This window comes from Streptomyces sp. S186, from assembly GCF_051603415.1.
Lineage (GTDB): Bacteria > Actinomycetota > Actinomycetes > Streptomycetales > Streptomycetaceae > Streptomyces.
In genome coordinates this window covers 6968237-7083579 of the sequence record NZ_CP193932.1, presented here as the reverse complement: position 1 = coordinate 7083579, position 115343 = coordinate 6968237, and the positions used below count along the sequence as shown (strand labels likewise).

Annotated in this window: 89 protein-coding genes, 3 rRNA genes, 3 pseudogenes and 1 riboswitch (2 of these 96 running past the window's edge); of the genes and pseudogenes, 34 read left to right on the top strand and 61 right to left on the bottom strand. The window is 72.9% G+C overall.

Going from position 1 to position 115343, the window contains the following annotated elements; translation table 11 throughout:
* Positions 1-1177: the 3' portion of a prolyl oligopeptidase family serine peptidase gene (locus ACRAS8_RS30525; RefSeq protein WP_438489201.1), read on the top strand. The gene continues 1082 nt to the left of window position 1, outside the view; 1177 of the gene's 2259 nt are visible here — the last part of the coding sequence; its start codon lies off the left edge, out of view; the stop codon is at positions 1175-1177.
* A gap of 26 nt (positions 1178-1203) precedes the next feature.
* Here the strand turns inward: ACRAS8_RS30525 and ACRAS8_RS30520 are convergent, their stop codons facing one another.
* Positions 1204-1848: a cysteine hydrolase gene (locus ACRAS8_RS30520; RefSeq protein WP_438489200.1), complete on the bottom strand. Its 645-nt coding sequence runs from the start codon at positions 1846-1848 to the stop codon at positions 1204-1206.
* 250 nt (positions 1849-2098) lie between these two features.
* On the opposite strand from ACRAS8_RS30520, the gene ACRAS8_RS30515 reads away from it, so the two are divergent.
* The 4 genes from ACRAS8_RS30515 (at position 2099) to ACRAS8_RS30500 (ending at position 6470) form a co-directional block, all read left to right on the top strand.
* Entirely contained in the window at positions 2099-2530 is a 432-nt protein-coding gene (locus ACRAS8_RS30515) for a pyridoxamine 5'-phosphate oxidase family protein (RefSeq protein ID WP_438490643.1), read from the top strand.
* Positions 2531-2732: 202 nt separating this feature from the next.
* Positions 2733-4244, top strand: coding sequence for an acyl-CoA synthetase (locus ACRAS8_RS30510; RefSeq protein ID WP_438489199.1), 1512 nt, complete (start codon positions 2733-2735; stop codon positions 4242-4244).
* 58 nt (positions 4245-4302) lie between these two features.
* A complete protein-coding gene (locus ACRAS8_RS30505) occupies positions 4303-5658 on the top strand; it encodes a carboxyl transferase domain-containing protein (protein WP_438490642.1) in 1356 nt (451 codons plus the stop codon).
* A gap of 470 nt (positions 5659-6128) precedes the next feature.
* Positions 6129-6470, top strand: a complete 342-nt coding sequence (locus tag ACRAS8_RS30500; RefSeq protein WP_438489198.1) for a hypothetical protein — start codon at positions 6129-6131, stop codon at positions 6468-6470.
* Positions 6471-6990: 520 nt separating this feature from the next.
* Here ACRAS8_RS30500 and ACRAS8_RS30495 read toward each other — a convergent pair.
* Positions 6991-7374: a hypothetical protein gene (locus ACRAS8_RS30495; protein ID WP_438489197.1), complete on the bottom strand. Its 384-nt coding sequence runs from the start codon at positions 7372-7374 to the stop codon at positions 6991-6993.
* A gap of 327 nt (positions 7375-7701) precedes the next feature.
* Here ACRAS8_RS30495 and ACRAS8_RS30490 point away from each other — a divergent pair, with 327 nt between their 5' ends.
* A complete protein-coding gene (locus ACRAS8_RS30490) occupies positions 7702-10101 on the top strand; it encodes an ATP-binding protein (protein ID WP_438489196.1) in 2400 nt (799 codons plus the stop codon).
* Positions 10102-10122: 21 nt separating this feature from the next.
* Here the strand turns inward: ACRAS8_RS30490 and ACRAS8_RS30485 are convergent, their stop codons facing one another.
* Positions 10123-11061: a LysR family transcriptional regulator gene (locus ACRAS8_RS30485; RefSeq protein ID WP_438489195.1), complete on the bottom strand. Its 939-nt coding sequence runs from the start codon at positions 11059-11061 to the stop codon at positions 10123-10125.
* Between the two features lie 75 nt (positions 11062-11136).
* Here ACRAS8_RS30485 and ACRAS8_RS30480 point away from each other — a divergent pair, with 75 nt between their 5' ends.
* On the top strand, positions 11137-12147 hold the full coding sequence (locus ACRAS8_RS30480; RefSeq protein WP_438489194.1) for a DMT family transporter: 1011 nt from the start codon (positions 11137-11139) through the stop codon (positions 12145-12147).
* A 253-nt stretch (positions 12148-12400) separates the two neighbouring features.
* On the opposite strand, the gene ACRAS8_RS30475 is transcribed toward ACRAS8_RS30480, so the two are convergent.
* The gene (locus ACRAS8_RS30475) at positions 12401-13738 is read right to left on the bottom strand and encodes an aminotransferase class I/II-fold pyridoxal phosphate-dependent enzyme (RefSeq protein ID WP_438489193.1); all 1338 of its coding nucleotides are present in this window, start codon (positions 13736-13738) and stop codon (positions 12401-12403) included.
* 23 nt (positions 13739-13761) lie between these two features.
* Between ACRAS8_RS30475 and ACRAS8_RS30470 the strand changes: the two genes are divergently transcribed.
* From ACRAS8_RS30470 to ACRAS8_RS30460, 3 genes and pseudogenes are all read left to right on the top strand, one after another.
* Complete coding sequence (locus tag ACRAS8_RS30470) at positions 13762-14442, top strand: pyridoxamine 5'-phosphate oxidase family protein (RefSeq protein ID WP_438489192.1); 681 nt, start codon at positions 13762-13764, stop codon at positions 14440-14442.
* A 9-nt stretch (positions 14443-14451) separates the two neighbouring features.
* Positions 14452-15129 carry an FMN-binding negative transcriptional regulator gene (locus tag ACRAS8_RS30465; protein WP_438489191.1) on the top strand — a complete coding sequence of 226 codons (678 nt, stop codon included), beginning with the start codon at positions 14452-14454 and terminating at the stop codon, positions 15127-15129.
* Positions 15130-15303: 174 nt separating this feature from the next.
* A pseudogene (locus ACRAS8_RS30460) lies at positions 15304-15917 on the top strand (helix-turn-helix domain-containing protein).
* A gap of 47 nt (positions 15918-15964) precedes the next feature.
* Here the strand turns inward: ACRAS8_RS30460 and ACRAS8_RS30455 are convergent.
* Positions 15965-16603 carry a TetR/AcrR family transcriptional regulator gene (locus ACRAS8_RS30455; RefSeq protein WP_438489190.1) on the bottom strand — a complete coding sequence of 213 codons (639 nt, stop codon included), beginning with the start codon at positions 16601-16603 and terminating at the stop codon, positions 15965-15967.
* 240 nt (positions 16604-16843) lie between these two features.
* Here ACRAS8_RS30455 and ACRAS8_RS30450 point away from each other — a divergent pair, with 240 nt between their 5' ends.
* Positions 16844-17578 carry a YqeB family protein gene (locus tag ACRAS8_RS30450; protein ID WP_438489189.1) on the top strand — a complete coding sequence of 245 codons (735 nt, stop codon included), beginning with the start codon at positions 16844-16846 and terminating at the stop codon, positions 17576-17578.
* Between the two features lie 64 nt (positions 17579-17642).
* Here ACRAS8_RS30450 and ACRAS8_RS30445 read toward each other — a convergent pair whose 3' ends face one another.
* From ACRAS8_RS30445 to ACRAS8_RS30435, 3 genes are all read right to left on the bottom strand, one after another.
* Entirely contained in the window at positions 17643-18608 is a 966-nt protein-coding gene (locus tag ACRAS8_RS30445; RefSeq protein WP_438489188.1) for a DMT family transporter, read from the bottom strand.
* Positions 18609-18815: 207 nt separating this feature from the next.
* Positions 18816-19952, bottom strand: a complete 1137-nt coding sequence (locus ACRAS8_RS30440; protein WP_438489187.1) for an EamA family transporter — start codon at positions 19950-19952, stop codon at positions 18816-18818.
* A 98-nt stretch (positions 19953-20050) separates the two neighbouring features.
* A complete protein-coding gene (locus ACRAS8_RS30435; RefSeq protein ID WP_438489186.1) occupies positions 20051-20584 on the bottom strand; it encodes a Clp protease N-terminal domain-containing protein in 534 nt (177 codons plus the stop codon).
* A gap of 324 nt (positions 20585-20908) precedes the next feature.
* On the opposite strand from ACRAS8_RS30435, the gene ACRAS8_RS30430 reads away from it, so the two are divergent.
* Positions 20909-21337 (top strand): type II toxin-antitoxin system Rv0910 family toxin, encoded by a 429-nt coding sequence (locus ACRAS8_RS30430; protein WP_438489185.1) that lies wholly within the window; start codon positions 20909-20911, stop codon positions 21335-21337.
* Between the two features lie 52 nt (positions 21338-21389).
* On the opposite strand, the gene ACRAS8_RS30425 is transcribed toward ACRAS8_RS30430, so the two are convergent.
* Positions 21390-22025: a PadR family transcriptional regulator gene (locus ACRAS8_RS30425; protein WP_438490641.1), complete on the bottom strand. Its 636-nt coding sequence runs from the start codon at positions 22023-22025 to the stop codon at positions 21390-21392.
* A gap of 307 nt (positions 22026-22332) precedes the next feature.
* On the opposite strand from ACRAS8_RS30425, the gene ACRAS8_RS30420 reads away from it, so the two are divergent.
* On the top strand, positions 22333-23154 hold the full coding sequence (locus ACRAS8_RS30420; RefSeq protein ID WP_438489184.1) for a PhzF family phenazine biosynthesis protein: 822 nt from the start codon (positions 22333-22335) through the stop codon (positions 23152-23154).
* Between the two features lie 69 nt (positions 23155-23223).
* Here the strand turns inward: ACRAS8_RS30420 and ACRAS8_RS30415 are convergent, their stop codons facing one another.
* Positions 23224-24066 carry a CPBP family intramembrane glutamic endopeptidase gene (locus ACRAS8_RS30415; protein WP_438489183.1) on the bottom strand — a complete coding sequence of 281 codons (843 nt, stop codon included), beginning with the start codon at positions 24064-24066 and terminating at the stop codon, positions 23224-23226.
* A gap of 185 nt (positions 24067-24251) precedes the next feature.
* On the opposite strand from ACRAS8_RS30415, the gene ACRAS8_RS30410 reads away from it, so the two are divergent.
* On the top strand, positions 24252-24602 hold the full coding sequence (locus tag ACRAS8_RS30410; protein ID WP_438489182.1) for a hypothetical protein: 351 nt from the start codon (positions 24252-24254) through the stop codon (positions 24600-24602).
* 131 nt (positions 24603-24733) lie between these two features.
* Here ACRAS8_RS30410 and ACRAS8_RS30405 read toward each other — a convergent pair whose 3' ends face one another.
* Positions 24734-25138: a hypothetical protein gene (locus ACRAS8_RS30405; RefSeq protein WP_438489181.1), complete on the bottom strand. Its 405-nt coding sequence runs from the start codon at positions 25136-25138 to the stop codon at positions 24734-24736.
* A gap of 142 nt (positions 25139-25280) precedes the next feature.
* A complete protein-coding gene (locus ACRAS8_RS30400) occupies positions 25281-26837 on the bottom strand; it encodes a glutamate--cysteine ligase (protein ID WP_438489180.1) in 1557 nt (518 codons plus the stop codon).
* 551 nt (positions 26838-27388) lie between these two features.
* Here ACRAS8_RS30400 and ACRAS8_RS30395 point away from each other — a divergent pair.
* Both ACRAS8_RS30395 and ACRAS8_RS30390 read left to right on the top strand, forming a co-directional pair.
* Positions 27389-27973: a hypothetical protein gene (locus ACRAS8_RS30395; RefSeq protein WP_438489179.1), complete on the top strand. Its 585-nt coding sequence runs from the start codon at positions 27389-27391 to the stop codon at positions 27971-27973.
* A 344-nt stretch (positions 27974-28317) separates the two neighbouring features.
* A complete protein-coding gene (locus ACRAS8_RS30390) occupies positions 28318-28524 on the top strand; it encodes a DUF5999 family protein (protein WP_438489178.1) in 207 nt (68 codons plus the stop codon).
* 91 nt (positions 28525-28615) lie between these two features.
* Here the strand turns inward: ACRAS8_RS30390 and gcvP are convergent, their stop codons facing one another.
* Positions 28616-31501, bottom strand: a complete 2886-nt coding sequence (gene gcvP, locus ACRAS8_RS30385) for an aminomethyl-transferring glycine dehydrogenase (protein WP_438489177.1) — start codon at positions 31499-31501, stop codon at positions 28616-28618.
* 188 nt (positions 31502-31689) lie between these two features.
* A riboswitch (glycine riboswitch) is annotated at positions 31690-31787 on the bottom strand.
* A gap of 102 nt (positions 31788-31889) precedes the next feature.
* Between gcvP and ACRAS8_RS30380 the strand changes: the two genes are divergently transcribed.
* A complete protein-coding gene (locus tag ACRAS8_RS30380; protein ID WP_438490640.1) occupies positions 31890-32285 on the top strand; it encodes a PRC-barrel domain-containing protein in 396 nt (131 codons plus the stop codon).
* Here the strand turns inward: ACRAS8_RS30380 and ACRAS8_RS30375 are convergent.
* The 13 genes from ACRAS8_RS30375 to ACRAS8_RS30315 all read right to left on the bottom strand — a co-directional run bounded on the left by ACRAS8_RS30375 (position 32195) and on the right by ACRAS8_RS30315 (position 47593).
* Entirely contained in the window at positions 32195-33631 is a 1437-nt protein-coding gene (locus ACRAS8_RS30375) for a DNA polymerase IV (RefSeq protein ID WP_438489176.1), read from the bottom strand. The two genes, ACRAS8_RS30380 and ACRAS8_RS30375, sit on opposite strands and share 91 nt — an antisense overlap.
* Positions 33632-33698: 67 nt before the next feature.
* On the bottom strand, positions 33699-34304 hold the full coding sequence (locus ACRAS8_RS30370; RefSeq protein ID WP_438489175.1) for a MerR family transcriptional regulator: 606 nt from the start codon (positions 34302-34304) through the stop codon (positions 33699-33701).
* Between the two features lie 185 nt (positions 34305-34489).
* Positions 34490-34960 (bottom strand): bifunctional nuclease family protein, encoded by a 471-nt coding sequence (locus tag ACRAS8_RS30365; RefSeq protein ID WP_016571419.1) that lies wholly within the window; start codon positions 34958-34960, stop codon positions 34490-34492.
* Positions 34961-35013: 53 nt separating this feature from the next.
* Entirely contained in the window at positions 35014-35763 is a 750-nt protein-coding gene (gene ftsR / locus ACRAS8_RS30360) for a transcriptional regulator FtsR (RefSeq protein ID WP_438489174.1), read from the bottom strand.
* A 16-nt stretch (positions 35764-35779) separates the two neighbouring features.
* A complete protein-coding gene (locus ACRAS8_RS30355) occupies positions 35780-36628 on the bottom strand; it encodes an FHA domain-containing protein (protein ID WP_234025170.1) in 849 nt (282 codons plus the stop codon).
* A 118-nt stretch (positions 36629-36746) separates the two neighbouring features.
* Positions 36747-37733, bottom strand: coding sequence for a DUF881 domain-containing protein (locus ACRAS8_RS30350; RefSeq protein ID WP_438489173.1), 987 nt, complete (start codon positions 37731-37733; stop codon positions 36747-36749).
* Between the two features lie 5 nt (positions 37734-37738).
* Positions 37739-38071 carry a small basic family protein gene (locus ACRAS8_RS30345; protein ID WP_016578706.1) on the bottom strand — a complete coding sequence of 111 codons (333 nt, stop codon included), beginning with the start codon at positions 38069-38071 and terminating at the stop codon, positions 37739-37741.
* Entirely contained in the window at positions 38068-39000 is a 933-nt protein-coding gene (locus ACRAS8_RS30340) for a DUF881 domain-containing protein (RefSeq protein WP_438489172.1), read from the bottom strand. The genes ACRAS8_RS30345 and ACRAS8_RS30340 overlap by 4 nt, the downstream gene beginning before the upstream one ends.
* Positions 39001-39077: 77 nt before the next feature.
* On the bottom strand, positions 39078-41573 hold the full coding sequence (locus ACRAS8_RS30335) for a sugar phosphate nucleotidyltransferase (RefSeq protein WP_438489171.1): 2496 nt from the start codon (positions 41571-41573) through the stop codon (positions 39078-39080).
* 117 nt (positions 41574-41690) lie between these two features.
* The gene (locus ACRAS8_RS30330; protein ID WP_438489170.1) at positions 41691-42299 is read right to left on the bottom strand and encodes a CDP-alcohol phosphatidyltransferase family protein; all 609 of its coding nucleotides are present in this window, start codon (positions 42297-42299) and stop codon (positions 41691-41693) included.
* 148 nt (positions 42300-42447) lie between these two features.
* Positions 42448-42564, bottom strand: a 5S ribosomal RNA gene (gene rrf, locus ACRAS8_RS30325).
* Between the two features lie 71 nt (positions 42565-42635).
* A 23S ribosomal RNA gene (locus ACRAS8_RS30320) occupies positions 42636-45759 on the bottom strand.
* Between the two features lie 305 nt (positions 45760-46064).
* Positions 46065-47593: ribosomal RNA gene (locus ACRAS8_RS30315) — 16S ribosomal RNA — on the bottom strand.
* The 16S, 23S and 5S rRNA genes sit together here, the layout of an rRNA operon.
* Positions 47594-48199: 606 nt before the next feature.
* Here ACRAS8_RS30315 and ACRAS8_RS30310 point away from each other — a divergent pair.
* Positions 48200-48649, top strand: a complete 450-nt coding sequence (locus tag ACRAS8_RS30310; RefSeq protein WP_352302447.1) for a PTS sugar transporter subunit IIA — start codon at positions 48200-48202, stop codon at positions 48647-48649.
* 84 nt (positions 48650-48733) lie between these two features.
* Positions 48734-50404 carry a phosphoenolpyruvate--protein phosphotransferase gene (gene ptsP / locus ACRAS8_RS30305; RefSeq protein ID WP_438489169.1) on the top strand — a complete coding sequence of 557 codons (1671 nt, stop codon included), beginning with the start codon at positions 48734-48736 and terminating at the stop codon, positions 50402-50404.
* Positions 50405-50507: 103 nt separating this feature from the next.
* Here the strand turns inward: ptsP and ACRAS8_RS30300 are convergent.
* Positions 50508-51454: pseudogene (locus ACRAS8_RS30300) on the bottom strand (hypothetical protein).
* Between the two features lie 145 nt (positions 51455-51599).
* The gene (locus tag ACRAS8_RS30295; protein WP_438489168.1) at positions 51600-53636 is read right to left on the bottom strand and encodes an acetoacetate--CoA ligase; all 2037 of its coding nucleotides are present in this window, start codon (positions 53634-53636) and stop codon (positions 51600-51602) included.
* Between the two features lie 244 nt (positions 53637-53880).
* Between ACRAS8_RS30295 and ACRAS8_RS30290 the strand changes: the two genes are divergently transcribed.
* The 3 genes from ACRAS8_RS30290 (at position 53881) to ACRAS8_RS30280 (ending at position 59138) form a co-directional block, all read left to right on the top strand.
* Complete coding sequence (locus ACRAS8_RS30290) at positions 53881-56316, top strand: glycoside hydrolase family 31 protein (protein ID WP_438489167.1); 2436 nt, start codon at positions 53881-53883, stop codon at positions 56314-56316.
* A gap of 108 nt (positions 56317-56424) precedes the next feature.
* Positions 56425-57285 carry a M15 family metallopeptidase gene (locus tag ACRAS8_RS30285; RefSeq protein WP_438489166.1) on the top strand — a complete coding sequence of 287 codons (861 nt, stop codon included), beginning with the start codon at positions 56425-56427 and terminating at the stop codon, positions 57283-57285.
* Positions 57286-57398: 113 nt separating this feature from the next.
* A complete protein-coding gene (locus ACRAS8_RS30280) occupies positions 57399-59138 on the top strand; it encodes a bifunctional diguanylate cyclase/phosphodiesterase (protein ID WP_438489165.1) in 1740 nt (579 codons plus the stop codon).
* 189 nt (positions 59139-59327) lie between these two features.
* Here the strand turns inward: ACRAS8_RS30280 and ACRAS8_RS30275 are convergent, their stop codons facing one another.
* From ACRAS8_RS30275 to ACRAS8_RS30255, 5 genes and pseudogenes are all read right to left on the bottom strand, one after another.
* On the bottom strand, positions 59328-59939 hold the full coding sequence (locus ACRAS8_RS30275) for a GTP-binding protein (RefSeq protein ID WP_438489164.1): 612 nt from the start codon (positions 59937-59939) through the stop codon (positions 59328-59330).
* A gap of 205 nt (positions 59940-60144) precedes the next feature.
* Positions 60145-61007 (bottom strand): annotated as a pseudogene (locus tag ACRAS8_RS30270) (alpha/beta fold hydrolase).
* Between the two features lie 90 nt (positions 61008-61097).
* Positions 61098-61511 (bottom strand): DUF742 domain-containing protein, encoded by a 414-nt coding sequence (locus ACRAS8_RS30265; RefSeq protein WP_438489163.1) that lies wholly within the window; start codon positions 61509-61511, stop codon positions 61098-61100.
* 31 nt (positions 61512-61542) lie between these two features.
* Complete coding sequence (locus ACRAS8_RS30260; protein WP_438489162.1) at positions 61543-61968, bottom strand: roadblock/LC7 domain-containing protein; 426 nt, start codon at positions 61966-61968, stop codon at positions 61543-61545.
* Complete coding sequence (locus ACRAS8_RS30255; protein WP_438489161.1) at positions 61965-64547, bottom strand: nitrate- and nitrite sensing domain-containing protein; 2583 nt, start codon at positions 64545-64547, stop codon at positions 61965-61967. The genes ACRAS8_RS30260 and ACRAS8_RS30255 overlap by 4 nt, the downstream gene beginning before the upstream one ends.
* A gap of 376 nt (positions 64548-64923) precedes the next feature.
* On the opposite strand from ACRAS8_RS30255, the gene ACRAS8_RS30250 reads away from it, so the two are divergent.
* Together ACRAS8_RS30250 and ACRAS8_RS30245 are read left to right on the top strand one after the other, a co-directional pair.
* Entirely contained in the window at positions 64924-65307 is a 384-nt protein-coding gene (locus tag ACRAS8_RS30250) for a hypothetical protein (RefSeq protein WP_438489160.1), read from the top strand.
* Positions 65308-65553: 246 nt separating this feature from the next.
* Entirely contained in the window at positions 65554-66357 is an 804-nt protein-coding gene (locus ACRAS8_RS30245; protein ID WP_438489159.1) for an IclR family transcriptional regulator, read from the top strand.
* A gap of 53 nt (positions 66358-66410) precedes the next feature.
* Here the strand turns inward: ACRAS8_RS30245 and ACRAS8_RS30240 are convergent, their stop codons facing one another.
* The 7 genes from ACRAS8_RS30240 to ACRAS8_RS30210 all read right to left on the bottom strand — a co-directional run bounded on the left by ACRAS8_RS30240 (position 66411) and on the right by ACRAS8_RS30210 (position 77172).
* Entirely contained in the window at positions 66411-71084 is a 4674-nt protein-coding gene (locus ACRAS8_RS30240; protein WP_438489158.1) for a hypothetical protein, read from the bottom strand.
* A 58-nt stretch (positions 71085-71142) separates the two neighbouring features.
* Positions 71143-72090, bottom strand: coding sequence for a hypothetical protein (locus ACRAS8_RS30235; RefSeq protein WP_438489157.1), 948 nt, complete (start codon positions 72088-72090; stop codon positions 71143-71145).
* 91 nt (positions 72091-72181) lie between these two features.
* Positions 72182-73720, bottom strand: coding sequence for a hypothetical protein (locus ACRAS8_RS30230; protein WP_438489156.1), 1539 nt, complete (start codon positions 73718-73720; stop codon positions 72182-72184).
* 132 nt (positions 73721-73852) lie between these two features.
* Complete coding sequence (gene pcp / locus ACRAS8_RS30225; protein WP_438489155.1) at positions 73853-74539, bottom strand: pyroglutamyl-peptidase I; 687 nt, start codon at positions 74537-74539, stop codon at positions 73853-73855.
* A gap of 23 nt (positions 74540-74562) precedes the next feature.
* Entirely contained in the window at positions 74563-75531 is a 969-nt protein-coding gene (locus tag ACRAS8_RS30220) for a DUF979 domain-containing protein (protein WP_438489154.1), read from the bottom strand.
* Positions 75528-76238: a DUF969 domain-containing protein gene (locus ACRAS8_RS30215; RefSeq protein ID WP_438489153.1), complete on the bottom strand. Its 711-nt coding sequence runs from the start codon at positions 76236-76238 to the stop codon at positions 75528-75530. The genes ACRAS8_RS30220 and ACRAS8_RS30215 overlap by 4 nt, the downstream gene beginning before the upstream one ends.
* Positions 76239-76428: 190 nt before the next feature.
* The gene (locus ACRAS8_RS30210; RefSeq protein ID WP_438489152.1) at positions 76429-77172 is read right to left on the bottom strand and encodes a GntR family transcriptional regulator; all 744 of its coding nucleotides are present in this window, start codon (positions 77170-77172) and stop codon (positions 76429-76431) included.
* A gap of 239 nt (positions 77173-77411) precedes the next feature.
* Here ACRAS8_RS30210 and ACRAS8_RS30205 point away from each other — a divergent pair, with 239 nt between their 5' ends.
* The 4 genes from ACRAS8_RS30205 to ACRAS8_RS30190 all read left to right on the top strand — a co-directional run bounded on the left by ACRAS8_RS30205 (position 77412) and on the right by ACRAS8_RS30190 (position 80244).
* Positions 77412-78188, top strand: coding sequence for a LamB/YcsF family protein (locus ACRAS8_RS30205; RefSeq protein ID WP_438489151.1), 777 nt, complete (start codon positions 77412-77414; stop codon positions 78186-78188).
* A complete protein-coding gene (gene pxpB / locus ACRAS8_RS30200) occupies positions 78185-78901 on the top strand; it encodes a 5-oxoprolinase subunit PxpB (RefSeq protein ID WP_438489150.1) in 717 nt (238 codons plus the stop codon). Before ACRAS8_RS30205 ends, pxpB begins: the two co-directional genes overlap by 4 nt.
* On the top strand, positions 78898-79791 hold the full coding sequence (locus ACRAS8_RS30195) for a biotin-dependent carboxyltransferase family protein (protein WP_438489149.1): 894 nt from the start codon (positions 78898-78900) through the stop codon (positions 79789-79791). Before pxpB ends, ACRAS8_RS30195 begins: the two co-directional genes overlap by 4 nt.
* Before the next feature lie 168 nt (positions 79792-79959).
* Positions 79960-80244 (top strand): hypothetical protein, encoded by a 285-nt coding sequence (locus ACRAS8_RS30190; protein WP_438489148.1) that lies wholly within the window; start codon positions 79960-79962, stop codon positions 80242-80244.
* A gap of 16 nt (positions 80245-80260) precedes the next feature.
* Here ACRAS8_RS30190 and ACRAS8_RS30185 read toward each other — a convergent pair whose 3' ends face one another.
* The 5 genes from ACRAS8_RS30185 to ACRAS8_RS30165 form a co-directional block, all read right to left on the bottom strand.
* Positions 80261-83890, bottom strand: a complete 3630-nt coding sequence (locus tag ACRAS8_RS30185) for a hydantoinase B/oxoprolinase family protein (protein ID WP_438489147.1) — start codon at positions 83888-83890, stop codon at positions 80261-80263.
* Positions 83887-84747, bottom strand: coding sequence for an SGNH/GDSL hydrolase family protein (locus ACRAS8_RS30180; protein ID WP_438489146.1), 861 nt, complete (start codon positions 84745-84747; stop codon positions 83887-83889). Before ACRAS8_RS30180 ends, ACRAS8_RS30185 begins: the two co-directional genes overlap by 4 nt.
* Positions 84744-85982: a glycosyltransferase gene (locus ACRAS8_RS30175; RefSeq protein ID WP_438489145.1), complete on the bottom strand. Its 1239-nt coding sequence runs from the start codon at positions 85980-85982 to the stop codon at positions 84744-84746. Before ACRAS8_RS30175 ends, ACRAS8_RS30180 begins: the two co-directional genes overlap by 4 nt.
* Positions 85979-87109: a glycosyltransferase family 4 protein gene (locus tag ACRAS8_RS30170; protein ID WP_438489144.1), complete on the bottom strand. Its 1131-nt coding sequence runs from the start codon at positions 87107-87109 to the stop codon at positions 85979-85981. The genes ACRAS8_RS30175 and ACRAS8_RS30170 overlap by 4 nt, the downstream gene beginning before the upstream one ends.
* A gap of 124 nt (positions 87110-87233) precedes the next feature.
* Positions 87234-88658, bottom strand: a complete 1425-nt coding sequence (locus ACRAS8_RS30165) for a HEAT repeat domain-containing protein (RefSeq protein WP_438489143.1) — start codon at positions 88656-88658, stop codon at positions 87234-87236.
* Between the two features lie 312 nt (positions 88659-88970).
* Here ACRAS8_RS30165 and ACRAS8_RS30160 point away from each other — a divergent pair, with 312 nt between their 5' ends.
* Positions 88971-90437 carry a PP2C family protein-serine/threonine phosphatase gene (locus tag ACRAS8_RS30160; RefSeq protein WP_438489142.1) on the top strand — a complete coding sequence of 489 codons (1467 nt, stop codon included), beginning with the start codon at positions 88971-88973 and terminating at the stop codon, positions 90435-90437.
* A 280-nt stretch (positions 90438-90717) separates the two neighbouring features.
* Here the strand turns inward: ACRAS8_RS30160 and ACRAS8_RS30155 are convergent, their stop codons facing one another.
* On the bottom strand, positions 90718-92244 hold the full coding sequence (locus ACRAS8_RS30155; protein ID WP_438489141.1) for a DNA-binding protein NsdB: 1527 nt from the start codon (positions 92242-92244) through the stop codon (positions 90718-90720).
* A 285-nt stretch (positions 92245-92529) separates the two neighbouring features.
* Here ACRAS8_RS30155 and ACRAS8_RS30150 point away from each other — a divergent pair, with 285 nt between their 5' ends.
* Positions 92530-93657, top strand: coding sequence for an aminoglycoside phosphotransferase family protein (locus ACRAS8_RS30150; RefSeq protein ID WP_438489140.1), 1128 nt, complete (start codon positions 92530-92532; stop codon positions 93655-93657).
* A 342-nt stretch (positions 93658-93999) separates the two neighbouring features.
* Complete coding sequence (locus ACRAS8_RS30145) at positions 94000-96021, top strand: N-acetylmuramoyl-L-alanine amidase (protein ID WP_438489139.1); 2022 nt, start codon at positions 94000-94002, stop codon at positions 96019-96021.
* A 90-nt stretch (positions 96022-96111) separates the two neighbouring features.
* Here ACRAS8_RS30145 and ACRAS8_RS30140 read toward each other — a convergent pair whose 3' ends face one another.
* Together ACRAS8_RS30140 and ACRAS8_RS30135 are read right to left on the bottom strand one after the other, a co-directional pair.
* Positions 96112-96612, bottom strand: a complete 501-nt coding sequence (locus tag ACRAS8_RS30140; RefSeq protein ID WP_438489138.1) for a hypothetical protein — start codon at positions 96610-96612, stop codon at positions 96112-96114.
* Between the two features lie 161 nt (positions 96613-96773).
* Positions 96774-97379 carry an ABATE domain-containing protein gene (locus ACRAS8_RS30135; protein WP_438489137.1) on the bottom strand — a complete coding sequence of 202 codons (606 nt, stop codon included), beginning with the start codon at positions 97377-97379 and terminating at the stop codon, positions 96774-96776.
* Positions 97380-97430: 51 nt separating this feature from the next.
* Here ACRAS8_RS30135 and ACRAS8_RS30130 point away from each other — a divergent pair, with 51 nt between their 5' ends.
* The gene (locus tag ACRAS8_RS30130) at positions 97431-98084 is read left to right on the top strand and encodes a pyridoxine/pyridoxamine 5'-phosphate oxidase (RefSeq protein ID WP_438489136.1); all 654 of its coding nucleotides are present in this window, start codon (positions 97431-97433) and stop codon (positions 98082-98084) included.
* A gap of 188 nt (positions 98085-98272) precedes the next feature.
* Here the strand turns inward: ACRAS8_RS30130 and ACRAS8_RS30125 are convergent, their stop codons facing one another.
* From ACRAS8_RS30125 to ACRAS8_RS30105, 5 genes are all read right to left on the bottom strand, one after another.
* Complete coding sequence (locus tag ACRAS8_RS30125; protein WP_438489135.1) at positions 98273-98515, bottom strand: DUF397 domain-containing protein; 243 nt, start codon at positions 98513-98515, stop codon at positions 98273-98275.
* 87 nt (positions 98516-98602) lie between these two features.
* Positions 98603-99784, bottom strand: coding sequence for a thiolase domain-containing protein (locus ACRAS8_RS30120; protein ID WP_438489134.1), 1182 nt, complete (start codon positions 99782-99784; stop codon positions 98603-98605).
* Positions 99781-100827 carry a thiolase domain-containing protein gene (locus ACRAS8_RS30115; RefSeq protein ID WP_438489133.1) on the bottom strand — a complete coding sequence of 349 codons (1047 nt, stop codon included), beginning with the start codon at positions 100825-100827 and terminating at the stop codon, positions 99781-99783. The genes ACRAS8_RS30120 and ACRAS8_RS30115 overlap by 4 nt, the downstream gene beginning before the upstream one ends.
* Complete coding sequence (locus ACRAS8_RS30110) at positions 100827-101921, bottom strand: Zn-ribbon domain-containing OB-fold protein (protein ID WP_438489132.1); 1095 nt, start codon at positions 101919-101921, stop codon at positions 100827-100829. The genes ACRAS8_RS30115 and ACRAS8_RS30110 overlap by 1 nt, the downstream gene beginning before the upstream one ends.
* A gap of 108 nt (positions 101922-102029) precedes the next feature.
* Entirely contained in the window at positions 102030-102875 is an 846-nt protein-coding gene (locus ACRAS8_RS30105) for a crotonase/enoyl-CoA hydratase family protein (RefSeq protein WP_438489131.1), read from the bottom strand.
* A 175-nt stretch (positions 102876-103050) separates the two neighbouring features.
* Here ACRAS8_RS30105 and ACRAS8_RS30100 point away from each other — a divergent pair, with 175 nt between their 5' ends.
* Positions 103051-104679, top strand: coding sequence for an acyl-CoA synthetase (locus ACRAS8_RS30100; RefSeq protein ID WP_438489130.1), 1629 nt, complete (start codon positions 103051-103053; stop codon positions 104677-104679).
* 39 nt (positions 104680-104718) lie between these two features.
* Here the strand turns inward: ACRAS8_RS30100 and ACRAS8_RS30095 are convergent, their stop codons facing one another.
* From ACRAS8_RS30095 to ACRAS8_RS30085, 3 genes are all read right to left on the bottom strand, one after another.
* Positions 104719-105420 (bottom strand): hypothetical protein, encoded by a 702-nt coding sequence (locus ACRAS8_RS30095; RefSeq protein WP_438489129.1) that lies wholly within the window; start codon positions 105418-105420, stop codon positions 104719-104721.
* 166 nt (positions 105421-105586) lie between these two features.
* The gene (gene aroQ / locus ACRAS8_RS30090) at positions 105587-106213 is read right to left on the bottom strand and encodes a gamma subclass chorismate mutase AroQ (RefSeq protein ID WP_438489128.1); all 627 of its coding nucleotides are present in this window, start codon (positions 106211-106213) and stop codon (positions 105587-105589) included.
* 8 nt (positions 106214-106221) lie between these two features.
* Positions 106222-106920, bottom strand: a complete 699-nt coding sequence (locus ACRAS8_RS30085; RefSeq protein ID WP_438489127.1) for an alpha/beta fold hydrolase — start codon at positions 106918-106920, stop codon at positions 106222-106224.
* A gap of 121 nt (positions 106921-107041) precedes the next feature.
* Between ACRAS8_RS30085 and paaK the strand changes: the two genes are divergently transcribed.
* Complete coding sequence (paaK, locus tag ACRAS8_RS30080) at positions 107042-108379, top strand: phenylacetate--CoA ligase PaaK (RefSeq protein ID WP_438490639.1); 1338 nt, start codon at positions 107042-107044, stop codon at positions 108377-108379.
* Between the two features lie 46 nt (positions 108380-108425).
* Here the strand turns inward: paaK and ACRAS8_RS30075 are convergent, their stop codons facing one another.
* From ACRAS8_RS30075 to ACRAS8_RS30055, 5 genes are all read right to left on the bottom strand, one after another.
* Positions 108426-109226: a VOC family protein gene (locus tag ACRAS8_RS30075; protein WP_438489126.1), complete on the bottom strand. Its 801-nt coding sequence runs from the start codon at positions 109224-109226 to the stop codon at positions 108426-108428.
* Positions 109227-109293: 67 nt separating this feature from the next.
* Positions 109294-110928, bottom strand: a complete 1635-nt coding sequence (locus tag ACRAS8_RS30070) for a fatty acyl-CoA synthetase (protein WP_438489125.1) — start codon at positions 110926-110928, stop codon at positions 109294-109296.
* A 359-nt stretch (positions 110929-111287) separates the two neighbouring features.
* Complete coding sequence (locus ACRAS8_RS30065; protein ID WP_438489124.1) at positions 111288-112838, bottom strand: acyl-CoA synthetase; 1551 nt, start codon at positions 112836-112838, stop codon at positions 111288-111290.
* 56 nt (positions 112839-112894) lie between these two features.
* Positions 112895-113998: an NAD(P)H-dependent flavin oxidoreductase gene (locus ACRAS8_RS30060; protein ID WP_438489123.1), complete on the bottom strand. Its 1104-nt coding sequence runs from the start codon at positions 113996-113998 to the stop codon at positions 112895-112897.
* A gap of 86 nt (positions 113999-114084) precedes the next feature.
* A protein-coding gene (locus tag ACRAS8_RS30055) for a phytoene desaturase family protein (protein WP_438489122.1) crosses the window boundary here: on the bottom strand, positions 114085-115343 show its 3' portion. It continues 367 nt past the right edge of the window; 1259 of the gene's 1626 nt are visible here — the last part of the coding sequence; the start codon falls outside the window, past its right edge; it ends in the stop codon at positions 114085-114087.

Sequence of the window (115343 nt, the reverse complement as noted above, 5' to 3'; positions counted from 1 at the left end):
ACTGGGCGTCGAGGGCGAGCGGGTGCTGTTCACGGCGAGCGACGATCCGGTGGAGACCCATGTGTGGTGCCACGAGCCGGGCACCGGCTGCCGTCGGCTGAGCCGGGATCCCGGCGTCTGGACGGGCACCGGACGCGGTGGCACGACCGTCCTGGCGGGCATGACGCCACACGGGCACCAGGTGCACGTCCTACGGGACGACGACGCACCGGCCGCCCCGGGACTCGTCCCGGAACCCGCCTCGGCACCCGCTCAGCGGCCCGCACACGACTCCGCACGCAGCGCCGCCCACGACTCCGCAAGCGGCTCCGCCCACGGCTCTCCCCACCTGCCCGCACGGCGGCATCCGGAGGCCATCGCCTCGCTCGCCGAGGAACCGGTGATCGTGCCGCGACCGATCCACCTCTCCCTCGGGAAGCGGGAGTTGCGGGCGGCCCTGTACTTCCCGTCGTGGCACCGGCCGGGCACGGGGAGCCTGCCGGTCCTGCTCGACCCGTACGGGGGCCCGGGCATGCAACTCGCCATACGGGCGCGAAGCTGGACCGGCTGCGTGTCCCAGTGGTTCGCCGAGCAGGGCTTCGCGGTTCTGGTGGTGGACGGGCGGGGCACCCCGGGGCGGGGTCCCGTCTGGGAGAAGGCCGTGCACGGCGACCAGTTGGGGCCCGCGCTGGAGGACCAGGTGGACGCGGTGCGCGCCGCCGGGGAGCGCTTCCCCGATCTGGACCTCGGGCGAGTGGGGATCCGTGGCTGGTCGTTCGGCGGGTTCCTGGCCGCGGCGGCCGTCCTGCACCGTCCGGATGTCTTCCACGCTGCGGTCGCCGGTGCGCCGCCCACCGACCAGCGGATGTACGACACGCACTGGAAGGAGCGGTTCCTGGGCCACCCGGATGAGCAACCGGAGAACTACGCGCGCTCCTCTCTTGCCGGCCACGGCCATCTGCTGCGCCGCCCGCTGATGCTCATCCACGGGCTGGCGGACGACAACGTCGCCGCCGCGCACACCCTGCGCTTCTCCGCGGAGTTGCTGGCGGCGGGCCGGCCGCACACGGTGCTGCCGCTGCCCGGCGCCACACACATGCCGGCCGACGACGCCGTCAACGCCAACCTCCTGCGCGTCCAACGCGACTTCCTCAAGGAGGCCCTGCCCGCCCCAGGAGGTGCCACCGCAGCGAGGTAGCGCATCCCTGGCGCCCGTGCCCCGGGTCAGTGAGCATGCCGCGGGCGCCGCCAGCAGGTGAGGACGGCCTCGGTGGTCGTCACCGTGGCCACCAGCGCCAGGGTGTTGCGGATCATTGCGGGGGTGTAGTCGGCGGGCACCCCCGCGATGGCGTCCGCGGGGACCACCACCGTGTAGCCGAGGTTGACCGCGTCGAACACGGTATTCGGGATCGCCACGTTCGCCGAGACACCGGTGACGACGAGGGTGCGGCAGCCGAAGTTGCGCAGCAGCGGGTCCACGTCGGTGCCGGCGAGCGGTGAGAGCCCGTGCAGCCGGCGCACCACCAGGTCGTCCTCCGACACCGGTATGGGGTCGGCGACGCGCACCGCGGTGGACCCGATGACCTGCTGCACCGGTAGCCGCTCGGCAGCCCGGAAGAGGCGGGCGTTGCGGTTGGCGCCGCGGCCGTCGGGACGGCGTTCGGCGATCGCGTGCAGCACCTGGACGCCGGTGTCGTGAGCGACGGCCACCAGGCGTGCGATCCGCATCAACGCCCCGGAGGTGCGGGCCACTTCGGCCAGTTCGGGCAGCGCGCCATCGGGGCCGATCACGCCGCGCTGGCATTCGACGGTGAGCAGCACCGTCGTGTCCGGGTCCAGCTGCTCGACGAGCCGGGCGTCCGTGGACATCGGCGTTCCTCTCTGCGGACGTCGCGCCGATGCCCGCGGATACGGGGCGGGGCGCCGGGGCGGCGAACCGAAAGGCGCGAGGGTACCGACCATTGCGTCCGCCAGGAAGAGCCCCGATGATTCCCGATATCTGACACTGCATCAGATTGGTGAGGGGCGGCAAAAGATGACCGATGCACCCGAGACACCCCGCACGGAGGGCTCCTCCAGGAAGCCCGCGCCGACGCCCCAGCGCCACGGCCGCCGCATCATGATGACCCCGCAGGAGCTGGACGCCTTCCTGACGACACAGCGAACCTGCCGGGTCGCCACGGTCGGCGGGGACGGCACTCCGCACGTGGGCGCGCTGTGGTTCGCCTGGGACGGGACGGCACTCTGGCTGTACTCGATCATCCGCAGCAAGCGCTGGACGCAGCTGCGCCAGGACCCGCGGCTCTCGGTGCTCGTCGACGACGGACACTCCTACGCGGAGCTGCGCGGCGCCGAACTGACCGGCCGCGCGGAGTTCGTCGGCGAGGCGCCGCGCATCGGAGAAAGCTGCCCGGAACTGGCCGCTCCGGAAAAGCTGTTCGCGGAGAAGTACTTCGGGCTCGCGGAAATGCCGCACGACGGCCGGCACGCCTGGCTGCGCCTGACGCCGGAAGCGGTGGTGTCCTGGGACTTCCGCAAGCTCCCGGGCTGAGTGCCGCCGCTCGCACACCGGCCGCGGACACACTGCCCGCCGTCGCGCCAACCGAGTTATCCACAGGCCGGCAACACGTCGATCACAAAGCCTGCGGTCTCTGCGAGAGTGGTCTTCGTCAGCCCGTTCCGCGCGGCGGCGCGTGCGGGATCGGGACGCCCGGCCGACCCGGCCGGCGGCCGACAAGACCGAAGGAGACCCGGTGAACGTGCTCTTCCCCGCCCTGCGCGACGGCTCGCCCGCCCCCGCGCTGCGCTTCGGCGACCGCGCGCTCGACTATCGCCAACTGGCCGCGGTGGTCGGCCCGCTGGCCGAACGGATCGGCGGAGCGGCCCCGGGCGGCGGCGCGGCCCGCATCGCGGTCTGGGCGACCCCGACACTGGAGACGTCCGTGGCGGTCGTCGCCGCGCTGCTCGCCGGGGTGGCCGCGGTGCCGGTGAACCCGAAGATCGGCGAGCGCGAGCTGGCGCACATCCTGGCGGACAGCGCCCCCGCTCTCGTCCTGACCGAGCCGGACGCCACCCTGCCCGGCCCGCTCGCCGCGCTCCCCCGCCTCGACGTGGAGATCCCCGCCGAGCCTTCGGAGGACATCACACCCCACCCGCTCCCCCTGGAGCCGGGCGAGGAGTCCCCGGCCCTGATCGTCTACACCTCCGGTACGACCGGCGCGCCCAAGGGCGTCGTCCTCCCCCGGCGCGCCCTCGCCCACACCCTCGACGCGCTGGCGGACGCCTGGCAGTGGACGGCCGACGACGTCCTGGTGCACGCTCTGCCGCTGTTCCACGTCCACGGTCTGATCCTGGGCGTGCTCGGTCCGCTGCGCCGCGGCGGCAGCGTGCACCACCTGGGCCGCTTCAGCACCGACGGGGTCGCCCGGGAGCTGTCCGCGGACGGCACGATGCTCTTCGGCGTCCCGACGATGTACCACCGCCTCGCCCTCGAAGCCGGCGAGAATCCGGCCCTCGCCAAGGCACTGGGCCGCGCCCGGCTGCTGGTCTCCGGCTCCGCCGCACTGCCCCTCACGGATCACGAACGCCTCCTGGCGGCCACCGGCCGCCGGGTGATCGAGCGGTACGGCATGACCGAGACGCTGATGAACACCAGCGTGCGCGCGGACGGCCCGGACGCCACCGGCACGGTCGGCGTGCCCCTCCCCGGGGTCTACGTCCGCCTCGTCGACGACGCGGGGCAGGCCCTGGAGGCGAGCGACGGCGAAACGGTCGGCGAGATCCAGGTGCGCGGCCCCAACCTCTTCACCGAGTACCTCAACCGCCCCGACGCCACCGCCGCGGCCTTCGACGGCGGCTGGTTCCGCACCGGCGACATGGCCGTGCGGGACCCCGCCGGGAACTACCGCATCGTCGGCCGGAGGGCCACCGACCTCATCAAGAGCGGCGGCTACAAGATCGGCGCCGGCGAGATCGAGAACGCCCTCCTGGCGCACCCCGGCGTTGCCGAGGCCGCCGTCACCGGCGAGCCCGACGAGGACCTGGGCGAGCGGATCGTCGCCTGGATCGTGCCCGTGACCGGCCCCGACGCCGCACCGCCGCCCTCCGCCCAGGAGCTGGCCGACCATGTCGCCCGCCAGCTGGCCCCCCACAAGCGCCCCCGCATCGTGCACTTCCTCGAAGCCCTCCCCCGCAACGACATGGGCAAGATCCTCAAGCGCGACCTCCGGGCCCCGGCACCCCCGGCAGGAGCCGGCCATGCATGAGCAGCCACCGCACCCCACGACGCCACTGCCCAGCCTCCGCCTGACGGCACGTCAAGCCATGGCGGCCGTCACCGACTCCTTCACCGAACTCCCCCACCCCGCTCCTGCCGGCCCGTCCACCGCCGCCGCTTCCTCTCCTCCCGACGGCCCACTCGGCTGGCGCGGCTACGACGCCTCCCGAGAACGCGCCCGCGCCCGCACCGGCGAGGAGGAGTCGGTGCTCACCGCCCTCGCCACGATCGGCGGCACCGAGGCCGTGGTGCTCTCCTTCGAGTTCGGCTTCCTCGGCGGTTCCCTCGGGGAACGCACCGGCGACCGGCTGGAGGCCGCCTACACCGAGGCCCGCGAGCGGCGCCTGCCACTGGTGTCGCTGATCGCCACCGGCGGCAGCCGCATGCAGGAAGGGATGCGGGCACTCGCCCAACTCCAGCGGGTGGTCCGGCAGTCGGCGCTGAACCGCGCCGCGGGACTCCCGCAGATCGCGGTACTCCGCGATCCGACCACCGGCGGCGGCTGGGCCACGCTGGGCGCCGGAGCCGATGTGATCCTCGCCCTCCCCAGGGCCCAGATCGGCTTCGCCGGCTCGCGGGTACGCCCTGCGGACGCCGACCCCCACGCCTACTCCGCCGAGGGACAGTTCGCGGCCGGCCAGGTCGACGCCGTCGTCCCCGCCGACACACTCCGCGCCACCCTCCAACGCTGGCTCCGTCTCCTCGGCAGAGCCCAAGGCCCACCGGCCGAACCACCCAGCCCGGCCCCGGTCCCGTGCGCACTGGGTACCACAGAGCTGCCGGAGACCGGCTGGGACGCGGTGATCCGGGCCCGCGATGCCCAACGCCCCCGCGCCGAGGCGTATCTACGGTCATACTTCGACGACTGGGAGGAGATCAGCGGCGACCGGTGCGGCGGACGCGATCCCGGTATGCGCTGTGGTTTCGGCCACCGCGACGGCCGCACGATCGCCTTCGCCGCCCAGTGCGGCACGGCCACCCGCCCCGCCGGATTCCGCACCGCGAACCGCCTGATACGCCTCGCGGACCGCCTCGGCATCCCGGTCCTCACCCTCGTGGACACCCCGGGCGCCGCCAACGACGCGGACGCCGAACGCGCGGGCGCCGGTGCGGCCATCGCCGACACCTTCACCGCGCTCGCCACCGCCCACGTCCCGGTCAGCTCGCTCCTCATCGGCGAAGGCGGCTCGGGCGGCGCCCTGGCCCTGTCGGCACCGAACCGCCTGTGGGCCACCCCCGACAGCTACTTCTCCGTCATCGCCCCCGAACTCGCCGCCGCCATCCTCAAACGCACCCCCGCGGAAGCCCAACACACCGCCGACGAACTCCACATCCGCCCCCAGGACTTGCTCGACCTGGGCATCATCCAGGCCATCACCACCCCAGGGCCCAGGGTGGGCTAGGAGGCGGAGATGGCGGCACCTTGGAGGGGGATGGCGGCAGTCGGGGGCACAGGGAGGAGGTGAGGGGGTTCTTGTAGTTTCCCGTAGTTACCCGGTGCGGCAAACCCGGCCGGAAATGGTCACCGAGGCGGGGCGAACACCGGGTCACCGTCAGCGGGACATTGCCCGGCAACCTCATCCAGGCCGGGTGACGCTGTCACGGCCAGATGGCGTCCGGCCGGGCGGGCGCGTATCGCGCGGACTGACGGCGCCCGCGCACAACGTGCCCCTGGTGATGTGCACACGGGCACATCTGAGATCCTTGCCTTGCACCGCTTATGTTGCGGATAGAGGGAGTTTGGATGCGTTGGCGCGCTGTGGGTCTGATATGTGCTTGTGTAGCGGCTACCTCGGTCGTCAGTACTGGCTGCGCCCGCTACTTCCCTTGCGGCGACGAGGGCGATCGTCCTGCCGGGCTCAGCCGGCAGGACGTGATCGGCACCTACCGCGCCGACCCGTTCGGGACCGTGACACTCAAGGAGGACGGGACGTTCAGCGCAACCGACTGGCCTGAGTTCAACTATCCGAAGAAACCGAAGCACGGAGGCCATGGCTCTGGCACCTGGAAGCTGAGACCGGCAGCGAAGAACAGCTTGATGAGCGATGACGACGTCAACCTGTCCTTCACCGACAAGCAGTTCTTGGACGGGGACTTCCAAGACCAGCGGAGTTCGTTCTCGTTCGGCGTCACAGGCAGCCGCGTCAAGCCCAGGATGTACCGCTTCGTCACCGACCCGGACATCTGCGAACTCCACACGCTACGGCGCGAGTAGCAGCTTCCGCCTGACACCTCCCCGTCGCACGTTGCCATCTCTGGCTGGACAGGATTCGTCCGGGTGACTCAGTCGGCGGATGTGCGCCTGACCGGAGGATCCGAGATTTTCGGTCGGCGGTGTCCAGCGTCTGGTGACGCCGTACGTCCAAGAGGTCCCAGTAGTACGGCGAGCCCTGGTCCACGGCGTCACAGTCGCGCAGCACAGCGCCTTACAGGCCGGAGGCCGCCCGTTGCCGGACTTCTGGATCAAGGCGCTTCACCAGGAGCCGCCCGCGTCCACACACGACGCTGACCAACATGGCTGTTCTGACGCGAACAGGGCTACTACGGCTACGCGTACAGGGCTATGGGGTCGTGCGTTCTGTCCGTTGTCTACTTCGAGAACTCATCCTGGAATACCCTCATGACCACGACGACCGGGCGGCCCGAGCCGGGTGGCGGTGACCAAGCCTGACGCGAAGGAGCCCCGCAGCTCCGGGACCGGAACTGCGGGGCTCCACCCGGGCCTCGCTTGTTTGCTACGGGTGCAGCTCGACCCAGTCGACGACCGTGTTGCCCGGTACCTGGGTGTAGTCGTCGCACGGGTCGGCCTGGTGCTGAAGCTTGGAGCGGTGCGGCTCTCCGGGGTTGGGCGCCCAGGCGTAGACCGCCCAGCCGGAGTAGACGCAGACCTTGCTGACTCCCGTGATGGGGCCGATTCCGTAGCTGCCTGCGTCGTTGTAGCAGTAGCTGTTGTCGGGGGTGTAGACGGCAAAGGCGCAGGCCGACGCGGTTGCGGGCGCCTTGGTGACACGGACCCCGTCGTCAGCCGAGGCCGAGGCCGCGGTGGAGGTCATCCCCAGGAATCCGAGGCTCGCGGCGAGGACGGATGCGGTGGCGACGATTCTTCGTGTATACACCATGCTCCTTCGGATACGGGCCGTCGGCGGCGTCCCCTCCGACGGCGGATCGGCAGGTGAGGAAGACGCGTCGGCCGCGTGCTGACCTCGCGGCGCTCCAACAAACCTTCCCCCGTTGCGGGTTGACCGCAGTGCGGCACTCCGCGTGCCCCCTGGATGGGGGCACGCATGATGCTGCCGCCCGTCCCGCGCCGCCGACAGGACGTCCAGCGGACGTTTAGCGGACGTTCTCCCGCGTTTGCCACAGTGCCGCATCGGAAGTGAAGCCGGGTGGCCCGGGCCGTGCGGTCCGGAGCCGTCGAGTCCGGGCCCGCGGGGCGAGGAGAGGACATGCCGGAACGGTTCGACACAGTGCTGCGCGCCTGCAGGCGGCGGGCTGGGCTGACCCAGGAGGAACTGGCGGAGCGGGCGGGGCTGTCGGCCCGGACCATCCGCGCACTGGAGTCCGGGCAGGGACGGGTGCCCCGCATGGCCTCGGTGCGGGAGGTCGCAAAGGCACTCCGATTGGGGGCGGACGACCAGCGGCGCCTGCTCGCCACAGCCGCGGCCGACGAGCCGGCGGAGGCGGCAGGGGCGCCGAGGGCGGCGGAGTCCCGTCCCCTTGGGCGCCGGCGGTATCTGCCGTATGACATACCGGACTTCACCGGCCGCACCACCGAGGTGGCCCGGCTCACGGAGCTGGTCGGCGACGGCTCCGCGAGCGCGGTGGTGGTCTCGGCGATCGACGGCATGGCGGGCGTCGGCAAGACCACGCTGGCGGTGCACGCCGCCCATCTCATGGCCGGAACGTTCCCGGACGGCCAGTTCTACTGCGACCTCCATGGCTTCACCCCGGGGTACGACCCGGTGGGCCCGGCGTCGGCGCTGGAGGCGCTGCTGCGCATGGCCGGTGTCGACGGTGCACGCATTCCGCACACCCTGGAGGAGCGGTCGGCTCTGTGGCGTACCACCCTGTCGGACTGGCGGGCGCTGGTGGTGCTGGACAACGCCGCCGACGCGGCGCAGGTGCGTCCGCTGCTGCCCGGCTCCGCCTCGTGCGCGGTGTTGGTGACCTCCCGGCGACGGCTCCTGGCACTGGAGGGTGCCGTCCCGCTCGCGCTCGATGTGCTACCCGCAGCGGAGGCGTGCGCACTGGTGGCCCGGATCGCGGGCCACGACCGGGTCGCCGACGCGCCCGAGGCCGTCGCCGAGATCGCCGAGCTGTGCGGCTACCTGCCGCTGGCCATCCGCATGGCAGCGGCCCGCCTCGCCCACCGGCCCGCGTGGACGGCGGAAGACCTCACCGCCGAGCTCCGCGCGGGCCGCCGCCGATCCGGCCCCGGCGGCAACGAGCAGGCGGTCAGCGCGGCCTTCGCCCTCTCCTATGCGCGCCTGAGCCCCGGCCACCAGCGGCTGTTCCGGCTGCTCGGCCTGCACCCCGGCACCGATCTCGACGCGTACGCGGCCGCGGCCCTGGCGGGTACGGACGTGGCGACGGCACGGCAGTGGCTGGAGGAACTCGTCGACGTGCACCTGCTGGAGCAGTACGCACCCCACCGCTATCAACTGCACGACCTGCTCCGCCGGCACACCCAGGAGGTCCTGCACGAAACCGAGCCCCCCGCACAGCGGGAAGAGGCGGAACGCCGGCTCCTCGACCACTATCTGCACACCGTTCTGCACGCCCGCCCCGTGGTGGCGCCGGGACAGCGGCTGCTCCCCTTCGAGGTCGCCTGCCCACCCACCGACACCCCGGACGTGAGCGACCGAGCCTCGGCCCTGGCCTGGTACGAGGCCGAGCACACCAACCTCGTCACGATGATCACGCACGCCGCGGCGCGGGGCAGGAACGACCACGTCTGGCAGTACACCCACGTCCTCCAGCACTTCTTCGACATCCGGGGGCGCACCCTGGACTGGGTCCACACCCATGAACTCGCCCTGACCGTCACCGGGGACCTCGACCACCGCCTGGCCCACGCCGAGATACTGACCAGCCTCGCCGTCGCCTGCTGGCACGCCGGGCGCTACGAGGACGCCTTCAACCGGGGACTGGAGGCACTGGCCCTGTGCCGGGAGATCGGCGACACCTGGGGCGAGGCGGTCATCCTCACCAACTTCGGTATCGCCCAGGGCCAGTTGGGGCAGAGCAAGGAGGCCATAGACCTCCATCAGCAGGCCCTGGACCTCTACAGCGGCATCGACGCCCCCTGGGGCGAGGCCCTGAGCCTGACCAGCCTGGGCGCGGTCTACGCCCGGCTCGGGCGAGCCGCGGAGGCCCTCGACCACCACCGGCGGGCGCTTGACCGCTACCGGGAAATCGGCGACCCGTGGGGCGAGGCCCTCACCCTCACGAACACAGGCACCAGTTACCGGCAACTGGGACAGTTCGGCGAGGCCGTCGAGCACCACACACGGGCGCTCTCCCTCAGCCGCCGGATGGGCGACCGGCGCGCCGAGAGCGAGGTCCTCAACGACCTCGGTGCCACCTACCATGCGGCCGGCCGCCGCGACGCCGCCCGCCGCCGACACCAGCTGGCGCTGGACATCGCCCGCGCCATCGACAGCAGCCCGCAGATCGCCCGCGCCCACCAGGGCATCGCCTACACCCTGGTCCCCGACGACCCCGACGCCGCCCGCCACCACGCCGAACAGGCACTCGCGACCCACGGCGAGCTGAGCGCCCCCGAAACCGCCGAACTCACCGCGTTCCTCGACACTCTCGGCCAGAGCCCGTCGCCCGGGCACTGACAGCCGAATTGCTCGCACCCCCTACGCTCCCACCCCACCCGTCGTCGCCCCCATCCCGGCCTCAACCCGCTCGCCGGCCTCCCGAAGCGCCGCAACGGCCGCCCGGATCGAGGGCCGGCGATCGGCGTCCGCGCGCCAGATGGCGTAGACATGGCGCCGCATCGGATGACATACGGGCACCACGCTCACCCCCTCCGGCACCGGCCCGCGCCCCAGCCGCGGCGCCACCGCGACCCCCAACCCGGCCGCGATCAGGGCAAGCTGGGTGTGGTGCTCCTCGGCCAGGTGCGCGACCCGGGGCTCGATGCCCTTGCTGCGCAGGGTGAACATCAGCCAGTCATGGCAGAACCCCGCCTGCGGCCAGGAGATCCACTCGTCATCCGTGAACTCCTCCAACTCCACGTACCGCCGCCCGGCCAACGGATGAGCCGACGGCATCGCCACATCGGACGGGTCGTCGAGCAGCGGCGCCTTCGCCAGACCCTCGGGCAGCGACAACGGCCGGTTGTACCAGTCGAGTACGACGGCCAGATCGACGTCACCGCGCACCACTCCGCGCACCGAGTCGTCCGGCTCCATCTCCCACAGCCGCGGCCGGAGTTGCGGATGTTCGGCGCGCAACGCGGCGAGCGCGGACGGGAAGAGGCCACGCGCCGCGGTGGGGAAGGCGCTCATCCGCAGCTCACCCACGGGCCGGCCGCGATGCGCTTCCAGCTCGGCCTGCGCGAGCTCCACCTGGGACAGGATCCTCGCCGCATGATCGGCAAGCAGTCGCCCGGCGTCGGTCAGCCGGATCCCCCGCCCGTTCTTCGCCAGCAGCTGCTGCCCGGTCTCGCGCTCCAGCTTGGCGATCTGCTGCGAGACCGCCGAGGTCGTCACATGCAGCCCCTCGGCGGCCGCACTGACCGAGCCGTGCCGGGCGATGGCGGACAGCGTGCGGAGTCGATCAAGGTTCAACATGTAAGTGATGCTAAGCGATACCTCCCATTAATTTTCGCTTGTGCTACGAATTCCCATCCGGGCATCGTAGTCGCCATGAGCACGACCAACGCACCCGCCACACCCGACGCACCCGCCTCCGCCATCGACACCCCGGCACCCGCCCCCGCAACGAAGCCCGCCGGGATCACGGCCAACTCCCGCCCCGCCCAGGGCGCGCCGACACCACGCCGCGCCCTCGCCTGGCAGATCCGCTTCGCCTTCCTCAGCCTGGTGTGGGGCTTCAGCTTCCTCTTCATGAAGGTGGGCACCGAGGGCTTCGCGCCCCTGCAGGTCACGCTGGGCCGGGTGGCGTTCGGCGCGCTGGTGTTGCTGGCATTCCTCGCGATCAAGCGCCAACGACTCCCGCGCTCGGCCCGGACCTGGGGCCACCTCGCGGTCGCCGCGTTCCTCCTCAACGCGCTGCCGTTCTCGCTCTTCGCCTACTCCGAGCTGACGATCCCCTCCACCCTGGCCAGCATCTGCAACGCCACCTCGCCGCTGTGGGGCATGGTGCTGTCGGTCGTGGCGCTGTCGGAGGACCGCCCGACCCGGCGTCGGGTCGCGGGGCTCGGCATCGGATTCCTGGGTGTGCTCACCGTCCTCGGCGCCTGGCAGGGATTCTCCGGCACCGACCTGACGGGCACGGCCATGGCCCTGGGCGCCTCGCTCAGCTACCCCATCGGTTGGATCTACGTCCGCCGCACCCTCGCGCGGGACCAGCACTCACACCTCGCCAAGTCCAGCGCACAGCTCCTGCTCGCCACCCTCCAACTGGCCGTGGTCACCGCACTGTTCACCCCGATGCCGGCCTCGTTCCCACTCGTCCCGTTGCTCGCCGTCTTCGCCCTCGGCGCCCTGGGCACCGGCATCGCCTTCCTCCTCCAGTACGGCCTGGTCGCGGAGGTCGGCCCCACCACGGCCCAGATGGTCACCTACTTCGTCCCTGTCATCGCCACCACAGCCGGCGTGGCCCTCCTCAACGAGCGCCTCACCTGGAACACCCCCGTGGGCGCCCTGATCATCCTGGCCGGCGCCGCCCTCACCCAAAGCAAACCCCGCACCTGATAGCCGCCACCCCCACCCCGAACGCGCCCCCAAAGCGTCCCGAACGCAACCCAAGCCCAACGCACACCACGGACGAACGCCAGGGCACCCCGACAGGGCACCCCGACTTCGCTCGGCCCCCGATCCCCTCGGGGGCCGAACCGCCCGGCATCCCCACCAAGCCGCCCCTCTCCGTTCCCCCTCCCCCTGGGGGCCTCCCCCCACCCCCACCCAACCCCCGTCCAGCCCCTACTACGTCACCCCTCACCCGCCCTCACTCATACCTCCCCACCTCGCCCGCCCCCGCCCCCAGCGCCTCCGCTACCGCCTCGGCCAGGGGGGCGATGTCGTCCGAGGTGAGGCCGGAGACGGTGATCCGGATGCCTTGGGGGGACTGCATACGGAAGCGGGCGCCGGGGGCGACCGCCCAGCCGGAGTGCAGGATGCGGGCCACCGCGCCCGTCTCGTCCGGGACCGGTACCCAGACGTTCATCCCGCTGCGCCCCCGCGCCGGGACTCCGCGCTCACGCAGGGCGCGTATCAGTGCGTCCCGTCGTTCGCCGTATGCGCCGGCGATCTCCTTGGGGTCGATCGCGTGGGTGCGCCAGAGGTGCACGACCGCATGCTGGACGAGATGGCTGACCCAGCCGGGGCCGAGGCGCTGGCGTCCGCGGACCCGGTCGATGGTGATCGCGTCACCGGTGAGTGCCGCGAGACGCAGATCGGGCCCATATGCCTTGGCCGTCGAGCGGACCAGCACCCAGTGGTCGGTGACGCCGGAGAGCGGGTGCAGCGGGAGGTCGACGATGCCGTGGCCGTGGTCGTCCTCGATGAGCAGCACTCCGCGGTGTTTGCCCAGGAGGGTGCGGAGTTCGGCGGCGCGGGGGCCGCTGAGGGCGGCGCCCGTGGGGTTCTGCGCCCGGTCGGTGACGACGACCGCGCGGGCTCCGCCGTTGAGCGCGGCCGCCATCCGCTCGGGGACCGGGCCGTCGTCGTCCACGCCGACGGGTACGGGGCGCAGTCCGAGGGCGGGGATGAGGTCGAGCAGACTGCCCCAGCCCGGGTCCTCGACCGCCACCGCGTCTCCGGGGCGCAGGTGTGCCGCGAGGACGCGCTCGATGGCGTCGAGCGATCCGCTGGTGACGGCGATGGGGCTCTCGGGCACTCCGTCTCGGGTGAAGTCCGCCCGGGCGAGTGCTTCGAGGTCGTCGTCGACGGCGGGCATGCCGTAGAGGACGGGGCGCCGCCGGTTGCGCGCGGCGGCTTCGGCCAGGGCTTCCTCCAGCGAGGGGAGCAGCGCGGGGTCGGGATTGCCGTCCGCGACGTTACGAACGCCGGGCGGCGCCACCGCCCGCAGGGCTTCCCGGGGCGTACTGGCGGGTCTCGGACGGACGCGACTGCCGCGCCGGCCCGCCGTTTCGATCACTCCACGGTCGCGGAGGGTGCGGTACGCGGCCGCGACCGTATTGGGATTCACCTCCAGATAGACGGCCAACTCTCTTAGCGGGGGCAGGACTTCGCCTGGTTGGAGCTCGCCGGCACCGATGGCTCGCTCGACGCTTGCGGCAATCTCCGATGCGCGCCGCCCTTCGATCCGATACTCTCCTAGCACAAAGTTGATTATGCACTAGTGCAATGGAGTTCGCAATGCCCGAGGGAAAGTCTTTTGCCGCGACGGATCGCACGCTCCCCACCCGCGCTCGGGAACGGGCCCGGTACGACGAGGCGACGGTGCACGCGATCCTCGACGAGGGCTACGTCTGTCACCTCGGCTTCGTGCGCGACGGCGCCCCGGTCGTCCTGCCGACGCTCTACGGCCGGGTCGATGACTGCCTCTACGTCCACGGTTCGACCGGTTCGCGCCCGCTGCGGATGGCCGGCGAACAGAGCGCGGACCCGGGCCTTCCGGTCTGCGTCACGGTGACCCATGTCGACGGCCTCGTCCTCGCCAGGTCCGCGTTCCACCACTCCATCAACTACCGCAGCGTCGTGGTCCACGGCACCGCCCACCAGGTCACCGACGAGGACGAGAAGAAGGCCGCCCTGGACGCCCTCGTCGACCATGTGCTGCCCGGCCGCGCGGCGGACTCCCGGCCCGCCAACGCCAAGGAACTGGCCGCCACCGCCGTGCTCCGCCTCGACCTGCGCGAGGTCTCCGCGAAGATCCGCACCGGCGGCCCCAACGACGAGCCGGAGGACCTGACCCTCCCCCACTGGACGGGTGTTCTCCCCGTCTCTCCCACGTACGGCACTCCGATACCGGCCGACGACCTCGCACCCGGCATCCCGGCCCCGGCCTACCTCTCCGCCCTCTGAGGAGCGCCGATGCTCATCCATCCCTGGGACGCCCCCACCGACGACGCCGAATGGCAGGCGTGGCTCGCCACCCATGACTTCGGGCAGCTGGCCGCCAACGGCTCCGCCGGCGAACCGCCGTGGGTGCAGCCGCTCCACTTCGCCTACGATCCCGCCCGCCGCGAGGCCCTCGCCCACCTCGCCCGCCCCAACCCCATCTGGCCCGCCCTGCTCGACCGCCCGACGGTCCTGCTGAGCGTGGTCGACGACTACACCTTCATCCCCGGCCCCTGGCAGGCCGAGGTGGACCAGCTCCCCGAGCACGGCGTCCCCACCAGCTTCTACGCCGCGGTCCAGCTCGTCTGCACCGCGCATGTGGTGGACGACCCCGACGCCAAGGCCGAGTTGCTGCAACGCCAGGTCACGCACTTCCAGCCGGACGGTGGTTCGGCCCCGGTCGTCGCCGGCGAGGCCCCGTACGGACGGCAGCTGCCGGGGATCCGCGGGTTGCGCCTCGAAGTGCACGAGGTGCGCGCCAAGTTCAAGTACGGCGGCAAGCGGAGCGAGACCGTCCAGCACCAGATATCGGAACGCCTCGCCGAGCGGGACGGCCCCGGCGATGCCGCCGCACGCCGCCACCAGCAGCGCCGCCTCGCGGCCGCCCGCGGCCCGGCCCCGTCCACGAGCCGGCCGACCGAACGGAAGTAGGCGGCAGGCGGGCGGGGAGCCGCGACCGGGAGCCCAGTGGCCCACCGGACGACCGGAACCCGGACGACCGGACTCCGGAAGACCGGCCGTCCGGCACCCGGCCCCCGGCCCAACAACCACCGTTGCCGATCCCACAGCAATCCGTATTGCCGATTCCGGGAACCGCGCGGTGCAATGGGCGGCGTGGAACCCTCATCTGCCATCTCCCGGGCCCTCGCCGAGGTCGGTCCGCGTCTGAAGCGGTTGCGGACGGAGCACGGGGTCACGTTGTCCGCGCTCGCCGAGGCGACCGAGATCTCCAAGAGCACCCTGTCGCGGTTGGAGTCCGGTCAGCGCAGGCCGAGTCTGGAACTGCTGCTCCCGTTGCGCAGGCGCATCAGGTCCCGCTGGACGAGCTGGTCGGGGCGCCGGAGGTCGGTGATCCGCGGGTCCGGTTGAAGCCGCAGGTCCTGCACGGTTCCACGGCGCTGCCGCTGACCCGTCACCCGGGTCCGTTGCAGACGTTCAAGATGGTCATTCCGGCCACGCGGAGCACGCCGGACCCGTGCACCCACGAGGGGTACGAGTGGCTGTATGTGCTGGCGGGGCGGTTGCGGCTGGTGCTGGCCGACCATGATCTGGTCATGGGGGCGGGCGAGGCCGCGGAGTTCGACACGCGGTTGCCGCACTGGTTCGGGAGCACCGGCGACGGGCCGGTGGAGATCCTCAGTCTCTTCGGGCGCCAGGGCGAGCGCATCCATCTGCGGGCCAAGCCCCGGTCCCGTGCCGTCGGCGCCGAGGAGCACTGAGCGCGCGTCGGCACGTGCCGGTCAGGCCCGGGACGTGAGCATGCCCGTCACGTCCCGGGGGCGGCGTCGTCGAGCGGTGGTGCCTGAAGGAAGCGCTGGAGGATGAGGCGCAGCAGGGGGAGTTGCTCCGCGGGCTTGAACGACGGGTCGCCGGCCGCGCCGGTGTACAGGGAGGCGACGAGGGCCAGGACCCAGGAAGCGGTGGCGTGCGGGTCCAGCGTGGAGTCGATCTGGCCCGCGGCGGCCGCCTTGGTGAGCAGGGCGGCGACGGCCGCGTGTTCCCGGGCGTTGTCCCGGCCGAGGAGGGCGTCGAGTTCGGGGTCGCGGTGCGCCTGGACGACGGCCTCCATGACCAGCTGCGGGGCCATCGGATCCATGGCGTCGGCGGTGAGCAGGTCCACGACCTCCAGCAGCGCTCCCCAGGGGTCCTCGCTCGTCTGTGCCCGGGCGAGCCGCTCGGCCTTGCTCTCGCCCGCTGCCCCTTCCTCGTCGTCCTCGAAGAGCGCATGGAAGATCGCGCGCTTGTTGGGGAAGTAGTGGAAGAGGTTGCCGGAGCTCATGCCGGCGGCCTTGCAGATCTCGGCCGTCGTGGTGCGCTCGAAGCCTTTGGTGGCGAAGAGTTGGGCTGCGGTGTGCACGATGTGCCGGCGTCGGGCCCGGTGCTTCGCCGGGTCGATCTTCCTCATGCCGCTGCCGCTTCCCTGCCTGTGGCCCGGTGTCCGCTCGCTTCGCGGGGCCGCTGCCGTGCTGCCCTCGGGGCCGGTACCGATCGGCCTCCACAGCCAATAATAGACCGCGTACTCGGTTTATCATTGCGGTCAACTCACGCGGATCGCGGTCAACTCACGCAGATCACAGTCGAGTCACACGGATCACGGTCGACTCGAAGGGTCCGCACCACACGCACACACAGGGGGATCCGTCACATGGACACCGAGAAACCACAGTCCGCTCCGGGCCCCGCCGGGCCGGAGCCGGGCCGGGCGACCGGCGCCACCGTCCTGGCCGACTCGCCGGCGCTGGTGGTCGCCGTGTGCGCGGTGTTCGCCGCGCTCGGCGCCGGCCTCGGCTGGCTGGTGGGCCTGCTCGCGAAGTGGCTGGTGACGCTGGATCACGCGCCCTGGCAGGGCCCGGCCCGGCTGCTCACCTCGATTCCGGAACCCTGGCTGACGGTCGGCCTGCTGACCGTGGGCGGCGCGCTGGGGCTGGCGATGGCGCTCTACGGGCAGTACGAGGAGCTGGCCGTCCGCGTCGCCGACGACGAGGTGGTCCTCACCCGGCGGGCCAAGCCCCGGGCGTTCCCGCGCGAGCAGGTCGACGTGGCGTTCCGGGACGGCAAGCAGCTGGTCCTCCTCGGCCCGGACACCGCCGAACTCGCGCGGGAGGGCTGCACCTTGAGCGCCCGGCGCCTCGCCGAGGCGTTCCGCGCGCACGGCTACCACTGGGCGGACCGCGATCCGCACGAGGACGCGTTCCGGCGCTGGGTCCCGGAGACCCCGGGCCTGCCGGTCGGCGCCAACGCCCTGTTCACCGCGCGCGAACGGGCCCTGGGCAAGTCCGGAACGGCCGAGGAGGCCCGGGAGTTGCGGGACGAGCTGGCCCGGCTGGGGGTCGTCGTCCGGGACCGGGACAAGCGGCAGTTCTGGCGGCTGGTCCCGTAGGACCGACGCTCCCCGGGAGTCCGTCCCGTAGGAACGCCGTCCCGTGGGACCAGCCGCCGGGCGCCTACCCGGCTCGGCCGCGGTCGATGGTGCGGGCCTCCGCCACCGCCAGCGCCGCGACGGCCGTGAGCAGCACCGCCGTACCGGCCGCGGTCGACACGCTGAGCCGTTCACCGAGGAACAGCACCGCGATGGCCGCCGCCGACACCGGTTCGATCAGGGAGATCACGGAGGCGGTCGCGGCCCGTACGACGGCCAGTCCGGCGAAGTACAGGCCGTAGGCGAGCGCGGTCGGGACGGCGGCGATGTACCCGAGCAGCAGCAGGCTGCGGCCCAGGTCGTGCAGGTGCGGCCAGAGGCCCTCGGCCGCGGCGAACGGCAGCAGGCACAGCGCACCGACCGCGAACGCGCCGAGGGTCGAGGCGTACGGGTCGCGGCCGCCGCCCCGGCCGAAGCGGCGGGTGGTCAGGGTCATCACGGCGCACGCCGCGGCGGAGAGCAGGGCGTAGCCGACGCCGTCGGGGCGGACGGTGGCGGTGCCCTCGCCGCCGAGGACGAGGACGAGCAGTCCGGTCAGTGCCCCGGCGACGGCCAGGATGCCGCCGGCGCCGAGCCGTTCGCCCATGGTGAGACGGGCTCCGATGGCGATGAGGACGGGGCCGGCGCCCATGGTGACGACGGTGCCGACGGCCAGGCCGGTGGTTTCGACGGCGGCGAAGTAGGCGGCTTGGAAGACGGCGAGCGCGAGGCCGGTGACCGCGGCCCGCGCGGCGCGACGGGACGACGGCTCGGCGGGAACGGCGGTGGTGTCGGCCGCGTCGGTGGTGCCCCGGCGGCGCGCCGCCCGTGCGCCGAGCAGGAGCAGCAGGCCGCCGAAGGTGCGCCAGAAGGTGAGGGCGAGGGGGCCGAGTCCGCTGCCTTGGTAGAGGAGGGCGGCGGCCGCTCCGGCGGTGCCCCAGGCGGTCGCGGCGAGGGAGACGTAGACGAGTCCCCGGCCCACGGGCAGGGCGGAGTGAGGTGTGCTGTGCATGGGAGGTGTACTCCGGGAAATCCAGGACGGCGTGGGGCGCCGTCACTTGGTCGCGTGGTCCCGTGTGCGGGCAGCGTCGACCGGCTCGGGACTCCGCCCGGGCCGGGATTTCCTCGGAGGCCGCCGCCCGCCTTACGCGGCGGGAGGGGGAAGCACAGTCGAATGCATGATCGTCAGCCTATGCCGTGGGGGGCGCCGGCCGCCACATCATTGTCGAGGGGCGCCGTGGGGCCGTCGTTCCGTGGTGCGTTCGGCGTCCCGAGGGGCGTCCATGGCGGGTGCTCCCCCGGTGGCCACGGTGACGGTGCCGGGCTCTGCCGGCCGGCTCTGCGGTTTGGCCGTCTGGGCGATGAAGGCGCCGGTCAGGACCACCGCGCCGCCGGCGATCTGGGGTGCGGAGAGGTGTTCGCCGAGCAGCACCCAGGCGAGCACGGTGGCGATCACCGCCTCCAGGCAGGCGACGACGCCGGCGACCTGCGGGGAGAGGCGCCGGATCGACACCACGCCGGTGAGGTAGGCGGCCACGGTGGCGACCAGCACGATCCAGGCGAGGAGCAGCACGGCGGGGAGGCGGATGCCGTTCATGTCCGCGGTGCGGGCCAGGACGGACCAGTGCATGGTCCAGGGGCGGGCGACGAGGGTGAGGACGACCGTGCCGATCAGCAGGCCGTAGGCGATCACGCCCACGGGGTCCGGGGCCGTGTCGCCCTCCCCGTCGCCGCCGCCGTGGTCGGAGAGGACGAAGTACCCGACCTGGCAGCAGGCTGCGCCCAGCGCGAGGGCGAGGCCCAGGGCGTCGAAACTGAGGCCGGACCAGACCTCTACGACGCAGGCCAGTCCGCCGACGGCCAGAACGACGCCGACGGCGGCGGCCCGGGTCACGGGGCGCTTCTGGACGAAGCGCACCCATCCCAGGAGGAGGGCCGGGGCGAGGTACTCGATGAGCAGCGCCACGCCGACGGGGATACGGGAGAGCGCGGCGAAGTAGCACGCCTGCACACCCGCGACGGCCAACAGCCCGAAACCGGCGAGCAGTACGGGCCGGCGGCGGGGCAGGTCGCGGTGGCGCCAGGCGACGGGGAGCAGCACCAGCGCGGCGCCGGTGACGCGCAGCCAGGTGACGTGCAGCGGTTCGAGGCCGGCGGCTATCAGGGGTTTGGCGGCGACTCCCGAGCCGCCGAAGGCGAGCGCGGAGAGCAGGGCGATGCCGAGCCCCGCGCCGCGTCCGGCGCGAGGGGCGGAGCGCGGGTCGCGGGCGGCCGAATGCCGGGTCGCGCCGGACCCGGTTGTCCCCTGGGCCGGGCCGGTCGTGCGACCTGCCGGGCTCCCCGATGAGGCGTGCATCGGGTCATCATGGCAGCCGTGGTCAGCAGCGTCATCCCCCGAAACCCCTGTCTCAACAGGCGATACGGGGCCGGGGGGCGCGGTGCGCGGCGTCCCGGTCAGTCCGGTACGGGGCGCTGGTCGCCGTCGAGGCGGGCGGCGAGCCGGGCGGTGTCGACGGAGGCGCGGCGCAGGACTTCCACGGCCCGGGATTCGGGATCGTCGACGAGTGCGGCGAGGAGGTCGAGGCAGTCGGCACGGGTGGCGTAGCGAGCGTGGGCGCGATCGAGGGCGCCGTCCATGGCGGCGGCCGCGGCGGGCGACCAGCCGGGGGCGCCGCCCTCGGCGACCATGGGGACGGCGCCGGAGTCCTCGACGGTGCCGTGCCATTGGAGGCCGTAGCCGATGCTGCGCTGGACGAGGTAGCCGAGGAGCCGAGCGACCTGGTGGCCGCCGTCGAAGACCTCACGGACCGCGGGGTCCCATTCCAGGAGTCCGTGGAGCAGGTGGGCGGTGTCGACCTGCCGGTCACCGTCGCGGGTGGCTCGTCTGCGGGCAGCGGAAACCACCGAAGCGAGCTCCACGGAGAGCTGACTGTCGGGGTCTTCCTGGGCGGAGCGGTCCCCGCCGCTGTACGCAGTACGGTGTTGCACAGCCCAACCCCACCAGTTCTGAAAGGCGGAAGCATCCCCGGCGGGAAGCATTTGCGCATCCCACCCTGGTTGGGGAAGCCCGCACACGGTCTCATCCTTGCGGAGGATATGCGCAGAGACCATGGAGGACGGGCATCCCGTCGCAAACAGGTGCAATTCCGTTTCACCACCCCATATATCAATGCCACGCACACCTCCCCCCTCACCCGGAACCGACTCCCTGACGCCCCATCAGCAAAGCTCCGCCGTCACCCTTGCACCTTCGCTTCCGCGCCGCTACGTTCCGCGCACCAGCCAGGACACCGTCACCGAAGGGGTGCTCGCATGGCCGATGTCACCGCCCGGACCCGGATCGAGGCACCGGTCGAGAAGGTCTGGGCCCGGCTCACCGACTTCGACTCCTACGGGCAGTGGAACGCCACCCACACCGGCTTCCCGCACGGCGGCCCCCAGCCCCTCCAGGTGGGCGCGGCCTACGAGGAGAACATGAAGCTGATGGGCTTCCCGGCGGAGGTGACCTGGACCGTGCAGGAGCTGAAGCCGGGGCGGCTGCTCGCCGTCAAGGGCAAGGGCCCGATGGGCGTCAGCCTCGGCATGCGCTATGAGCTGACGCCCGACGGCGAGGCGACCGCGGTCCGGATCGACGGAACCTTCACCGGCGCCGCGGTCTCCCTGATGGCGGCCAAGCTCAAGGACTCGGCGAGCGCCGCGCTGGACGAGTCCCTGCGCAGGCTCGCCGGCCTGGTGGCCTGAGCCGCCGGCCGGGGCGGCCGCCACTGTCGCACCACCACCCCGGCCCGCCGCGTCAGTCCTCCTCGGCGAGGATCAGATACAGCTCCTTACGGGCCTTGTTGACCACCGCCATGGCCTTCTCCCGCTGCTCGGGACTGCCGGTGGCCCACACCTGACGGAACGCCTCGACCAGGCCGCCGCCCGCCTTCCGTATCTCGTTCATGGCCTCCCAGTCGACGCCGCGGCCGGCGTCCTCCCAAGGGGCGTCGGAGCCGCTGTCGGCCTCCTCGCGCCCGGCGTCGGTCAGCGAGAACAGCTTCTTGCCGCCTTCGCTGGCGCTGGTGATCAGCCCCTCGTCCTCCAGCAGTTGGAGGGTGGGATAGACCGAGCCAGGACTGGGCTTCCACGCCCCGCCGCTGCGCTCGGCGATCTCCTGGATCATCTCGTAACCGTGCATCGGGCGGTCCTTGAGCAGCGCCAGTATCGAGGCCCGCACATCGCCGCGCCGGGCCCGGCCGCGCGGTCCGCCGCGCCCCCGGCCACCACCGAAGGGCGGACCCCCGAAGGGCGGGCCGAAGCCACCGAAGGCGGCCCGGCGCCGCTCGAATCCGCCGCCGAACTCCCCGCGGCCGCCGTGGCCGCCGTGGCGCCCGGGACCGAACTGCTCACGTCCACGCTCGGGCCCGTACTCGAATCCGTGGGAACGCATGGCGTCCTCCTTCTCGTCATCGGTGCTCACGCACACACTGCTATCGCTCGCCATCGTTGACCGATCGCGATGCCTCAACGATATATCGAGAACACTCGGCGAGCAAGGGCCTTCTCGCGACTTCTTCGCTTTCTCCGCCGGCCCGTCCGGATCACAGCCCGCCTCAACCGGCATACGCCTCACCGCACTTGGCGGGGCAGCACGGCGGCGTACGAACCCATGCCCCGTCGAGCCGCGCCTTTGCAGGTCCAATTCCCCAGGATTGGCCTTGGCGAGTGGCCTGGTGGCCCGCCTACGCTCCCGGGCCATGGAGATCCGCATCGTCGACGCCTTCACCGAGCGCCCGTTCGCCGGCAACCCCGCCGGGGTCGTACTGCTGGACTCCGACGCGTTCCCCGAGGACGCCTGGCTCCAGCACGTCGCCACCGAGGTCAATCTCTCCGAAACCGCCTTCGCACACCCGCTCCCGCCGGGCGGCGACGCCGACTGGGCGCTGCGCTGGCTCACCCCGGCTGCCGAGGTGAACATGTGCGGGCACGCCACCCTGGCCACCGCGCACGTGCTGCACACCACGGGGACGGCCACCGGCGCGGTCCGCTTCCGCACCCGCAGCGGCGTGCTGATCACCACCGCCGACGAGGGCGGCTCGATCACCATGGACTTCCCCACCGCCCCGCTGACCCCCGTGGACGTGCCGGAGACCGTCGCCCGGGCGCTCGGCGCCGGGATCCGCTCCTGTCACGACACCGGGCCGAACGTCGGCGACCTGCTGATCGAGCTGGCCGACGAGAAGTCCGTACGGGACCTGTCGCCCGACATCGCCCTGCTGGCCGGGTACCGCTCGCGGGGCGTGATCGCCACCGCACCGGCCGAAGACCCCGACGGCGTCTACGACTTCGTCTCCCGCGGCTTCTTCCCCAACGTGGGCATCGACGAGGACCCGGTCACCGGGAGCGCGCACACCGCCCTCGCCCCCTTCTGGTCGGCGCGTCTGGGCCGCGACACCCTGGTCGGCCTCCAGGGAGGCGTGCGGACCGGCCTCGTGCGGACCGCTGTGCGCGGCGACCGCACGCTGCTGACCGGCTCGGCGGTGACCGTCATCGACGGCGAGCTGCTCGCCACCCCCTGACGGCGCCCGGACGCGGTGCGGGGCGGGGGCCACCAGGCCACCCGCCCCGCACCGTCGTCACCGCGCCGCTCACATCGTCGGCAGCCAGGACACCCGCCCCGCGAGCAGTGCGTACCCCAGGAACGCCACGATGTCGATCAGTGCGTGCGCGGCGACCAGGGGCCCCACCCGGCCCCAGCGCCGGTACACCAGGACGAAGACCACGCCCATCACCATGTTGCCGAAGAAGCCGCCGACGCCCTGGTAAAGGTGGTACGAGCCGCGCAGCACCGAACTGGCCGCCACCGCGGCCCACGGCGCCCACCCCAGTTGCCCCAGCCTGCGCAGCAGATACCCGACGACGATGACCTCCTCCAGGACGGCGTTCTGCACCGCGGAGGCGACCAGCACCGGGATCTTCCACCACACGTCGGGCAGCGCCTCGGGCACCACCGTCAGATTGAAGCCGGCCGCCCGCGCGCCCAGGTAGAGCAGCAGTCCGCTGCCCCCGATGGCGGCCGCCAGCCCGGTGCCCAGCCCCAGGTCGAAGCCGGGCCGCCGCCGGTCGAAGCCGATCGCGCGCAGCCCGCCGGCGCGTTCCCGCAGCAGCAGATGGGCCACCAGCACGACCGGCACCAGCGCGGTCGCGATCCCGAACAGCTGCCAGGCGAGATCCAGCCACGGCCGGCCGGGGGCGTGCGAGGCGTTGAGCGTCGCCGCCTGGTGCGCAAGACCGCCGGGCTTCGTCAGCGACCCGATGAAGCTGATCAGCGCGGAGACCGCGCTGGCCCCCAGGGACAGCGCCAGGACGATCAGCGTCTCGTTCCGCAGCACGCCGCGGGCGGGCTCACCGGCCGCCCCGGCGAGCCGCCCCGACCCGTTCCCCGCGCCCGGAACGTCCGCGTTCCCCAAGGGACTTGTTTCCGACTGCAAAAGGTTCCTCCACTTCCGCACTACCGCCTCTGCACCGCCGCCCCGCCAGGGTCTCGAAAGCAGGTACGAAGATCACTCGCGACAGGCCGGGAACGGGCGCCCTCCTCGTGGGGTGTTCCCGTCCGCATCGATCCCGAGGGAGGTCCGGGGTTCCGAACCTCCGAGATCAGGAGGGGCGCTACCGCATGGGACGTCACAGCTTGCCCGACGACTCCGCACCACCGGCCACGGGGTCCCCCACCCGCGCCCGCCGCCGGGCGCTCGTTCTGGCCACCGCCGTCGTCGTGATGGTCGCCGCCGGCTCGGTCGTGGCACTGCGCGGCGCACTCCCCTTCGGCACGCCGTGCGACGGCGACTCCGTGCGGCTGAAAGTGGTCGCCTCGCCCGATATGGCGCCGACGCTGAACGCGGTGGCGGACCGCGCCAGAGAGGACGAGGTCCGCACCGACGGCAAGTGCCTGGACGTCACGGTCAACGCACAGCCCTCCTCCGAGGTCGCCGGCTCGCGCGCGCAACGATCGGCCGGCCCTTCTTGACCTCCGTGAGCACCCTCGCCTCCTCGCCGGTCGCGCTGGGCGCGGTCCACAGTGCCGCCAAGGCCTCCGGCCGGCCAGGAAGGACGTACTCCTGGACCGCGCTGACCCGGGCCGCGACCTCCGGCAGCGCCTTATACCTGGGCATCGCCGACCCGGCCCGCAGCGCCACCGGGCTGCCGGCCCTGGCCCGTATCGACACCGCCGACCATAAGGAGCCCGGCACCGGCGAAGAGGCCGCCGCCCCGTACACCCTGGTCGACCAGGACTCCCTGACCGCCGACGAGAGCCGCGCCGCCAACCGCTTCATAACGCTGCTGGACGACGCCCCCGGGCACCCCCGCCGATCCGCCGCCGGCCAAGGAGCTCCGGGCGCTGCTGGGCATGTGGACCGTCACGGTGCGGAGCGCCCGGATCACCACCGCCGTGGACGCCTCGCCGTCGATGGCCCTGCCGGTCCCCGGGCGGGGAGGCCGCTGGCGGCTGGACCCCGCCAGGAACTCCTGTCCCCGGTGCCGCGCGGTGCCCCCGGCCTCCACGACACCACCCTGGCCGCCTACCAGCCCAGATCCACGAGGCGATCCTCAAGGCCATCACGGCAGCGGGCCGGCACGGTCCCCGGTAGACCGGCGCCGGGTCAGCCAGTGAACGGGAGCCGTCGCGGGCGCCGCACTGCGCCGGTCACGACACGGTGCCCCCGGCCGCGCTGCGCCGCTGCGCCGGGACGACGACCGCGCCGGGCGCCCACGGCACCGGCCAGGTGTGGACCGGCTCCCCGGTGTGCATCAGCTCGCCGTAGCGCCGGGTCATCGCGGCCAGCGCGGCGTCCCGGGACAGCCCCTGGCGCAGCGCGTGGTGGAACGCCCCGGCCTGCCAGGAGGCCCCGTTGACCCGGCGTGCGCAGCGCGCCTCGATGATGCCCAGGTAGTGGTCGCGGTCGGCCGGTTCGACGCCCCAGGCGTCCAGTCCGGCGGCCGCCAGCGGCAGCAGTTCCTGGCGGACGAGGCGGACCGCGGGCAGCTCGGTGAGGCCGCCGGCGCGGCCGGGCCGGGGCCAGCGGAGGGTGGCGTCGATGCCGTGGCGGCAGGCGGTGTCGAAGTTGGCGGCCGCGGCGCTGAACGGGAGCCGGGTCCACACGGGGCGGGGTTGTTCGGCCAGGGCGCGGACCAGACCGTAGTAGAAGGCGGTGTTGGCGATGACGTCGGCGATGGTGGGGCCGGCCGGCAGGACACGGTTCTCGACGCGGAGGTGGGGGACGCCGTCGGCGACCGCGTAGACGGGGCGGTTCCAGCGGTAGATCGTGCCGTTGTGGAGCACCATTTCGGCGAGGTCGGGCGCGCCGCCCTCGTCGAGGACGCGCAGCGGGTCCTGCGGCCCGCACAGCGGCAGCAGCGGCGGGAAGAAGCGCAGGTTCTCCTCGAAGAGGTCGTAGGCGGAGTCCACCCAGCGCTCGCCGAACCAGGTGCGCGGGCGCACCCCCTGGGTCTGGAGTTCCGGCGCGCGGGTGTCGGTGGCCTGCTGGAAGACCGGCGGCCGCGACTCGCGCCACAGTTCCCGGCCGAAGAAGAAGGGAGCGTTGGCGCCGACGGCTATCTGGACGGCGGCGATCGCCTGGGCCGCGTTCCAGACAGCGGCGAACCGGCCGGGCGTCACCTGGAGGTGCAGTTGGACGGAGGTGCAGGCAGCCTCGGGGGCGATCGAGGGCGAGCGGGTGACCAGGTGCTCGACGCCCTGGATGTCGATGGCGAAGTCCTCGCCGCGGGCGGCCCGCATCTGCTCGTTGAGGAGGACGTAGCGGTCGTTGGCGGAGAGGCTGGCGACGGTGAGGTCGTCGGCGTGCAGGGTGGGCAGGATGCCGATCATGACGATGCGGGCGGCGACTTCCCGGGCTTTTCGCTCCGCATAGCCGAGTCCGGTGCGCAGTTCCTCGGCGAGCTGGTCGAGAACGCGTCCGGACAATCGGTGCGGGGTGATGTTGACCTCAAGATTGCACTGGGCGAGTTCGGTCTGGAAATCGCCGCTGGCGATCCGTTCGAGGACCTCGGAGTTCAGCATGCGGGGGAGGCCGTCGGCACCCGCGAGATTGAGCTCGATCTCCAGACCCATGAGATTCTTGGGGCGGTCGAACCGCTTCTCCGCCAGCAGTCGGTGCAATCCCTCCAGACAGTCGTACAGCTTTCTTCGATAACGCTCCCGGTCCGCCAGGTCGTGCCCGGCCGCGGCGACCTTCTCCCCCATCGGCGGGTCCCTCCTCGGGTGAACTGCTCGCGGGCACGGGCTGGTAGGCGCCGCCCCGGCGTACGGGCTACGGTCGATGATGCCCCGGCAGTCTGATCGATAACGCGTCAGGGGCAGGACGGTACCGTTACTCTGGGAGAGGAGCGCGCGGGGCATTTTCCGCAGGCATATCCAGTCGGCCGGGGTCGTCCGCTTTCCGCTCGTAAAAAACACCGACGGGTTCCGGCCGACCGTTTCACGGATATATGGCGAGGTGACGCCTGCCAATTCCCGCACAAAGCGGCGAAAATCACCCCGGACGGTGGACCGGATTCCGCCTTGCCGGAAATCCGCAAGGCGGGTAGCCGAAACACTTCCAGAACATATGTCGTATAAACTTCGCTGACGAGGCAGAGATTTGGCGCCCCGCATGGCGGTGTTCCGCCGGTGCCCCGGCACTGCGTCCGACCCACCGGTCCGCAGCCCGGCCAGCCAGGCTCTGACCCGCCCGCAGACAGCGCCGTCCGTACTGCCACGCTCCACCGTGTCTCCTGAGTGAGAGGCGACCCGCCATGCCGCTGCATGTTCCTCCCGCCCCCGCGCCCGCCCTGCGCAGCGTTCTCAGCGCTCTCGGCTCCCCCACCGCGGTCCGCGAGGCCCCGGCCTCCGCGCTCCGCACCCATCAGGGGCCGCTGAGCCCCGACCACCCGCTGCCCGTGCACGTGTGGGACGACGTCAGCCAGGCCGGTCCGCCGCGCACCCGCCTCCTCGGCTGGCGGTTCCTGATCCGCGGCGGCGAGCGCGCCGTGGCCGCCGCCGAGGCCCGGCCCACCGCCGACGGCTGGGCGTTCTCGCACTTCTGCGACGGCCCCTACGTCGCCGCGACGGAACGGGCCCTGCAGCAGGCCGAGTCGCTCGCCGCGCCCTACCAGCCCCGCCTGCTGTCCGTCCCGGAGCTGTACATGCTGACCCTGTGGCTGCACCACGACCTCACCGCGGACGGCGCCGACGGGATGCCGGCCGACGGTGACCTCCTGGTGCCGCTGGCGCCCGCCCCGCCCGGGATCGCCCCCTACCTCCCGCAGCGGCTCACCGACCTGCTGCCCCGCCTCGCCCGGCGCCTGGGCCCGCCGCCACTGCTCCGTGAGCCGGCCTGACCGCCCTCACCAGCGCCGACGCCGCTCCAGCCGGCCCGGACAGGAGGACGCCGGCCACCATGCGACCGCCCCGCAACCGTGCGCCCCATGGCCTCCCCGGCCGCGGGGCGCACGGCGCCGTCCGCCCCGTGCGCCGGTAGTGCGTCAACCCCCGGGGTCACACGCCGACTTGGGGGCAACCGCCCGCACGGGTGACACGTCCGTATCGAGTGTGCACCGCTGCTGCGAAATCCCTGCGGATTCCCGTCCGTAGGGCAAGACTGGGACCGACATGAAACGGGGGAACGGCCATGACCACTTCGTCGAGCCGTGCGTTCACCACTCCGCAGCGAAAGACAACTTCCATGTGCCTGCATGAACCACCCTGCCCGTCAGCCGACTCCACCGACCGGGAGGCCGCACACCTGGTGGCGCACCACCCGGAACAGGGCTGGAGCCTGCTGTGCAACGGCGTCCTGCTCTTCGAGGACACCGGTGAGCTGCTGCCGGACGGGCAGGTCATCGCCCCGCACCGGCCGCTCGGCACACCACGGGTGACCGCCGCCGCGTGATCCAGCGATCGCCCGGCACGTACACCAGGGCCCCCGGCGCATCGGCCGAGGGCCCTTGATGTTGCCACCGGTCACCGACGGCAGGCGGTGATCAGGCGTCGTACTCGTCCAGCGGCGGGCAGGAGCAGACGAGGTTGCGGTCGCCGAAGGCACCGTCGATGCGGCGCACCGGCGGCCAGTACTTCTCCGCGGCGTGGACGCCGGCCGGGAAGACGGCCTCCTCGCGGGTGTACGGGTGGGTCCACTCGCCGCCGAGCGCGGCCGCGGTGTGCGGGGCGTTGCGCAGCGGGTTGTCGTCCTTGTCCCACTCCCCCGAGCCGACCTTGTCGATCTCGGCGCGGATGGCGATCATCGCGTCGCAGAAGCGGTCCAGCTCGGTGAGGTCCTCGCTCTCGGTCGGCTCGATCATCAGCGTGCCGGCCACGGGGAAGGACATCGTCGGCGCGTGGAAGCCGTAGTCGATGAGCCGCTTGGCGACGTCGTCGATGCTCACGCCGGTCGCCTTGGTCAGCGGCCGGACGTCGATGATGCACTCGTGGGCGACCAGCCCGCCGGGCCCGGTGTAGAGCACCGGGTAGTGCGGCTCCAGGCGCTTGGCGATGTAGTTGGCGCCGAGCACCGCGACCTGGGTGGCGCGCTTGAGGCCCTCGCCGCCCATCAGGCGGACGTACGTCCACGAGATCGGCAGGATGCCGGCGGAGCCCCAGGGGGCGGCGGAGACCGGCCCGACGCCGGTCTCCGGGCCCGCGGCGGGCTGCAGCGGGTGGTTGGGCAGGTAGGGCGCCAGGTGGGCGCGGACGGCGACCGGGCCGACGCCGGGGCCGCCGCCGCCGTGCGGGATGCAGAACGTCTTGTGCAGGTTCAGGTGCGAGACGTCGCCCCCGAACTTCCCGGGCTCGGCCAGGCCGACCAGGGCGTTGAGGTTGGCGCCGTCCACGTAGACCTGGCCGCCGGCGTCGTGCACCGCCGCGCAGATCTGGGTGATGTGCTCCTCGAACACGCCGTGGGTGGACGGGTAGGTGACCATCAGGACGGCCAGCTCGTCGCGGTGCTTCTCGATCTTGGCGTGCAGGTCGTCGGCGTCGACCTCGCCGTCCTCGCCGGTCTTGACGACGACGACCTTCATGCCGGCCATCACGGCGCTGGCGGCGTTGGTGCCGTGCGCCGACGACGGGATCAGGCAGACGGTGCGCTGCTCGTCCCCGTTGGCGCGGTGGTAGGCGCGGACGGCGAGCAGACCGGCCAGTTCGCCCTGGGAGCCGGCGTTGGGCTGGAGGGACACCTTGTCGTAGCCGGTGATCGCGGCGAGCCGCTCCTCCAGCTCCCCGATGAGCGTGAGGTAGCCCTGCGCCTGGTCGGCCGGGGCGAAGGGGTGCAGCTGGCCGAACTCGGGCCAGGTGACCGGCTCCATCTCGGTGGTGGCGTTCAGCTTCATCGTGCAGGAGCCGAGCGGGATCATGCCGCGGTCCAGCGCGTAGTCCTTGTCGGCGAGGGTGCGCAGGTAGCGCAGCATCGCGGTCTCGGAACGGTGCCGGTGGAAGACCGGGTGGGCAAGGTAGTCGTCGGCGCGCAGCAGCGGCTGCGGAAGGGTGTCGGCGACGGCCGCGTCCAGCGCCTCGATGTCGCCCTGGACTCCGAAGGCACCCCAGACGCCGGCCAGCTGGGCCCGTCCGGTGGTCTCGTCGCAGGCGATGCCGACGAGGTCGGCGTCGACCTGGCGGAGGTTGATGCCGGCCTCGCGGGCAGCGGCGACGACCTCGGCGGCCCGGCCCGGCACCCGGGCGGTGAGGGTGTCGAAGTAGGCGTCGTGGACGATCTCGACGCCGCCGGCCTTCAGGCCCCCGGCGAGGATCGCGGCGTAGCGGTGGGTGCGCCGGGCGATGGTGCGCAGCCCCTCGGGGCCGTGGTAGACGGCGTACATGCCGGCCATCACGGCGAGCAGCACCTGCGCGGTGCAGATGTTGCTGGTGGCCTTCTCGCGGCGGATGTGCTGTTCGCGGGTCTGCAGCGCGAGGCGGTACGCCTTGTTGCCGTCGGCGTCGACGGAGACACCGACCAGGCGGCCGGGCAGGCTGCGGGCGTACTGCTCGCGGACGGCCATGTAGCCGGCGTGCGGGCCGCCGAAGCCCATCGGGACGCCGAAGCGCTGGCTGGTGCCGACCGCGATGTCGGCGCCGAGCTCGCCGGGCGAGGTGAGCAGGGTCAGCGCCAGCAGGTCGGCGGCGATCGTGACGATCGCGCCCAGCTCGTGGGCCCGCTCGATGAGGGCCCGCGGGTCGCGCACGGCTCCGGAGGCGCCCGGGTACTGGAGCAGCACACCGAAGACGCCGCGCTCGGCGACCTCGTCCGGGATGCCGTCGGCGAGGTCGGCGACCACGACCTCCACACCGGTCGGTTCGGCGCGGGTCTCAAGGACGGCGATGGTCTGCGGCAGGCAGTCGGCGTCGACCAGGAAGACGCCCTGCTTGACCTTGCCGACCCGGCGGGAGAGCGCCATGGCCTCGGCGGCGGCGGTGCCCTCGTCCAGGAGGGAAGCGCCGGAGGTGGGCAGTCCGGTCAGGTCGGCGACGACGGTCTGGAAGTTCAGCAGCGCCTCCAGGCGGCCCTGCGAGATCTCCGGCTGGTAGGGCGTGTAGGCCGTGTACCAGGACGGGTTCTCCATGACGTTGCGCAGGATCACCGGCGGTGTGAAGGTGCCGTAGTAGCCGAGCCCGATCATGGACGACAGGACCTGGTTGCGGTCGGCGAGTGCGCGCAGCTCCGCCAGGACCTCGGCCTCGGTGCGGCCCTGCGGCAGGCCCAGCGCCTCGGCGCTCTTGATCACGTCGGGGACGGCGGTGGCGGTGAGCTCGTCCAGTGATCCGAAGCCGACCTGCGCGAGCATCTTGGCCTGGGCCTCGGCGTCGGGACCGATGTGCCGGTCCTCGAACGGGATGCCGCGCTCCAGCTCGGTCAGCGAGATGCGGTGGGTGGTCATCTGCGGGGGCCTCCTGGTCAGTGCGACCTACGAGGGGCACCACGGCGCTGGTGCCCGGACGGCCTCCCCCTCTGTCATCTCAACCTGAGAGCTTCACCGGCCCGCGACCGCGGTCCGGCTTTCACCGTCGGTGAGGAGGGGTCCCGGCATGGTGCCTGTCCGTGGCCCGCCCTGCTTTCCAGAGTGACCTCGTCCATGCGGTACGTGTGCCTGAGAGATTCCGGGGAGGATTTGCTCCTTCGGCGCCCTGGTCGCGAACGACAAAGGACTCTCCCGCATGGGGTCGACGGCCATTCGCCAGCCTACCAGCGCCCCGCCGAAACGATCCTTCGAGTGGCCGGGGCAGGAAATGTGCCGTTTCGTAGTTGTCACAAGGCAGTTGCGACCAATTGGAGGGACCGTGCAAGCCGATATCGATCCCCGGAGCCTCATCGGCCGCAAAGCGTTCGACCGGAACGGCGCGAAAATAGGGACCGTCGACGAGGTCTACCTCGACGACGCGACGGGCGAACCGGAGTGGGCGGCCGTCCGCACCGGCCTCTTCAGCAGGGATGCGTTCGTCCCCCTGGAGCCGAGCAAGATGGTCGGCGACAGCCTGCACATCCCCTATGACCGCAAGCTGATCAAGGATGCCCCGGATTTCGGCGTCGGCCGGCACCTCTCCCCCGAGCAGGAGCTCCAGCTCTACCACCACTACCGCCTGGATATCTCCGCACCGGCCGCGGAATCCGCCGCGCCGTCCGCCGACACGGACTTCGGGCGGATCGCCGGCGCGGACGACTGATCCGGCCCGCCCAGCAGCGACAGCGGCTCGCCCGGCCGCAGCGCCGGATCGTCGACGACGAAGGTCCGCACCCGCCCCGGTGCGGACCACGGCGTCTCGAACCGTACGGTCACCCGCCCCACGCCACTGCCCTGCACCCATCCGGCGCCGAACTCCTCGTGGACCACGTCCAGCCCCGGATACCAGCGCCGGGGCAGCTCGACGGCGGCCTCGGTCTCCCCCGCCTCCTCCTCCGGCTCCGCCACCCCACCCGCCTCCTCCGTCTCCCGCTCCGTGGCGATCTGGGCGAAGAGGTCCTCCTGTGTGAAGTCGGCCAGCCCGCTCACCCCCACGCCCAGGAGGCGGACCCCGCCCGTGGTGTCCACGGTCTCCAGCAGCCGCACGGCGGCCTCCCTGATGACGGCCGGATCGTCGGTGGGCCCGCGCAACGTCTCGGACCTGGTCAGCGTGGAGAAGTCGTAGTTGCGCACCTTGATCACCACCGTGCGCCCGGACCGCCCGGCCGCCCGCAGCCGCTGGACACAGCGGTCGGCCAGCCGCAGCACCTCGATCCGCACCCGCGTCCGGTCGGTGAGATCGACCTCGAAGGTGTCCTCCACCGACACCGACTTCGCGTCCCGCTCTGCCACCACCGGCCGCTCGTCCTGGCCCAGCGCCATCGCGTACAGTCCGGTGCCGTGCGCCCTGCCCAGCAGCCGCACCAGCTCTGCCTCGCCGGCTTCCGCGGTCTCCGCGACGGTGTGGATCCCGGCCCGGCGCAGCGCCTCGGCCGTCGCCGGCCCGACCCCGGGCAGCGTCCGCACCGGCATCGGTCCCAGCAGCTCCCGCTCGGTACCCGGCTCGATCACCACCAGACCGTCCGGTTTCGCCGCCTCGGACGCGATCTTGGCGAGCATCTTGGCGCCGGCCAGCCCCACCGACCCCGTCAGCCCGGTGACCGCCCTGATGTCCCGCCGCAGCTGCTCCCCCACGGCCCGCGCCGCGGCCGTCTCCGCCGGCACCCCGCCCGCCTCCAGATCGACGAAGGCCTCGTCCAGACTCAGTGGCTCCACGAGCGGTGAGAGCGCCCGCAGCAGCTCCATGACCGCATCACTCACTTGGCGGTACAGCGTGAACCGGGGACTGAGATAAGCGGCGTTGGGGCACAGCCGGCGCGCCTGCGCCGTCGGCATCGCCGAACGCACCCCGAAGACCCGCGCTTCGTACGACGCGGTGGCGACCACACCGCGCGGCCCGATCCCGCCGACGACCACGGGCTTTCCCCGCAGGCTCGGCTTGGCCGCCTGCTCGGCGGCCGCGTAGAACGCATCCATGTCCAGATGCAGGATCGTCGGCGCACGTCTCACACCACTGATGCTGCCGCACACCACTGACAATCGGCCCGATCCCGGGCCGGGAACCGCCCGACGACCGTCAGCCGGCCCGGTTGCGCCGCCGCGCCAGCTCGTCGTGCGGGTTCTTCCCGATCAGCGTCTCGCCGGTGTCCACCCGCTCCCCGTGGAGCTGTGACAGCGAGCCCTCCACGTCCCGCCACACCACGCCCACGGCGATGCCGAAGACCCCCTGGCCCCCCTGGAGCAGATCCACGACCTGGTCGGGCGAAGTGCACTCGTAGACGGTCGCGCCGTCGCTCATCAGCGTCATCCGGGTCAGATCGGCCAGGCCCCGCGCCCGCAGGTGCTGGACGGCGGTGCGGATGTTCTGCAGCGACACCCCGGTGTCCAGCAGCCGCTTGACGATCTTCAGGACGACGACGTCCCGGAAGCTGTAGAGCCGCTGGGTGCCGGACCCGTAGGCCGGCCGGATGCTGGGCTCCACGAGCCCGGTGCGTGCCCAGTAGTCCAGCTGTCGGTAGGTGATGCCCGCCGCCGCACAGGCGGTCGGTCCGCGGTAGCCGATGCTCTCCGGCTCGCGCTCCCCCGACATCGCAGCGGCCTGTACCGGGCTGCGGTTGGCCGCCGCGCCCCTGTGGAGCGGCAATGCCCCTTCCGCCGCCGTACCGTCGCCGGTGATTGCCACGCCGCCCTCCGTCCTCCACGTCCCGGACGGGACCTGCCATATCGACGGTATGCAGTCACCCGGGGTGCGTCAACGATCGCCGCGCTCGCCACGCCGAGTGATAATCACCCTACGAGTGGTTTCTCGTGACTTGTCGCGGGGAAGGGGTCACAGGTTGGCCGGAAACAGGTGGGTGGCCTGGCCGATCACTGGTTGGTGCCGAAGTCCTCCGGCGAGATCTGGTCGAGGAACTCGCGGAACTTCTCCACCTCGTCCTCCTGCTCGTCCGGAATGGCGATCCCCGCGTCGTCCAGCACACCGTCGGTACCGAAAATCGGGGTCCCGGTGCGCAGCGCCAGCGCTATCGCGTCGGACGGCCGGGCACTGACCTCGACGCCGCTGGCGAAGACCAGCTCGGCGTAGAAGACCCCTTCGCGCAGATCCGTGATCCTGACCTGCGTCAGCTCCTGCCCCACGGCCTCCAGCACGTCCTTGAAGAGGTCATGCGTCAGCGGCCTGGCGGGGACCATGCCCTGCTGGGCGAACGCGATGGCGGTGGCCTCGCCCGGCCCGATCCAAATGGGCAGGTAGCGGTCGCCTCCCACCTCCCGCAGCAGCACGATCGGTTGGCTGGAAGGCATCTCCACCCGGACACCCACGACGTCGAGCTCGTTCACACAGCAACCCTAGGCCGTGCTCGGTCGGTTTGGGTAGTCGGGCACTCGTTTGGTCACGGCACCCGGACCCGCAGGGCGCTCTGCAGCAGGGCGGCGTGCAGCCGCACCGACAGCGTGGCCAGCTCCCTGGCGGTGGCCTCGGCATGGGCCCGGGTCTGTGGGTTCCGGTGCCGCCGAAGGGGTGCAACGACCTGTTCGACCAGCCCCGCCTCGCGCTCCGCGGCCGCCTTCACGGCCCGCAGGTGCCGCGGCTCCAGTCCGAAACCGCCGAGGTCCGCCACGAGTTTGGCGACGGCCACCGCTTCGATGTCGTATCCCCCGTCCTCATGGGGGACGATGAGTCCGTACGACTCCCATTCGGCGAGCGCCGCCTCGTCGACCTCGGCGGCCGCCAGCAGCTCCGCCCGGCCGATCCGGGAGGCCGTCGGGCGCTCCCCGTCCACCTCGGACACGCCCTCGACGAAGTCCCCCGAGGGTGCCGCCGGAGCCGGCAACGAGACCTGCTCACCACGCTCCAGGGCGTCGAGGTGGTCCCTGATGACCTTCAGGGGGAGGTAGTGGTCCCGCTGCATCCGCAGCACGCTCGCCAGCCGTTCGACGTCCTCGGCGGTGAACTTGCGGTAGCCGGAAGGCGTGCGCTGCGGCTCGATCAGCCCCTCGGCCTCCAGGAACCGGATCTTGGAGACGGTGACCTCGGGGAACTCCTCGCGCAGCACCCCGAGCACCGTGCCGATGCTCATCGGTTTGCGGTCCGAGGAGGTGGTGCCGGACGAGCCGGCACCACCTGTCGGTGTATGGCGCATATGCCTTCCCTGGCGGTCAGATGCCGACGCCTCGCTGGCTGGCGTAGAAGACCATCCGGTACTTGCCGATCTGTACCTCGTCGCCATTGGAGAGGACGACGGAGTCGATCGGCTCGCGGTTGACGTAGGTGCCGTTCAGGCTGCCGACGTCGGTGACCGTGAAGCGGCCGTCCGCACCGCGGCGGAACTCCACGTGGCTGCGGGAGACCGTCACGTCGTCGAGGAAGATGTCGCCCTGCGGGTGCCGGCCCGCCGTCGTCAGCTCGCCGTCCAGGAGGAAGCGGCTGCCGGCGTTCGGGCCCCGGCGGACGACCAGCAGGGCCGAGCCCAGCGGAAGGGCGTCGACGGCCGCCTGGGCCTCCGGGGAGAGAGCCGGCGACAGGTTCTGCCCGGTGGTCTCCGCGTCGTACGCCTCGATCCCCGAGATGGAGATCGTCGAGGTCGTCTCGGAGGCCCGCTCGGGCTGGGCGCCCGCGCGCAGCGGCGCGCCGCAGTTGGAGCAGAACCGGCTCGCCTCGGCGTTCCGGTGCCCGCACCTCGTACAAACCGGCAAGGTCGACCCTCCACCCGTGTGTGCGGCTGATGGTTCCTGGGAACCTATGCGGCCGGCACCGGAGGGGTCAACAGAACCCGCGCCATGCCCCCCGGACGGACCGCCGACCTCATCACGGAACAGCGGACGGTCACCGGCCGCGGCGTCCTCCTCCGGCCGGCGCGGCGCACGGTGCCGTGCGGAGCCGCCGTCGCCTTCCTTGCGCGCGCTCTTGCCGAACAGCTTTCCAAACAACTTCACGGGCGATTCCCCTTGTACGACACAGACCCGCCCGTGGGGCAGGACGAACCCTCGATGCACACACCGGCCGATCCGGACATCCTGTGAACGTCCGTGGCCTTCAGACAGTTTCCACCACACACCACACGCACGGTGCGTCGACCCCCCGCTACCTCATGCCCTCGCCGGGCCATCACCATACGTAGACGCCTCACTGGGATGACGACCGAGCGTAGTCAGGCCGCTTCGCCTGTCGCAAGGCATCCACGATGATCTTCTCTTCACGGGCCACAGACACCTTGGCCTGCTCCTTTTCCAGTGTCTGGACCACTCCGCCAGGGATGTTGAGCGCCGGCTCCAGGTCCTCCGGCTTCCCGATGACCTTGAAGCGGTACGGCTGCGTGACGCGCTTGCCGTCGATCCGCACCCCGCCCCGGAGATCCGAGAGGGAGGTGTTCGCGACCACGCGCACGTCGTTCACCTGGATCGCCTCGGCTCCGGCCGCCCGCAGTTCCTGGATGGTGTCCAGCAGTTTGTCCGCCTCCACGGAGTGGTGGGGGTCGTCGATGGTCAGGTTGATGCCGGGGCCTTGCGCCGCGACGGTACCGGCCAGCACGCCCAGCTGCTGTTCCTTCTCCACGGTCTGCTTCCGGGCCTCCTCGGCTTGGTCCGAGCTGTTCTCCAACTCGGCCTTCTGTCCCTCCAGGCGCCGCTGCTCAACCGTCAACCGCTGGGAGCGGTTGTCCAGTTCGTCCAGAATGCGCACCAAGTCCTCTTGGCGCGCACCCCGCAGCGCACTGCTGTCACTTGTGGAACGTACCTGAATCGCGAGGCCGAGGCCGAGAATGAACAGGAGCAACGCGACGATCAGTTGAGCCCGCGTCAGCCGCGGCGGCCACAGACTGGCCCGCAGCCGCTGCCGACCGGTCATCGGAGCCGGCGCCGCCGACTCCTCGTCCGCCGTCACGCCCGAACCCTCACCAACCGCCGATTCGGTCCGCTTCTGTCCCGCTTCCTGCTCCTTGCGTTCCGCCTCCGGGCCTCCGGCGCGCTGCTCCGCCTGTGCGGGTCGGCGAGGCGTCTCCGGCGGCATCGGCCGCCGCCCCGCGGGGTGATCCGCGCCGGCTTCCCGCGCCGGACCGGATTCCGGCCGCTCGTCCGGGGTGCGCTCCGGCTCCGGGGTCCCGTCCGCTGCCATCGGCCTCACGCCCGGAAGACGTGCCGGCGGATCGCGGCAGCGTTGGAGAAGATGCGGATACCGAGCACCACCACGACACCGGTGGAGAGTTGGGCGCCGACGCCCAGCTTGTCGCCGAGGAAGACGATCAGGGCGGCGACCACGACGTTCGACAGGAAGGAGACGACGAAGACCTTGTCGTCGAAGATGCCGTCCAGCATCGCCCGCAGACCACCGAACACGGCGTCCAGCGCGGCGACGACAGCGATCGGCAAGTAGGGCTCGACCACCGTCGGCACCACGGGTCGGACGACGATTCCGACCACGACTCCCACGATGAGGCCCAGTACGGCGATCACGATGTGCCCTTCCCTGTGTCGGCGCCGTCCGCCTTCGCGGCACCGGCCTTCGGCTTTGCGGTACGTACGGTCAAACTGGGCGCGGGGGGCAGCGTGACCTCGCTCTCCACGGAAATCCTGGCGCGTACGCCGTAGTTCTCCTGCAGCACGTGCAGATACTGGCCGTCGGCGCTGTCCTGGAACTCGGTGCTCAACCGCTGCCCGTCCCCCACCGCCAGCACCGTATAAGGCGGCACCAGTGGCTTGTTGTCGACCAGTATGGCGTCTCCCGCCGCCCTGATCGCCGAGAGGGACGTAAGCCGCTGCCCATTGACGGAGATGGCCTCCGCACCGGACTGCCACAGGCCGTTGACCACGCGCTGCAGGTCACGGTCGCGCACCCGCCCGGTGTCCGAGAAGTCGCTGCTCTCGCGCGGCCCCCCGGTGCCGGCCGCCGCCCCCTTGGCGTCGTCCACGACGAGCTTCACGCCCGGCCCGGTCACCTGGGTCGAACCGGCCAGCAGCGCCAGCAGGTCGGCCTTGCCGTCACCGTGCTGCTTCAGTGCCTCGCGCTGTATCCGGTCCACCGCGTCCCGGGCCGCGTCCACCCGCTGCTGCTGGGTGTCGGCCTCGGCGGTGCCCTTCTGGATGCGGTGGATCAGCTCCTCGCGCTCCTTGGCAAGTGTGGGCGCCGACACCCGCGCCTGCGCCGCCCCCACGGTCACCACCAGCGCCGCCAGCACCAGACCCGCCGCCAGACCCAACTTCGCCCGGAGCGTGCGCGGCAGACCACCGACGCCGGCCGCGGACTTCCGCGCGGCGGCCTCCGCGTACCCGTCGTCGAGGCTGTGGTCCATCACGTTGGTCAGCAGCGACATCGAAGCATCCGGGCGCGCGGCCGAGGGGTGGGGGTTGCTCCGAACGGGGCGCTGCTGCGACATGCCGCACATCGTCCCATGTCGGCGACGCGGCCTCCCAATGGCCCCACCGGCGCGCCCATCGGGCGGCGCGCCGGCGGGGCCGCCGGTCAGCGGCCGGCGCTGTCCACCACGGCCGCCCACTCGTCCAGCAGCTGCTGGGCAGAGGCGTCGTCCGGGCCCTCCGCCCACAGATGCGTGACCGCCTCGGCCGGATCGGGCAGCACCAGCACCCATCGCCCGTCGGCCTCCACGATCCGCACGCCGTCGGTGGTGTCCACATCGCGGTCGCCGGCGGCCTCCACGACGTGCCGCATCACCAGGCCCTTGACCGCCCACGGCGTCGCCAGGTCCCGCCGCTGGACGTGCGCCCGCGGGATCCGCGCGTCGATCTGGCTGAGCGTGAGCTGCGTACGGGCCACCAGGCCGATCAGCCGGACGAACGCGGCCGCGCCGTCGAAGACGCTGCTGAACTCCGGGATGATGAAGCCGCCCAGGCCGTCGCCGCCGAACACCGTGCCGTCCGACCGCCCCACCCGGGTCAGATCGTCCGGAGACGTGGTCGTCCACTCGACCTGCGTGCCGTGGTACGCCGCCACCTGCTCGGCGATCCGGGTCGTGGTCACCGGCAGCGCCACCCGGCCGCTGCGCCGCTCGGCCGCGACGAGGTCCAGCATCACCAGCAGCGCCCGGTCGTCCTCGATGATCCGGCCACGCTCGTCCACCAAGGAGAGCCGCTCGCCGACGGGGTCGAACCGCACGCCGAACGCGGCCCGGGCCGACGCCACCATCTCGCCGAGCCGGACCAGGCCGGCGCGCCGGGCGTCGGCGGTCTCGGTCGGCCGGGCCTCGTCCAGACCGGGGTTGATGGTCAGCGAGTCGACGCCGAGCCGGCCCAGGAGGCTGGGCAGCACCAGACCGGCGCTCCCGTTCGACGCATCCACGACGACCTTGAGACCGGAGTCGCTGATGCCGGTGGTGTCCACGGCCCGCAGCATCGCTCCCGTATAGGAGTCGAAGACACTGGACGGGAAGTGGAGATCGCCGATCTCGCCGGGGAAGGCCCGCCGGTACTCCTGCCGGGCATAGACGCGGTCGAGCTTGCGCTGACCGGCCTGCGAGAGGTCCGCGCCACGCTCGTCGAAGAACATGATGTCGACGGAGTCCGGCACCCCTGGCGTGGTCCGGACCATGATCCCGCCGGCGCTGCCCCGGGCGGTCTGCTGCCGGGCGACGGGCAGCGGTACGTTCTCCAGGTCGCGGACGTCGATGGCACTCGCCTGGAGCGCGGAGATCACCGCCCGCTTCAGGGCCCGAGCACCGCGCGAGTGGTCGCGCGCCGTGGTGACCGTGGCCCCCTTCTTCAGCGTGGTGGCATACGCACCGGCGAGCCGCACCGCGAGTTCCGGAGTGATCTCGACGTTGAGGATTCCCGACACCCCACGCGCCCCGAACAGGTGCGCCTGGCCACGCGACTCCCAGATGACGGAGGTGTTGACGAACGCACCGGCCTCGATCGTCTTGAAGGGATAGACCCGCACATTGCCCTGGACGATCGACTCCTCACCGATCAGGCACTCGTCGCCGATGACCGCGCCGTCCTCGATCCGCGCCGCCCGCATGATGTCGGTGTTCTTGCCGATCACACAGCCGCGCAGATTGCTCTGCTGCCCGATATAGACGTTGTCGTGCACCACCGCCCGGTGCAGGAACGCACCGCTCTTCACCACGACGTTGGAGCCGACGACGGTGTGCTCCCGGATCTCCACATCCGCCTCGACCTTGGCGTAGTCGCCGATGTACAACGGCCCGCGCAGCACCGCGTCCGGGTGCACCTCGGCGCCTTCGGCGACCCATACACCCGGCGAGATCTCGAAGCCGTCGATATCGACGTCGACCTTGCCCTCCAGCACGTCGGCCTGGGCCTTCACATAGCTTTCGTGTGTGCCGACGTCCTCCCAGTAACCCTCGGCGACATAGCCGTAGATGGGCTTGCCGTCCTTCATCAACTGCGGAAAGACGTCCCCGGACCAGTCCACCGGAACATCGGCCGCGACGTAGTCGAAGACCTCCGGCTCCATCACGTAGATACCGGTGTTCACAGTATCCGAGAAGACCTGCCCCCAGGTGGGCTTCTCCAGGAAACGCTCGACCCGGCCGCCCTCGTCGACGATGGTGATGCCGAATTCCAACGGATTGGGCACCCTCGTCAGGCATACGGTGACGAGGGCGCCCTTTTCCTTGTGGAAGCGGATGAGATCGGTGAGGTCGAAGTCGGTGAGAGCGTCACCGGAGATGACCAGGAAGGCATCGTCTCTGAGGGCCTCTTCGGCGTTCTTCACGCTCCCGGCGGTGCCGAGTGGCTTTTCCTCATTGGCGTAGGTGAGCTCCATTCCCAACTCTTCGCCGTCACCGAAATAGTTCCGGACGAGCGAGGCCAGGAATTGCACGGTCACGACGGTCTCGCTGAGACCATGCCTTTTCAACAGCCGCAGTACATGCTCCATGATCGGCCGGTTGGCCACCGGGAGCAGCGGCTTGGGCATGCTGGACGTCATGGGGCGAAGGCGTGTTCCTTCGCCACCGGCCATCACAACGGCCTTCATGTCGGAAGCGTCCTCCTCGAAGAGACGACGGTCTTGCCGACTTCACTTGTCCAGAGCGCCCGCTTTTCTCCCCCGCACGGGCGCTGGGCCTTGGCACGATCTGCCGATTCGGCGAGCTCAGTCGGCCGTGGTGTCCGCCCTGATGATCCGGCGGACCTGTACCACGTAGAGGATCCCTGCCCACCAGTACAGCGCCGTACCCCACCCGGCGAACGCCCATCCGAAAATGGCAGCGAGTGTGTGAAGCCAGTCAGGTCCGTCACTGAGCAGCAGCAACGGGAAGGCATACATCAAGTTGAACGTAGCCGCTTTGCCGAGGAAGTTCACCTGGGGAGGCCCGTATCCGTGGCGTCCGAGGATGCCGACCGCGATCAGCAACATCAGCTCGCGGGCGAGCAGCGCCGCGGTGAGCCAGACCGGGAGGATCTCACGCCAGGTCAGGCCGACGAGGGTGGAGAGGATGTACAGGCGGTCAGCGGCCGGGTCGAGGATCCGGCCCAGGCTGCTGATCTGGTTCCAGCGCCGGGCCAGCTTGCCGTCGAGGTAATCGCTGACCCCGCTCAGCGCGAGAACGAGCAGCGCCCAGCCATCGGCGTACGGGCCGCCGAATTTCGGCCAGAGGATCAGCCACAGGAACAGCGGCACGCCGACCAGGCGCGCCATGCTCAGAATATTCGGGATGGTGAGGACGCGATCTGTCTGGATCCGCGTCTCCTGGACCTCCACGCGGAAGCCTCCTGTGGGAAAAATATGCCGATGATGTCTCCGACTTTACCTGGCCCGCCGGCACAGCCGCGCCACGGGTCCCCGCATCGCAACGCAAGAAGGCCCCGCCAGGAACCGAGGTTCCCGACGGGGCTTTCTTTTACGATGAGTTCGGCGGCGTCCTACTCTCCCACAGGGTCCCCCCTGCAGTACCATCGGCGCTGAAAGGCTTAGCTTCCGGGTTCGGAATGTAACCGGGCGTTTCCCTAACGCTATAACCACCGAAACACTATGAAACTTAGAACAACCGTTGGTCTGTTCGTGGCTTCAGAACCAACACAGTGGACGCGAGCAACTGAGGACAAGCCCTCGGCCTATTAGTACCAGTCAACTCCAACCGTTACCGGTCTTCCATATCTGGCCTATCAACCCAGTCATCTACTGGGAGCCTTACCCCATCAAGTGGGAGGGAGCCCTCATCTCGAAGCAGGCTTCCCGCTTAGATGCTTTCAGCGGTTATCCTTTCCGAACGTAGCCAACCAGCCATGCCCTTGGCAGAACAACTGGCACACCAGAGGTCCGTCCGTCCCGGTCCTCTCGTACTAGGGACAGCCCTTCTCAAGACTCCTACGCGCACAGCGGATAGGGACCGAACTGTCTCACGACGTTCTAAACCCAGCTCGCGTACCGCTTTAATGGGCGAACAGCCCAACCCTTGGGACCGACTCCAGCCCCAGGATGCGACGAGCCGACATCGAGGTGCCAAACCATCCCGTCGATATGGACTCTTGGGGAAGATCAGCCTGTTATCCCCGGGGTACCTTTTATCCGTTGAGCGACGGCGCTTCCACAAGCCACCGCCGGATCACTAGTCCCTACTTTCGTACCTGCTCGACCCGTCAGTCTCACAGTCAAGCTCCCTTGTGCACTTACACTCAACACCTGATTACCAACCAGGCTGAGGGAACCTTTGGGCGCCTCCGTTACCCTTTAGGAGGCAACCGCCCCAGTTAAACTACCCACCAGACACTGTCCCTGATCCGGATCACGGACCCAGGTTAGACATCCAGCACGACCAGAGTGGTATTTCAACAACGACTCCACACCAACTGGCGTTGGCGCTTCACAGTCTCCCACCTATCCTACACAAGCCGAACCGAACACCAATATCAAGCTATAGTAAAGGTCCCGGGGTCTTTCCGTCCTGCTGCGCGAAACGAGCATCTTTACTCGTAATGCAATTTCACCGGGCCTATGGTTGAGACAGTCGAGAAGTCGTTACGCCATTCGTGCAGGTCGGAACTTACCCGACAAGGAATTTCGCTACCTTAGGATGGTTATAGTTACCACCGCCGTTTACTGGCGCTTAAGTTCTCAGCTTCGCCCCACCGAAATGGAGCTAACCGGTCCCCTTAACGTTCCAGCACCGGGCAGGCGTCAGTCCGTATACATCGCCTTACGGCTTCGCACGGACCTGTGTTTTTAGTAAACAGTCGCTTCTCGCTGGTCTCTGCGGCCACCCCCAGCTCACACTGCAAGAGTGATCACCGGAAATGGCCCCCCTTCTCCCGAAGTTACGGGGGCATTTTGCCGAGTTCCTTAACCATAGTTCACCCGAACGCCTCGGTATTCTCTACCTGACCACCTGAGTCGGTTTAGGGTACGGGCCGCCTTGAAACTCACTAGAGGCTTTTCTCGACAGCATAGGATCATCCACTTCACCACAATCGGCTCGGCATCAGGTCTCAGCCTCAACGTGTGACGGATTTACCTACCACACGGCCTACACCCTTACCCCGGGACAACCACCGCCCGGGCTGGACTACCTTCCTGCGTCACCCCATCGCTTACCTACTACAAGTCTGGTCCGTCGGCTCCACCACTCCCCTACACTCCGAAGAGCTCAGGGCGGCTTCACGGACTTAGCATCGCCTGATTCAGTACTGGGCGCTTCAAAGCGGGTACCGGAATATCAACCGGTTGTCCATCGACTACGCCTGTCGGCCTCGCCTTAGGTCCCGACTTACCCTGGGCAGATCAGCTTGACCCAGGAACCCTTAGTCAATCGGCGCAAGAGTTTCCCACTCTTGTATCGCTACTCATGCCTGCATTCTCACTCGTGAACCGTCCACAACTCGCTTCCACGGCTGCTTCACCCGGCACACGACGCTCCCCTACCCATCACGATCCCCGTTAGGGGTAATACCGCAATGACACGACTTCGGCGGTGTACTTGAGCCCCGCTACATTGTCGGCGCGGAATCACTTGACCAGTGAGCTATTACGCACTCTTTCAAGGATGGCTGCTTCTAAGCCAACCTCCTGGTTGTCTCTGCGACTCCACATCCTTTCCCACTTAGCACACGCTTAGGGGCCTTAGTCGATGCTCTGGGCTGTTTCCCTCTCGACCATGGAGCTTATCCCCCACAGTCTCACTGCCGCGCTCTCACTTACCGGCATTCGGAGTTTGGCTAAGGTCAGTAACCCGGTAGGGCCCATCGCCTATCCAGTGCTCTACCTCCGGCAAGAAACACACGACGCTGCACCTAAATGCATTTCGGGGAGAACCAGCTATCACGGAGTTTGATTGGCCTTTCACCCCTAACCACAGGTCATCCCCCAGGTTTTCAACCCTGGTGGGTTCGGTCCTCCACGAAGTCTTACCTCCGCTTCAACCTGCCCATGGCTAGATCACTCCGCTTCGGGTCTAGAGCGTGCAACTCAAATCGCCCTCTTCGGACTCGCTTTCGCTACGGCTTCCCCACACGGGTTAACCTCGCTACACACCGCTAACTCGCAGGCTCATTCTTCAAAAGGCACGCAGTCACGACGTTGAGCCAAAGACTCAACGCGACGCTCCCACGGCTTGTAGGCACACGGTTTCAGGTACTATTTCACTCCGCTCCCGCGGTACTTTTCACCATTCCCTCACGGTACTATCCGCTATCGGTCACCAGGGAATATTTAGGCTTAACGGGTGGTCCCGCCAGATTCACACGGGATTTCTCGGGCCCCGTGCTACTTGGGTGTCTCTCAAACGAGCCGCTGACGTTTCAGCTACGGGGGTCTTACCCTCTACGCCGGACCTTTCGCATGTCCTTCGCCTACATCAACGGTTTCTGACTCGTCCCACAGCCGGCAGACTGCAGAAAAGAGATCCCACAACCCCGCACTGGCAACCCCTGCCGGGTATCACACCAATACGGTTTGGCCTCATCCAGTTTCGCTCGCCACTACTCCCGGAATCACGGTTGTTTTCTCTTCCTGCGGGTACTGAGATGTTTCACTTCCCCGCGTTCCCTCCACACTGCCTATGTGTTCAGCAGCGGGTGACAGCCCATGACGACTGCCGGGTTTCCCCATTCGGACACCCCCGGATCAAAGCTCGGTTGACAGCTCCCCGGGGCCTATCGCGGCCTCCCACGTCCTTCATCGGTTCCTGGTGCCAAGGCATCCACCGTGCGCCCTTAAAAACTTGGCCACAGATGCTCGCGTCCACTGTGCAGTTCTCAAGCAACGACCAGCCACCCGTCACACACCCTTCAAGGGTCCTTCACCGGGGCCGGCATCGCGAAGGTCCAGACTCAAGTCCGTACCCTCAGACACCCAACAGCGTGCCCGACCCGACCAGCTGAGACCCTGCGTTCCACGCCGAAGCAGTACTAACAGTCCTCACACCAATCGTGCCGAGTAGTCAACGTTCCACCCATGAGCAACCAGCATCAGACACTCGCTGATGTACTGGCCTCTGACCCGAACCAAGTCCGAGTAAGAAGTGCTCCTTAGAAAGGAGGTGATCCAGCCGCACCTTCCGGTACGGCTACCTTGTTACGACTTCGTCCCAATCGCCAGTCCCACCTTCGACGATTCCCTCCCACAAGGGGTTGGGCCACCGGCTTCGGGTGTTACCGACTTTCGTGACGTGACGGGCGGTGTGTACAAGGCCCGGGAACGTATTCACCGCAGCAATGCTGATCTGCGATTACTAGCAACTCCGACTTCATGGGGTCGAGTTGCAGACCCCAATCCGAACTGAGACCGGCTTTTTGAGATTCGCTCCACCTCGCGGTATCGCAGCTCATTGTACCGGCCATTGTAGCACGTGTGCAGCCCAAGACATAAGGGGCATGATGACTTGACGTCGTCCCCACCTTCCTCCGAGTTGACCCCGGCAGTCTCCTGTGAGTCCCCATCACCCCGAAAGGCATGCTGGCAACACAGAACAAGGGTTGCGCTCGTTGCGGGACTTAACCCAACATCTCACGACACGAGCTGACGACAGCCATGCACCACCTGTACACCGACCACAAGGGGGCGCCTGTCTCCAGACGTTTCCGGTGTATGTCAAGCCTTGGTAAGGTTCTTCGCGTTGCGTCGAATTAAGCCACATGCTCCGCTGCTTGTGCGGGCCCCCGTCAATTCCTTTGAGTTTTAGCCTTGCGGCCGTACTCCCCAGGCGGGGAACTTAATGCGTTAGCTGCGGCACGGACGACGTGGAATGTCGCCCACACCTAGTTCCCAACGTTTACGGCGTGGACTACCAGGGTATCTAATCCTGTTCGCTCCCCACGCTTTCGCTCCTCAGCGTCAGTATCGGCCCAGAGATCCGCCTTCGCCACCGGTGTTCCTCCTGATATCTGCGCATTTCACCGCTACACCAGGAATTCCGATCTCCCCTACCGAACTCTAGCCTGCCCGTATCGAATGCAGACCCGGGGTTAAGCCCCGGGCTTTCACATCCGACGCGACAAGCCGCCTACGAGCTCTTTACGCCCAATAATTCCGGACAACGCTCGCGCCCTACGTATTACCGCGGCTGCTGGCACGTAGTTAGCCGGCGCTTCTTCTGCAGGTACCGTCACTTGCGCTTCTTCCCTGCTGAAAGAGGTTTACAACCCGAAGGCCGTCATCCCTCACGCGGCGTCGCTGCATCAGGCTTTCGCCCATTGTGCAATATTCCCCACTGCTGCCTCCCGTAGGAGTCTGGGCCGTGTCTCAGTCCCAGTGTGGCCGGTCGCCCTCTCAGGCCGGCTACCCGTCGTCGCCTTGGTGAGCCATTACCTCACCAACAAGCTGATAGGCCGCGGGCTCATCCTTCACCGCCGGAGCTTTCCACGCACAGACCATGCGGTCGCGCGTCATATCCGGTATTAGACCCCGTTTCCAGGGCTTGTCCCAGAGTGAAGGGCAGATTGCCCACGTGTTACTCACCCGTTCGCCACTAATCCCCGACCGAAGCCGGTTCATCGTTCGACTTGCATGTGTTAAGCACGCCGCCAGCGTTCGTCCTGAGCCAGGATCAAACTCTCCGTGAATGCTTCCCCGGCTGCGTTTAATTAAAAACTGCGGGGTAAAACACCACGAGAGCGGAACCGTCGGGAGGAATAATCCCCACGGTTCACAGCGTCCTCGCTGTGTGTGCCTCCCGAACAGGTCGGAAGGTCTTTCAAAGGAACCTCGTCCCAACATGATGTTGGAGACGGGGTATCAACATATCTGGCGTTGACTTTTGGCACGCTGTTGAGTTCTCAAGGAACGGACGCTTCCTTTGGATTCCCTTTCGGGTTTCCGCCGGGCGCTTCCCTTCGGTGTTTCACACTCTATCAGGGCTTTTCCGGCTTTTCGAACCGCGCTTTTCTGCAGGCATGCAGAAGTGCGTGATCCGAGAATCTGGATCATGACTCTGAGGAGTGCCGCCCACTCAGTCGGTCGCGCTGCGCGCTTCCTGGCTGTCCGGGGCAGAGCCAAGACAGTACAGGGGCCCGGTGGGCGAGGCAAATCGATTCAGCGCCGGAGGGCGGATCAACTGGGCTCTGTCATGCGGAACCGTCAGTTCTTATGACTTACGCTTCTCAACGGTGCGCCGTCCGGGACAGGTAGTGACGGCGGCCTGATGAATCTTCACCCCTGGGAGGTTTCCCATGACCACCGTGACGTCCCCTCTTGCCGGACGCGCCATCGGACTGGCGGCCGTGCCGGACCCCGTCTTCTCGGGCGCGATGGTGGGCCCCGGCACCGCCATCGACCCGGTCCGTGAGCCCTCGGAGGCGGTGTCGCCCGTGGAGGGCGTGGTCGTCTCCCTGCACCCGCACGCGTTCGTCGTCGTGGACGCCGAAGGACACGGCGTGCTCACGCACCTCGGCATCGACACCGTGCAGCTCAACGGCGAGGGCTTCGAGCTGCTGGTGAACAAGGGCGACACCGTCACCCGCGGGCAGGCCGTCGTGCGCTGGAACCCGGCGGCGGTCGAGGAGGCCGGCAAGTCGCCGGTGTGCCCCGTCGTCGCGCTGGAGGCGACCGCGGACTCGCTCGGCGACGTCCGTGAGGACGGCGAGATCAAGGCCGGCGACGAGCTCTTCTCCTGGCAGTAGGAGCAACCGGTTGCCGTTGCGAGACGGCAGGTACGACATCCACCGCGGCGGCCGGGCCCGCCGCAACAACCGGAGACGGGTGACATGGAGACAACGCTGCGGGGCGTCGGGGTGAGCCACGGCGTGGCCATCGGCGAGGTGCGGCACATGGGGACGGCGGTGCTGGAGCCGCCGGCCAAGCAGATTCCGGCGGAGGAGGCGGAGCGCGAACAGGGGCGCGCCCGCCAGGCCGTGGAAGCTGTGGCCGCCGACTTGATCGCGCGGGGCAATCTGGCGGGCGGCGAGGCACAGCACGTGCTGGAGGCGCAGGCCATGATGGCCCAGGACCCCGAGCTGATGGCCGATGTCGAGCGGCGGATCGCCGTGGGCAGCACGGCGGAGCGGGCGGTGTACGACGCGTTCGCCGCGTACCGGGCGCTGCTGGCCGGGGCCGGCGAGTACCTCGCGGGCCGGGTGGCCGATCTCGACGACGTGCGGAACCGTATCGTCGCGCGGCTGCTGGGCGTGCCGATGCCGGGTGTGCCGGACAGCGACGAGCCGTATGTGCTGATTGCGCGGGATCTCGCGCCGGCCGACACGGCGCTGCTGGACCCGGCGCTGGTGCTCGGGTTCGTGACCGAGGAGGGCGGGCCGACCAGCCACAGCGCGATTCTGGCGCGGGCGCTGGGCGTGCCAGCCGTGGTGGCGCTGCCGGGTGCGGGCGAGCTCGTCGAGGGCACCGTGATCGCGGTGGACGGCAGCACCGGTGAGGTGTTCGTCGACCCGAGCACGGAGAAGAAGGCGGCGCTGACGAGGGCGGCCGAGGAGCGGAAGGCGGCGCTGGCTGCGGCGTCCGGTCCGGGTGCCACGTCCGACGGGCACAAGGTGCCGCTGCTGGCGAACGTCGGCGGGCCGGCGGATGTGCCGGCGGCGGTGGAGGCCGGTGCGGAGGGCGTCGGGCTGTTCCGTACGGAGTTCCTGTTCCTGGACGACAGCAAGCGGGCGCCGTCGGAGGAGACGCAGGTCGAGGCGTACCGGAAGGTGCTGGAAGCCTTCCCGGAGGGGCGCGTGGTGGTGCGCGTACTGGACGCCGGGGCGGACAAGCCGCTGGACTTCCTGACGCCGGCCGATGAGCCGAACCCGGCGCTGGGTGTTCGGGGGCTGCGGACGCTGCTCGATCATCCCGAGGTGCTGCGGACGCAGTTGTCGGCGCTGGCGAAGGCCGTCGAGGGGCTGCCGGTCTACCTTGAGGTCATGGCGCCGATGGTGGCGGACCGGACCGACGCCAGGGCGTTCGCGGACGCGTGCCGGGAGGCCGGGCTGCGGGCGAAGTTCGGTGCGATGGTGGAGATTCCGTCGGCGGCGCTGCGGGCCCGGTCGATCCTGCAGGAGGTGGAGTTCCTGTCGCTGGGCACCAACGACCTGGCGCAGTACACCTTCGCCGCGGACCGGCAGGTGGGCGCGGTGTCGCGGCTGCAGGACCCGTGGCAGCCGGCACTGCTGGACCTGGTGGCGGTGTCGGCCGAGGCCGCGAAGGCCGAGGGCAAGAGCTGCGGGGTGTGTGGTGAGGCGGCCTCCGATCCGCTGCTGGCGTGTGTGCTGACGGGTCTGGGTGTCACCAGCCTGTCCATGGGTGCGGCGTCGATCCCGTATGTGCGGGCGACGCTGGCCAAGCACACGCTGGCGCAGTGCGAGCGGGCCGCTGCCGCGGCGCGGGCCACGGACACCGCGGAGGATGCCCGGGCGGCCGCGCAGGCGGTGCTCTCCGGGGAGTGATCCGGGTGGCGCGCGGCGCCGTGTGAGGTGATTCGGGACGGCCGTCCCGCCTGTGTGGCGGGGCGGCCGTTTCGCGTGGGCGTGGGGCCGGCGCCGGCGGGGGTCAGGGGTGGCAGTGGGGGCCGGGTGGGGGTGGGAGGGGCAGGCCGGGGGCGTAGTCGACGCGGTGTTCGGGTGGGATGGGTTCGTCGGTTTCGGGGTCGGTGCAGTAGGCGTCGAAGATCTCGGCGGCGCTGATGGGGTCGGGCCAGGCGCCGCGGAGGCGCCAGCCGCGGACGGTGGCGGGACCGGGGTCGGTGGCGGAGCCGGAGTCGGTGGGGCTGGTGGGGTCTTCGGTGGCGGGGAAGGTGCGGCAGACCAGGGCGCCGGTGGCGGGTTGGGCCAGGGCGGCGGCGAGGACCGTGCAGAAGGCGAGGGTTTCGGATGGGGGGAGGTGGGTCGGGGTGCCGTCGGGGGTGGCGGTGGCGTGCAGATAGGCGCGGAGGGAGCCGGTGGCGTCGGGGAGGGTGCAGACGAGGTGGTGGGGGTGCCCTCCCCCAGGGCCGTGAGGAGGTGGTGGAGAGCGGCGGTGGCGCGGGTGAAGGCGGCGTGCGCGAGGTCCTCGCCGCAGGTGGCGCAGCGGCCGGCGCGGGCGAGGAGGGTGGTGGCGCGGTCGCAGGATGCGCGGCGGGCGGCTTCCTCGGTGAGTACGGGGAGGAGGACTTCCAGCGGGGTGCCGTCGTAGGCGAGGGAGGCGCCGGTGCCGGCGACGGCGGCGGTGTAGCGGCTGCGGCTGGCCGGGGCGTCCGGGTCGAGGCCGTGCTCGGCGCAGTAGCGGGCGAAGGCGGCCGGGTCGAAGAGGCAGAGGGTGGTGTGCACGCCTTGCTCGGCGAGGGTGCGCAGCAGGGTCTCCAGCTGCTGGAGGTAGCCACGGTGGTCGTCGAAGGGGAAGGTGCGGTAGCGGCGCATGGCGGCGAAGTCCCGGGCGTCGGCGAGGACGGCGGCGGTGCTGGGGAGTTCGCGGCGGAGCGGGTGGGCGGGGTGGTGGTGGGTGGGTCGGGTGGGTGTCATGGCTCCCCCTCGGTGTGTGCTGGTCGGGCGGACGGGTCGGCGTCACTGGCCGGACGACGACTGTCACCGAGAGTAATCGGGGGGTCTGACAACGGCGGGTGGCCGGCGCCGGGGCGGGGTGCCGCCGGCGCCGGTTTGGCCGCTCTCACATGGCGCGGTACTTGGCGCGGTCGGCGGCGATCCGCTCGTAGAAGCGGAGGAGTTCGAGGTTGTCGACGGAGCCGGGGTTGACGGCCTTTTCGAGGGGGGTGCCGGCCAACAGGCGCTTGACGGGGACCTCGATGCGCTTGCCGGTGAGGGTGTGCGGGACGCCGGGGGCCTCGATGATCTCGTCGGGGACGTGGCGGGGGGAGAGCTGTTCGCGGATGGTCCGCTTGATGCGGTCGCGGAGGGCGTCGTCCAGGGTGGCGCCCGGGGCGAGGTGGACGAACAGGGGCATCCAGTAGCCGCCGTCGGGGAGTTCGAGGCCGATGACGAGGGATTCGCGGATCTCGGGGAGGCGTTCGACGGCCTCGTAGATGTCGGCGGAGCCCATCCGGACGCCCTGGCGGTTGAGCGTGGAGTCGGAGCGGCCGTGGATGACGACGCTGCCGCGGAAGGTGAGGGTGATCCAGTCGCCGTGCCGCCAGACGCCGGGGTACATGTCGAAGTAGCTGTCGTGGTAGCGGGTGCCGTCGGGGTCGTTCCAGAAGCGGGTGGGCATGGACGGCATGGGCTTGGTGACGACGAGTTCGCCGACCTCGTCGACGACCGGCTTGCCCTGGGGGTCCCATGCCTGGAGGTCGGTGCCGAGACAGGCGGCCTGGAGTTCGCCGATGTGGACGGGGAGGGTGGGGACGGCGCCGGCGAAGCAGCTGCAGACGTCGGTGCCGCCGCTGACGGAGGCGGTCCACAGGTCGGTGCCGGTCTCGGCGAAGGTGTCGTGGAGCCAGCGGAAGCCGTCGGGCGGGAGCGGGGAGCCGGTGGTGGCGACGCAGGTGACGGTGGAGAGGTCGAGGTCGCGGGCGGGGTGCAGGCCGGCCTTGCGGCAGGCCATGACGTAGGCGGCGGAGGTGCCGAAGACCGTGGTGCGGGTGGCGGCGGCGACCTGCCACTGGGCGGCGGTGTCGGGGTGGCCGGGGCTGCCGTCGTAGAGGACGATCGTGGATCCGGCGAGGAGGCCGCCGACGAGGAAGTTCCACATCATCCAGCCGGTGGAGGTGTACCAGAAGAAGCGGTCGTCGGGGCCGAGGTCGCAGTGCAGGCCGGTCTGCTTGAGGTGTTCGAGGAGGATGCCGCCCTGGGACTGGACGATGGCCTTGGGGAGGCCGGTGGTGCCGGAGGAGTACAGGACCCACAGCGGGTGGTCGAAGGGGACCTGCTCGAAGACCGGGTCGGTGGCGTCGGAGGTCAGGTCGGACCAGTCGAGGGCGCCTTCGGGGGCGGGGGTGCCGAGGAGGGGGACGTGGACGACGGCGCGCAGGGTGGGGAGTTCGGCGCGGAGTTCGGCGACGGTGGCGCGGCGGTCGTGTTCCTTCCCGCCGTAGCGGTAGCCGTCGACGGTGAACAGGACGACCGGTTCGACCTGCTGGAAGCGGTCCAGGACGCTGCGGGCGCCGAAGTCGGGGGCGCAGGAGGTCCAGACGGCGCCGACCGCGGCGGTGGCGAGGAGTGCGGTCACGGCCTGCGGGATGTTGGGGAGGTAGCCGCTGACGCGGTCGCCGGGGCGGACGCCGAGCCGGCGGAGGGCGGCGGCCAGGGAGCCGACCTGGCTGCGGAGTTCGGCCCAGGTGACGGGGGCGGGTTCCTGGCGTTCGTCGACGTGGAGGAGGGCGGGGGTGCCGGCGCGGGCGGGGTCCTCGGCGGTGCGCAGGGCGTGTTCGGCGTAGTTGAGGGTGGCGCCGGGGAACCAGCGGGCGCCGGGCATGGTGCGGTCGGCGAGGACGGTGTCGTAAGGGGTGGTGAAGCGGACGTCGAACCATTCGGCGACGGCCTGCCAGAAGGTGGGGAGCTGGTCGACGGACCAGCGGTGCAGGGCGGCGTAACTGGCCGCGGGGTCGCCGGGGATGGGGGCGGGTGCGCCGTGGTGGGTGGCGGCCCAGGTGTGGAAGCGGGTGACCTGTGCGCCGGCGATCCGGTCCGGGCCGGGCTGCCAGAGGGGTTCCGGGGCAGGCTGGGCGGCGGAGTGCGGTGCGGTGGTCATGATGCGGCTCCTGGCAGGTACGCGTCGTGGGCGTGGGTCGCGCGTCCTGGTGGGGTCCCCTGGTGGCGCGCGTGACCGGCTTGCCTGGACCTTGCCACGTGATCGACTCGTGCACCAGGGGGGCGCAGGATCCGGCCAGTGGAGCGCGCGGCCCGGGCCCCGAGGTGGCCGGGTCGGCCGTGCGCAGGTGAACGGGAGTTGAACGGTTCCCGCCGGAGGGGTCGGCAGTGGCAGGCTGACCGGCATGGACGGGCGTGATCTGGTGCGGTCGGTACGGATGGTCAGGGCGGTCGGGCCGGCGCAGGGCCTGCGGTCCGTGCGTGCGGCGTGGCGCCGGAGCAGAGCGGATGCGCGGGCGCTGCCGCGGCGGGGGCCGGAGCGGGCGCGGGTGCCGGGCACGGCGCTGGGGGCGGAGCCGTTGCCGGGTGGCGGGGTGATCCGTTTCGCGCGGTCGTCGCTGCGGGTGCGGGTCGCGGCGGGCGGCGCGGTGTTCTGCGGGTGGGACGGGGCCGGGCCGGAGCCGTCGTACGCGCTGGCCGGGCCGTGTCCGGCGGTCGATCCGCGGGTGGTGCTGGAGCCGGACACGGAGGGCGGCTGGCGGATCGTCTCGGAGCGGGTGCTGGTGGTGGTGTCGCGGTTCGGTGCGGTGGAGGTGCGGACGCCGGGCGGGGCGATGCTGCGGCGGGAGCTGCCGCCGCGCTGGTGGGACCGGGTGGCGGAGGGCGCCGGGGCGGACGCGGGCGGGGCGGACGGGGACGGGCGGCCCGAGGGGGCGGTGGCGTCGCGGTGGGTGCAGCGGTCGGAGGTGGCGGCGGACGCGCGGTTCTTCGGGCTGGGCGGCCGGTCGGCGGGGCCGCGGCTGCGGGACGGGGTGTACCGGCTGTGGAACACCGATCCGGGCGGCGCCTTCGGGCCCGGGGACGATCCGCTGTATCTGACGATGCCGGTGCAGGTGGTGGTGGCGGACGCGGGGACGCACCTGGTGTTCCACGACAACTCCTGGGACGGCCGGGTGGCGCTGCGGGAGGGGGCGGAGGGCGCCGGGTCGGGGCACGACCGGCGGGGCACCTGCGAGCTGCGGATGGACGGCGGGCCGCTGCGCTACTGGGTGCTGGCGGGGACGCCGGCCCGGGTGCTGGCGGGGTGGACGGCGCTGACGGGTGCGCCGGCGCTGACGCCCCGTTGGGCGCTGGGGTACCAGCACGCCCGGTGGGGGTTCGGCAGCGCCGAAGAGGTGCGGCGGGTGGTGGCGGGCTACCGGGAGCGGGGGCTGCCGCTGTCGGCGGTCCATCTGGACATCGACCACTACGACGGGCACCGGGTGTTCACCGTGGACCGTGCGCGGTTCCCGGATCTGCCGGGGCTGGCCGGGGAGTTGCGGGCCGAGGGCGTGCGCCTGGTGTCGATCGTGGACCCCGCGGTGAAGGCGGAGCCGGGGAACGCGGTGTACGACGGCGGGGTGGCGGTGGACGGCTTCGTACGGGACGCCCGGGGGCGGGTGGTGCGGGGGGAGGTGTGGCCGGGCGAGTCGGTGTATCCGGACTTCACCGACGCGCGGGTGCGCAAGTGGTGGGGGGCGCTGTACGCGGAGCGGCTGGCGCAGGGGTTCTCCGGGGTGTGGCACGACATGAACGAGCCGGTGTCGTTCGCGGCGTTCGGGGAGCCGACGCTGCCGCGGTCGGCGCGGCACGACCTGGAGGGGCGCGGCGGTGACCACCGGGAGGCGCACAACGTCTACGGGCTGGCGATGGCGCAGGCGGCCTATGAGGGGCTGTGCGAACTGCGTCCCGGGGAGCGGCCGTTCCTCTTCTCCCGGTCGGGGTGGGCGGGGCTGCAGCGGTACGGGGGGACGTGGTCGGGGGACGTGGCGACCGGGTGGCCGGGGCTGCGGGCGTCGTTGGCGCTGGTGCTGGGGCTGGGGCTGTGCGGGGTGCCGTACAGCGGGCCGGATGTGGGCGGCTTCTCGGGGGTGCCGTCGCCGGAGCTGTATCTGCGGTGGTTCCAACTGGGGGCGTATCTGCCGTTGTTCCGTACGCACTCGGCGCTCTGGGCGGGGCGGCGGGAGCCGTGGGAGTACGGGGAGGAGGTGCTGGGGCACGCGCGGGCGGCGCTGCGGGAGCGGGAGCGGCTGGTGCCGTACTTCGTGACGCTGGGGCACCTGGCGCGGCTGTCGGGGGCGCCGTATGTGCGTCCGGTGTGGTGGAGCGCGCCGCGGGACCGGGCGCTGCGGGACTGCGAGGACGCGTTCCTGTTGGGGGACGCGCTGTTGGTGGCGCCCGTGGTGGAGGCGGGGGTGGTGCGGCGGGCGGTGCGGTTGCCGCGCGGCCGGTGGTACGACACCGCGACGGGGCGGGCCTACGAGGGGCCGGGCCGGGTGTGGGTGGATGCGCCGCTGTCCCGTATTCCGGTGCTGGCGCGGGCGGGTGCGGTGCTGCCGGTGGCGGGGGCGGACGGCGGGACGGAGCTGGAGGTGTGGGCACCGGCGGCCGGGCGTACGGGCGGGGGGCTGGTGGTGCCGGACGGCGGGGACGGCTGGCGGCGGCCGGAGGTGGAGCGGTTCGCCACCCGGTGGGAGGGCGGCCGGGTGGTCGTCGAGCGGCGGGACGGAGGGCCGGCGGGGTATCCGGTGCGGGTGCGGGGGCTGACCGGCGAGGAGGAGCCGGGGCCGGTGGCGGGCTGAACGGGGTGGCAGGGCGGGCCCGTTGGGGCACGCGGGGCGTGGGGCGGTGGTATACGGGCGGCGGGCCGGGGGTTCCCTCGGGCCCGCCGGGCCTGGTAGACGAGGGTCATGCCGAGACTTGCTGTCACGTGGCGCGGCCTGGCCGCCGCTGCCGCCGCCCTGTTGGCCCTCACCGCCGTCCCGTCCGGTGCCGTCGCGCAGACCGTCGCCGTGCGGCCGTCGGACGGCACCGGGGAGGGTACGCGGGCCCACGACCCCAAGGCACCGAAGGAGTTCGTGGCGCTCCGCGCGGTCGATCCCACGATCATCCAGGAGATGCGCTATGCCACTCCGCACGATTTCATGGGGGTGCCGGTGACGGGTTACCGGGAGCCGATGTGCATTCTGACGCGGGACGCGGCGCGGGCGCTGCACCGGGCGCAGCTGTCCTTCCTGCGGCGCGGCTACTCCCTCAAGGTCTATGACTGCTATCGCCCGCAGCGGGCGGTGGACCACTTCGTGGCGTGGGCGAAGGACCTGTCGGACCAGCGGATGAAGGCGGAGTTCTATCCGCGGGTGGACAAGTCGGTGCTGTTCCGGGACGGGTACATCGCGGAGAAGTCCGGGCACAGCAGGGGCAGTACGGTCGATCTGACGCTGGTCCGGCTGCCGGCCCGGCCGACCCGGCCGTATGTGCCCGGGGAGCCGCTGACGTCCTGCTTCGGGCCGAAGGCGAGCCGTTTCCCGGACAACTCCCTGGACATGGGGACCGGCTTCGACTGCTTCGACACCCTCGCGCACACCCTGGACCCGCGGATCAGGGGGCAGCAGCGGGCGAACCGGCTGCTGCTGAAGGCGGGGCTGGAGCGGGCCGGGTTCGTGAACTACGCGGACGAGTGGTGGCACTACACGTTCTCGCCGGAGACGTTTCCGGACACCTATTTCGACTTCCCGGTGACGTGGCGTTCACTGGTGCGGCGCGCAGACTGACGGGGCGTCAAATTACTGTGCGGGGGCCGGGTTGCCGGCCCGTGTGGCCGTACGCTCCGGAAGGGTGCGTGAACAGTGCGTGAACGGGGTGCCGCCGGCACGCCCCGCGCGGCATGCTGCTGCTCGTGCCTGCCTGGACCGACCAGCTCCGCTTCGCTTTCCAGCCTGTGGTGAACCTCGCGACCGGTACGGTCGCCGCGCTGGAGCCGCTCGTCAGACCCGAGGACGGCGAGTCCGGCCTGCTGACCCGTGCGCGCCACTGCCCCGAACTCGACGCCGAGCTGGCCGCGTTCGCCGTCCGGGCCGCGGCGGAGCAGGAGATGCCGCTGCCGCTGCACATCAACGTCTTCGCGGGGACGCTCGCGCGCCGGCCCGGGCTGGCGTCGCTGGGCGAGGCGGTGCGGGACACCGGGCGGCGGCCGTGGGAGATCACCCTGGATCTGGGCGGGCCGTTCGGTCCGGTCCCGGAGCGGGAGCTGCTGACGGCGGTGGCGGGGCTGCGGGAGGCGGGCTACCGGATCTGTGCGGACGGGGTCGGGGACGGCGATCTGCCGCTCCGGCTGCTGGGTGAACTCGCGCCGAACATCGTCAAGTTGGACCGTTCGCTGTGTGTGCGGCTGGAGCGCGATCCGGGTCGGCAGGCAGCGGTGGCCGCGATGCGGGAGCTGTGCGACCGGGTGGGCGGGCTGCTGGCCATCGAGGGGGTGGAGACCGAGCGGCAGTACGCGGCGGTGCGGGAGGCCGGGGTGCAGCTGGCGCAGGGGAACCTGTTCGCGCCGCCGGCGCGGCGGGCGGTGGCCGAGGTGTATCTGCCGGCCGCGCATCCGCCGCCGGCGAGCGGCCGGACGGCCCCGGACCGCCCGCCGTCGGGGCCGCCGGTGGCGCAGTTCCTCCAGCCGGCGGCGCTGTTGCCGATGGAGGCGTCGGCGGGCGCGGTGCGCAGCCATCTGACGGGGTTCCCTGAGGTGTCGGGGGTGCTGCTGGTGGACGCGGAGGGGGTGCCGGTGCGGGCGATCGACCGCGACCGGTTCCTGCTCTCGCTCTCCGGGCGGTACGGGCACGCGCTGTACGCGGACCGGCCGGCGCTGCGGCTGGCGGACCGGCCGCGGACGGTGGGCGCGGACGCCACCGCGTGGCAGGTGCTGGACATGATCGCCGACGGGGAGCGGGACCGTACCGGGGACGATGTGGCGGTGGTGGACGAGCGCGGCCGCTGCATCGGGGTGGTGCACCTCGCGGACATCCTGCGGGCGCTGGCCGAGAGCCGGGTGGAGGAGGCGGCGCGGCTCAATCCGCTGACCCGGCTGCCCGGTTCGGACGCGGTCAACGCCGAGGTGGACCGGCGGATCGCCGAGGGCCGGGAGTTCGCCCTGAGCTGGCTGGACGTGGACGGGTTCAAGCAGGTCAACGACGGGGCCGGGTTCGCGGCGGGGGACGAGCTGATCCGGTCGGTGGGGCGGACGCTGGCCGAGGTGGCGGTGGACGAGCCGGGCAGCCGGGTGGGGCACATCGGCGGGGACGACTTCCTGGTGCTGGCCGAGCCGGACGGGCTGGAGCCGTTCGCCAAGGCGCTGCTGGACGTGGACTGGTCGGCGGGTGAGATGCCGGTGACGCTGTCGCTGGCGACGGTGGTCTGCCCGCCCGGGAGCGTCACCGGCCACGGTCCGGCGGCGGCCGCGCTGGCGCCGTTGAAGAAGGCCGCCAAGGAGCTGCCGGGGGCGAGCTGGGTGGTGGGGCGGCCGGGAACGGAGCGTACGGAGGTGCGGCGCGGGGCGGCCGCGCGGGTGCCGGGCCAGGTGGGGGCGGAGGGGGACGCGACGGCGGAGGCGGACGCGCCCTGCACGCGCCCTTGACGCTCCATCAGCCGCGGAGAACACTTCCGGCTGGCCGGCCGGCGGAGGACGGCGGCCGCGGCGCGTCCTGAGGCCGGCGGTCGGCAGGCGTACGGCCCGCACCCCGGGCGGCGGGGTACGGGCCGTACTTCCGCGCCCTGTCAGGGAGGCGCGGGTCCGGGTGGCGCGCACCGGGCGGTGCGGCGCCGGTCAGGGCAGGGCGGGCTCGCGCCGCTGGGCGCCGTGCCGCATCGCGTGCTCGACGACGGCGATCAGCACGTCCCGGGCGGAGTCCCGCTCCCGGGCGTCGCAGAGCAGCACCGGGACCGCGGGGTCGAGGTCCAGGGCGTCCCGGACGGCCTCGGCGGGGTAGCGGTCGGCGCCGTCGAAGCAGTTGACGGCGACGACGAACGGCAGGCCGCGGCGCTCGAAGTAGTCGATGGCGGAGAAGCTGTCGGCCAGGCGGCGGGTGTCGGCGAGCACCACCGCGCCGAGCGCGCCGCGGGCCAACTCGTCCCACAGGAACCAGAAGCGGTCCTGGCCGGGGGTGCCGAAGAGGTAGAGGACCAGTTCGTCGTGGACGGTGATCCGGCCGAAGTCCATCGCGACGGTGGTGGTGGTCTTGGCCTCGACGCCGTGCAGGTCGTCGACCGGGCGGCCGGCCTCGGTCAGCCGCTCCTCGGTCCGCAGCGGCCGGATCTCGCTGACCGCGCCCACCAGGGTGGTCTTGCCGACGCCGAAGCCGCCCGCGACGAGGATCTTGAGCGTCACCGGCTCGGCCGCGGCGGGCCGGCGACGGCGCTCGGAACGCCCGAAGACCATGGGTTTCGTTCTCCTGGTTGCGGTGGATGCGGGGCAAACGAGGCAGCGCGGGAGGTCCCGGGTGCGCTGACGGCCGCCGCCGGGCGGTCGCCAGTGCACCGTACAACGTGGGCGGTACGGCGCCCACTTGAGGTGCGGTCGGATCGGGCGGGGCCGCGGGGGCCAAGGCCGCCAACCGTCCCAAAAGGGCCGTGCGGCGGGCGGATCAGGCCGGCCGGTGGGCGGCGAGGTGGTCGAGGATCTTCGGTACGACCAGGGCCGGGACCTCTTCGGGCAGCCAGTGACTGGCGCCCTCCAGGGCCTCGAAGGTGTAGGGGCCGTCCACCCACTCCCCCGTCGACTCGGCGGCGGTGCGGCCCAGGGCGGTGTCCTCGCTGCCCCACAGGAAGAGGGTGGGCACCGCGATCCGGCCGGCGGGGACGGAGATCACCGCCTCGGGGGCGCGGTACCAGTTCAGGACCGCGGTCAGCGCGCCGGGTTCGGCGAGCCGCCGGACGTTGTCCTCGACCAGGTCGGCGGGCACCTTGCCGCCGTAGACGGCGCGCAGCCGGGCCGCGTCGTCGGCGAGCAGGGCGGACTCGGCGGCACCGTCGGGGCGGCGGAAGAAGCGGACGTAGTCCAGCCGGTGGTGCTGTTCGGGGTCGCCTGCGGCGGCGCGGTTGAGCGCCTCGGGGTGCGGGGTGGCGAGGACGGTCAGCGAGGCCAGCCGCTCGGGGTGGGCGCCGGCCAGTGCCCAGGCGACCAGGCCGCCCCAGTCGTGGGAGACGAGGTGGAAGCGGCCCGCGCCCTGGGCGTCGGCGAAGGCGAGGGCGTCGGCGACGAGTTCGGGGACGGCGTAGTCGGCGATCCGGGGCGGGCGTCCGGGGAGTAGCCGCGCTGGTCGACGGCGACCGCGCGGTATCCGGCGGCGCCCAGGGCGGGCAGCACCGCGCGCCAGGAGTCGGCGAACTCGGGCCAGCCGTGCAGCAGCAGGACGGCCTCGCCGTCGGCCGGTCCGCAGGCCAGGGCGTCGAAGGTGTGGGGGCCTGCGGTGATCCGCAGGCGTTCGAGGGGGGTGGCGTCGGCCATGGGGGGCTCCTGGGTTCGGGGGCCGCCCGCCCGTCGGGCGTGGGGCGGGGCGGGCGGCCGGGTGGTGCGTGGCGGCGTCCGGCCCGGACGTCACAGCGCGCGGAGGCCGTCGATGACCTCGCGCAGCACGTCCTCGTCGGGCAGTTCGGCCGGCGGCACCGGGCGGGTGACGTGGACCAGCCCGGCGTCCAGCAGATCGCCGATGAGGACCCGGACCACGCCGACCGGCAGGTCGAACTCGGCCGCCAGCTCGGCGACCGACTGCGGCGCCTCCCGGCACAGCTCGACGATGTCCACCTGCTCCGGGGCCAGCGTCTGGTCGGTGATCGGCTCCTCGGCGCGGCTCTCGGCGATCACCAGGGCGATCAGGTCCAGCCGCCCCTCGGCGGCCGTCCGGGTGCGCCCGCGCGTCATCGCGTACGGGCGGACGACAGGGCCCGCGTCGTCGTCGAACCACCGGGCCGGCTGCCGTTCCGGTGCCGGCCGGCCCTCCTGATCGGTCATGGCGTCACCGTAGTCGTACTCGGCCGGCAGGTCAGGACCGGGGCGCGGTGCCCAGGTGCGTGCCGACGCGCTTGACGAGCAGGGTCATCTCGTAGGCGACCAGCCCGACGTCGGAGTCGGCGTCGGCGAGGACCGCCAGGCAGCTGCCGTCGCCGGCGGCGCTGACGAAGAGGAACGCGTCGTCCAGCTCGACCAGGGTCTGCCGGACCCGGCCGGCGTCGAAGTGCCGGCCGACGCCCTTGGCGAGGCTGTGGAAGCCGGAGGCGACCGCGGCCAGGTGCTCGCTGTCCTCGCGCGTGAGGTCCTTGGAGGCGCCGGTGGCCAGGCCGTCACTGGAGAGGACCAGGGCCTTGCGGATGCTGCCGACCCGCTCGACCAGCTCGTCCAGGAGCCAGTTCAGTTCGCCCGATCCGTGCGGCGGGACTGTGGTGGAAGCGGATGCCTTCGGTGCGGTCATGGACCGTCCTCTCCCGATGTGGTTCGTGGTGCGGTTGCTCCCCCGGGGGCGCCGTCTGCGGTGCCCGGGTCCGGGGGTGTGGGGGCGTGCGGGGCTCGGTCGTTCTCCCGGCGGCCGCGCTGCCAGCCGCGCTGGAGCGAGGCCATCCGGGCCCGGACCGCCTCGGCGTCCCGGTCGTCGGCGGCCGGTGCGGCGGGGCGGTCCGGCGGGGTCTCGGCGCCCGGGTCGGTCCTGAGCTGCGGGGCGAGGCTGGCCTGGCGCACCCGGCGGGGCAGGCCCTTGGGGGTGGTGGCCGGGGCGGGGGTGCCGTCGGCCGGGGGCTCGTCGGGGGTGTGCCGCGCGGTGGCCGGCGGTTCGGCGGGCTGCGGGCGCTCCTGCCGGCTGTCGTCGTCCGGGGTCCGGGCGCCGTCCACGGTCCGGCCGTGGTCGGAGACCAGGACCGGTGTACGGGGGCGGCGGGGCAGCGGGGTGAGGCCGCCGGTCGGCGCCTGGTCGCCGGCCTGTTGGTGCTGTTCGCCGACGGGGACGGCGCGCCCGGGTGCGGTCCTGGGGCCGTCGAGGGCGTCGCTCCGGGTGCGCCTGGGCAGCGGCACCGGTACCTGGGCGAGCGGGTCGAGGCCGGCGTCCTCGGCCGTCTCATCGCCGGTGTCGGCGGCGGCCGGTACGGCGGGGCGGGCGCCCTCGGCCGCGTCGGTGAGCAGCTCGCCGGGGATGAGGACCACGGCCGTGGTGCCGCCGTACGGCGAGGGCTGGAGGGAGACCCGGACGCCCTGCCGCTGGGCGAGCCGGCTGACGACGAAGAGACCGAGCCGGTCGGTGTCGGACAGTTCGAACTCGGCCGTCTCGGCGAGCCGGAGGTTGGCGTCCAGCAGCTGGTCGGGAGCCATGCCCAGGCCGCGGTCGTGGATCTCCAGGGTGTAGCCGTTGGAGACCCGCTCGCCGAGCACCTGGACGGCGGTGTGCGGCGGGGAGAAGACGGTGGCGTTCTCCAGGAGTTCGGCGATCAGGTGGGTGAGGTCCGAGACCGCGGGGCCGTCCACCGCGAGCCGGGGCAGCCGGCGGACCTCGATGCGCTCGTAGTCCTCGACCTCGGCGACCGCCGCGCGCACCACGTCCATCAGCTGGACGGGCTTGCGCCACTGCCGGGAGGGGGCGGCGCCGGAGAGGATGACCAGGCCCTCGGCGTGCCGCCGCATACGGGTCGTCATGTGGTCGAGCCGGAACAGGTCGGCGAGTTCGTCGGTGTCCTCGGTGCGCCGCTCCATGGCGTCCAGGAGGGTCAGCTGGCGGTGCAGCAGGACCTGGTTGCGGCGGGCGAGGTTGACGAAGACCTCGGAGACGCCGCGGCGCATGTCGGCCTGTTTGACGGCGGCCTCGACGGCGGCCCGCTGAAGGGTGTTGAGCGCCTGCCCGACCTGGCCCGTCTCGTCCGGGCCGAACTCCAGCCGGGGCGCCTCGGTCTCCACGTCGACCTGCTCGCCGGCGGCCAGCCGGCGCATCACGCTCGGCAGCCGCACGCCGGAGACCTCGTGGGCGGTCTTGCGGAGCCGGGTCAGGTCCCGGACGTGCCGGCGGCCGATGCGCAGCGAGACGACGACCGAGACCAGCAGTGCGGCGAAGCCGAGCACGCCGGTGGCGACGGCCTTGACGACGATGCGGGTGGCGATCGGCTCGACCCGCTGCTGGTAGCGGTCGCCGGCCTCCCGGCCCAGCCGGGCGAGGTCGCCGAGGACCTTCTCCGCGGCGGTGTTCCAGCGGTCGGCGTTGACCGCGCGGGCGGCGTCCGCGGGGTCGGCCGCGATCACCTTGTCCTCGTAGGAGGTGAGTTCGCGGGCGGCGGCGGAGTGCCAGTAGTCCTCGTAGGCGCCGCGGTCGGTGGTGGGCAGCAGGGAGAGGTTGGTGCTGTAGAGGATGCGGCGCTCGGCGATCCGGTCGGAGAGGGCGCGCTGGTCGTGCTTGCTGATGCTGCCGGAGGCGAGGACCGCGGACATCAGGGCGTCCTCGCGGGAGAACGCCTCGCGGGCGCGGCTGAGGTTGACCAGCGCGCGGCCCTGCTTGTCCATCTCGACGTTCTCCAGGGCGTGGAGGGCGGCGAGCAGGTCGTAGCCGGGGTCGGCCAGGGCGTCGTAGGACTCCATGGCCTCGTCGCGGCCGATCCGGTTGTCCTCGACCTGGGCGCGCAGGGCGTCCAGGCCGTCGAGGCCCTTGACGAGGTCGTCGACCCGGCGGGCGGCCGAGCCGGCCAGGTCCTGGCGGATCTCCTGGATGTCGACGTCGTCGTGGAGCCGGGTCACGGCGTCGTCGGTGGCCCGGGTCTGGCCGCGGAGTTCGGTGAGCGCGTTGGCGCCGCGGCGGTCGGCGAGGTAGAGCAGGCTCTGCCGGCGTTCGCGCTGGAGGGCCTGGATGACGTCCTCGACCGGGTAGCCGAGGTTGCGGACGACGGTGCCGACGTCGAGGAGCTGGTTGGCCTCGCGTCCGGTGACGTAGGTCGTGACGCTCCACATCACCGTCAGGGACACCAGCGGCACGAGCAGCAGCGCCACGATCTTCCGGCGGACCGACCTCCCGCGAAAGCGCATGGCCTCCCCTACGTCGCCCCCGGCGTGCGGGGTTGGTGTTCCGTCAACAGCGGCGCGAGCCTACTACTGTCGGGGGAACGAGCCGAGGCCCGGCGGCGCGGCGGGCGGCGCCGGCGGGGCGGGATCGTCATGAGATGTCCGGCGATGCCCGGACGGCCGGCGGGCGAGTGTGGCTATGGCCACCCGGGGGGGGGCGCGCAGGCGGTCGACCCCGGTCCGGGTGCGTCGGCGCACCCCGGTGTGGGGCGCCGGAGACGGATGCGGGGTGGACAGGAGCCCCTCCCGTGTGGCATGTATCCGGTGAAACCCGGGCAGCCGACGAGGAGTCGGACAGCCCGGGTGGGACACGGGGAGAGTGCGGGGAGTGTGTGACGCGATGAACGGCGGCAGGCGCCCCTTGTGGCAGGAGGAGACGCGGGTCCGGCGCAGGATGGCCGAGCCGGTCCGCACGGCCGCGGTCCGCGCCGTGATCATCGTGGCGGTCACCCTGATCCAGGCGATGGTGGCCTTCCTGTGCACCCTGGCGGGGTCCTGGTACGCCTTCCCCGCGGTGCTGTGCACGGTCGCCAGCACCGTCGTCGCCACCTGGGCGGTGCTGGACGTCTGGGTGACGCGCCAGGTCTGGGTGCAGCGGCACGGGGTGCGGTCCGAACCGAGCAGTACCGCCCGGGAGTTGCGGCGGGAGCGCCGGGAGGCGCGCCGCCGGGAGCGGCGGCGGCCGCCGGAGGAACCGTCCCGGACGGACCGCGCGGCGGCCTGACGGGCGGGCCGCGGCGCGCGCGGGGCGAACGGCGCGCAGGGCGAACGGCGCGGTGCGCGGCGGGCGTTCGGCGTGGCAGCCGTCTCGCTGCTCGCTATCATGACGTTGTGAATCGTGCATCGCATGGCACGATGCGCAACACAATCCACGTCGCAGAATCCAAGCCGGGGAGCGCCCCGCCAAGGGCTTTCCGGAGAACGGCCCCAGGACGGGCCCCCGGCGCAACGGGGGGTAAGGCAAAGAGCCATGGCGAAGACGACAGACGCGGCGGAGGAGCCCGCCGAGGAGCGGCGCGGGGCGGGTTCCGTCCAGTCCGTGGACCGCGCGGTGAGCGTACTGGAGAGCCTGGCCCGGCTGGGCGAGGCCGGGGTCACCGAACTCGCCGGTGAACTGGGCGTGCACAAGTCGACGGCGTTCCGGATCCTGGGCGTGCTGGAGAGCCGCGGCCTGGTGGAGCAGGAGAAGGAGCGCGGCAAGTACTTCCTGGGCGCCGGGGTGCTGCGGCTGGCCGGCGCGGCCGCGATCCGGCTGGACATCTCGCAGGAGGGCCAGCCGGTGTGCCGGGCGCTGGCCGACGAGACCGGCGAGACCGCCAACATCGCGGTGCTGGACGGCGATGCCGCGGTCAACATCATGCAGGCCCGGGGCTCCGCCGCGGTCACCGCCTTCAACTGGCTGGGCCGCCGCACCCCGCTGCACGCCACCGCCAGCGGCAAGGTCCTGCTGGCCCACCTGCCCCGGGAACGCCGGGAGGCACTGCTGGGCCGCACGCTGCCGCGGTTCACCGACGGCACGCTGACCGCCCCGGCTGCCGTGCGGGAGCAGCTGGCGGCCGTCCATGGCGACGGCTTCGCCCGCACCGCCGAGGAGTTCGAGACCGGGCTGAACGCCGTCGCGGCGCCGGTGCGCTCCTACGACGGCACGGTGATCGGCGCCATCGGGGTCTCCGGGCCCGCCTACCGGATGGCCCCGGAGCGCCTCCCGGAACTGGCAAAGGCGGCGGTGCAGGCCGCGGCCGAACTCTCCCGCCGCATGGGCTACGGCGGCTGAACCCGGCGCGGCGATCGGCGCGGTGGGGCCGCCGGCGCGGACGGGCGGCCCGCTCAGCCGTCGGCCGGCTCCGGCCCCGCCGGCTCCTCCGGACGCCGGTACATCCGCGTCGCGGTGATCTGCCCGTGTACCGGCTCGCCGGACGGGTCCGGCTGCGGCAGGCCGGGACGCAGATGCTCCTCGACGCTGATGTACTTCAGGCCCGCCCGCAGGTCCGCGTCGTTGCGCAGCCGGATCACCAGCGGGAACTCCGCGAGCGCCGTGGTGTCGAACAGGCCGGTGGTGTAGAGGAGTTGGACGCCCAGGGCGTCGGCGACGGCGCGCTGGAGCTCCAGCAGATAGGTGGCGTTGGCGCGGCCGATGGGGTTGTCGAGGAACAGTGTGCCGGCGTGCCGCTGCTTGTCGCGGCCCCGGTCGTTGCTGCGCAGGGCCGCCATCGTGCAGTACAGGGCGATGGCGGCGGTCAGCAGCTGGCCGCCGGAGAAGACGTCGCCCATCTGCCCGACGGGGACCCGCTCGGCCCGCAGCACCGCGTCCGGCTTGAGGATCTCCACGGCCACCCCGCGCGGCTGGAGCGCGGCGTGCACCCCGCGCAGCAGCAGGGACATGCCGTCCCGGCGCAGGTCGCTGTTCTTCCTGACCGCCGCGCGGGTCGCCTCGTCGATGACCTCCCCGAGCCGCTCGGTGAGCGTGGCCTGGTCCGGATCCTCGAAGCGGATCCGCAGGAACTCCTGGCCGGACCACTCCCCCAGCCCCTCGGGCAGCCGGGAGAGCCGCTGGGCCGAGCGCAGCGTCGTCAGCGAGGACTCCACCAGCCCGCGGAGCCGGTCGACGATGGAGTCGCGGTTGCGCTCCAGCTGCGCCAGCTCGTCGGTGAGCACCCGCAGGCGGGGCGCGAACGCCTCCGCCCACTTGGCGGCGTGGTCCGGCAGCGCCGCGGCGGGCAGCTCGCGGATCTGCTGCCGGGCGGGGGTGCGCACCTGCTCGTAGCGGGTGGCGTTGGCGTGCCGGACGAGGACGTCGGAGGCGTCCCGGACGGCGGACTCGGCGGCCGAGAGGTCGGCGGCGCAGCCGCGCAGCGAGCGGCGGGACTCCGCGGCGGCCTGCCGGGCCTCGGCCGGACCGCCGGCGTACGGCTCGATCGGCGCCTCCGCGCCTTCCGCCCCCCTTTCGGCGTCCGGGTGGTCCCGCAGCAGATCGCGCAGCAGGGCGGCGGTCTCGTCGAAGCCGCCGGCCGCGTCCTCGGCGGCGCGGTGCGCGCGCAGCAGCTCCTCGTGCCCGGCGCGGGCGGCCTCCAGGGCCTCGGTGGCGGTGGCGAGTTCGGCGTTGGCGGTGCGCAGCAGTTCCTTGGCCCGGTCGGCGTCGGCGGGCACCAGCTCCTCGGGCAGCTCGGTGTGCGCCTCGCCGCCGGTGGGCGCCAGCCGCTCCGCCTCGCCGCGGAGCCGGCCGAGCTGCTCGCTGGCGGCCGAGGCGCGGGTCTCCAGCATCTGCACCATCGACTCGGCGCGGGCCGCGGCGGCCTGACGGGACGGGCCGTCGGCCGCGTCCGGGCTCTGAAGCAGCTGCTCGGCGCGGGTGCGGACCTTGTTGGTGAGGCGGTTCAGCTCGGCCAGGGCGGCGGACTCGTCGCCCTCGGCGCGGGCCTGCTCGGCGCGCAGGTCGGCGCCGACGCCGACCTTCTCGTAGAGCTGGGAGGCGGCGCGGTACGCCTCGCGGAGCGCGGGCAGCGAGGCGGCCGGCTCCTCCGGGGCTTCGCCGAGATCGTCGGGGACGCCGGCGATCTCGGCACGCTCGGCGCGCAGCGCGCGGGCGGTGCGGCGGGCGTCGTCGGCGGCCCGCTGGGCGGCCCGGCGGTCCTCGTCCGCGGCCCGGGCACGGTCCACGCACTCCTCCGCGCGGGCCTCGAACTCCACGGCCTCGTCGGCGAGTTCGCGCATCCGGGACTGCCAGCCGGCGCGCTCGCGGAGCCGGTGGGCGAGGCCGGCGAGCAGGTCGGCGGCGCGCCGGGCGCGCTGCGCGGCCTCCTGCCGCTCGTCGCGCACCCGGGTGGCCTCGCCGGCGGCCTCGTCGGCGTCGGCGCGGGCCGTACGGGCCTCGGCCAGCTCGGCGGCGGCCTCCTCGGCGGCGGTCCGGGCGGCCTGCGCGGCCTCGGCGAGCTCGGTGAGCCGGCCGGCCGGGCAGCCGGCGCGCCAGGAGCCGAGCCGGGCGGCGAGCGCGCGGTCCCCGGCGAGGCGGGCGGCCAGCGACCGGATCTCCTCGTCGCGCTCGGCGGCGCGGGCGCGCAGCGCGCGGCGCTCCTCGTCGGCGGCGGACTCGTCGTGCATGGCCGGATTCGGCGGAACGAGAAAGACGCCGGAGTCGTCCGCGCCGGGGCCCGGGGTGGGGGCGAGCAGCGCGGCGGCGGTGCCCACCGCGACGGCGGAACGGGGCAGCAGCGCGGCCTGGGCGAGGACCTCGCGGGCCCGGGCGTGGGTGTCGGGGTCGGTGATGATCACGCCGTCGACCAGCTCGGGGCGGGCGGACAGCACCCGGGCGTGGTCGGCCGGGTCGACGGACTGGGCCAGATAGCGCCAGCCGGGCAGCGCGGGGACGCCGTGCTCGCCCAGATACTCGACCGCCGCCAGCACGTCGGGGCCGGGCGGCAGCAGGCCGCCGTCGCCCAGCGCGCCCAGGATCCGGGAGTCGTCGGCGGCGGCCGTCCGCAGGTCGAACAGCTGGCGCTCGGCGGCCGCGACGCCCTCCTCCAGCAGCTCGTGCAGGGCGTCGGCGCTGCGGTCCAGCTCCTCGGCGGAGAGCGGGGCGGCGGGGCGGCGCGGGGCGGCGACCGGGGCGCCGTCGGCCGTACGGGGGCCGGGCAGGGCGACGGCCGACGCCTCGGGAAGGCCGAGGAGTTCGACGAGCCGCTGCTCGGCGCCGATCGACTCGGCGGCCCGGCGCTCGGCGTCGTGAGCGCGCTCGGCGGCCTGGGCGGCGTCCTCGGCGCGGGCCGCGGCGAGTTCGGCGGCGGAGTGCCGGGCGGCGGTCTCGCGGGCCCGGTCGGTGGCCTGGCGGGCGGCCTCGCGGGCCGCGTCCCATGCCTCGACGGCGGTCTTCTCGGCGTCGGAGGCGGCGAGCGCGGCGCGGGCCGGGTCGGCGTCGGGTGCGGTGTCGTCGAGCCAGCCGGCCCGGACCGCCTCCGCGGTCTCCTCGGCGACCTCGGCGAGCCGCTGCTTGAGGTGGTCGGCCTCACTGCGGGCCCGCTGGGCGTGGGTGGCGGCGGCGGTGGCGTCGCGGTGCGCGGACTCGCCGGCCTCCTGGAGGGCGGCGGAGCGCTCCTCCTCCTCGTTGGCGAGGCGTTCGCCGGCCTCGGCGGCGCTGTGCAGGGCGCGCACCAGGTCGGCGGCGGCGGTGGCGCGGGCGGCGAGCGCCGGGGCGGCGTCCCGCTCGGCCTCGCGGATGGCGGCGGCGACCCGCGCGGAGCGGTCGGCGGCGGCGCGGTGCCGCAGCGCGGTCTCGGCGGCCTGCCAGGCGCTGTGCAGGGTGCGGGCGTCGTTGAGCTCACGGCGCTGGGCGGCGGCGCCCTTCTCGGCGGCGGTCAGCGCCAACGAGGCGTGGCGGTAGGCGAGTTCGGCGGAGACCAGGGCGCGGCGCTCGCGGCCGCGCTCGGCTTCGGTGACGCGGTGCGCGGCGGCGGCGACCGCCTCGGCCAGCTCGGCGGCCCGGCCGCGCTCCTCGGTGCCGCGGGCGTGCAGCCGCTGGGCCAGGCCGCGGGTGCGGCGCTCGGCGCCGGCGTGCACCTCGCGGGCCCGTTCGCGGGCCTCGGCTGCCTCGGCGATCCTGGAGAGCAGGTCCAGCGAGCCGGCGGTGAAGTCGCGTTCGGCGGTCAGCTCGGCGCGGCGGCCGAGCTTGTGGGCGAAGCCGTGGACGAGGTCGGCGAGGCCGTCGGTGTCCCGGGTGTCGGTGACCGCGCGCAGCAGCAGGTCGGTGAAGTCGGAGTCGTTCTTGACCGCGAAGAGGCCGGCCGCCTCGCCCTCGTCGGCGTTCATCTCCCGCTGGTAGCGGAAGAGTTCGGGGTCCAGGCCGAGGTCGCCGAGGTGTTCGTTCCAGCGCTCGTGGACCTCCTCCCAGACCACGTCGAGGTTGGGGTAGTTCTTGCCCGCCTCGGTGAGGGCGTCGCGGAAGCCCTTCATCGTGCGGCGGCGGCCGTGGGCGCCGGAGCTGCCCTCGCCCTGCTCCGTCCGGGGGCGGACGAGGGTGGCCTCGGCTACGGGGAGGGAGTCCAGGCTCATCCCGGGGCCGGGCCGGAAGCTGTACCACGCCTCGGCGAACTTGCGGGGGTCGTTGGAGACCTGGCGGCCGCGCCATTCGCTGACCTTGCCGACCACGACGGACTCGCCGGTGACGACGTGCTGCCATTCCAGGGCGACATGGCCGCAGTCGTCGGCCAGCAGGAACTTGCGGAGCACGCCGGAGCTGGCGCCGCCGAGGGTGTTGCGGTGGCCCGGCAGCATGACCGAGAAGATCAGCTTGAGCAGGACGGACTTGCCGCCGCCGTTCTCCAGGAAGAGCACGCCGGCGGGGGCCGGGCGGCGCGGCGGGCCGACCGGTTCGTCCTCGAAGAAGTCCGCCTGGGCGGGGGCCGGCTGCGGCACCGGCGCGCCGACTCCGCGCAGGTCCAGGACGGTGTCGGCGTAGCGCGCACCGGCGGGCCCGATGGAGTAGAGGCGGACCCGGGACAGCTCGTACATGGCGGACTCTCGTTGGTGTGTGGGCGGTTCGGTGGTCGGGGTGGGCGGCGGCGGGCGGTCAGCCGGAGTGGAACGGCAGGCCGGCCTCGGCGACCAGGTCGAGGTCGTCGGAGTCCTCGCCGGGCAGCAGGGAGGCGCTGCCGTCGGAGACCGGCACGATGCCCAGCTCCAGCAGCTCGGCCATGGCGGCGGTGCCGGCCATGTCGCGGACCTGGAGCTGATAGCGGGCGGTGGTGCGGTAGGCGCCGCCGGCGTCGTCGCCGGTGCGCTGGAGGAAGCCGGAGTCGACGAGGAAGGTGACGGCCTTGGCGATGATGCCGGTGGTCGAACCGGCCAGCCGCCGGGCGTCCTTGGTGGCGCCGGTGGCGCTGCGCCGCGCGTAGACCCGCCAGGCGGACTCCAGGCCGGGGGCGTCGGTGGCCGGGTCGGTGTTCTCGCCGTCCTGCGCGGCGCGCTCCTCCAGGCGGCGGCACGCCTGCCGGACGTAGGCGTCGACGCCGTTGACGGTGATCCGGCCGATGTAGCCGTCGTCGGCGAGGTCCTCGGGGCGGGGGAAGGACATGGCGGCGACGGCGAGATGGGCCAGGCCGTGCAGGAAGCGGTCGGCGGAGTCGGCGGAGGCGCGGCGGGCGTAGTCGCCCATCCGGACCGCGAAGACGGAGTCCTCGGCGGCGGTGACGGCCATCCCGGCGCGGGTGGAGACCTCCAGGACGACCAGCCCGAGGCCGGAGGCGACGGCGTCGGCGAGCCGGGCGAAGGCGGGCTCGTCGCGATACCGGCGGAGCAGGTCGGCGTAGGCGGCGTCGCGGGCCGGCAGCAGCTTGGGCTGGAGGCCGAAGGCGACCAGCCGGGCGGCGTCGGCGGCGTCGGCAGGGGTGACCCCCGCGGGGGCGGCCGTCGCGACCGGAGTCGGCTCGGGGGCGTCGGCCGGCGCGCCCCAGGCCGCCTCGCCGGTGCCCGGCTCCGGGTCGGGCCGCGGCGCCTCGTCGGCGTCGTACTGGGTCACGGGTGGAGCTCCTTGCGGGGGACGGTCGGGGGTATCTCGTAGCGCGGCGGCGGTGCGGCCGCTATCAGGTGGCGGGGGTGCGCGGTGGGCATCAGGCCACCTCCGAGCGGTCGGCGGCCATACCGGCCGCGTCCAGCAGGGCGGTGCCGACGATGAGGTCGGCGCCGCCGAACTCGGGGTCGACCAGCTCGGTGCCGTCGTCGACGGCGAAGAGCAGGTGCTGCTCGCCCTGGCGGTAGGCGGTGCCGACCGGGGGGCTGGCGGCGTGCACCGCCAACAGGGCGACCAGGTACGGGAGTTCGGGGTCGCTGCGGCGGGCCTCGGCGAGCAGGCCGGAGAGCCGGCGGGGGGCGTCGGCGGGCAGGTCGAGCAGGGCCGTCGCGGCGTCCAGCTGGGCCTCGCTGAAGCGGCTGTCGTCGGGCGTGGCCACCAGGTCGGGCTCGGGCATCTCGGCACCGAGATGCTCGCGCTCCGCGGGCGGGGTGAGCAGCACCTCGACGAGGTCGCCGACCCGGACGGCGGTGGGGGTGCGCAGGCCGGTGCCGTGGGCGAAGAAGGCGTCGGTGACGAGGGTGGCCTGCTCGACGGGGAGCGGGAGGAGGGGGGCGACGAGCTGGCCGTGGAGGTCGAGGCCGGTGCGGGCGGCGGGGGCGGCGAACGCCTGGCGGTCCTGCTCGGCGCGGAAGAGCGGGCCGGCCTCCAGGAGCCGGGACTGGAGCTGGGTGTGGCGGCGGATGCAGTCCTTGACGATGTCGACCAGCTCGGCGGCGCGCCGCTTGTGCTCGCCGGTGCGGGCGTCGACGGCCTCGGCCTCGTCGCGGGCCTTGCGGATGTTGGTGAGGATGGCGTTCTCGTGGCGGTAGCGGTCCGCGACGTGGTCCAGCGCCTCGTTGATCATGTCGGGGACGGTGTGCAGCCAGTCGACCGAGCGGACGTTGCGCCGGGTGGCCTCCAGGGTCCTGCGGAGGGTCTCGGCGTACTGGACGGTGCGGTAGCGGGCCTGCTCGGCGGCGAGCTGGGCGTCGGCCAGCCGGCCGCGGCTGATCAGCACCTCCAGCTTGACCTCGGCGGCGATCTGGGCGCTGGTGACGTCGGTGTCGAGGGCGCCGACGAGGACGTTGACCGCCTCGTCGGTGGCGCGGAGGTAGACGGTGCCGCCGGCGCCGGGGACCTCTTCGACGAGCTTGAAGTCGTAGTCGCGGCGGACGTAGGCGCCGTCCGTGGTGAAGGTGCCGTAGACGGCGCGGAAGCCGCGGTCGACGCTGCCGACGTTGATGAGGTTCTCCAGCACCCAGCGGGCCACCCGCTCGTGCTCCGCGGTGGGGCGGTCCGGGGCCTGGGCGGCGACCCGCGGGAGGACCTTGGCGACTATCTCCTCGTGGTCGGCGCCGGTGTCGAAGTCCATGTTGAGGGTGACCAGGTCGATGACGGCGAGCGCCACCTCCGCCATGGCGTAGACGCCGTACTCGCCCGCGAGGTTGGCCTTGCGCGCGTCGAGGTCGTGCAGCGGCGCGGTGCACGCCAGCGCGCGCAGCCGGCGGGCCAGTCCTTCGTCGGCGGCCGGGCCCGGCGCGGGCCGGCCGGTGCCGTTGAGCTGGGGCGCGGCGGCGCCCGGGGCGGAAAAAGTCACGTCGCACAGCGTAGGCGCTGGCACTGACAACGGACGAAACGGCGCGGATCCGCTCATCGGTGGACCGCCACCGGATTGCCGGAGGAGCCCGCGGGCCGGTCGCCGCATCATTTTACCGGCGGCGCCGGCGGCTCAGTGCGTGGCCCCCTCGGCGACCCGCAGGTCGGCGCGGGTGCGGGCGGCGGTGGCGGCGATCGCGCGCAGCGCGGTGGCGGCCGCGTCGACCGGCAGCGACGGCCGGGCGCGGTCGGTGACCTGCTCGGGCGCGTAGGGGACGTGTACGAACCCGCCGCGCACATGGGGCAGTTCGGTGGCGATGAGGTGGGCGAGCCCGTAGAAGACGTGGTTGCAGACGAAGGTGCCGGCGGTGTTGGAGACCGAGGCCGGCAGGCCCGCGGCGCGGACGGCGGCCACGCACGCCTTGATCGGGAGGGTGGCGAAGTAGGCGGCGGGGCCGCCCGGCACGATGGGCTCGTCGATCGGTTCCGCGCCCGCGGAGTCGGGGATGCGGGCGTCGTCCACGTTGACGGCGACCCGTTCGACGGTGATGTCCGGGCGCCCGCCCGCCTGTCCGACACATACCACGATGTCCGGACTCATCTCGCCGATCGCCGTGCGCAGGGCGGTCATGGAGCCGCCGTAGACGCAGGGGAGTTCGACGGCGTGCAGGGCCAGCCCGTCGAGCGGTGCGGCCGCCGCGGCGCGCACCGCGCGCCAGGACGGATTGGTGGCCTCGCCGTCGAACGGCTCGAATCCGGTGAACAGGACCCGCGTGGCAGGGGCGGCAAGCGGGCCGTTCGGCGGGGTGGTGGAGGTCATGGGTCTCTCCCGGGGTGGGGCGGTCAGAACGCGAACAGCGCCATGATCACGATGTTGCAGCCCAGCAGGGCGCCGGCGGTCGGCAGTTGCGCCTTGATGGGCCCGTACTGGTCCTTCAGTTCCAGCAGCGCCGCCGGGACGATGTTGTAGTTGGCGGCCATCGGGGTCACCAGCGTCCCGCAGAAGCCGGCGAGCATGCCGAGGGCCAGGACGGCGGCCGGGTTGCCGTGGAAGTGGCCGACCAGGACGGGCCAGCCGACGGCCGCGGTCATCACGGGGAAGGCGGCGAAGGCGTTGCCCATGATGAGCGTGAAGGCGAACATGCCCACGCAGTAGACGACGACGGCGATGTAGAGCGAGTCCTTCGGAAGCAGCCCGGCGGCGAGCTTGCCGACCTGGCCGCCGACCCCGGAGACCTGGAAGATGGCGCCGAGCGTGGCCAGCATCTGCGGCAGCAGCATCGCCCAGCCCATCGTCTCCAGCATGGTGCGGCCGGACCGCACCGGCACCGAGACCCGCTTCTCGCGCAGCATCACCATGCCGACGACGAGCGCGGCGACCGCGCCGATACCGAGGCCCAGGATGGTCTCGCTGCCCTTCTGGAGGACCGGTTCGCCTCCGAGGGAGAGGTGTTTGACGCCGATGGCGCAGGCCATCGCGACGACCGGGATGGTCAGGGCCGGCACGAAGAGCCGGTTGCCGAGGCGGGCGGCACTGGCGGCGCGCTCCTCGGGGGTGGTGGTGCGCGGGGTGCCGCGCCCGGTGAAGCCGAAGCCGGCCAGCGCGGCCATCACGAGCACCGCGGCGCCCAGCGGTTCGGCCGGTGCCTGCTTGGTGACGACCCAGCTGCTGTAGATGAACCCGGCGCCGATCAGGCCCCAGAAGGCGCCGGTGCCCAGCCGCTTGGGATTGCTGCGGTCGGTGACCATCTGGGCGGCCATCACCAGGAAGCTGAGGCCGACGAGCCAGTAGAACCACTCTGCCTTGATCATCGGGCGGCCTCCGCTGCGGTGGTGGATCGGGCGCTGGCGGCGAGCAGTTCGCGCTCCAGGTGGCGGTCCAGGCGCAGCAGTCGCCAGCCGTGGACGACGAAGGCGCACAGCGCGGTGGGGATCGCCCACAGGGCCAGCTGGAGCGGTTCGAGGTGGGTCCCGTAGGTGGTGTTGACGAAGCCGGTGATCAGCAGGATCGAGCCGACGGCGAGGAAGACGTCCTCCCCGAAGAAGAGGCCGACGTTGTCCGCGCCGGCCGCGAACGAGCGGATCTTCTCCCGGGTCCGCTCGGGGAGCGGGCCGTGGCGGCGCTCGGCGGCGCCCTCCGCCATGGGGACGGCGAGCGGGCGGACGGTCTGGGCGTGGCCGAAGACGTTGGTCAGCCCGATGGCGGCACCGATCTGCCGCAGGCCCAGGTAGAGCGCGAGGAAGCGCCCGGTGGTGAGCCGGCCGAACCGGGCTATCAGGGCGCGGGCCTGCTCCTGGAGGCCGTAGCGCTCCAGCAGCCCGATGACCGGGAGGGTGATCGCGAAGATGGTCACCGCCCGGCTGCCGGCGAAGCCGTCGCCGAAGGCGGCCAGCACCTTCGCCGGCGAGAGCCCGCCGAGGAGTCCGGTGCCGATCCCGGCCGCCGCGACGACCAGCAGGGCATTGCGTTTCGTGGCGAAGCCGATCACGACCACGAGCACGCCGAGGAGGACGATCATGGATCCGCCTTCCGCGTACGGGTCCCCCGCGAGACGCGCGCGCCGCGGGCCGACGGGCAGGTCGACGGGCAAGGGGCACGGGGGAGCGTTGAGGAGTTGCTCAGGAATTGCTGCGGAGGCTATGCGATTGTTGAACGATCCGACAAGGGGTCGGCGACGACGAAACGGGCCCGGAGGTCAGTCCGATGCCCTAGCCCTCGGAGATGCGCTGGGCGTACGCCGCCGACAACTGGGCGCGGGAGTCCTCCAGATAGGCGCGCAGCAGCAGTTCGGCCGCGGCCGCGTCGCCGGCCAGGAGGGTCTCGGCGATCTGCCGGTTGCGGACGAGGTAGGGCGCGTAGAAGCGCCGCGGGTCGTCCATCACATGGAAGACCAGCCGGAGTTCGGCCAGCACGCCGCGCATCAGCTCGTCGGTGCGCGGACTGCCCGCCAGGGCCACGACGGACTGGTGGAAGCGGAGGTTGGCGGTCGACAGCTCGGCCCAGGCCCGCTCCGCGGCGGCCGCCTCGCCGGCCCGCACCGCCTCCTCGATCGCCGCCACCGACCGGGCGGTCGCGGCGTCGTAGGGGCCCTGGCCCAGTCCGCGCACCGCCGCGCACTCCACCAGCAGCCGCACCCGGAAGATGTCGTCGAGGTCCTCGACGGTCACCATCCGCACGAACACCCCGCGGTTGAGCCGGTGTTCCAGCAGCCGCTCGTGGGTGAGCAGCCGGAACGACTCGCGCAGGGTGTTGCGCGAGACGCCCAGCGCGCCGCCGATGCTCTCCTCCGACAGCCGCGCGCCGGGCGGGAAGTAGCCCTCGGTGATCCGGCCCCGCAGGATGTCGGCGACCCGTTCGGCCGTGCCGGCGCGGCCCAGCAGGGCGCGGTCCCCTTCCAGTTCCGCGACCTCGGCGAGCCGCCGCCGATCGTTCCCCGCCACTCCGCCGGCCATACCGCTGTCCGCTCCGTCCGCCGGGACGGACCGGCGAGGCCCGTCCCGCTGTGTTGTTCAGCTGTGTCGTTCTGCTGTGCTGTTCCTCTGTGCTGTCAGCCGAAGTCAATCCCAGATAACGGGACGGGACAACACGCCTCTTGTCGGATCGTTCAACGATCTGTACGTTGGCGAGCGCTTCGGCATCGCCGCAGCCGCCTCCCGCATCCGCACGGCACCCGCATCCGGAACGGAGATCCATGAGCACCCCGGCGGCCCCTCCCGTCATCGACCTCAACGCCGACCTCGGGGAAGGCTTCGGCCGCTGGCACCTCACCGACGACGAGGCCCTGCTGTCCGTCGTCACCAGCGCCAATGTCGCCTGCGGCTTCCACGCCGGCGACCCGTCCACCATGCGCCGGGTGTGCGCCCTGGCCGCCGAGCGCGGAGTGGTGATCGGCGCCCAGGTCTCCTACCGCGACCTGGCCGGCTTCGGCCGCCGCACCATGGACGTGCCGCCCGGTGAACTGGCCGACGAGATCACCTACCAGATCGGCGCGCTGGAGGTCTTCGCCCGTGCCGCCGGCGCCCGGGTCGGCTACGTCAAACCGCACGGCGCGCTCTACAACCGCTGCGTCCACGACGCCGAGCAGGCCGCCGCGGTGGTCGCCGGGATCCGCGCCGCGGGCGGCCGCCTGCCGGTCCTCGGGCTGCCCGGCTCCCGGCTGCACGGGGCCGCGGAGGAGGCCGGACTGCCGGTCGTGGGCGAGGCGTTCGCCGACCGCGCCTACACCGACCGGGGCACCCTGGTGCCGCGCCGCGAGCCGGGCGCGGTGGTCCACGACCCCGACGCGGTGGTCAAGCGCGCCGTCGGCCTGGCCCGGGACCGCACGGTCGACTCGCTCGACGGCACCCGGATCACGGTCGCCGCGCACTCCCTCTGCCTGCACGGCGACACCCCGGGCGCCGCGGAGCTGGCCCGCCGGGTCCGCGCCGAACTGACCTCGGCCGGGGTCCGGGTGCGGAGCTTCGTATGACGCCGGACGGGGCGCGGGCGGCGGCCGGCGGAGCCGGGCGGCCGGCGCTGACGGCGCTGCCGGTCGGCGAGCACGGGCTGCTGATCGAACTGGCCCGCGCCGAGGACGCCGAGGCCCTCCACGCCGAACTGCTGCGCCGGGCCGCCGACGGCACGCTGCCCGCGGTCCGCGAGATCGTGCCGGCCGCCCGGACGGTGTTCCTCGACGGCCTGGCCGACCCCGGTGCGCTCGCCGCCGAGCTGCCCGGCTGGCGCATTCCGCCGCCGGCCGCCGGCGACCGCCCGGCCGTCGAGATCCCGGTGCGCTACGACGGCCCGGACCTCGCCGACGTCGCCGCGCTGTGGGGCGTCTCCACCGACGAGGTGGTCCGGCTGCACTCCGCCACCGCCTTCCGCGTCGCGTTCTGCGGGTTCGCGCCCGGCTTCGGCTATCTGACGGGGCTTCCGGAGCGGCTGCACGTCCCGCGCCGGGAGAACCCCCGCACCCGGGTCCCGGTCGGCTCGGTCGGCCTGGCCGGCCCGTACACCGGGGTCTATCCACGCTCCTCCCCCGGTGGCTGGCAGCTGATCGGCCGCACCGAGGCCGTCCTGTGGGATCCCCGGCGCGAACCGGCCGCGCTGCTCACCCCCGGCACGCCCGTCCGCTTCGTGCCCCAGGACGCCGCCGTGCCGGCCCCGCGCACCGCCCGCGCCTGTGAGGAGTCCGCCCGATGACCGACCGCGCCCTCTCGGTGGTCCGGGCCGGCGCGCTCACCACCGTCCAGGACCTCGGCCGGCCCGGCCACGCGCACCTGGGGGTGCCGCGCTCCGGGGCGCTGGACGGGCCCGCGCACCGGCTCGCCAACCGCCTGGTGGGCAACCCCGCGTCGGCGGCCACCCTGGAGACCACCCTCACCGGCTGCGCCGTCCGCCTGCGCAGCGCGACCACCGCCGCGGTCACCGGCGCGCCCTGCCCGGTGACGGTGGATGGTCGGCCCGCCCCCTGGGGCGCCCCGTTCCGCGTCCCGGCCGGCGCCGTGCTGGAGGCCGGTCCTGCCACCCACGGCGTGCGCTCCTACCTGGCGTTCGCCGGCGGCGTCGGTTCCGAACCGGTGCTGGGCAGCCGCGCCACCGACCTGCTCTCGGGCCTCGGCCCGGACCCGCTGGCGGACGGCGCCGTGCTCCCGCTGGGGTCCCCGTACGGGCCCCCGGCGGCCGCCGACGTGGTCCCGCACGCCGGACCGGCGGCCGAGCTGGTGCTGCCGTTCCTGCCCGGCCCGCGCGACGCGTGGTTCACCGCCGGTGGGCTGCGCACCCTGACCGCCGGCCGGTTCCGGGTCTCCGCGGCCTCCAACCGGATCGGGCTGCGCACCGAGGGCCCGCCCCTGGAGCGCGCCCGGGACGGCGAACTCCCCAGTGAGGGCATGCCGTTGGGCGCGCTCCAGGTACCGCCCAACGGCCTTCCGGTGCTGTTCCTGCACGACCATCCGACGACCGGCGGCTACCCGGTCGTCGGGGTCGTCCCGGAGCGCTTCCTGGCCGCGGCGGCGCAGGCGGTACCGGGGACTCCGGTGCGCTTCGTACGGCTCGGCCGGCGGCCGGGAGCGGTGGCGCGCACCGGCTGACACCGGCGCGCCCCGCCGCCCCAAGTGCGTTCCGTGCGCCGGGGTGTTCGCGCCCGGCGCCCCGCTTTCCGTCGCATCACCGCGAGCACGGGTGGGCACTGTCCGTAGCGGATCAGACGCCCCGAGTGATCGGCTCGGGGCTCCCGCACGGAAGGAACCGTCACCACCATGCGACTCATCCCCCGCTTCACCGCCGTCCTCAGTGGTCTCGCCCTCGCCCTGGGCGGCGTCGTCACCCTCGCCCCGGCCGCCCACGCCACGCCGCACGCCTGCTTCTACACCGTCCTGGAGCGGCACCCCGAAGCCGATCCCGAGGTGGCCGAACGGGCCTGTCTCCTCGGGAACGAGGGCCACCCCGAGGCCGTACGGGCCTGCTACTTCGAACTGCGGCGGGACTACGTGCCCGCGGTGATCGCCTTGGAGGCGTGCCGACGGGCGTCGGAGGAGGAGTAGCCGACCGGCGCACCCGCTACGCCACCCCGTACCCGCCGCCGCCCGGTGTACGGACCACCAGGACGTCGTCCACCCCGACCTCGGCCGTGTCGCAGCCCCGCAGCTCCTCCCGCGAACCGTCCGCCCGCTCCAGGAAGTTGGCGCCGAGCGCGCCCGGTCCGCCGCCCGCCATCCCGTAGGGCGGGATCCGGCGGTGGCCGGAGAGCAGGGCGACGGTCATCGGCTCCAGGAAGCGCAGCCGCCGCTCCGCGCCGCGGCCGCCGTGCCAGCGTCCGGTGCCGCCGCTGCCGTCGCGCAGCGCGAAGCCGTCCACGCGGACCGGATAGCGCCATTCCAGCACCTCCGGGTCGGTGAGCCGGGAGTTGGTCATATGGGTCTGGACGGCGTCCGCCCCGTCGAAGCCGTCGCCGGCGCCGGAGCCGCTGGCGACGGTCTCGTAGTACTGCACCCGGTCGTTGCCGAAGGTGAGGTTGTTCATCGTGCCGGAGCCCTCGGCCTGGACGCGCATCGCGGCGTAGAGGGCGCCGGTGACCGCCTGGGAGGTCTCCACGTTGCCCGCGACGGTGGCGGCCGGGAAGACGGGCGCCAGCATCGAGCCCTCCGGGATGCGGACCTCGACGGGCTCCAGGCAGCCGCTGTTGAGCGGGATGTCCTCGGCGACCAGCGTCCGCAGCACGTACAGCACCGCCGCCATCACCACCGAACGGGGCGCGTTGGCGTTGCCGGGCTGCTGCGGGGAGGTGCCGGCGAAGTCCAGCACCGCGCTGCGGGCGGCGCGGTCGACGGTCAGCGCGACGTGGATCTCCGCGCCGCTGTCCGTCTCGTAGCGGTAGTGCCCGTCCGGCAACCGGGCGAGGATCCGGCGCACCGACTCCTCGGCGTTGTCCCGGACATGCCGCATATAGGCCCGTACGACGTCCAGCCCGAACTGCCCGGTCATCCGCCGCAGTTCGCGGATGCCCTTCTCGTTGGCGGCGATCTGGGCCCGCAGGTCGGCGAGGTTGGCGTCCGGGGCGCGGGACGGGTACGGCCCGGAGCCGAGCAGCTCACGGGTCTCGGCCTCGCGCAGCCGGCCGTCCCGGACCAGCAGCCAGTTGTCGAAGAGGACGCCCTCCTCCTGGACGGTGCGGCTGAACGCGGGCATCGAACCGGGGGTGATGCCGCCGATCTCGGCATGGTGGCCGCGCGAGGCCACCAGGAAGAGGAGTTCGCTCCCCGAGGGACCCTCCGGAGCGAAGACGGGGGTGACGACGGTGATGTCCGGCAGGTGCGTCCCGCCGTGGTACGGGTCGTTGACCGCGTACACGTCGCCGGGCCGCAGGTCGTTCCCGCGCCGCCGCAGCACCTCCTTGATGGACTCCCCCATCGACCCCAGGTGGACGGGGATGTGCGGGGCGTTGGCGATCAGGTTGCCCGCGGCGTCGAAGAGAGCGCAGGAGAAGTCCAGCCGCTCCTTGATGTTGACGGAGTGCGCGGTGTTCTCCAGCCGGACGCCCATCTGCTCGGCGATGGCCATGAAGAGGCTGTTGAAGACCTCCAGCATCACCGGGTCCGCCTCGGTGCCGACGGCGGTACGGGAGGGGCGCGGCCGGGTGCGGGTCAGCAGCAGATGGCCGCGCGCGCCGACGGTGGCCCGCCAGTCGGGGTCGAGGACGGTGGTGGCGTCCGCCTCGGCGACGATCGCCGGACCGGTGAGGGTGTCGCCGGGCCGCAGGTCGTCGCGGCGGTACAGCGCGGTGTCCCGCCAGCGCCCGCCGGCGTACATCCGGACGGTCGCCGCGGCCGCCAACTCCCCCTCCCGGTCATCCGGTTGGACGGAATAGTCGGCCGCGCCGCCGGCCGCGCCCCGGGTCTCCACCGACACCGCCTCGGCGACCAGCGGCTTGTCCATGGTGAAGGAGTACCGCTCGCGGTGCGCGCGGACGAACTCCGCGGCCATGGCGGCCGGTTCGCCGAGCGGCACACCGAGGGTGGAGTCGGTCCCGGCGTAGCGGACCAGGACCCGGGCGCGGGTGGTCAGCGACGCCTCCGGCACACCGTCGGCGAGGAGTTCCCGCCGGGTCTGCCGGGCGAGGCCGTCGCACACCGCCCGGACCCGCTCGATCGCGCCGGGCTCCTCGAAGCTCTCCTCGACGGCCTGCTCCCGCATCGCGGTGGCGTCGGCGACCCCGATGCCGTACGCGGAGAGCACCCCGGCCAGCGGCGGGACGACGACGGTGGCGACGCCCAGCGCGTCGGCGACCGCGCAGGCGTGCTGGCCGCCCGCGCCGCCGAAGCTCACCAGGGCGTAGCGGGTGATGTCCCGGCCGCGCTGGACGGAGATCTTCTTGACCGCGTTGGCCATGTTGAGCACCGCGATGTCCAGGAAACCGGCGGCGACGTCCTCGGGGCCACGGTCGTCCCCGGTCTCGGCGGCGGCCCGGGCGGCCAGCTCGGCGAAGCGGGTGCGGACGGTCGCGGCGTCCAGCGGCCGGTCGCCGCCGGGCCCGAACACCGCGGGGAAGTGGTCGGGCTGGATGCGGCCGAGCATGACGTTGGCGTCGGTGACGGTGAGCGGGCCGCCGCGCCGGTAGCAGGCCGGGCCGGGGTCCGCGCCGGCGGAGTCGGGGCCCACGCGGTAGCGGCGGCCGTCGAAGTGCAGGACGGAGCCGCCGCCGGCCGCGACGGTGTGGATGTGCATCATCGGGGCGCGCATCCGCACCCCGGCGACCTCGCTGCCGAAGATCCGCTCGAACTCGCCCGCGTAGTGCGACACATCGGTGGAGGTGCCGCCCATGTCGAAGCCGATCAGCCGGTCGAAGCCGCCGTCCGGGCCAGGCCCGCCGGCCTCCGCGGCGGTCCGGGCCATGCCGACCACCCCGCCCGCCGGGCCGGACAGCACGGCGTCCTTGCCCCGGAAGTGGCCGGCCTCCCGCAGCCCCCCGTTGGACTGCATGAACAGCAGCCGGATACCGGGCAGTTGGGCGGCGACCTCCTCGACGTAGCGCGCGAGGATCGGCGAGAGGTAGGCGTCGACGACCGTGGTGTCCCCGCGCGCCACCAGCTTCATCAGCGGGCTGACCTCGTGGGAGCAGCTGACCTGGGTGAAGCCCGCCTCCCTGGCCAGCGCGGCGACCGCCCGCTCGTGCGCGGGGTGGCGGTAGCCGTGCAGCAGCACCACGGCGGCGCTGCGCAGACCGTCGGCGTGCGCCCGCTGCAACTCCCGGCGGACGGGCTCCCGGTCCAGCGGCCGCACCGGCTCACCGTGGGCGCCGACCCGCTCCGGCACCTCGATCACCCGCGCGTAGAGCGCCTCGGGCAGCACGATCCGCCGGTCGAAGATCCGCGGCCGGTTCTGGTACGCGATCCGCAGCGCGTCCCGGAAGCCCTCGGTGATCAGCAGGACCGTCGGCTCACCGGTGCGCTCCAGGAGGGCGTTGGTGGCGACGGTGGTGCCCATGCGGACGACCGAGACCCGCTCGGCCGGCACCGGTTCGTCCGGGCCGAGCCCCAGCATCAGCCGGATCCCGGCGACCGCGGCGTCACGGTAGCGCTCGGGGCGGTGGGAGAGCAGCTTGGCCGTGACCAGGCGCCCGTCCGGCCGCCTGCCCACCACGTCGGTGAAGGTGCCGCCGCGGTCGATCCAGAACTCCCAGCGTCCGGTCACCCCGCCATTGTCGCAGCGCCGCCCGGTTCGGACAGGGCGCCGAGCGCGCTGCGGGTGGCGCGCTCGGCGGCGGCGTCGAGCAGTCGGCTGGATCCGGCCAGCCCGTACCGGCACTCCCGTATGGCCAGCGCCAGCAGGCCGGGCAGCAGGTCGGTGCAGCGGTCGGCCACCCACCGGGTGCCGCGGGTCGCCATCCACAGCGCCGCGCCGGCTCGGGTGGGCGGCGGCCCGTCGAGGGTGAGCGGGGGCGGCGGTCCTGCGGCCAGTCCGCGGGCGGCGAGCAGGTCGTGGAAGCCGCGGGCCAGCAGCCGGTGGCCGCGCTCGCCGGGGTGCAGCCGGTCCACGCTCCAGGTGGCCCGGTCGGCCACCCACGGGTGGTCGGCGAGGTGGAGGTGGACGCCGCCGTAGCGGGCGGAGACCGCGTGCACGACGGTGTTGACGGCGCGCATCCGGCGGGCCAGCGGACGGGCCAGCGGCGCGGGCAGCCCCAGCATCCGCCCGGGGTCGGGCAGACACGCCGTCAGCACCACCGCGCCGCCGGCGCTCAGCGTGCCGTGCGCCCGGTCCAGCGCGGCGGCGACCCGGTCGATGGCGAACGCGGCGCGCAGCGTGTCGTTGGCCCCGACCAGCAGGGAGGCGAAGCGCGGGGCGAGCTCAAGGGCCACCGGCAGCTGCTCGCGCGCCACCTCGCCCGCGAGCGCCCCACTGCGCGCGAGGTTCACCAGGGGGACGTCGCCCGGCCGCTCCCCCAGCGCGGCGGCGAGCAGTGCCGCCCAGCCCCGCCAGCCGCCGCCCGCCACGGGGTCGCCGAGCCCCTCGGTCAACGAGTCGCCGAGGGCCGCGAACGGGGGCGTCACCGCCGGCTCCAGGGGCCCGCGGCGGGCGGCACGGTCAGCGCGGCCGGCCGCCGTCCGCCGGCCGGCCGGGGCGCGTCGTGGGCCGCCAGGAACGCCTCCACCGCGGGCTGCCAGCCGTAGCCCTCGGCGCGCCGCCGCGCGGCCGCCCGGCGCGCCGGCTCGGGCCGCGCCAGCACCCGCTGCACCGCGTCGGCGAAGGACGCGCCGTCGTCCAGCGCGGTGTCCCCGCCGTCACCCACCAGCCCGGCCAGCGCCGAGGCCGCGCTGGCGACGACCGGGGTGCCGCAGGCCAGCGCCTCCAGCGCGGCCAGCCCGAAGGTCTCGGCCGGGCCGGGCGCCAGGACGAGGTCGGCGGCGGCCTGCAGCGCGGCCAGCCGGCTCCGGTCGGGCAGGTGCCCGAGGAACGTCACCGGCAGCCGGGCCGTCCGTGCCCGCTGCTCCAGCCGGGCCCGCAGCGGCCCGTCGCCGGCCACCACCAGCGCCGCGTCCACGCCCCGCCGGCGCAGCTCGGCGAGCGCCTCCAGGGCCCGCCCGGGCCGCTTCTCCGTGGACAGCCGGGAGCACAGCAGCAGCACCACCGCGGCCCGCCCGGCGTACCGGCCGCGCGGCCCGGCGCTGCGCAGCCGCGGGTGCCAGGCGGCCAGATCGACCCCGAGCGGTGCCCGCACCACGTTGCGCGCCCCGGCCCGGAGGAACTCCGAGGCCGCCCACTCGGTGGTGCACACCACCCGGCTGTAGGCATACGCGGTACGGGAGTTGACGCGGTCGGCGAGCGCGCGGGCCAGCGGCCGCGGCACGCCCCAGGTGTGCAGCACCCCGTCCACGCTCTCGTGCGACACCATCACCGCGGGGACCCGGGCCCGCCGCGCCCACTCCCCCGTCCAGCGCAGGGTCGTGCGGTCGGAGACCTCCAGCCGGTCCGGGGCCAGCTCCGCCAGCAGACGCGCGAGCCGCCGCCGGCCGGTCAGCACCCGGTAGCCGCCGCTGCCGGGCACCAGGGGCCCGGGCAGGGTGAGCACCCGGCCCTGGGCGGTCTCCTCGTCCCGTATGCCGCGCGGCCCCACCGCCTCCGGCGGGCCCGGCACGACGAGCACCGGTTCGTGGCCCGCGGCCCGGTAGCCGGCGCCCAGCTCGCGCAGCGCGGTGCGCAGGCCGCCGGAGGCCGGGGCGACGAAGTTGGCGACCCGGACTATTCGCAGCCCCGCCCGGGCGTTGTGGGCCGGGCGGGCGGTCACGCCGCCACCGCCGTCCGGTCGGCCAGCACGTCCTCGTAGTGGGCCAGCAGCTGGTCGCCGACCGCCTCCCAGGTGCGGGCCGCCACCGCCCGCCGCCCGGCGGCGCCGTACCGCACCCGCAGCCCGGCGTCCCCGCCCAGCGTCCGCACCGCGTCCCGCAGCGCGCCGCCGTCCCCGGGCGGGACCAGCAGCCCGGTCCGCCCGTGGTCGACGAGGTCCAGCGGCCCGCCGGCGGCCGGCGCGACGACCGGGACGCCGGACGCCATCGCCTCCTGCACGGTCTGGCAGAAGGTCTCGAACGGCCCGGTGTGCACGAAGACGTCCAACGAGGCGTACAGCCGGGCCAGTTCGTCGCCGGTGCGCCGGCCCAGGAACCGCACCGCGGGCAGCTGCGCCCGGAGGGCGGCGGCGCTGGGGCCCTCGCCGATCACCACGGTGCGCACGCCGGGGAGCGCGGAGGTCTCGGCCAGCAGCCGGACGTCCTTCTCGGGCGCCAGCCGCCCCACGTACCCCACCAGCAGCTCCCGCCCCGCCAGCAGCGAGCTGCGCAGGACCGCGTCCCGCCGCCCGGGGTGGAACCGTCCCGAGTCGACCCCGCGCGGCCACAGCCGCACCCGGGGCACGCCGTGCTCGGTCAGGTCCAGCAGCGCCGCGCTGGAGGGGGCCAGGGTGAGGTCGGCGGCGGCGTGCACCGCCCGGATCCGCCGCCAGGCCGCGGCCGCGCCGCGCCCCAGGTAGGTGTGCGCGTAGCGCGCCATGTCGGTCTGGTAGACGGCGACCGCCGGCACCCCCCGCCGGGCCGCGGCCGCCATCCCCCGCGCCCCGAGGACGAAGGGGCTGGCCAGGTGCACCAGGTCGGGCCGGTGCCCGTCCAGCGCGGCGGACAGCCGCCGCCCCGGAAGCGCGATGCGCACCTGCGGGTATCCGGGCAGCGGCATCGAGGGCACCCGCACCACGGGGCACGGGCTCTCGTGGGCGTGCGGGGCGGCGGGGGCGGTGTTCGCCAGCGGTGCGACGACCAGCGGCTCGTGCCCGCGCCGGACGAGGTGGCGGGCGGTCTGGAGGGCACAGTGCGCGACGCCGTTGACGTCGGGCGGGAAGGATTCGGTGACAAGGGCGACACGCATACCGCTGTTGTCGGCGGGCCGTGCGTGGACGGGGCCACGGGGATCTTTCCAACCGGCGAACGTCCCATGAGCGTTCGCCTCCCGGCCTGCCGCGCCCCGGGCCCGGCAGGCGGGCCCGGCGGTCTCACACCGCCGAGGCGTCCGGCCCGAAGCGGGCGCGTACGGCGGTCTGCACCTCGGCCTCCTCGGCCGGATCGGCGGCGAGCCGGCGGAGCTGCTCGACGACCCGGTCGTCGGCGGTGGCCGCGTGCCGGGCGGCCAGCTCCCGGGTGTGCTCCTCGCAGTCCCACAGGCACTCGACGGCGAACCCGGCCGCGAACCCGGGGTCGGTGACGGCGAGCGCCGCGGCGGCCAGGCCGCGCAGATGGGAGGAGGAGGTCTCGCGATAGATATGGCGCAATACGGGCGCCGCGCAGCTGATCCCGAGGCGGCCGGCGCCGTCGACCAGTTCCCACAGCGCGCAGACGTCCGGCCCCTCTTCCCGCACCGTGCGGCGCAGCGCGGCCAGCACCAGGTCGGCGTCCCGGCGGTCGCCGCGCCGGGCGAGCACCGCGGCGGCGGACCCGCCCAGCCGGTCGGCGCGCGCCGCCCAGAGCCGGGCCCGCTCCACGGCGGCCGCGCCGCGCATCCGCTCGTACGAGGAGAGCGCGGCGGCGACCAGCGGTTCGGTGGCGAGCGGGTCGGTGACGGCGGCCTCGATGAGGTCGAGGGCCTCCGGGTCGCCGCGTTCGGCGAGGTGGTGCAGGACGGCGGCGCGGGCCGCGTCCGGTCCGCCGCGGCCGGCCCGCAGCAGCTCGGCGCGGTCCTCGGGGCCGGCGACGGCGCTCAGGCAGCGGGCGGCGGCGAGGTAGCGGTGCTCGTCGGGGCGCGGTTCCCGCTCCTGCTGGGCCCACTCCAGCACCTCGGCCACGCTCCAGCCTGGGCGCGGCCCGCGCGGCCGCAGCTGCCGCTGCCAGCGGTCGAAGGACCCCTGTTCCCCGGCGGCGGCCAGCCGCGCGCGGTAGCGCGGATCCTCGGCCCACAGGCGCCAGGGGCGGGGCTCGAAGGCGTCGCGGACGGCGGCGGCCAGCAGGGCGTCGCCCTCCGGGGTCTCGGGAAAGCGGGCCAGGACCGCGGGCGCCAGGCCGAGCAGCCCGGCGTCGTCGTCCCGCAGGGCGAGCTCGTCGAGGGCCCAGCGCCAGTTGCTGCCGACCGCGGCATAGCTGCGCAGCAGCAGCCGCGCGGCGTCCCTGCCGTAGGCGGCGAGGTGGCCGAGGACCGCGAGGGCGAGGCCGGTGCGCTCCTCGCCGGTGTCGGTGAGGTCGTCGGCGTGGAAGAGGTGCCGTTCGATCTCCTGGAGACCGCCGTCGAGCTGCATGTAGAGGCGCGCGTAGTAGAGCGAGCGGTTCTCCACCTGCCAGTCCCGGCGGGGATCGCGCAGCACACTGGCGTTGAGTGCCGCGAGCGCCTCGGCCCGCGGCGCCGCGAGGGCATGCAGGGTCCCGTCGCCGCGACCTCGCTGCAGGAGGCCGAGCAGGGTGCCACTGGGCGCTATGTCTGGATCGAACATGAGGTCAGCATCCGGTGCGGGGGACAGGCTGGCAACGGGATTTCCGCCGACCGGCATTCTTGCCGGTGACCGCGGGCCCTATGCGTCGTTCCCCCCATGGATCGGCGGGGTAGACAGCTGTACGGCGGCCGCAGCCTAGCGTGGAACCCTGCATTCCGCCGATTCGGGCCCGACCACGGAAGGGAGGCCATGGACATATGCCAGGTGCACCACCGTATCGGGTAATGCCAAATCCCTTACGGACCGTCGCAGCCTGTGCAAGAGTCGTAACCGGCCCATACGTTCCGGCGCCGCCTGATCACGGAGTACGTCATGCCGCCCCCTCTCTACGCGGATCACCCAGCCGATCGGACCCCCGAGCGTGATGCGGTCGAGGCACTCATCTCGCAGGCCCGCACCCTGCGCGGTGGCCTCGACGCGGTACGCAGAGAGTCCTCGGTGGCCGGTGACCTCGCCGCCGACCCGCAGCTGCGCTGGCAGCGGGCACTGTGCGACCTCGCCGTGCACCACCTGGACGACCTCGGCGGCCATCTCGACCAGCTCAGAGAGGGCCTGCCCGCCGCGCTCGCCGACGCCGCGGAGGCGCCCGCCGAGCCGCCCGCGGCCCCGGCCGGGCCCGCGGCCCCCGAGCGGGGCACACTGCTGCGCCGGGTCGGCAGCGCCGAGTGGAATCTGCTCACCGACGACGTGACCTGGTCCGACGAGCTGTTCGCGATGTTCGGCCAGGACCCGGCCGACGGCCCGCTGACCCTTGACGAGCTGCCCTCCCTGGTGCACCCCGAGGACCAGGAGAAGCTGGCCGTCATGGTCACCGACTGCCTGGTGGACGGCCGGCCGATCGACGGCGAGTTCCGCATCGTGCGCACCGACGCCGGCGTCCGCACGGTCCACATGGTCGGCGAACCGGTGCTCGACTCCGACGGCGGCACCGCCTGCGTGTGGACGGTGCTCCGCGACGTCAGCGAGCTGCGCCGCAGCCAGACGGCGGTGCGCGAGACCGGTGACTCGCTCCGGCGCCAGCGGCACATCGCACAGACCGAGCACCGGCTCGCGGTCGAGCTCCAGGAGAGCGTGCTGCCGCCCTGGCGCGGCTCGCTGCGCTTCCCCGAGGGCGGCCCGGTCACCCTGGATCTGGCCGGCCGCTATCTCCCCGCCGCCACCTCCGCCCTGATCGGCGGCGACTGGTACGACGCCCTGCAACTCCCCGACGGGCGCACGCTGTTGAGCGTCGGCGACCTCACCGGGCACGGCGTCGCGGCGACGTCCGGGATGGCGATGGTGCTCGGCGCGCTGCGCGGGATGGCCACGGCCGGGCACCGGCCCGGGCAGCTGATGGGGTTCCTCAACCAACTGCTGGACACCGCCAGCCAGCCGGCGCTGGGCAGCGCGCTGTGCGCACAGTTCGATCCCGCGACGCGAGCACTGGAGTGGGCCCAGGCCGCACACCCCGCGCCACTGCTGTTCCGCGGCGGCACGGGGCGCGCGCTGGACCCGCCGGAGGGTGTGCTGCTCGGCGCCACGACGGGCGCGAGCTACGGCCAGCACGCCGAGCGGCTGGAGCCGGGCGACCTGCTGGTGCTGCACACCGACGGGCTGGTCCCGCGCCGCACCCACGGCCCGGACAGCACCCATGAGGGCACCGAGCGGCTGCTCGCCCTGGCGCCGCGGTTCGGCGCGGCCCGCAGCGCGCAGGACAGCGTCCGCATCGTGGTCGAGGAGTTCGGCACCATCGAGCGGGAGGACGACGCCTGTGTGCTGATCGCCAAGGTCGGCGACTGACGCACGGCGCTGCTGACGCACGGCGCTACCGTCGAGGGCGGACCGGCCGCAGCGCGCCGGCCGCCCCGAGGGTTCGGGGTCCGTCCTCATGACGACGGTGCTGACGTACCGTCATGAACGTTCTTTTTCAGGACGGTTGGCAAGCACATCGATGAGCAGGTTGTCGGGTGGTTCCGGTCGGCAACAGGCGAACGGGTGGGGGTTCGTTGCGCGCGGCATCGGGCGTGGGGGCGGGGTCCCCTTCCCGAATCCGGCGTCATCGCGGCGGTGGCGCGGGCGGTCAGATCGCGAAGTTCGGCCCCAGATCCGGTCCGAGGCCCGTGCCGAGAGCGGGCCCCTTTCCCTTGGGGCGCGGCTTCGGCAGCACCTGCTGGAGCTCCTCGCGGAGGTCCTGGATCTTGCCGCAGCCGGAGTACTGGCCGGTGAGCCGGAACATCTCGCGCAACCGGTCCCAGGTGCGGTGCGAGGAGTTCTCGCCGATGGAGACCAGCGCCAACCGGGCGTAGCGGTCGGCCTGTTCGGGGTCGTCGCCGATGAAGCAGGCCGAGGCCATCGAGATGTAGTCGAAGATCTGGGACCGCTGGTGACCGCTCTTGCGCAGCTGGAGCGCCTTTTGGGCGTGGACCTGGGCGATTCTGGCGGCGGACGGGTCGTGTTCCGCGAGGGTGCGGAAGGCCAGCGCCTGCATGCCGTGCAGATCCGCCTCGTCGAACATCTGCATCCAGCACGGCGGCGGCACATCGCGCTTGTCCGAGACGAACAGCTCCTCGGCCTCGCCGAGGGTGCGCCGCATCGCCTGACCGTGGCCCTTGGCGGCGTGCGCCCACGCCTCGATGGTGTGCAGCATGGCGCGGGTGCGCGGCAGGGTCTCCTGACCGGAGCCGGACTGGGCGAGCTTCATCAGGTCCAGGGCGTCGTCCGGGCGGCCCAGGTGGACCATCTGGCGGGCGGCGCGGGAGAGCGCCTCGCCGGCGCGCGGGCGGTCGCCGCCCTCGCGGGCCGCGTGCGCGGCGATGATGAAGTACTTCTGCGCGGTGGGCTCCAGGCCCACGTCGTGGGACATCCAGCCGGCCAGTACCGCGAGGTTGGCGGCCACGCCCCAGAGCCGGCGCTGGAGGTGGTCGGGGTGGCGGTAGGCGAGCATCCCGCCGACCTCGTTGAGCTGGCCCACCACGGCCTTGCGCTGGAGGCCGCCGCCGCGGGCCGCGTCCCACCGGCGGAACACCTCGACGGAGTGCTCCAGGGCGTCGATCTCCTGTGACCCCACCGGGGCCGCCTCGTAGCGGTCGAGGCCGATCTGGTCGAGTTCGTGCAGGGATTCGTGGGCGAGCGGGTCGTCGTGGCGGAGGGCGATCGGGGTGGGGGCGGTGTGCAGCCAGTCGTGCATGGCGCCGGTGAGTGCGGAGCCCGCGGCGAGCGCCGCGCCCGCCCCCACCAAGCCGCGTCGATTGAGCATGAGGTCCATTCCCGTGAATTCCGTGAGGACCGCGGCGGTCCGCTCGGGCGCCCAGGGCAGACCGTCCATGGCCTGCCGCTTCCCCGCGCGACCAGTCCGGGCGAACCCGAGGTCCTCGGTGGTTACGACACGGCCGAGGCGCTCGGTGAAGAGGGAGGCGAGGACCTTGGGCACCGGGTCCCTGGGCGTCTCGCCCATGTCGATCCAGCGCCGTACCCGCGAGGTGTCGGTCGCCAGCTGCGGATGGCCCATCGCCGCCGCCTGCCGGTTGACCAGCCTCGCGAGTTCTCCCTTGGACCAGCCGGCCAGGCCGAAAAGGTCCGCGAGACGGGTGTTCGGCTCCCTGCTCACGTCAAGCCCCCAGGTTCCTCGACTGAGTTGACAGTAACGGCCCGTGACATGCGCTGCGAGCATTCGCCAGGGTTCGCCAGGGTGCGCCAGATGGTCTGCCACCCGCATCCGCGTGTTCGGTAGGTGTGCAGCCCCCGGCCCGGTGGCGGGACCGCATTCCCCAGGGTGCGTGCCCTGCACGGGGACCTACGGATCGGCCGCCTGTACGGGGCCCGTTCGCGGGTTCCCGCCACCGGGCCGGGAGCGCACGCAACTCGTCGGCGCACGAAGGGATCTGTCTCACCCATGTATGCAGCATCGTCCGCCGTGACCGCCCCCACCCGGACGTATCGCCCGCACCCCCACGGGAGCGGGCCGTATCTCGATCCCTCCCCTTCCGCGGGGGCGGTGGCCGGCCTCCCCGGAGGACGCAACCGGCGGGCACAGGGGATGGGCACCCAACCGCTCAGCGGGAGACTCGACTTGTCCGGCCCCCAGGGCGCCCAGCTGCGCGCCGCCGTCGCCTCGGTGCACCGCATCTGTCCGGAGTTCAACCCGGTCCAGGTGCTGCGCCGCGGCGGGAAGTCCGTACTGCTCCTGGGGACGACCGGTCGGATGAGCGCCGTCGCCAAGTGTTTACTGGACCACTCCCCCGCGTGGGCCGAGAGCTTCCGGCAGGAAATAAGCGCATACCGGGCGTTCGTCCGGCACCGTCCGCCGGTGCGGGTGCCCCGGCTGGTGGCGGCCGACCCCGACAACTGCACGCTGGTCGTGGAGCGGATGCCGGGCCGGGTGGCGGCCCTGACGCGGCACCCCTCCGAGGCCCCGCCGCGGGCCGATGTGCGGGCCGCGCTGGCGGCGATCTGCCGGGTCAACGCCTGGCGTCCGCCGGCCGGACTGTTCGACGCCCCGCTGGACTACGCGGGCCGGATCGGGCGGTACCACGACCTCGGGCTGCTCACCGACCGCGACCTGGGCGACCTGCAGAAGCTGCTGCACGGGCTGGCGCACACCCAGGGCCAGTTCTGCCACGGTGACGCGCTGCTGAACAACGTCCTGCTCTCGCCGGCCGGTCCGGTGCTGCTGGACTGGGACAACGCGGGCTGGTACCTCCCGGGTTACGACCTGGCGACGCTGTGGACGGTGCTCGGCGACGCACCGGTGGCCCGCCGGCACATCAGCCAGCTGGCACAGGCGGCGGGCACCCCCGCGCGGGATGCCTTCCTGGTGAACCTCATGCTGGTGCTCACCCGGGAGATCCGGCGGTACGAGACCGCGGTCCAGCGGACGATGCGGGAGCCCGCGCCGGCCACCACCGCGGGGCACCCCGGCGCGGCCGCGGCGGGCGAGGAGCAGCGGCTGCTGCTGCGCAGGCTGCACGACGACGCGCAGATGGCGCGGCGTGCGGTGCGGGCGGCGGTCGGCACCCGCTGACCGCCGGGGCTGCCGAGCGGCGCCCCGAGGGGAAATTCGTGAGCGGCGCGCCCGGGTACGGGCCGCGCCGCTCACCCGTGTACTGGTCCATTCCACTGACGCCCCGCAGGTCCCGGCCCCGCGCCGGGAAGGCTCCTGGCCATGCTGTCCCGACAGGCGAAATCCGGACCGGGTGTGGTGATTGACGGCGCGTCGGCACATCTATGGTTCTCGGCCGACCCGAGGCTTAGTCTCGGGTTCTCCCGCGCGACCGCGGCCTGGCCGGCTCACGCACCACCGGGCAGGCCCCTGGCACACCACCGTCACACCGTCCCGGCTCGGGCCGGCTAGAAGGAGGCTGTTTTGCGAGGATCCGCACCGGAAGACGCGCCGAGAACCCGCCACCCCGCCCTGCGCAGATCCGCCGGCGCCGTCGCCGCCGCGGCGCTGCTGCTGCCGCTGGTCTCCGCGGCCCCGTCCGCGGGCGCCGACCGGCCCCCGTCCGGCTCTCTGCAGCGGGCCTTCGGGGACGCCGCCGCACGCTACCACGTCCCGCGCAGTGTGCTGATGGGCGTCGCGTATCTGGAGTCGCGCTGGGACGGCCATGGTGGCGCGCCCAGTGTGTCCGGGGGGTACGGGCCGATGCACCTGACCGATGCCCGGGCGGCCGTGGCGCGGGCGCCGGAGTTCGCCACGGACGGCGGGGACGCGCGCGGCGACGCCGCCCGGCCGCTCCGGGCGTCGTCCGTGCCGTCGCGGTCCCGGCGGGTGGCGCTGCCCGCCGAACTCCCGGCCAGGCTGCGCACGTTGCCCACCGCGGCGAAGCTCACCGGGCTGCCGGCGGCGCGGCTGCGCAGCGATCCGGCCGCGAACGTGCTCGGCGGCGCCGCGCTGCTGGCCGCCGCCCAGCGCGCCCTGGGGCAGCCGGCCAGCGGCGACCCGGGCAAGTGGTACGCGGCGGTGGCGCGCTACGGCGGTGCGGACGATCCGCGCAGCGGCGCGGCGTTCGCCCGGGACGTCTTCGCGGTGCTGCGGCAGGGGCAGAGCCGCACCACCGACGCGGGACAGCGGGTCACGCTGGCGGCCGCGCCACGGCTGACCGCGGACCCCGCCCAGGCACGACGTCTCACCCGCGCCGCCGCGGCCCTGCGCACGGCCACCCGCGGTGCCGGGGGGGCGCTGGAGTGCCCCTGGTCCGTCGCCTGCGAGTCCTGGCCGGCGCCCTACGAGCAGTACGACAACGGCACCAACTACGGCAACCACGATCTGGCCGACCGGCCCGGGGACCAGAAGATCGACGCCATCGTCATCCATGACACCGAGGGATCGTGGGAGACCACCCTGCGGCTGATCAAGGACCCCAAGTACGTGTCCTGGCACTACACCGTGCGCTCCGCGGACGGGCTGATCGCGCAGCACGTGCCGACCAAGGACGTCGCCTGGCACGCGGGCAACTGGTATGTGAACTCGCACTCGATCGGCATCGAGCACGAGGGGTTCCTGGCGGCGCCGGACGCCTGGTACACGGAGGCGATGTACCGCGCGTCGGCCCGGCTGGTGAAGTACCTGGCGAAGGAGTACCGCATCCCGCTGGACCGGCAGCACATCCTGGGCCATGACAACGTCCCCGGTACGGTCCCCTCGACGATCGCGGGGATGCACACCGACCCCGGTCCGTACTGGGACTGGGCGCACTACTTCGCGCTGCTGGGCCGGCCGTTCAGGCGCACCGCGGGCCCGCACGGCGGCCTGGTCACCATCCGGCCGTCCTACGACCGCAACCGGCCGCTCTACACCGACTGTGAGAAGCCAGGGCAGCCCTGCGCGCCGCACGGGTCCGGCGCCGTGCGGCTGCACGTCGCGCCCAGCGAGAGCGCGCCGCTGGTCAAGGACATCGGGCTGCACCCGGACGGCTCGGCGACCACGACCGGGGTGAACGACACCGGGGCGCGGGCGACGACCGGCCAGCGGTTCGCGGTGGCGGGCCGGTCCGGTGACTGGACGGCGATCTGGTACCTCGGGCAGCAGGCGTGGTTCCACAACCCGCGCTCGCACCCGACGGCGGTGAACGCCAGGGGGCTGGTGGCCACGCCGAAGGCGGGCCGGGCGGAGATCCCGGTGTACGGGCGGGCGTACCCGGAGCAGTCGGCGTACCCGTCGCAGGTGCCGGTGCAGGCGGTGACCCCGCTGCCGTACACGCTGCTCGCGGGCCAGCGGTACGCGGTCGGCGGGCGGGTGCGGTCGGAGTACTTCTTCTCGCCGACCTTCGACATCACCAAGCACGCGATCGTCCGCGGCCAGGACGTGTACTACGAGATCCAGCTCGGGCACCGGGTCGGGTATGTGCGGGCGGCCGACGTGGACGTGCGGTCCTCGGTGTCGTAGCACCCGGGAGCGGGTGGGAACGCCGACGCGCCCGGTGGTGGCCCTGGGGCCCCACCGGGCGCGTGGTGTGCGCGCAGCCGGTTCTGCCGGTCAGCCCTGCTGGAAGAGCTCCGCCGGGAGTGGCTTGAGCAGGGCGTAGAGGTCGTCGGTGATCGGGCGGTCCCAGCTGGCGATGGTCACCAGCACGCCGTCGTCGCGGTCGAACTGCACGCAGGAGATGCGGCTCTCGGAGCACTTGACGCGCTTGACGATCAGGAGGTTGTCCTGGTGCATCACGGGGGTGTCCTCGGTCTCGACGACCGTCACCGGTTCGTCGTTGCCGAGCGCCGCGAGCAGCTGGGCCACCTCGAAGGGCACCTGCTCCCCCTCGACCTCGCGGGCCGGGGAGCCCTCCGGCAGGTTGCCGATGATCATCGCCGGGCCGCGGCCGCCGAACAGGTCATAACGGAGGAACACGCCCTGGCAGCTCCCGTCGGGCGCGGGCAGCAGCCCGGCCCCGAGATTGCCGGGCCAGTCACCCGGGTCCATGGCGAGTACGTCGAAGTCTGGACCGGCGGGCGTGGCTGCGCTGCGGCGGCGGAGGAAGGACATGCCGCCATCGTACGTGGCCCGGCCCGGCGCACCGTGCGGGTGCCCGCCCCCGGCGCACGTCCGTGGCGGCGTGCGGAGCCCGTCCCCGAACTCCCGGCGTTCGCCCGGAGGGCGGGCCGGACGGCGGGTGGGAATTTGACGGCCGGTCCCAGCGGCCAGTCCTAGTCACCGCCCTCCCGGCGGCGGCGCTCGTGGTGGCGGGCGACGCGGGCGCGGTTGCCGCAGGAGGGTTTGCACCACTCCTGGCGGGCGCGGTCCTTGACGAAGTAGCGCACACAGCGCGGGGCGGGGCAGGCCCGCAGCCGGTCGCGGTCGGGGCCGCCGAGGAAGGCGAGGGCGGCCCGGGCCAGGGCGGCGGTGAGCCGGTCGGCGGCGGGCGGGGCGCCGGCCGGGAGGTCGCGCAGGACGGGGGGTGTGCCGGCGTCCCAGGTGAGCCGGGGGGCGGTGGGGACCCGGGCGGCGGCGGCGTTCAGCCGGGCGAGCGCCTCGTCCTCGGGGAGCAGTCGGTGGGCGTCGGCGGAGCTGGGCGGGCCCGGGCGGACGGCACGGGCGAACAGCGAGCGGACGGCGGCCCGCAGCTCCCGGACGGCGGTGAGCAGTGCCTGGTCCACCGGGGGCGGGCCGTCCTCGGCGCAGTCCAGTGCGGCGGCGCGGTCGCCGATCCAGGCGGCGAGCCCGGCGGTGTCGGCGAGGTCGTCGGCGACGCCGCCGTGTCCGTCGTGGCGGATGGTGACGGCGAGGTCCAGGGCGAGCCGTGTTGCGTCCATGACGCTAATGGTACGGTCGCGATCAACCATTAACGCCCACGAGGGGGAAACATGGCCGATGTCCGTCAACTGCTCCGCAATCTCCCGGTGTTCGGGGGTGAGCTGCCCGCCTTCGATCCGGCCGCGACGCCCGACGACCCGGTGGAGCTGTTCACCGAATGGCTGCTCGGCGCCATCCGGGCGCAGGTCCCCGAGCCGCACGCGATGACCCTCGCCACCGCCGGCGCGGACGGCAATCCGTCGGCACGCACCCTGATCCTCAAGGACGTCGACGCGGACGGCTGGCGGTTCGCCGCGCACGACGGCAGCGCCAAGGGCCGGGAGCTGGCCGCCCGCCCGTATGCCGCGCTGACCTTCTACTGGCAACCCCTCGCCCGCCAGGTGCGGGTGCGGGGCCCGGTGGTGCGGGAGAGCGCGGAGCGGTCCGCCGCGGACTTCCTGGCCCGCGGCGCCGGGGCGCGCGCCGAGGCGCTCGTCGGTCGGCAGAGCCGTCCGCTGGCGTCCCTGGCCGAGCGGGACACCGCGGTGGCCGGCGCCGCCGAGCGGCTGGCCGGCGACCCCGGGCTGGTGCCGCCGGAGTGGACGCTGCACACCCTCCGGGCGGAGTCGGTGGAGTTCTGGCAGGGCGCCGCGGACCGCAACCACACCCGGCTGGTGTACCGCCGGTCCGGCTCCGCCTGGACCAAGGAGCTGCTGTGGCCCTGACCCGGCGGCTTGCCGGCCCGTACCGCCGCCATCGAGGCGGGCGCCCGGCGCGACGGCGACGGCCTGCGGGCCGCGGTCGGGAACGCGCCGGCGGCCCGGCCGGCCGCGCCCCGCGCCTCGCCTCAACTCCGGCTGAACGGGGGGTGGTTACGGTGCCTGGTAGTCCGCTCCCCGTCGGCAGGGCCGGATCAGGTCAGGTCGAACTCGCCGGCGCGGGCGCCCAGGACGAAGCCGCGCCACTCGGCGGGGGTGAAGATCAGCGCCGGTATCTCCGGGCTGCGGCCGTTGCGCATCGCGACGTAGCCCTCGACGAAGGCGATCTGGACGTCGCCGCCCACGCCGCGGCTGCTCGTCTGCCACTCGGCGCCGGTCAGGTCGAGTTCGGGCCTGGGCCCGCCTGCCAGCCGCTGGTCGATGATGCTGTCGGCCACGTATCCGCTCCTCCCGCTCGTCGTCCGTGGCCAGGGTAACGACTGGGCCCGGGGACGGACAGAGGACGTCCGGCGGGCGCCGGGGCGTCAGCCGGCGGGGGCCTCGGAGCCCACCAGCCACATCGAGAAGAACTGCGCGCCGCCGCCGTAGGCGTGCCCCAACGCCAGCCGGGCACCGTCCACTTGGTGCTCGCCGGCCCGGCCGCGCACCTGGAGGGCGGCCTCGGCGAAGCGGATCATTCCGGAGGCGCCGATGGGGTTGGTGGAGAGCACCCCACCGGAGGGGTTGACGGGCAGGTCGCCGTCGAGTTCGGTGACCCCGGACTCGGTGAGCTTCCAGCCCTCGCCCTCCGCGGCGAAGCCGAGATTCTCCAGCCACATCGGCTCGTACCAGGAGAACGGGACGTACATCTCGACGGCGTCGATCTGGCGGCGCGGATCGGTGATCCCGGCCTGGCGGTAGACGTCGGCCGCACACTCCTTGCCCGCCTGCGGGGAGACGAAGTCCTTGCCGGCGAAGAGGGTCGGTTCGCTGCGCATCGCCCCGCCGTGCACCCAGGCCGGCGGGTGCGGGGCGCGGGCGGCGCCGGCCCGGTCGGTGAGGACCATGGCGCAGGCGCCGTCGGAGGAGGGGCAGGTCTCGGAGTAGCGGATCGGGTCCCAGAGCATCGGCGAGGACTGGACCTTCTCCAGGGTGAGGCCGTGCTCGTGGAGGTGGGCGTAGGGGTTCTTCAGGGCGTTGCGGCGGTCCTTGTAGGCGACGAGGGAGCCGATGGTGTCGGGGGCGCCGGTGCGCCGTATGTAGGCGCGGACGTGCGGGGCGAAGAAGCCGCCGGCGCCGGCCAGCAGCGGCTGCTGGAAGGGGACCGGCAGGGACAGGCCCCACATCGCGTTGGACTCGGACTGCTTCTCGAAGGCGAGGGTGAGGACGGTGCCGTGCACCCGGGCGGCGACGAGGTTGGCCGCGACCAGGGCGGTGGAGCCGCCGACCGAGCCGGCGGTGTGCACCCGCAGCATCGGTTTGCCGACGGCGCCCAGCGCGTCGGCGAGGTACAGCTCCGGCATCATCACGCCCTCGAAGAAGTCGGGGGCCTTGCCGATGACGACCGCGTCGATGTCGCTCCAGGTCAACTCTGCGTCTTCCAGGGCGCGTTGGGCCGCCTCGCGGACGAGTCCGGCGATCGAGACGTCGCGCCGGGCGGCGACGTGCTTGGTCTGGCCGATGCCGACGACGGCCACCGGCTCCTTCGCGGTCGCTGTGTTGCTCATCGCTCCCCCTCAAGGACGGCGACCAGGTTCTGCTGCAGGCACGGCCCCGAGGTGGCGTGCGCCAGGGCGCGGTGCGCGTCGCCGCGCCGGATGGCGGCGGCGGCCTCGCCGAGGCGGATCAGCCCGGCGGCCATCACGGGGTTGGCGGCCAGCGCGCCGCCGGACGGGTTGACGCGGACCGTGCAGCCGGGTGCGTCGAGGCGCAGCGCACGGCGCAGTACGACCTCCTGGGAGGTGAACGGGGCGTGCAGTTCGGCGAGGTCGGCGGGCGCGTCGAAGGCCCCGGCGCGTTCGGCGGCGAGCCGGGTCGAGGGCGAGTCCGTCAGGTCGCGGACGCCCAGGCCGTGCGCCTCGATGCGGTGGTCCAGGCCGCGGATCCAGGCGGGGCGGTCGGTGAGGCGGCGGGCGGTGTCGCCGGCGGCGAGGATCACCGCGGCGGCGCCGTCGACGACCGGCGGGCAGTCGCCGGTGCGCAGCGGTCCGACGACCTGCCGGCCGGGGCCGGTGTCCGCGCCGCCCCGGCTGCGGGCACCGATCCCGGCCAGTTCACGGGCGTCGGTGAGGCCGGCGTCGAGCAGGGCCTGGGCCTGGAGGGCGGCGAGCGCCACGGAGTCGGGCCAGAGCGGGGCGACGTAGTACGGGTCGAGCTGGCGGGTGAGGACCTCGCGGAGGTCGCCGGGCGAGGACTTGCCGTACGCGTAGACCAGCGCGGTGTCGGCCTCGCCGGTGAGGAGCTTGACCCAGGCTTCGTACAGCGCCCAGGCGCCGTCCATCTCGACATGGGACTCGGAGATCGGCGGCCAGGCCCCGACGCCGTCCAGGGCCATGGTGAAGGAGAAGGCGCGGCCGGCGAGGTAGTCGGAGGAGCCGGAGCAGGTGAAGCCGATGTCCTTGGCCTTCAGGCCGGTCTGGGCGAGGACGTCGTGCAGTACCGGCATCAGCATCTCGACCTCGGAGGTCTCGGCGCTGTCCGGGACGTGCTCGCTCTGCCCGAAGGCGACGATGGCGACCTCGCGCACCGGGCCGCGCACTGGCTCGGACATCAGATCAGCTCCTTGTAGCTGTCGTAGTCGGCGTCGGGCTCGCCGGTGGGGCGGTAGTGGTCGGGGTACCGTGCGCCCTCGGCCCAGACGGGCTCCACCCGCAGCCCCATGCGCACCTGGTCGTAGGGGATGCCGCCGATCCGGGCGTGCAGCGCCAGATCGGCGCCGTCCAGGGCGATATGGGCGTAGACGTAGGGCACCTCGATGTCGAGGTTGCGGGCCTTGATGTTGACGATGCAGAAGGTGGTGACGGTGCCGCGGGGGCCGACCTCGACCTGCTCGGCGGTGGCCACCCCGCAGGTGGGGCAGGCGCCACGGGGCGGGACGTACACCTTGCAGCAGGCCGGACAGCGCTCGCCGAGGGTCCGCCGCTCGGCGAGTCCCCGGAGGTAACGGGACTGGGTGCGGCCGGGGGCGTAGGTGTAGTCGAGCCGGGCGGGCGCGGTGATCCCGGTGATCGGATCGGCGAACTCGCTGGTGTGTGGGCGTGGGAACTCGCCGCTGTGCGGCTCTGCTTGGCGCCGGCCGGTTCCCGCGGGAATATCCCCCCGCCCGTCCCCGTTGTGGCCCCGCAGGGGGCCCGCGCCACCCCTACGGGATCCGTTCGCCTCCCCCCTAGGTACCCCCGCCGCCCCGTCCACCGCCCCGCCCGCCGTCTCCTCCGCCGGCTCGAAGCAGGCGATGTCCCCGATGGCGCCGGTGCGTTCGGCGGCCCAGCGGATCTGGACGCGCATGCCGGTGCGCACCGTGTCCGGGCCGGGCGCGTCGAGGGCGTGCAGCAGGGCGGTGTCGGCGCCGTCGAGCCGCACCAGGACCCAGGCGAACGGCGTGGCCAGCGGCTGGCCGCGGCGCGGGGACGGGTTCCAGGCCCAGGTGGTGACGGTGCCGGCCGGGGCGACCTCGACCAGGTCGCGCAGTTCGTCGGCGGTGACCGGGTCGTACTCGACGGGCGGCACCACCACCCGGCCGTCGCGGGCCCGGACCCCGAGGACGGTGCGTTCGCGCAGTCCGGTGAGGAAGGCGCTCTGGACCGGGCCGAGCGAGCGGGTGAAGGGGAATTCCACGACGAGCGGCGCGGTGAGGACCTCTGACATGGGGGACTCCTCGGTCGGGTGGGGTGAGCCTTCCGGCGCGTCCAGGGCCGGACCGGCCTGGGGTCTGCCCGGGGGCGTCGACCCCGGCCATGCCCCGTCGGACCGGCCCTAGGAGCGCCGGAACACCGGTGGGCGCTTCTCCGCGAAGGCGCGGGAGCCCTCCTTGGCGTCGGCGGTGTCGAAGACCGGCCAGCCGCGGGCGAGTTCGGCGGCGAGCCCGTCGGCCTCGGTCATTGCGGCGGTCTCGTAGACGGACGCCTTGACCGCCTCGACGGCGAGCGGGCCGCAGGCGTTGATCCGTTCGGCGATCTCCAGAGCCGCCTCCAGCGCGGTGCCGTCGGGGACGACATGACCGATCAGGCCGATCCGGGCGGCCTCGGGCGCCGGGTAGGGGCGGCCGGTGAGCAGCATCTCCAGGGCGTGGGTACGGGGGATCTGGCGGGCCAGCCGGACGGTGGAGCCGCCGATCGGGAACAGCCCGCGCCGGACCTCGTAGAGCCCGAAAGTGGCACTCTCGCCGGCGACCCGGATGTCGGTGCCCTGGAGGATCTCGGTGCCGCCGGCGACGCAGTGGCCCTCGACGGCGGCGATCACCGGTTTGCGCGGGCGGTGGTGGCGCAGCATCGCCTTCCAGTGCAGATCGGGGTCGGCCCGCAGCCGGTCCCGGTACGCGTCGCCGGCCATGCCGCCGCCGGCCAGTGCCTTGAGGTCCATGCCGGCGCAGAAGGAGCCGCCGGCGCCGGTCAGCACGATCGACCGGATGCCGTCGTCGGCGTCGGCGGCGAGCCAGCCGTCGTGGAGGCCGACGAGCATCGGCAGCGACAGCGCGTTCTTCGCCGCCGGCCGGTTGAGGGTGAGCACCAGTGTCGCGCCGGTGCGCGTCACGGTGAGGTGTTCGGTGGCCGCGTCCTCCGGCCGAGCCGGTGCGGTCGCGGCGTCTTCGGTCCCGCCCATTCCGTCCTCCCGTCTCACGACGTAGAACAGGTTGCAGTAGCTGCACGGCGAGTTCAAGGCTTTTCTGACGCACAGTCAGTTTTCTTGTCCGGGCCCCCTTCCCTGCGTTCCGCGGCGGCGCTCTAATGACCCATCGGACAGGCCCGAGCCGGCGCCCGCACGGTCTGGAGGAGCCATGGAGTACAACCTCGCCGACCTCTTCGAGTCGATCGTCGACACCGTCCCCGGCCGCGAGGCGCTGGTGCACCTCGACCATCCGGGCACCGGCGCGGAGCGGCGGCTGTCCTACGCGGAGCTGGACCGGGCCGCCAACGGGCTGGCCCACCACCTTGCCGACCAGGGCATCGGCCCCGGCGACCACGTCGGACTGCACCTCTACAACGGCGTCGAGTACCTCCAGTCCGTCTACGCCTGCCTGAAGATCCGCGCCGTCCCGGTCAACGTCAACTACCGCTACGTGGAGGAGGAGTTGGTCTACCTCTACCGGGACGCCGGCCTGGTGGCGCTGGTCTTCGACGCGGAGTTCACCGACCGGGTCGCCGGGGCGCTGCCGCGCGTGCCGAGGCTGCGGCACCTGATACGGGTCGGCGCACCGCCCGCCGGCGCCGCCGAGCCGTCGCTCGCGCCGGTGCCGCTGGCGGAGGCCGCGGCGGCCGGCTCCCCCGACCGCGGCTTCGGGCCGCGCTCCGCCGACGACCGGATCGTCATCTACACCGGCGGAACCACCGGCATGCCCAAGGGCGTGGTGTGGCGCCACGAGGACCTCTTCTTCGCCGGGATGGGCGGCGGAGCCCCCACCGGCGAACCGGTCGGCCGCCCGCGGGAACTGGCCGAACGGGTCGCGGCCGGCGGCGAGGGCCTGGTGTTCTTCCCGACGCCGCCGCTGATGCACGGCACCTCGATGCTCACCGCGTTCATCGCCTTCCACTTCGGCCAGAAGGTCGTCGTGCACCGCAAGTTCGTGCCGGAGGAGGTGCTGCGCACCATCGAGCGGGAGCGGGTCACCAGCGTCTCCCTGGTGGGCGACGCGATGCTGCGGCCGCTGGTGGACGCGCTGGCCGGCCCGCTCAAGGGGACCGACTGCTCGTCCCTCTTCAGCGTCAGCAGCTCCGGGGCGGTGCTCTCCGACACCGTTCGCGCCCAGTTCGGGGCGCTGGTGCCGAACGCCCTGCTGCTGAACAACTTCGGCTCCTCGGAGTCCGGATTCAACGGCACCGCCACGGACGACGCAGGCCCGGCCCGAGGCTTCCGCCTCCAGGTCAACTCCCGTATCGCGGTGGTGGATCCAGCCACCCGGCGCCCGGCCGCGGCCGGCGAGCCGGGCCGGCTGGCACTGCGCGGCCATGTCCCGCTCGGCTACCACAACGACCCGGTGAAGACCGCCGAGACGTTCTTCGAGGCGGACGGCGACCGGTGGGTGCTGCTCGGCGACATGGCCACCGTCGGCGCGGACGGCATCGTCACCGTGCTGGGCCGCGGCTCGCAGTGCATCAACTCCGGCGGGGAGAAGATCTACCCGGAGGAGGTCGAGCAGGCCCTGAAGGCGCATCCGGACGTCTATGACGCGCTGGTGGCCGGCGTGCCCGACGACCGCTGGGGCAGCCGGGTCGCCGCCGTCGTCCAACTCCGCCCGGACGCCGGTCCGTTGGACCTCGCCGCGCTCCAGACGCACTGCCGGTCCCGTCTGGCCGGCTACAAGGTGCCGCGCCAGGTCGTCTTCACCGACCGCATCCAGCGGTCGCCCAGCGGCAAGGCGGACTACCGCTGGGCGAAGGCGGTGGCGGCGGGAGAACGGGAGGCGTGAGCCGGGACGGCGCAGGCCGGCACGCGGCCCGGCGGGCGTTCACGCGTGGGCGCTGAGCACGCCGCGGCTGCTGAGCACCATGTGCACGCCGTTGGCGACGCCCCCGGCGTCGTGCCCCTTCGTCTCCAGGGTGCCGTCCACCGAGCCCTCGTTGCCGATGATGTCCGCGCGGTAGTGCAGTTCGCCGAGCTTGCTGACCTTGACGGTCCAGCCGCCCGCGACCTTGAAGGTGCCCGGACCCTGGTGTCCGCCGCCCGTCCAGGAGTGGACCCGGCCGTCCAACGTGAGCACGACGAACATGTCGTTGGCGTCGAGCCCGGCGTCGGCCCCCTGTGTCTCCAGCGTGGCCAGGACCGCGCCGCGGCTGACGATCTCGGCGCGGTAGTGCTGGGCACCGAGCCGGTGGATCTCGGCCTTGCTGCCGTCCGGCAGGGTCTGGGTGCGGGCCGGGGATGCCGCCGCGGTCGTGGCGTCGTGCGAGCCGTCCGACCGCTTGCCCGCGACGGCCGCCTTGGCGTCGCCCTTCGTACCGGAGTCCGCCCGGGACGCGGAGCCCTGCGCCGCGGCGGCGGGACCCGCGCCACCGGACTCGGCGGCGGCCGGGTGTCCCGCGGGCTGCGCGCCGGTGGCGTCCGAACCGGAGCAGGCGGTCAGGCCGAGGGCGGCGGCGGCGGTCAGGGCCGCGGCGGCCACCCGCAGGGCGCGGCGACGAGCGGTGCGGACGGTGGTGCTGGAGCTCATGTCGGGTCCCCCAGGACGGGCTGTGTCGGTGTCTCCTCGGTACGTCACCCACTCTGCCCGGGGCCACTATTGCCGGGCTGCCGCTCCGCTGACACCCTGCTAACAGGGCGGTGGCCAGGAAGGGCGCGCACGTTGCCCGCCCCGGCCCTGACCCGTCGGACACGCCCTATCCCCTGCCGCAGACCGACCGCAGCGACCGGGCGAGCCCCGCCGCGTGCAGCAGGTCCAGATGCCGCTCGTGCCCCACTCGGAGCGCGGACACCGTCAGCCGAGGCACGCAGCCCGGCGCCGTACGGGCCTGTGGGGACGCGGCGACGGCCCGGACCAGTTCCCCGTTGATCCGGTTGATCTCCGCGCGGACCCGGGTGAGGTCCGGTCGGCTGGTGGGCGCCTGCGCGGGGTCCGCCGCCCAGCGGCGGTGCAGCCCGCGCTGGACGAGCTTGCTCGCCTCGATCTGGTCCCGGAAGATCCGCACCGTCGTCTCCGGGTCGGCGCCCAACTGCCGGGCCTGGGCGGCCACCGCGGCCAGCACCTCGCGCTCCCGGGCCGGGTCGTCGATCGGGCTGCCGGTTCCCCACTTCGCCGCGGCCACGAGGTCGGCGGTGGCCAGCCGGTCGGCGGAGAGCGCGGCGAGCGGCCGGAGCTGCCCGGCCGGCGCGGGCACGGGACTGACCGGCCCGGCGGCCGGCCGCACGTCCCCGGCGGCGGGCGCCGCGACGGCGCCCCCGGCCCCGGCGAACAGCACCGCGGCCGCGGTTCCGGCGAGCAGCACACGGCGGAGGAAAGTCGTCACCTGCGCGCTCACTCGCTGCCCGCCAGGAACGAGGTCACCGCAGCCAGGTACGCGCCCGGCCGCTCCTCGTGGACGAGATGCCCGGCGTCCTCGACGGTGACCAGCCGGGCGGCGGGGATGGCGTCGGCCAGTTCGGCGAGGTGGTGCTGGGGGATGTGGCTGGTGGGGCCGCCGGCGATGACGAGGGTCGGGGCGGTGATACCGGGCAGGGCGGCGCGCCAGTGCGGGGCGGGGGCGTTCCGCTCGGCCACGGCGGCGAGTTTGGCCCGCCAGTCGAAGAGCGGGGGGCCGGGCGGCGGCTCGGGGACCTGCTGCGGCGGGTCGGCGGGAACCGGCGGGGCCGGCTCCTCCGCGATCAGCCGCGCGACCAGGTCAGGGCGGTGGGCGGCCAGCAGCAGGGCGGCGGTGGCCCCCAGGGAGTGGCCGATCAGCGTGACCGGGGCGAGGCCGAGCGCCTGGACGAAGCCGATGACGTCGTCGCGCCAGCGCTCGAAGCCGTACTCCCCCGGCCAGTCGCTGCGGCCGTGGCCGCGCTGGTCGAGGGCGAAGACCCGGTGTGTGGTGGCCAGTCGGCCGACCACACCGCGCCAGTCCTCACCGTCCTCCCCGAGGCAGTGCAGCAGCACCGCCGGGGGCGCGTCCGCCTCGCCCCATACGCGGTATGCCAGCTGGACGTCACCGACCTGCACTTTCCGTACGTCACCCATGCGTCCGACGCTACCCGTGCGCCGTCCGCGGCACGCCCCTTGACGTGTTCGCCGCGCGCTGATTACTTGGACCCGCACGTGGCTACCGAATGATCGGTAGGGAAACGAGGCGGTGAGATCCATGCCGGAAGCGGCGACGGACAGCGGGACGATCGACGGGGCCTGCGGGGCCGACTGGTGCGACGACGCCGAGCGGCTCTCGGCGGACGCCCTGCACGCGCTCCAACTCACCCGCCTGCAACGCTCGTTGCGGCACGCCTACGAGAACGTCCCCTTCTACCGCGCGGCGTTCGACCGGGCCGGGGTGCGGCCGGAGGACTGCCGCTCGACGGCGGACCTGGCCCGCTTCCCGTTCACCGTCAAGGACGACCTGCGGGCGCACTACCCGTTCGGGATGTTCGCCGTCCCCAAAGAGCGGGTGCGGCGGCTGCACGCCTCCAGCGGCACCACCGGGCGGCCGACGGTCGTCGGCTACACCGAGCGGGACCTCTCGGACTGGGCGGACCTGGTGGCCCGGTCGATCCGCGCGGCCGGCGGCCGCCCCGGGCACACCGTCCATGTCTCCTACGGCTACGGGCTGTTCACCGGCGGCCTCGGCGCGCACTACGGCGCGGAGCGGCTCGGCTGCACGGTCGTCCCGGCGTCCGGCGGGATGACCAGCCGTCAGGTACAGCTCATCCAGGACTTCCGCCCCGAGATCATCATGGTCACGCCCTCCTACATGCTCACCCTGCTCGACGAGTTCGAGCGGCAGGGCGTCGATCCCCGCTCGACCTCGCTGAAGGTGGGCATCTTCGGCGCCGAGCCCTGGACGCAGGAGATGCGCCGGGAGATCGAGGAGCGGTTCGCCATCGACGCGGTGGACATCTACGGCCTGTCGGAGGTGATGGGCCCCGGCGTGGCGCAGGAGTGCGTGGAGACCAAGGACGGACTGCACATCTGGGAGGACCACTTCTACCCGGAGGTGGTCGACCCGATCACCGGGGAGGTACTGCCGGACGGTGCGCACGGCGAGCTGGTCCTCACGTCGCTGACCAAGGAGGCCATGCCCGTCGTCCGCTACCGCACCAGGGACCTGACCCGGCTGCTGCCCGGCACCGCCCGCCCGGCCTTCCGCCGGATGGAGAAGGTCACCGGGCGCAGCGACGACCTCATCATCCTGCGCGGGGTCAACCTCTTCCCCGCGCAGATCGAGGAGATCGTGCTGCGGACGCCGGGCGTGGCCCCCCACTTCCAGCTGCGGCTGACCCGCGAGGGCCGGCTGGACCAGCTGACCGTCCGCGCGGAGGCCCGGCCGGACGCCACGGCGGATGACCGGGCGGCCGCCGTCGGCCTGATCGCCCGCGGCGTCAAGGACGGCATCGGCGTCACCGTCGACGTCGAGATCGTCGATCCGGAGACCCTGGAGCGCTCGGTCGGGAAGTTCAAACGCATCGTGGACGCCCGCCGGGACGGATGACACCGAGCCCGCCCTCCCCTTTTGCCCTCTTCCCGCCGTCCCGTCGTCAGGGCATCGTCGGGTCCCCCTTGATCAGTGCGAAGGGCGCGCCGGCCGGGTCCGTCAGCATCGCCAGCCGGCCGACGCCGGACACGTCCATCGGGGCGATGAGCGGCGTGGCGCCGTGCTCGGTGGCGGTGTCGTACCGGGCGTCGACATCCGTGACGCCGAAGTACGGGTGCCACTCCGACGTCGAACCGGCGTCCAGATGCATCTGCTGAAGCTGCAGGATGCCGCCGTGCGCGGTGTCGTCCCCACTTCCGGCGCCGGGCGCCGAGGCGACGCTGTAGATCACGCCGCCGTCCATCGACATGTCCCGGTAGGTCCACCCGAACACGGCGCGGTAGAACTCCTTGGCCGCGGCGGCGTCGGTGGTGTAGAGCTCCGTCCAGCACAGGGTGTTGGGCTCCATGACCGCGTCCAGGCCCTGGACGTCGCCCGGCTGCCAGACGGCGAAGTCGGCGCCCGTCGGGTCGGTGAGCTGGGCCAGCCGGCCGGCGGTGAAGACGTCCATCGCCGGGACCCGGACCCGGCCGCCGGCCTGCTCCACCGCCTTGCAGGTGGCGTCCGCGTCCGCGGTGTGGAAGTACGGCGTCCAGGCCGGGCTCGCGCCCTCCTCCTGGCATGGGCCGACCGCGGCGACCGTCCTGCCGTCGAGCTGGAAGAAGCCGTAGCCGCCGGCTTCCGGGCCGGCCGACTGGAAGGTCCAGCCGAGCACCGCGGAGTAGAACGCCGCGGCGGCGTCGACGTCGGGGGCGCCGAGGTCGAGCCAGTTCGGTGCGCCGGGGACGAAGTTGGTCGTCAGCATGAGGTACTCCGATCACGTCCTGGTCAGTGCCGTTTCCCAGCTTGGCAGGGGGCACTGACAGTCGCCCTCAGCGCGCCGCTCCACCGCTGCCGAACCGCTCGCGCAGCGCACGCTTGAGGACCTTTCCGCTGGCGTTGCGCGGCAGCGCGTCCACGAACACCACCCGCTTGGGCACCTTGAACGGCGCCAGCCGAGCCCGCGCCGCGTCGATCAGCTCCGCCTCCCCCACCACACCGTTCCCCTCGGCCTCGTCGCCCTCGTCGGCCCCGTCGCTCCGGTCCGCGGTGACGGTGCGCCGGACCACCACCGCGGTCACCGCCTCGATCCACCGCTCGTCCGGCAGCCCGATGACCGCGACCTCGGCGACCTGCGGATGCGTGTAGAGCACGTCCTCCACCTGGCGCGAGGCGACCAGCACGCCACCGGAGTTGATGACGTCCTTGACCCGGTCGACCACCGTGAAGTAGCCCTGCGCGTCCCGGACGGCGAGGTCCCCGGAGCGGAACCAGCCGTCCCGGAACGCCTCCGCGGTCTCCTCCGGCTTGTCCCAGTAGCCGCTGCACAGCTGAGGCGAGCGGTAGACGATCTCGCCCCGGGTGCCGTCCGGCACCTCCCGGCCCTCCTCGTCCACCACCCGCGCCTCGACGAACAGCACCGGCCGCCCGCAGGAGTCCATCCGGCCCGCGTGCTCGTCCGGCCCGAGGACGGTGGCCAGCGGACCGATCTCGCTCTGCCCGAAGCAGTTGTAGAAGGCCAGGTGCGGCAGCCGGGCGCGGAGCCGCTCCAGTACGGGCACCGGCATGATCGAGGCGCCGTAGTACGCCTTGCGCAGCCCGCCGAGATCCCGGACGGCGAAGCCGGGGTGGTTGGCGAGCGCGATCCACACCGTGGGCGGGGCGAACAGGCTGTCCGCGCGGCCCGCTTCCACCAGCGCGAAGATCCGCTCCGGGTCGGGCCCGTCCAGGATGGTGTTCTCCGCGCCCACCGCCAGATAAGGCAGCAGGAAGACATGCATCTGTGCGGAGTGGTAGAGCGGCAGCGAGTGGACGGGACGGTCGCTCTCCTTCAGGTCGAGGGCGACGATCGCGCTGGTGTACTCGTGCACCAGGGCCCGGTGGGTCATCATCGCGCCCTTGGGGAGCGCGGTGGTGCCGGAGGTGTAGAGCAGCTGGACGAGGGCGTCGTCGGACACCTCGGGCGGCGCGTCCGCACCGGCCGGGCCGCCGGCCTCGGCCAGCTGCCCCGCCGGGTGCTCCGCGGGCTGTTCCACCAGCCGTTCCAGCAGCCCGTCCGGCGCCCCGTACAGCGGCATCGCCCGGGTGCCGTCCGGCAGCCGGGCCGCCAGCGCGGTGTCGGTGAGCACCAGGGCGCTGCCGGACTGCGCCAGCAGGTAGGCCAGTTCCTCACCGGCCAGGCCGTGGTTGACCGGGACGTGCACCAGCCCGGCGCGGGCGCAGGCCAGGAAGCCGATCAGGTAGGCGTCGGAGTTGTGTCCGTAGGACGCCACCCGGTCCCCGGGGCGCAGCCCCTCGGCCAGCAGCACCCGCGCGGCGGCGGTCACCGCGTCGTCCAGCGCCCGGTAGCTCCAGCTCCGGTCCGCGTACCGGACCGCCGTCCGCTCCGGCACCCGGCGCGCGCTGCGCCGCAGGATCCCGTCGACCGTGTTGTTCCGCGCGCCCGCCGCGCCTGTGGCATCCGTCATGCGGTGATCCTGGAGCGCGCCCGGGGGCCGGTCAAGGCGGTGGACGCGGGCGGGTCGCGGCAGCGGGGCGGGTCCGGCGGCTAGGGCGCTGCTGACGGATCTCCGTGGAGGAAGGAGCGGTGCCTGGTGCACTCCGCTCTCTGCGCTCGCTCCGTCTCGGCTCTTTGAACCACTCCCCCGGAAGCCGAGCCGATCGCAAGGCGCCGGAAGGTCTTCATAGCGGAGCTATGGAGACGTTTCGGCAACGCCGCAAGGGGGTCCCCCCGCGCCGTTCAGGCGTGGGGGAGTGCGTGCCAGGCACCGCGACGCCGCGGAGATCCGTCAGCAGCGCCCTAGGCCCCGGTGCACGGCGCGTGCGGTCACACGGCGCGCTCCCGGCCCTCCCAATACGGGTCGCGCAGCCGCCGCTTGTAGAGCTTGCCGTTGGGGTCGCGGGGCAGGGCGGTGGTGAAGTCGACGGAGCGGGGGCGTTTGTAGCCGGCGAGCCGGTGGGCGCAGTGGTCGAGGATCTCGGCGGCCAGTTCGGGTCCGGCGCGGTGGCCGTCGGCGGGTTCGACGACCGCCTTGACCTCCTCGCCCCAGTCGTCGTGCGGGACGCCGAAGGCGGCGGCGTCGGCGACGGCCGGATGGGCGAGCAGCACCGACTCGATCTCGGCGGGGTAGATGTTGACGCCGCCGGAGATGATCATGTCGATCTTGCGGTCGCGGAGGAAGAGGTAGCCGTCCTCGTCGAGGTAGCCGAGGTCGCCGACGGTGAAGAAGTCGCCGATGCGGTTCTTCCGGGTCTTGTCCGCGTCCTTGTGGTAGGCGAAGCCGCCGGTGGCCATCTTCAGGTAGACGGTGCCCAGTTGACCGGCCGGCAGCCGGTTGCCGTCGTCGTCGAAGACCGCCAGTTCGCTGATCGGCCAGGCGCGGCCGACCGTGCCGGGCTTCTTCAGCCAGTCCTCGGCGGTGGCGAAGGCACCGCCGCCCTCGCTGGCCGCGTAGTACTCCTCGACGCAGCCGCCCCACCAGTCGATCATGGCGCGTTTGACGTGGTCGGGGCAGGGCGCGGCGCCGTGGATGGCGTGCCGCATCGACGAGACGTCGTAGCCGCCGCGGACCTCCTCGGGGAGGGCGAGGAGGCGGTGGAACTGGGTGGGGACCATGTGGGTGTGGGTGCACCGGTGCCGCTCGATCAGGCGCAGCATCTCCTGTGGCGTCCACTTGTCCATCAGGACGACGCGGTGGCCGATGTGCAGGGAGGCGCCGGCGAACTGCAGGACAGCGGTGTGGTAGAGCGGCGAGCAGACCAGGTGGACGTTGCCGTCGAACGGCCGGATGCCGAAGATGGCGAGGAAGCCGCCGAGGTGGGTCTCCTCGGGGGGTTTGCCGGGCAGCGGGCGGCGGATGCCGCGGGGGCGGCCGGTGGTGCCGGAGGTGTAGTTCATCACCCAGCCCAGGGTCCGGTCGGCGGGCGCAGACTCCGGCTGTCCGTCGAGGAGTTGGGGGTAGGGACGGAAGCCGGCGACGGTGCCGACGGCGTAGCGCCGCTCGGCGGCCAGTCCTGCCTCGTCGGCCGCCTGTCGGGCGGCGTCGCCGAACCGCTCGTGGGCGATCAGCACCTTGGCGCCGGAGTCGGCGACGATCCAGGCGATCTCCGGGCCGACCAGGTGGTGGTTGACCGGGACGAGGTAGAACCCGGCCTGGGAGGCGGCGAGGTAGGCGGTGAAGAACTCCACGCTGTTGGGGAGCACCACGGCGAAGGCGTCGCCGCGTTCCAGGCCGGCCGCGCGCAGCCCGTGGACGAGCCGGTTGGCGGCGGCGTGCAGCCGGCCGGCGGTCCACTCCTCGCCGTCCGGGGCGATCAGGACCGTCCGGCCGGGGTCGGCGGTGGCCTGCGCCCAGAAGCCGTTGGGGGTGTCGGGCATGGTCGGGTCCTCCTCGGGCGGTGGCGGTGGGCCGGTCGCAGCACGGGGAGCGGCGGTCAGGCGCGGCCGGCGATGCGGTTGATCCGGTCGATGGCCCGCTCGAAGCCGCGGGTGAGGTCGTCGAAGACGGCCTGGACGCTGCGTTCGGTGGTCATCCGGCCGACGATCTGGCCGACCGGGGTGCCGAGCAGCGGCTCGACCTCGTGCCGCTGGATACGGGAGTTGGCCTCGGCGACCAGCAGGCCCTGGAGCGGCATCGGGAGGGTGCCGGGACCGTCGGGATCGTCCCAGGCGTCCGTCCAGGCGGTGCGGAGCTGGCGGGCGGGCTTGCCGGTCAGGGCGCGGGAGCGGACGGTGTCGCCGGGGCCGGCGGCGAGCAGTTTCGCGGTCAGCCGCCGGGAGTGCAGGTCGGCCTCCTCGGTGGTGAGCCAGATCGAGCCGAGCCAGACGCCCTGGGCGCCCAGCGCGAGGCCGGCGGCGATCTGCTCGCCGGTGCCGATGCCGCCGGCGGCGAGCACCGGCAACGGGTCGACGGCGGCCACCACTTCGGGGGTGAGCACCATGGTGGCGATCTCGCCGGTGTGGCCGCCGGCCTCGTATCCCTGGGCGACGACGATGTCGATCCCGGCGGCCTTGTGGTGCAGCGCGTGGCGCGGGCTGCCGGCCAGCGCGGCGACCCGTATGCCGTGGTCGTGGGCGCGCGCGATCACGTCCGCGGGCGGGGAGCCGAGGGCGTTGGCGAGCAGCTTGACCGGGTAGTCGAAGGCGACGTCGAGCTGGTTACGGGCGACCTGCTCCATCCAGCCGGTGATCCGCCAGCCCGATGCCTCCCCCGGCGCGAGCGGCGGCACGTCGTACTTCGCCAGGAGCCCGTCGACGAACTGTCGGTGGCCGGGCGGAATCATCGCCTCCACGTCGGCCTCGGTGACGCCCTCCACCTTCTTGGCGGGCATCACCACGTCGAGGCCGTAGGGCAGTCCGCCGGTGTGCTGCTGCATCCAGTCGAGGTCGCGGGCCAGTTCGCCGGGGGCGGTGTAGCGGACCGCGCCGAGCACCCCGAGCCCGCCGGCCCGGGTGATCGCCGCGGCCACCGCGGGAAAGGGCGTGAACCCGAAGACGGCGTGCTCGATGCCCAGCGCGTTGCTCAGCTCCGTCTGCATGGGCGCAGGATGCCGCAGCGGGCCGCACGAGGGAAGAGATTTTCTGATGCTACGTCAGAAAGCAGGTCGCTTGTGGTCGCCTGTGGTCAGCCGTGTTCGGCTCCGGCAGGTCCCCGCGGTCCCCTCGGTTCCCTCAACTCCCCCAGCTCCCCCAGCTCCTCCAGTACCGCCATCGCCGCGTTGTGGCCGGGGATGCCGCTCACCCCGCCGCCGCGCAGCGCGCCCGCGCCGCACAGCAGGACGTTGGCGTGGCCGGTGGCGACGCCCCAGCGGGCCGGGGCGGTGGTGAGGGCGTCCGCGTCCTCGGCGAACGGGAAGGCCGGCTCGCGGTGGAAGATGTTGCCGCCGGGCAGGCCCAGTTCGCGGTCGAGGTCGAGCGGGGTACGGGCCTCGACGCAGGGGCGGCCGTCGGCGTCCCGGGCCAGGCAGTCGGCGAGCGGTTCGGCGAGGTGCGCGTCGAGCTGGGCGAGGGCGGCGGCCAGCAGCCGGTCGCGGGTGCCGTCGTGGTCGGCGGCGAACAGCCGGGCCGGGGTGTGCAGTCCGAAGAGGGTGAGGGTGTGGAAGCCCCGGCGGACCAGGTCGGCGCCCAGGATGGAGGGGTCGGTCAGGGAGTGGCAGTAGATCTCGGAGGGCGGTGCGGTGGGTGGACGGCCGGCCGCGGCCTCCCGGTGGGCGGTCTCCAACTGGCCGTACCCCTCGGCGATGTGGAAGGTGCCGGAGAACGCCTCGCGCGGGTCGGTGTGCAGGTCGCGGAGCCGGGGCAGCCGGGTGAGCAGCATGTTCACCTTCAGCTGGGCGCCCTCGGCGGGCGGCGGCGCGGGCTCGCCGAGCAGCCGGGCCAGCTCCCGCGGCGCGGCGTTGACGAGCACATGGCGGGCACCGATCGTGCCGCCGGCCGCGGTGGTGACCTCCGCGGTACGGCCGTCGGTGGCCAGCGCGGTGACGGGGCAGCCGGTGACGATCTCGGCGCCGGCCCGGCGGGCGGCGTCGGCGAGCGCGTCGGTCAGCGCGCCCATCCCGCCCAGGGGGACGTCCCAGTCGCCGGTTCCGCCGCCGATGACGTGGTAGAGGAAGCAGCGGTTCTGCCGCAGCGTCGGGTCGTGGGCGGTGGCGAAGGTGCCGATCAGCCCGTCGGTGAGGACCACGCCGCGCACCAGGTCGTCGTGGAAGGTCGCCTCGATCAGCTCACCCAGGGGACGCTCGAAGAGGGCGTGCCAGGTGGCGTCGTCGCCGACCCGGGCGCGGAGGGAGGCGCGGGTGGGGAGCGGTGCGGTGAGGGTGGGGAAGACCCGCTCGGCGAGCCGGCGGGTGGCGCCGTAGAAGTCCTGCCAGGCGGTGAACTCCC

Excerpts from the sequence above, each read along its gene's own strand:
- ACRAS8_RS30140 (WP_438489138.1), bottom strand. The coding sequence starts at position 96,612 with ATGTCCTTCCTCCGCCGCCGCAGCGCAGCCACGCCCGCCGGTCCAGAC.
- ACRAS8_RS30105 (WP_438489131.1), bottom strand. The coding sequence starts at position 102,875 with ATGGGCGGGACCGAAGACGCCGCGACCGCACCGGCTCGGCCGGAGGAC.
- ACRAS8_RS30130 (WP_438489136.1), top strand. The coding sequence starts at position 97,431 with ATGGCCGATGTCCGTCAACTGCTCCGCAATCTCCCGGTGTTCGGGGGT.
- ACRAS8_RS30060 (WP_438489123.1), bottom strand. The coding sequence starts at position 113,998 with ATGCAGACGGAGCTGAGCAACGCGCTGGGCATCGAGCACGCCGTCTTC.
- ACRAS8_RS30395 (WP_438489179.1), top strand. The coding sequence starts at position 27,389 with ATGCCGCTGCATGTTCCTCCCGCCCCCGCGCCCGCCCTGCGCAGCGTT.
- ACRAS8_RS30265 (WP_438489163.1), bottom strand. The coding sequence starts at position 61,511 with ATGACCGATCAGGAGGGCCGGCCGGCACCGGAACGGCAGCCGGCCCGG.
- ACRAS8_RS30420 (WP_438489184.1), top strand. The coding sequence starts at position 22,333 with ATGGAGATCCGCATCGTCGACGCCTTCACCGAGCGCCCGTTCGCCGGC.
- paaK (WP_438490639.1), top strand. The coding sequence starts at position 107,042 with ATGCCGGAAGCGGCGACGGACAGCGGGACGATCGACGGGGCCTGCGGG.
- ACRAS8_RS30470 (WP_438489192.1), top strand. The coding sequence starts at position 13,762 with ATGGAGTTCGCAATGCCCGAGGGAAAGTCTTTTGCCGCGACGGATCGC.
- ftsR (WP_438489174.1), bottom strand. The coding sequence starts at position 35,763 with ATGCGCCATACACCGACAGGTGGTGCCGGCTCGTCCGGCACCACCTCC.
- ACRAS8_RS30335 (WP_438489171.1), bottom strand. The coding sequence starts at position 41,573 with ATGAAGGCCGTTGTGATGGCCGGTGGCGAAGGAACACGCCTTCGCCCC.
- ACRAS8_RS30465 (WP_438489191.1), top strand. The coding sequence starts at position 14,452 with ATGCTCATCCATCCCTGGGACGCCCCCACCGACGACGCCGAATGGCAG.
- ACRAS8_RS30455 (WP_438489190.1), bottom strand. The coding sequence starts at position 16,603 with ATGAGGAAGATCGACCCGGCGAAGCACCGGGCCCGACGCCGGCACATC.
- ACRAS8_RS30390 (WP_438489178.1), top strand. The coding sequence starts at position 28,318 with ATGTGCCTGCATGAACCACCCTGCCCGTCAGCCGACTCCACCGACCGG.
- ACRAS8_RS30245 (WP_438489159.1), top strand. The coding sequence starts at position 65,554 with ATGGCGAAGACGACAGACGCGGCGGAGGAGCCCGCCGAGGAGCGGCGC.
- ACRAS8_RS30135 (WP_438489137.1), bottom strand. The coding sequence starts at position 97,379 with ATGGACGCAACACGGCTCGCCCTGGACCTCGCCGTCACCATCCGCCAC.
- ACRAS8_RS30120 (WP_438489134.1), bottom strand. The coding sequence starts at position 99,784 with ATGAGCAACACAGCGACCGCGAAGGAGCCGGTGGCCGTCGTCGGCATC.
- ACRAS8_RS30295 (WP_438489168.1), bottom strand. The coding sequence starts at position 53,636 with ATGACCACCGCACCGCACTCCGCCGCCCAGCCTGCCCCGGAACCCCTC.
- ACRAS8_RS30110 (WP_438489132.1), bottom strand. The coding sequence starts at position 101,921 with ATGTCAGAGGTCCTCACCGCGCCGCTCGTCGTGGAATTCCCCTTCACC.
- ACRAS8_RS30075 (WP_438489126.1), bottom strand. The coding sequence starts at position 109,226 with ATGCTGACGACCAACTTCGTCCCCGGCGCACCGAACTGGCTCGACCTC.
- ACRAS8_RS30340 (WP_438489172.1), bottom strand. The coding sequence starts at position 39,000 with ATGTGCGGCATGTCGCAGCAGCGCCCCGTTCGGAGCAACCCCCACCCC.
- ACRAS8_RS30285 (WP_438489166.1), top strand. The coding sequence starts at position 56,425 with ATGCCGAGACTTGCTGTCACGTGGCGCGGCCTGGCCGCCGCTGCCGCC.
- ACRAS8_RS30260 (WP_438489162.1), bottom strand. The coding sequence starts at position 61,968 with ATGACCGCACCGAAGGCATCCGCTTCCACCACAGTCCCGCCGCACGGA.
- ACRAS8_RS30070 (WP_438489125.1), bottom strand. The coding sequence starts at position 110,928 with ATGACGGATGCCACAGGCGCGGCGGGCGCGCGGAACAACACGGTCGAC.
- gcvP (WP_438489177.1), bottom strand. The coding sequence starts at position 31,501 with ATGACCACCCACCGCATCTCGCTGACCGAGCTGGAGCGCGGCATCCCG.
- ACRAS8_RS30170 (WP_438489144.1), bottom strand. The coding sequence starts at position 87,109 with ATGCGTGTCGCCCTTGTCACCGAATCCTTCCCGCCCGACGTCAACGGC.
- ACRAS8_RS30490 (WP_438489196.1), top strand. The coding sequence starts at position 7,702 with ATGCCGGAACGGTTCGACACAGTGCTGCGCGCCTGCAGGCGGCGGGCT.
- ACRAS8_RS30205 (WP_438489151.1), top strand. The coding sequence starts at position 77,412 with ATGAGCACCCCGGCGGCCCCTCCCGTCATCGACCTCAACGCCGACCTC.
- ACRAS8_RS30240 (WP_438489158.1), bottom strand. The coding sequence starts at position 71,084 with ATGTACGAGCTGTCCCGGGTCCGCCTCTACTCCATCGGGCCCGCCGGT.
- ACRAS8_RS30495 (WP_438489197.1), bottom strand. The coding sequence starts at position 7,374 with ATGGTGTATACACGAAGAATCGTCGCCACCGCATCCGTCCTCGCCGCG.
- ACRAS8_RS30505 (WP_438490642.1), top strand. The coding sequence starts at position 4,303 with ATGGCGGCCGTCACCGACTCCTTCACCGAACTCCCCCACCCCGCTCCT.
- ACRAS8_RS30350 (WP_438489173.1), bottom strand. The coding sequence starts at position 37,733 with ATGGCAGCGGACGGGACCCCGGAGCCGGAGCGCACCCCGGACGAGCGG.
- ACRAS8_RS30115 (WP_438489133.1), bottom strand. The coding sequence starts at position 100,827 with ATGTCCGAGCCAGTGCGCGGCCCGGTGCGCGAGGTCGCCATCGTCGCC.
- ACRAS8_RS30280 (WP_438489165.1), top strand. The coding sequence starts at position 57,399 with ATGCTGCTGCTCGTGCCTGCCTGGACCGACCAGCTCCGCTTCGCTTTC.
- ACRAS8_RS30430 (WP_438489185.1), top strand. The coding sequence starts at position 20,909 with ATGGCCGATGTCACCGCCCGGACCCGGATCGAGGCACCGGTCGAGAAG.
- ACRAS8_RS30445 (WP_438489188.1), bottom strand. The coding sequence starts at position 18,608 with ATGCACAGCACACCTCACTCCGCCCTGCCCGTGGGCCGGGGACTCGTC.
- pcp (WP_438489155.1), bottom strand. The coding sequence starts at position 74,539 with ATGACCTCCACCACCCCGCCGAACGGCCCGCTTGCCGCCCCTGCCACG.
- ACRAS8_RS30480 (WP_438489194.1), top strand. The coding sequence starts at position 11,137 with ATGAGCACGACCAACGCACCCGCCACACCCGACGCACCCGCCTCCGCC.
- ACRAS8_RS30100 (WP_438489130.1), top strand. The coding sequence starts at position 103,051 with ATGGAGTACAACCTCGCCGACCTCTTCGAGTCGATCGTCGACACCGTC.
- ACRAS8_RS30485 (WP_438489195.1), bottom strand. The coding sequence starts at position 11,061 with ATGTTGAACCTTGATCGACTCCGCACGCTGTCCGCCATCGCCCGGCAC.
- pxpB (WP_438489150.1), top strand. The coding sequence starts at position 78,185 with ATGACGCCGGACGGGGCGCGGGCGGCGGCCGGCGGAGCCGGGCGGCCG.
- ACRAS8_RS30195 (WP_438489149.1), top strand. The coding sequence starts at position 78,898 with ATGACCGACCGCGCCCTCTCGGTGGTCCGGGCCGGCGCGCTCACCACC.
- ACRAS8_RS30515 (WP_438490643.1), top strand. The coding sequence starts at position 2,099 with ATGATGACCCCGCAGGAGCTGGACGCCTTCCTGACGACACAGCGAACC.
- ACRAS8_RS30425 (WP_438490641.1), bottom strand. The coding sequence starts at position 22,025 with ATGCGTTCCCACGGATTCGAGTACGGGCCCGAGCGTGGACGTGAGCAG.
- ACRAS8_RS30255 (WP_438489161.1), bottom strand. The coding sequence starts at position 64,547 with ATGCGCTTTCGCGGGAGGTCGGTCCGCCGGAAGATCGTGGCGCTGCTG.
- ACRAS8_RS30215 (WP_438489153.1), bottom strand. The coding sequence starts at position 76,238 with ATGATCGTCCTCCTCGGCGTGCTCGTGGTCGTGATCGGCTTCGCCACG.
- ACRAS8_RS30165 (WP_438489143.1), bottom strand. The coding sequence starts at position 88,658 with ATGTTCGATCCAGACATAGCGCCCAGTGGCACCCTGCTCGGCCTCCTG.
- ACRAS8_RS30150 (WP_438489140.1), top strand. The coding sequence starts at position 92,530 with ATGTATGCAGCATCGTCCGCCGTGACCGCCCCCACCCGGACGTATCGC.
- ACRAS8_RS30190 (WP_438489148.1), top strand. The coding sequence starts at position 79,960 with ATGCGACTCATCCCCCGCTTCACCGCCGTCCTCAGTGGTCTCGCCCTC.
- ACRAS8_RS30085 (WP_438489127.1), bottom strand. The coding sequence starts at position 106,920 with ATGGGTGACGTACGGAAAGTGCAGGTCGGTGACGTCCAGCTGGCATAC.
- ACRAS8_RS30450 (WP_438489189.1), top strand. The coding sequence starts at position 16,844 with ATGGACACCGAGAAACCACAGTCCGCTCCGGGCCCCGCCGGGCCGGAG.
- ACRAS8_RS30520 (WP_438489200.1), bottom strand. The coding sequence starts at position 1,848 with ATGTCCACGGACGCCCGGCTCGTCGAGCAGCTGGACCCGGACACGACG.
- ACRAS8_RS30160 (WP_438489142.1), top strand. The coding sequence starts at position 88,971 with ATGCCGCCCCCTCTCTACGCGGATCACCCAGCCGATCGGACCCCCGAG.
- ACRAS8_RS30290 (WP_438489167.1), top strand. The coding sequence starts at position 53,881 with ATGGACGGGCGTGATCTGGTGCGGTCGGTACGGATGGTCAGGGCGGTC.
- ACRAS8_RS30440 (WP_438489187.1), bottom strand. The coding sequence starts at position 19,952 with ATGCACGCCTCATCGGGGAGCCCGGCAGGTCGCACGACCGGCCCGGCC.
- ACRAS8_RS30065 (WP_438489124.1), bottom strand. The coding sequence starts at position 112,838 with ATGCCCGACACCCCCAACGGCTTCTGGGCGCAGGCCACCGCCGACCCC.
- ptsP (WP_438489169.1), top strand. The coding sequence starts at position 48,734 with ATGGAGACAACGCTGCGGGGCGTCGGGGTGAGCCACGGCGTGGCCATC.
- ACRAS8_RS30210 (WP_438489152.1), bottom strand. The coding sequence starts at position 77,172 with ATGGCCGGCGGAGTGGCGGGGAACGATCGGCGGCGGCTCGCCGAGGTC.
- ACRAS8_RS30400 (WP_438489180.1), bottom strand. The coding sequence starts at position 26,837 with ATGGGGGAGAAGGTCGCCGCGGCCGGGCACGACCTGGCGGACCGGGAG.
- ACRAS8_RS30310 (WP_352302447.1), top strand. The coding sequence starts at position 48,200 with ATGACCACCGTGACGTCCCCTCTTGCCGGACGCGCCATCGGACTGGCG.
- ACRAS8_RS30275 (WP_438489164.1), bottom strand. The coding sequence starts at position 59,939 with ATGGTCTTCGGGCGTTCCGAGCGCCGTCGCCGGCCCGCCGCGGCCGAG.
- ACRAS8_RS30220 (WP_438489154.1), bottom strand. The coding sequence starts at position 75,531 with ATGATCAAGGCAGAGTGGTTCTACTGGCTCGTCGGCCTCAGCTTCCTG.
- ACRAS8_RS30250 (WP_438489160.1), top strand. The coding sequence starts at position 64,924 with ATGAACGGCGGCAGGCGCCCCTTGTGGCAGGAGGAGACGCGGGTCCGG.
- ACRAS8_RS30410 (WP_438489182.1), top strand. The coding sequence starts at position 24,252 with ATGGGACGTCACAGCTTGCCCGACGACTCCGCACCACCGGCCACGGGG.
- ACRAS8_RS30095 (WP_438489129.1), bottom strand. The coding sequence starts at position 105,420 with ATGAGCTCCAGCACCACCGTCCGCACCGCTCGTCGCCGCGCCCTGCGG.